This window comes from Burkholderia sp. Bp9099, assembly GCF_003857805.1.
Classification (GTDB): Bacteria; Pseudomonadota; Gammaproteobacteria; order Burkholderiales; family Burkholderiaceae; genus Burkholderia.
Map to the genome: position 1 here is coordinate 1 of NZ_QTPU01000031.1, position 82,404 is coordinate 82,404.

Consider the following 82,404-nt stretch of genomic DNA (forward strand, 5'->3'; position numbering starts at 1 on the left):
GCGAAGATGCTGTCGAAGGGCCTCAAGGTGTCGGCCGGCACCGACGCGACGCGCGTGGCGTCGTACAACCCGTGGGTATCGCTCGCGTGGCTCGTGACGGGCAAGACGATTGGCGGGCTGCGCATGTATCCTCAGCGAAACCTGCTCGACCGCGAAACCGCGCTGCGGATGTGGACCGAGTACGTGACGTGGTTCTCGAACGAGGTGGGCAGGAAAGGGCGCATCGCGGTCGGGCAACTCGCCGACGTGGTGGTCCCGGATCGTGATTTCTTCACCTGCGCGGAGGACGATATCGTCGACACGACTGCGTTGCTGACGGTGGTTGGAGGCCGGATCGTCTGGGGCGCGGGGCCGTTCGCGTCGCACGACGCGCCGATCCCGCCCGCGATGCCGGACTGGTCGCCGGTGCGCGAGTACGGCGGCTACGGCGGCTGGGGTGCGACGCAGCGAGAGGGCGCACCGCTGCAACGGGCGGCGGCCGCGGCGATGTGCGGCTGCGCGAACGCGTGCAACGTGCACCAGCATGCGCATGCAAGCGCGTGGGGCAGCGCATTGCCGACGTCGGACGCGAAGGGCTTCTGGGGTGCGTTCGGCTGTTCGTGCTGGGCGATCTGACATGACGACGCGTACCATCTATGGCAGCCCGGCGTGGATCCGCGCGCTACTGTCGCAGCCGTGGGTCCTGCCGCTCGCGCGTCTCGCGCTGGTGTCCGCCTTTCTGCTCGGCGGCGTCGCGAAGGCGCTCGACTTCGACGGCGCGGTCGCGGAGCAGGCGCATTTCGGCCTGCATCCGGCCGCGTTGTGGGCGGCGCTGGCGATCGTGGTCGAGATCGCCGGCTCGCTGTGCGTGGTGTTTCGCCGCTTCACGTGGCTCGGCGCCGGGAGCCTCGGCATGCTGACGCTCGTCGCGATGGTCGTGGCGAACGATTTCTGGAACCGCTCGGGCGCCGAACATTTCATGGCGCTCAACAGCTTTTTCGAGCATCTTGGGCTGATCGCGGCACTTGTGCTCGCGACCGTGCTCGACGATGCGCGGCAACCGGCCGGCGACGGCCGCGCGTGACCGGGGTTTCCCGGGCCGTTGCACCATTTGATGAAACAACAAGGATATCCGTTATGAGAACCCTTCGTTCCATGTTGCTGGCGCTTGCGCTTGCCACCGGCCTCGTCGCCGCGCCCGGTGGCGTGTTCGCGAAACCGCCGGTGCCGCCCGCAGTCGCGCCGACGGTGGCCGTCGGTCCGCAGTACGACACCACGCACGTGTGCGTCGCGCCGGAAGACTTCGACCGCTTCACCGACAGTTTCGTCGCGACGTTCGGCGGCAAGAAATCGAAGCAGGGCGTGTTCCAGGTCACGCCGACGCCGAGCCAGACGATGTCGCAACTCGTGCTGACGCCGGTCGGCACGATCTCGGTGTTCGGCTTCAAGACGCCGGTCCCGTATCCGTTCTGCGCGGAGCGCACCGGCTATCTCGTCACCGACATGGACGTCGCGGTGAAGTCGGCGCGCGAGCACGGCGCCGACGTGATCGTCGACACGTTCCCCGATCCGATCGGCCGCGATGCGGTCATTACGTGGACGGGCGGCGTGAACATGCAGCTCTACTGGCACACCCAGGCGCCGCACTACGACGCGTTGCAGACCATCCCCGAGAACCGGGTCTACGTGTCGCCGCAAAGCGTACGCAAGTTCGTGCACGATTTCGTCAAGTTCTCGAAAGGCAAGGTGGTGTCCGACAACCTGAAGGCGCCGGGCATCGAGATCGGCCGGCCGAACGACACGTATCGCCGGATTCGCATCGAATCGGGCTTCGGCAAGATGACCGTGCTCGTGACGGACGGCCACCTGCCGTACCCGTACGGGCGCGAGATGACGGGCTACGACGTGCCGGACCTGGCCGCCACGCTGGAGAAGGCCAAGGCGGCGGGTGTGACCGTGCTCGTGCCGCCGTACAGCGCGGACGGCCGCGACGCGGCACTCGTGCAGTTCCCGGGCGGCTACGTCGCCGAAATCCACGCGAGCGCAGCGCGATGAAGCACGAAGACACGATCCTTGCCGCGGTGGCCGGCTTCGTCGACACGCTGAGCTTCGTCGCGCTGTTCGGGCTGTTCACCGCACACGTGACGGGCAACTTCGTGCTGATCGGCGCGGGCATCGCGGGCTTCGGCCAGGGTGTCGTGCTGAAGCTCAGCGTGTTTCCCGCGTTCGTGTGCGGCGTGATCGCGGCGAGCCTGATCGCGCGGTCGATGTCCGGGCGGCCCGCCTGGCAGGGCACGCGCGCGCTGCACGCGGTGCAGGCCGTGCTGCTGCTCGGCTTCTGCGCGGCCGGCGTGTGGGCGACGCCCGTCACGCAGCCCGACAGCCTGCCGGCGCTCGTGGCCGGCATCGTCGGCACGTTCGCGATGGGCGTGCAGAACGCGCATCCGCGCGTGATTTCGCGCGCGGGCGGCGTGCCGAACACGGTGATGACGGGCAACGTGACGCAGGCGATCCTCGACGTCGTCGACCTGCTGTCGGCCGGCACGGCCGACGCCGCACGCGCGGCGGCGCGGGCGCGCTTCGGCAAGATGCTGCCGGCGATCGTCGCGTTCGCGCTCGGCGCGGCGTGCGGTGCGCTCGGGTTCCGCTACGTCGGATTCCTGGCGCTGCTCGCACCGGTCGGCGCGCTCGCGACGCTTGCACTGTGTGCGGCGCAAGCGGCCGCACCCGCCGCGCAGGAGCGCGCATGATCGCGCGGGGGCAGCGCAGACGCGACGCCCGCGGCTTCGAACGGGCCGCGCGCCTGTCGGTCGTCGCGGCGCTGTTGTGCGCGGGCGCCGACGCGGCGGTCGCGGAAACGGCGGCTGAAACGACATCGACATCGACGCAAGGACCGGCGCAGCCTTCGGCTGCGTCGTCGGTTTCGGCCTCGACGCCGGCAGCGACCCAGACGGCCACCGCCGCATCGACGTGCACGACCAAACGCCCGACGGTGCTGTTCAACCGCTGGCAGGAGGACTGGTCGGTGCTCGCGAATCCGTGCGTGCCGCGCGCGCCGCTCGACGGGCTGAAATACATTCCGCTCGGCAACGATCCGGCCTCCTATCTATCGCTCGGCGTGAACCTGCGCGAGCGGCTGGAGACCAACGACGCGCCGCTGTTCGGAATCGGCTCCGCGCAATCGGACACGTACCTGATCCAGCGCGTCGAAGTGCATGCCGATGCGCATCTCGGCCAGCACTGGCAGTTCTTCGCGCAGTTGCAGGACGCGCGCGCGTTCGGCAAGAACACGGTGTCGCCCGTCGACAAGAACCCGCTCGATCTCGAACAGGCGTTCGCGACCTACACGGGCGCGCTCGGCGGCGGCACGTTCAAGTTCCGCGTCGGCCGGCAGGAGATGGCGTTCGACCTGCAGCGCTTCATCGCCACGCGCGACGGCCCGAACGTGCGGCAGGCGTTCGATGCGGTCTGGGCCGATTACGAATACGGGAAATGGCGCTTCATCGGCTACGCGACGCAACCGGTGCAGAACCGCAACGCGTCCGATTTCGACGACGTGTCCAATCGCGGTCTCACCTTCAGCGGCGTGCGCTTCGAGCGGCAGTCGGTCGGGCCGGGCGACCTGTCCGGCTACTGGTCGCGCTACAACCGCCGCAACGCGCGTTTCCTCGATGCGAGCGGCGCCGAGCATCGCGATGTGTGGGACGTTCGCTACACGGGCACGCAGGGCCGTTTCGACTGGGATCTCGAGACGATGCTGCAGACCGGGACGGTCGGCAACGACACGATCGGTGCGTGGGCCGTCGGCTCGATCGCGGGCTACAAGCTCGATGCGCCGTGGTCGCCGCGCGTCGCGTTGCAGATCGATGCGGCCTCGGGCGACCGGCATCCGCACGACGGCCGCGTCGGCACCTTCAATCCGCTGTTTCCGAACGGCTATTACTTCACGCTGGCCGGCTACACGAGCTATGCGAACCTGATCCACGTGAAGCCGTCCGTGACGCTGAAGCCGTCGGCGAACCTGTCGCTGCTGGGCGCGCTGGGTTTCCAGTGGCGCGAGACGACCGGCGACGCCGTCTATCAGCAGCCGAACATTCCGGTGCCCGGCACGGCAGGCAAGGGCGGCCGCTGGACGGGGATGTACGTGCAGCTGCGCGCGGACTGGACGATTGCCGCGAACCTGATCGGCGCCGTCGAGGCCGTGCACTTCCAGGTCGGCGACGCGATCCGGCAGGCGGGCGGACACAACGCGGACTACGTCGGCGTCGAGCTGAAGTACGGCTGGTGACGCGGCCGCGCGGCAACGCGCGCGCATGAAAAACACCCCAAAGGCTGGATTCGCATCCGGCTTTTGGGGTGCAGGTCGCCGCGGGTTGCCCTTCGTTCGTCCGGGCCGGCCGCGCGGCCGGCCCGTTCGCGGTGATGCCGTTACAGGTTCGGCGACAGCGTGAGCGCGTTCGTCAGGTCGCCCATCGGCTGCGCGCCGTTCGCCTTCAGCGCGTCGTCGCGCTGCTGCAGGCCCGGCAGGCGCGGCAGCGAGAAGCGGCGCGTGATGAGACGCAGGATCGAACCCGTGTCGTACTGCGTGTGGTCCACGAAACCCTTCTTCGCGTACGGCGACACGATCAGCGCCGGAATCCGCGTGCCCGGACCCCAGCGATCGGCGGTCGGCGGCGCGGCATGATCCCAGAAGCCGCCGTTCTCGTCGTACGTGACGACGACGACCATGTTCTTCCACTGCGGGCTTGCCTGCAGGTGCGCGATCACGTCGGCGATGTGCTGGTCGCCGGAGGTGACGTCCGTGTAGCCAGGGTGCTCGTTCAGGTTGCCTTGCGGCTTGTAGAACGTGACCTGCGGCAGCGTGCCCGCGTCGATCGCCTTGATGAACTCGGCGCCGTTCGCGCCGCCGTCGAGCAGGTGCTGCGCGCGGTTCGCGGTGCCCGGCGCCTGGTTCGCGAAGTAGTTGAACGGCTGGTGGTGCGGCTGGAAGTTCGGCGTCGACAGGTCGGCGCCGTAGATCACGTTCGACGTGCCGTTCTGGCTTGCCTGCAGCGCCTGGCCCCACGCGCCGCCGTACCATGCCCACGACACGCCCGCGTTGGTCATCAGGTCGCCGATGTTGGTCGCGGTCTGCGGCGGCATCGTCGACGGATTGGCCGGATCGGCGAGCAGCGGATCGCCGCCCGTGGCTGCCTTGTTGCCGCTCGGCTGATACGGCGGCTGCATCGTGTTGACCGCGAAGAAGTCGGGCGTGATCGCGCCGTCGTTGACGAACTTCGGCGGGCCGCTGAGCGCGGACGCGGGCGAGTTCGTCGCAACCTTCAGCGACTTGCCGTCCGCGTTCAACACGGCGATCTTGCCGGCCGCGGGGCTCGTGTTCGCGTTCGCGTAGAACGGCGCGCACGCGCAGATCAGGTACTGGTGGTTCAGGAACGAGCCGCCGAACGCGCCCATGAAGAAGTTGTCGGCGAGCACGTACTGCTGCGCGATCTTCCACAGCGGCAGCTTCGACGGATCCGGCGTGTAGTGGCCCATCGTCAGGCCGCCCGCATCGGTCCATGCGGCGTACATGTCGTTCTTGCCGCCGTTGATCTGCATCTGGTCCTGGTAGAAGCGGTGCACGATGTCGCGCGTCGCGATGCTCATCGACTGGTTGAAGCCCTTCGGATCGTCGATCGCGAACGGCGCGTTCGGCAGGTTCGCCGTCATCGCCTCGGTGACCGCCGGCGTGATGCCGGTCGCGGTCAGGCCGCCCCAGATCTTCGGCAGCGTCGCCATCGTCGAGCCGTCGCGATCCTTCTGCACCGAGTTCGCCGCCGTCGCGTTCTGCAGGCCGTTCGCGCCCGGGAAGTTGCCGTACAGGTTGTCGAAGCTGCGGTTTTCCGCGTAGATCACGACGACGTTCTTGACGGCCGACAGGCCTTGCTGCGTGACATCGTCGCCGCCGCAGGCGGTCAGGCTGAGCGCGGCCGCGAGGGCGATCGGCGTGTAACGAATCCAGGCGTGCTTCTTCATGCGATGTTCTCTCTTTCGTCGTGTGTCGCGTGTGGGAATCGCGGTGGTGTCGGGCCGGCGCGGGAACCTTCGGACACCTGCCGGCTGCGCGCATTATCTGGAACCGATTTGACAGCCGGGTGTAGGGGCGCTTTCAAATGACTGTCGGTCGAACGTCATGCGGCGGTCACGGAACTGACATAAGCTCCGGCCGATTGCCCACCGCTACAAGAAGAACGACGATGCACAGCCTTCTGAAATCCTTCGCGTCCGCGCGATCGCTGATCCCTGCCGCGGCGGCGCTGGCGCTGGTCGGCGGTCTCGCGGCGCTCGCCGGTTGCGATGCGCGCCCCGGTGCCGATGCATCGGCCGCCGCCATCGTGCCGGCGGCACAGGCCGCACCGGCCGCTCCGGCGGTCGCGCCGGCCAGCCAGCCGCAGACGCGCGCGCAGGTGTTCGAGGGCGTGAAGCAGATGACGGCGCTCGGCAAGCAGTTGTTCTTCGATCCGTCGCTGTCGGGGTCCGGCAAGCTCGCGTGCGCGTCGTGCCATAGCGCCGAGCATGCGTTCGGGCCGCCGAACGCGCTGTCGGTGCAACTCGGCGGCGACGACATGCACAGCACGGGCTTTCGTGCGGTGCCGTCGCTGAAGTACCTGCGCGGCATTCCGCCGTTCAGCGAGCACTTCCACGATTCGCCGGACGAAGGCGACGAAAGCATCGATGCGGGCCCGACCGGCGGGCTGACCTGGGATGGCCGCGTCGATACGCGCGATGCGCAGGCGCGCATTCCGCTCACCTCGCCCTTCGAGATGAGCAGTTCGCCGGCGCGGGTTGCGAAGGCGGTTCGCGCCGCGCCGTATGCCGACGCGTTCCGCAAGGCGTTCGGCGATCAGGTTCTCGGCGACGACCAGGCGACGTTCGGTGCGGTGCTGCGCGCGCTCGACGCATTCCAGCAGCAGCCGGCGCTGTTCGATCCGTACACGAGCAAGTACGACGCCTATCTGGCCGGCCACGCGCAGCTGACGCCCGCGGAGCTGCGCGGGCTGCAGCTGTTCAACGACGAGAAGAAGGGCAACTGCGCGAGCTGCCACGTGAGCCAGCGCACGCTCGAAGGCGGCCCGCCGCAGTTCAGCGATTTCGGCCTGATCGCGATCGCGGTGCCGCGCAACCGCGCGCTGCCGGTCAATCGCGATCCGCGCTTTTACGACCTCGGCGCGTGCGGCCCCGAGCGCACCGACCTGAAGGGCCGCGACGAATTCTGCGGCTTGTTCCGCACGCCGTCGCTGCGCAACGTCGCGCTGCGCAAGACGTTCTTCCACAACGGCGTGTACCACTCGCTCGAGGACGTGATGCGCTTCTACGCCGAGCGTGACATCCATCCGGAGAAGTTCTATCCGGTCGTGCACGGCAAGGTGCAGGTCTACGACGACCTGCCGAAGCGCTACTGGCCGAACATCAACCGCGAGCCGCCGTTCGACCGCAAGCGCGGCGACGCGCCCGCGCTGAACGCGGCCGAGATCAAGGACGTGATCGCGTTCCTGAACACGCTGACCGACGGATATCAACCGGCAGCCGCGTCGGCGGCCCGCTAGACGACGTTCCTGGCGGCACGCATGCTATGCTCGCTGGCTGACGGGCGTGGCGCGTGCCGGTTCGCCGGCCGCCGGAGTGCCGGCCGCGCGCCATGCCGTTCGATCGAACATCCAAGGAGAACAACACATGTCGATGCGTGCATCCCTTTCCGTCGTCACGCGCGTGCTGGCCGGCGCCGCGTGCGCAGCCGCGATGCTGCCTGCCTACGCACAGAGCAACCTGGGCTTCCTGAACGACACGCCGCTCGCCTACTTCAGCAAGACCGACCGTGCGTCGCTGGCCAAGGCCGTGGCGCAGGTGCGCGACGAAGGCAAGGACGGCGAGACCACGACCTGGCAGAGCAGCGGCCGCGGCACGCAGATCGATGCGAAGCTCACGCCGTCGACGTCCGAGAACGACGGCAAGACGTGCCGCGAGATCGCCACCGACATTTCCGCGAAGGGCCAGACGCTGACGCTCAAGCCCGTCTATTGCAAGACCGCCACGGGCAAGTGGCAGCTGCAGAAGCGCTGAGCGCGCGTGCAATGAAGCGCAGCGGTGCGTCGCGCACGGTGTCGTGCGGCGTCGTGATTCTCGACGGGGCCGGCCGCGTATTCCTCGCGCACGCGACGGACACCACGCACTGGGACATCCCGAAGGGGCAGGGCGAGCCCGGCGAATCGCCGGTCGACGCGGCGCTGCGGGAGCTGCGCGAGGAAACCGGCATCGAGTTCGCGCCGGCGCGACTGCTCGATCTCGGCCGCTTCGCCTACCGTCACGACAAGGACTTGCACCTGTTCGCGGTGCAGGTCGCGGACGACGAGATCGATCCCGCGCGCTGCACGTGCACGTCGCTGTTCCCGAGCCGTCGCGACGGCTCGCTGATTCCCGAGATGGACGCGTATCGCTGGACCGCGCCCGGCGACGTCGACGCGTATGCAAGCCGCAGCCTCGCGCGGCTGTTTCGCACGACGCTGTCGCTCGCGGATCTGCACCGGCGGTTGGCGAGCGCGTAAGCGCGGCGGCCGGCGCAGCCGCGCTTGCGCGCACGCAATAAAAAACGGCCCGAAGGCCGTTTTTTTCATCCTGCGGCGGGCGGTGCGAGGCCGCCGCGCCGCGCGCGGAGCAGGCCGTCAGGCCGGCTTGCCCCAGCTGTCGCGCAGCCCGACGATCCGGTTGAACACCGGCTTGCCCGGCTTCGAATCGACGCGGTCGGCGACGAAATAGCCGTGACGCTCGAACTGCAGGCGCGTTTCCGGCGCGACGTCGCCGGCGCCCGGCTCGACGTAGGCCTGCGTGACCTTCTTCGAGTCCGGGTTCAGCGCCTCGAGGAAGTTCGCGCCGCCCGCGTCCGGGTGCGGCGCCTTGAACAGCCGGTCGTAGATCCGCACTTCGGCCGCCTGCGCGTGCTTCGCGCTGACCCAGTGGATGTTGCCCTTGACCTTGTAGTTGTTCGCGCCTTCGGTGCCCGACTTGCTGTCCGGGAAGTAGTTGCAGTGCACGGCCGTCACGTTGCCGTCGGCGTCCTTGTCGAAGCCCGTGCATTCGATCACGTAGCCGTAGCGCAGGCGCACCTTGTTGCCCGGGAACAGGCGGAAATAGCCCTTCGGCGGGTTCTCGACGAAGTCCTCGCGCTCGATCCACAGCTCGCGCGAGATCGGGAAGGTGCGCACGCCGCGGTCGGGGTGGTGCGGGTGCACGGGCGCCGTGCACGCTTCTTCCTGGCCTTCCGGATAGTTGTCGATCACGAGCTTCAGCGGATCGAGCACGGCGACCGAGCGCGGTGCCTTGTCGTCGAGGTCGTCGCGCAGCGCGCCTTCGAACACGCTCATGTCGATCCACGAATCGACCTTCGTCACGCCGATCCGCTCGCAGAACAGGTGGATGCTCTCCGGCGTGAAGCCGCGGCGGCGGATGCCGACGATCGTCGGCATGCGCGGGTCGTCCCAGCCTTCGACGTGACCTTCGGTGACGAGCTGCAGCAGCTTGCGCTTGCTGGTGATCGCGTACGTGAGGTTCAGGCGCGAGAATTCGATCTGTTGCGGCAGCGGGCGCGTGAACACGCCGGCTTCCGCGAGTTCGTTCAGCACCCAGTCGTACAGCGGGCGGTGATCCTCGAATTCGAGCGTGCACAGCGAATGCGTGATGCCTTCGAGCGCATCCGAGATGCAGTGCGTGTAGTCGTACATCGGATACACGCACCATGCGTCGCCGGTACGGTAGTGATGCGCGTAGCGGATCCGGTAGATCACCGGGTCGCGCATGTTCATGTTCGGCGACGCCATGTCGATCTTCGCGCGCAGCACGTGCTCGCCTTCCTTGAACTCGCCGGCCTTCATCCGGCGGAACAGGTCGAGGTTTTCCTCGGGCGAGCGGTCGCGGAACGGCGACGGCTTGCCGCCTTCGGTCAGCGAGCCGCGGTTCGCGCGCATTTCCTCGGCGCTCTGGCTGTCGACGTACGCCTTGCCGCGCTGGATCAGCAGCTCGGCGAATTCGTACAGCTTGTCGTAGTAGTCGCTCGCGAAATACTGGTGATCGACCGCGTCCTTGCGCCAGTCGAAGCCGAGCCAGCGCACGGCGTCGACGATCGAGTCGACGTATTCGACGCTTTCCTTTTCCGGGTTCGTGTCGTCGAAGCGCAGGTGGCACACGCCGCCGTAGTCGCGCGCGACGCTGAAGTTCAGGCAGATGCTCTTGGCATGGCCGATGTGCAGATAGCCGTTCGGCTCGGGCGGAAAGCGCGTCTCGACGCGGCCGCTCCATTTGCCGGTGCGGTTGTCGTCGTCGATGATGTTGCGGATGAAATTGGAAGCCGCGGGGGCGTCGTTGCGTTCGGTGCTCATGCGGTTGGCGTCAGGTTGTGTCGGCGCGTCGCGCCGGTTTAATCCCGTAATTCTACCTGACCGGGGTCCGTCCCGCGCGGGTTGCGGCGTCGACAGGGCGGTTCGCGCTGCCGATCGCAATATCTCGATAGTGTGTCGGCTGTAACACGACGTAAATCGGATTGCCCCCCGCATTCGGCTTTTCCTATGATGGCTTCACCGAATCAATGCCGCCATTCGCAGTTTTTGCGGGGCGGGAGGAAGCCAACAATCATGATGAAGAAGACCACTTTTCTCGTTCGTACCGCGGTAATCGTCGCGGCCCTGTCGCAGCTCGGCGCATGCGCGATGACGCACACGCAGCGTAACGCCGGGATCGGCGCGGCAGCGGGCGGCGCGCTCGGCTACCTGATCACGGGCGGCCCGGTCGGCACGGTCGCCGGCGCCGCGGCAGGCGGCCTCGTCGGCGCCGGCGTGCGCTGACCGAAGCCGGCGCGCGTGAGCGCCGGCCGGTCGCGTGCGCAGCGCGACCGATTCATACACCGCACATCCATTCCGCGATTCGACAGGCAGCATCAGGGAGGAGCGGGTGTGCGACACTTCGTCGACGTTACATAAAACGACTTCATGCGTCGACGAACCTTCCATGAGCGATTCTCTCGTTTTCGTGCTGCCGGGCTACGGTAACTCCGGCCCGTTCCACTGGCAAAGCCGCTGGGAGCGCGCCGACGCGCGTTTCGTACGCATCGCGATGCCCGACTGGGACCGTGCGTTCCGCAACGGCTGGTGTCTCGCGCTCGATCGTGCGGTCGAAGCCGCGCCGGGCCCCGTGACGATCGCCGCGCACAGCCTCGGCACGCTGACCACCGCGTGGTGGGCGACCCGTTACGCGCGGCCGGCCGCGCTCGAGAAAGTGCGCGGCGCGCTGCTCGTCGCTCTGCCCGATCCGGCCGGGCCGGCGTTTCCGGCCGATGCGCACGGTTTCGGGCCGGTGCCGCACGAGCGGCTGCCGTTTCCGACCTGCGTGGTTGCGAGCAGCGACGATCCGTACGGCTCGCTCGCGTTCGCGCGCGGCTGCGCGCACGCGTGGGGCAGCGCGTTTCATGACCTCGGCCCGCGCGGCCACATCAACGCGGACAGCGGGCTCGGCGACTGGCCGCAGGGGCGCGGCTGGCTCGACGCGCTGGCGGTCGCAGGTTGACCGTGGCGCGCAGGGTGGGCGGACCGCAGGACCTTCAGATCGTCTGCTTCGCCTTCAACGCCGCGATCCGTTCGTTGTCGTGGCACAGCAACGGCGGAGCCACGCGCGTCGACAGTCCCCCGTAGCGTGTCGCGCCATCCGGGCTCATCGTGGTAGGCGTGCGCGGCAGCGGACTCGCCCTGCCGTTGGACAGCGCTCCGAATTTCTGACGTGTCCCATATCGCTTGAAGTCGGTAGTGGGTAGTCTGGCGGCCCATTCGACCGGACGGAAAGCCTCCATGCCAGTCCAGCCCGCACGATCCGACCGCACCAAAGAAAACAACGGAGCCGCGACGAAACGGATTCAGGTTGATCTGTCACGGCAATGCGTCGAAGCATACGAGGGGCGCGTTTGCGTGTTCCGCTTCGACTGCGTGACAGGCGACCGCGAGCACCCGACCGTTCGGGGCACGTTCAGAATCCTCCGCAAGCACCACCCTTATCGCAGTCGCATGTATAACGTGCAGATGGATCATGCAATGTTCTTCACCGCGGATGGCAAGGCTTTTCATCAATACCACGGACCGATGCCGCTCGGCGTCGTGCGGCTGGCTCGCAATTCACTGAGTGACCGGTTCGGCTCGCGCGGATGTGTGCGGCTGAACGAGGCCGATGCGCGGCAGCTGTACGAATGGACACCGGTCGGAACCATGGTGCAGGTGTCATGACGCCCGCGGCAACAGGCCAGCTCGCTCGCGCGGCCGGCGTGGTGTTCGTCGCCGTGCTCGTCGTATTGGCTTGGCGAAGCATGGTCGGAAGCGCCGGCAGTCGCGTGCCGATCGCGCCGGGTACCGAAATACTCAGTGTGCAGCCGGATGAGGTGATGTCGTTCGTCTACACCGCCGGTACGCTGAACGTGAACGCTCATCGCGTGCAGTCGGCGGCGCCGTTCTCCGTGCGCGTCACGTTCGACGGCCGTGTTTCCCGGCAGTGTGTCGCGCCCCCTGGGCTGGCCGACCGGCTCGCGCCGCTCACCACGCTGATCGTGCGTGGCAGTGTGCCCGTCGCCGAGCTTGCGACGGCGTTCCCGACGCCGCTCGGCACGTTGGAAATGCGCGATCGCATCGCCTCCGAACCGCTTCCGACATTGGTATTCCGGGGGGCGGCCGACACGGACACGGTGGCAGTCACCGGCCTCCCGGGCGCGGGCGGTCGTGCGATCGTCGTCGATCCGGCCGCGCGTGCCGCGCTCGCACTGCTCGCTGGCGGGTGCGATACGCTTGCGCAGCGCTGACCCCCGATATACCCGGCCGACACTGCTTGCGTGGGCGGTCGGCCAGGTATCACACGCGCTCAAATCGCCTGCTTCGCCTTCAACGCGGCGATCCGCACATCGTCGTAGCCGAGCATGTCGCGCAGCACGTCTTCCGTCTGCGCGCCCAGCAGCGGCGGGGCGGTGCGCGCATCGGGCGGCGTCGCGCTCATCCGGATCGGATTGCGCACGAGCTTCACGTCCGCGCCGCACGGGTGCGGCAGCGACACCTGCATTCCGCGCGCGACCACCTGTTCGTTGTCGAACACCTCGTCGAGTTCGTTGATCGGCCCGCACGGCACGCCGGCCGCTTCGAGCACGGCGATCCAGTCGGCCTTGCCGCGCGCCTTCACCATCTCCGCGAGGATCGGCACCAGCGTGTCGCGGTGGCGCACGCGCGACGGATTCGTCGCGAACCGTTCGTCGTCGGCCAGCTCGGGCCGCCCGCCGGCCTCGACGAACTTGCGGAACTGCCCGTCGTTGCCCACCGCGACGATGATCCAGCCGTCGCTCGTCTGGAACGTCTGGTAAGGCACGATGTTCGGGTGCGCGTTGCCCCAGCGCACCGGCGGCTTGCCGCTCGCGAGGAAGTTGGTGTTCATGTTCGCGAGCAGCGCGACCTGCACGTCGAGCAGCGCCATGTCGATGTACTGGCCTTCGCCCGTGCGATCGCGGTGCGCGAGCGCGGCGAGCACCGCGATCGTCGAATAGAGGCCCGTCGCGAGATCGGCGATCGCCACGCCGGCTTTTTGCGGCCCGCCGCCCGGCTCGCTGTCGCGCTCGCCGGTGATGCTCATGAAGCCGCCGATCCCCTGGACGATGAAGTCGTAGCCCGCGCGGTGCGCGTACGGGCCCGTCTGGCCGAACCCGGTGACCGAGCAGTAGACGAGATCGGGCTTCACCGCGCGCAGCGATTCGTAATCGAGCCCGTATTTCTTCAGCTGGCCGACCTTGTAGTTCTCGAGCACGACGTCGCTCTGCGCGGCGAGCTCGCGCACGATCTGCTGGCCTTCCGGCGTCGCGATGTCGACCGTCACCGAGCGCTTGTTGCGGTTCGCCGCGAGGTAGTACGCGGCCTCGGCCGTATCGGCGCCGGTCGCGTCCTTCAGGTACGGCGGCCCCCAGTGGCGCGTGTCGTCGCCGGCGCCGGGGCGCTCGACCTTGATCACGTCCGCGCCGAAATCGGCAAGCGTCTGCGCGCACCACGGGCCCGCGAGCACGCGGGTGAGGTCCAGCACGCGGATATGGCTCAGGGCACCCATCGTCGAATCGTCTCCTTTCATGGCTCGCCCGGCCCGAGGCAAGGCGGATTGGCATGCCGAGCATCTTAAGGCGAATCGGCCGCGCCGGTGGCCCAGGCCGCTCGTCCGGCGCGGCGGGCCGCTGGCGTGGGAGCCGCCGATCTGTATCGTATAATCGCTCGTTTACGATATCTGCCCGCCGTGCGTCCGCGAGGACGGCCGGCGTTTGAAGCCGTCTCAGCCAGACATTCCCCGCACGCCATGAAAGCTGCCGAAATCCGCGAGAAATTCCTCAAATTCTTCGAATCGAAGGGCCACACGATCGTCCGCTCGTCGAGCCTCGTGCCCGGTAACGACCCCACGCTGATGTTCACGAACTCGGGCATGGTCCAGTTCAAGGACGTGTTCCTCGGCACGGATCCGCGTCCGTACACGCGCGCCACGACCGCGCAGCGCAGCGTGCGCGCGGGCGGCAAGCACAACGACCTCGAGAACGTCGGCTACACGGCGCGCCACCACACGTTCTTCGAGATGCTCGGCAACTTCTCGTTCGGCGACTACTTCAAGCACGACGCGATCCGCTTCGCGTGGGAACTGCTGACCACGGTCTACCAGCTGCCGAAGGAAAAGCTGTGGGTCACCGTCTACCAGGAAGACGACGAAGCGTACGACATCTGGGCGAAGGAGGTCGGCGTGCCGACCGAGCGGATCATCCGCATCGGCGACAACAAGGGCGCGCGCTACGCGTCGGACAACTTCTGGACGATGGGCGACACCGGCCCGTGCGGCCCGTGTACCGAAATCTTCTACGACCACGGTCCGGACGTGTGGGGCGGCCCGCCGGGATCGCCTGAAGAAGACGGCGACCGCTACATCGAGATCTGGAACCTCGTGTTCATGCAGTTCAACCGCGACGCGCAGGGCAACATGACGCGCCTGCCGAAGCAGTCGGTCGACACCGGCATGGGCCTCGAGCGTCTCGCCGCGGTGCTGCAGCACGTGCACAGCAACTACGAGATCGACCTGTTCCAGAACCTGATCAAGGCCGCCGCGCGCGTGACCGAGATCAGCGACCTCACGAACAACTCGCTGAAGGTGATCGCCGATCACATCCGCGCGTGCTCGTTCCTGATCGTCGACGGCGTGATCCCCGGCAACGAAGGCCGCGGCTACGTGCTGCGCCGCATCGTGCGCCGCGCGATCCGCCACGGCTACAAGCTTGGCCGCAAGGGCTCGTTCTTCCACAAGCTGGTGGCTGACCTCGTCGCCGAGATGGGCGCGGCCTATCCGGAGCTGAAGGAAGCCGAGCAGCGCGTGACCGATGTGTTGCGCCAGGAAGAAGAGCGTTTCTTCGAGACGATCGAGCACGGGATGTCGATCCTCGAAGCGGCGCTGGCGGATGTCGACGCGAAGGGCGGCAAGGTGCTCGACGGCGAACTCGCGTTCAAGCTGCACGACACGTACGGCTTCCCGCTCGACCTCACGGCCGACGTGTGCCGCGAGCGCGGGATGACGGTCGACGAGCCGGCGTTCGACGACGCGATGGCGCGTCAGCGCGAGCAGGCGCGCGCGGCCGGCAAGTTCAAGGCCACGCAGGGCCTCGAATACTCGGGCGCGAAGACCACGTTCCACGGTTATGAAGAGATCGCGTTCGACGACGCGAAGGTCGTCGCGCTGTACGTCGACGGTTCGGCCGTCAACGAAGTGAAGCACGGCCAGGATGCGGTCGTCGTGCTCGACCACACGCCGTTCTACGCGGAGTCGGGCGGCCAGGTCGGCGACCAGGGCGTGCTCGCGAATGCAGCGACGCGCTTCGCCGTGGCCGACACGCTGAAGGTGCAGGCCGACGTGATCGGCCACCACGGCACGCTCGAACAGGGCACGCTGAAGGTCGGCGACGTGCTGCGCGCGGAAATCGACGCGCATCGTCGCGCACGCACGCAGCGCAACCACTCGGCGACCCACCTGATGCACAAGGCGCTGCGTGAAGTGCTCGGCGCACACGTGCAGCAGAAGGGCTCGCTCGTCGACGCGGAGAAAACCCGCTTCGACTTCGCGCACAACGCGCCGCTGACCGACGACGAAATCCGTCGCGTCGAGCAGATCGTCAACAACGAAATCCTCGCGAACGCGCCGGGCATCGTGCGCGTGATGCCGTACGACGAAGCGGTGAAGGGAGGCGCGATGGCGCTGTTCGGCGAGAAGTACGGCGACGAAGTGCGCGTGCTCGATCTCGGCTTCTCGCGCGAACTGTGCGGCGGCACGCACGTGCACCGCACCGGCGACATCGGCTTCTTCAAGATCGTCGTCGAAGGCGGCGTCGCGGCCGGCATCCGCCGGGTCGAGGCGATCACCGGCGACAACGCGGTGCGCTACGTGCAGGAGCTCGATGCGCGCGTGAACGAAGCGGCCGCCGCGCTGAAGGCGCAGCCGTCGGAACTCACGCAACGCATCGCGCAGGTGCAGGACCAGGTGAAGTCGCTCGAGAAGGAACTGGGCGCGCTGAAGTCGAAGCTCGCGTCGAGCCAGGGCGACGAGCTCGCGCAGCAGGCGATCGAAGTCGGCGGCGTGTTCGTGCTGGCCGCGACGCTCGACGGCGCGGACGCGAAGACGCTGCGCGAGACGGTCGACAAGCTGAAGGACAAGCTGAAGAGCGCGGCGATCGTGCTGGCGGCCGTCGAAGGCGGCAAGGTCAGCCTGATCGCGGGCGTCACGCCGGACGCGAGCAAGAAGGTCAAGGCCGGCGAGCTCGTGAACTTCGTCGCGCAGCAGGTCGGCGGCAAGGGCGGCGGCCGTCCGGACATGGCGCAGGCAGGCGGCACGGAACCGGCGAACCTGCCGGGCGCGCTGGCAGGCGTCAAGGGCTGGGTCGAAGAGCGTCTTTGATCGGCATGGCTGGTGATGCGGTGTGGTCGGGCTGACCGCGTCGCGTCACATCGCTTCGCATCAAAAAAAGCGACCCGATCGGCACCTGTGCCGGTCGGGTCGTTTTGTTTTTGTCGGTATGAAGAATTAGCGCGCTCGCTGGCGCTCGCCTGCGTTCCCGGCTCGGGCAGACGCCGACGCGGCCACCACCGCCCTGGCCGCATCGCCCGTGTCGGAATGAAGATCGAGCGCGCGCACCAGCGGCCGCCGGCGATCCCGACTCAGGCCGACACCGATGCGGCCACCGCCGCCTTGGTCGCATCACCCGGCTCCCGCGCAGCCTCACCCAGCGCATCGCGCAACGCGGCGAGCGCCGCCGATGCGTAACCATGCCGCCACGCGAGCAGTGTGTCGATCCCTTCGAGTTCGGGGATCGTGTGGGCGGCGACGTTACCGGTCTCCGGCTGCAACTCGAGCACCGAGCGCGGCGCGACCGCGATGCCGGCGCCGGCCGCGACGCACGCGACGATCGCATGATACGAACCGAGTTCGAGCACACGCGAGGGCTTCATCCCGTGTGCCGCATACCATTGCTCGACATATTTCCGGTACGTGCAACCGCGCTCGAACGCGATCAGCGTCGGCAGGATCACGTCGCGCGGCGTGCGCACGGGCGGATGGCCGCGCGGCGTCAGCAGCACGAGATCCTCGCGGAAGATCGGCACCGTCTCGAATGTGTCGGGCAGCGTGTCCGGCTCGGGCGGCCGCGCAAACAACGCCGCGTCGATCTCGAAGTCGCGCACCTTGTCGATCAGCCAGCCGGTCGTGCCGGTCACGAGCTCCAGCGACACGTCGGGCCACGCATGGTGATAACGCGCGAGCACGGTCGGCAGCCTGCTCGCGGCCGTGCTTTCCATCGTGCCGAGCCGCAGCCGCCCGCGCGGCGTGTCCTCGCGCACCGCGTCGCGCGCCTCGTCGGCAAGCGCGAGCAGCCGCTCCGCGTACGGCAGCAGCGTGTGCCCGGCCGGCGTCAGCACGAGCCGGCGGCCGTCGCGCACGAACAGCGCCGCGCCGAGTTCCTCCTCGAGCTGCTTGATGCGCGTCGTCACGTTCGATTGCACGCGATTGAGCTTCGCCGCCGCGCGCGTCACACCGTTCTCGCGCACGACAGCCCGGAAAATCGCCAGCGCCGCCAGGTCCATGATTCTCTCCTGGAGATATGTGGATTCTTGATTATTCATTTATCGAGAACGTTCGGTCAAGCTACGATACAAGCGTTCCGATTTCCGTTCCGGCCGGCGCGCGCCGCGCGCGGCCTATGCCGCCATGTCCCGTTCCGATGCCCCGAGCGCCGTCGCCGGCGTACACCTGCCCGATGACGCCGACCGCCGCGCCCGCGCGGCCGCGCTCGCCTGCATGATCGGGCTGGCGGTCGCACTCGGCGTCGGCCGCTTCGCGTTCACGCCGCTGCTGCCGCTGATGCTCGCCGACGGCTCGATCGGCCTGAAGGCCGGCAGTTGGCTCGCGTCGGCGAACTACGCGGGTTATTTCGTCGGCGCGGTCAGTTGCGCGGCCGTGCGGGTCGCGCCCTCGCGGATGGTGCGCTTCGGGCTGGCCGCCACCGTGCTGTTGACTGCCGCGATGGGCGTCGGCCATCTGCTCTCCGTGTGGCTCGTGGTGCGCTTCGTCGCGGGCGTCGTCAGCGCATGGACGTTCGTGTTCGTGTCGCAATGGGGGCTGCGGCGGCTCACCGAACTGCATGCGCCCGAGTGGAGCGGGGTGATCTACGCGGGGCCGGGCGTCGGGATCGTGCTGACCGGGCTGATCGGCAGCGCGCTCGCCGGCCATCGCGCGGCGCCCGGCTGGCTCGGCTTCGCAGTGTTGTCGGCGCTGCTGTCGGTCGCGATCTGGCGCACGTTCGGCAGCGCGCCGGGGCCGGCCGCCTCGACAACCGCCGCGCGGGGCGCCGCGGCGCCGGCCGTGCGCGAGAGACCGGCCGCGGCACCGCACGACGCACGGCGCCATCGCGCCGACGCCGCGTGGCTCGTCGTGCTGTACGGGATGCCGGGCTTCGGCTACATCATCACCGCGACGTTCCTGCCGGTGATCGCGCGTGCCGCGCTGCCGGCCGGCTCGCCGTGGCCCGACCTGTTCTGGCCGATGTTCGGCGCGGCGCTGATCGTCGGCGCGATCGCCGCGTCGCGATTGCCCGGCCACTGGGACAACCGGCTGCTGCTCGCCGCCGGCTGCGCGACGCAGGCGCTCGGGATCGCGGCGGGGATCGTCTGGCCGAACGCGGCCGGCTTCTCGGCCGGCAGCGCGCTGCTCGGCCTGCCGTTTACCGCGATCACGCTGTTCGCGATGCGCGAGGCGCGGCGGCTGCATGGCGAGCGAGCGACCGGGCTGATGGGCTATGCGACCGCGTCGTACGGGGTCGGGCAGATTCTCGGTCCGCTCGTCGCCGCGCCGCTGACCGCGCGCTTCGGGTCGTTCTCGCCGGCGCTGTGGGTCGCGGCTGGCGCGTTGCTCGCCGGTGCCGCCGGCTTCGCGGCAACCGCCGCACGCGGGCGCGCGCAACCCCGCATGCAACCCTGACATCATCGGGGCCGGATCGTCTGCGGCGCGGGCAAACTCGCTAGAATGAGGCCTTTCCCGCGCCGAGCGGGCGCGCGACGCGGCCGGCAGGCCGCCGCCGGGCGCTCGCCAGATCCCCATCGATGACCACCGCCGACTACCGTTTTTGCCCGCGCTGCGCGCGTCCGCTGACCGAGCGCGCCGATCCCGACCACGAAGGCGGCCGCGTCCGCCAGGCCTGCCCGGACGACACGTGCGGCTACGTGCACTGGAACAACCCGCTGCCGGTGGTGGCGGCGATCGTCGAACTCGACGGCAAGATCCTGCTCGCGCGCAACGCGGCCTGGCCGGAAGGGATGTTCGCGCTGATCACCGGCTTCCTCGAGAACGGCGAGACGCCCGAGGACGGCATCGCGCGCGAGGTGTTCGAGGAAACCGCGCTGAAGGCCGAGCAGGTCTCGCTGGTCGGCGTCTATGAATTCATCCGCAAGAACGAACTGATCATCGCGTACCACGTGCGCGCGTCGGGCACCGTCGCGCTGTCGCCGGAACTGCTCGAATACCGGCTCGTCGATCCGCCGCTGCTGCGCCCGTGGCGCGCCGGCACCGGCTACGCGCTCGCCGACTGGATGCGCGCGCGCGGCCTCGATTTCGAATTCGTCGACCGAGCGGGGCAGTGACGGGCCGCGCCGCCGCCATGTCGTCCGTCGCGCCGGGCACGATCGCGGCGCGGCACCTCGCCATTCGCCGGCGGGCCGTTCCGCACGGCCGCCGCGCGACGTGCGCTTCATCTTCCTCGTCCTGACCTGACCGCCATCGCCATGTCCGACAAGCCGCAGCCGCGTCCGCGCGACGCCTACCGCCACTTCCTGCCGATCACGACCCGCTGGATGGACAACGACGTCTACGGGCACGTGAACAACGTCGTCTACTACAGCTACTTCGACACCGTCGTGAACGAATACCTGATCCGCGCGGGCGTGCTCGACGTCGAGCACGGGCAGACGATCGGGCTCGTGGTCGAGACGCAGTGCAACTACTTCGCGCCGCTCGTCTTTCCGCAGTCCGTCGACGCGGGGCTGCGCGTCGCGAAGCTCGGCACGTCGAGCGTGCGTTACGAGATCGGGCTGTTCGCGGCGGGCGAAGCCGCGCCGGCCGCGCAGGGGCATTTCGTGCACGTGTACGTCGATCGCGGCACGCGCCGCCCGGTGCCGCTGCCGGACACGCTGCGCGCGGCGCTCGAACCGCTCGCCGGCTGACGGGCGCGCGGCGGTGCACGCGTTCGCGCTCCAGGCATTCAACGGCCTCAGCTACGGGTTGCTGCTGTTCATGCTGTCGGCCGGCCTCACGCTGATCTTCAGCGTGCAGGGCGTGCTCAACTTCGCGCATGCGAGCTTCTACATGCTCGGCGCGTATGTCGGCTACAGCATCGCAGCCCGCGCGGGGTTCTGGCCCGCGCTCGGGCTCGCGCCGCTCGCGGTCGGGCTGCTCGGCGCCGGCTGCGAGCGCGCCCTGCTGCGCCGCGTGCAGGCGCACGGGCACACGAGCGAACTGCTGCTGACCTTCGGGCTCGCGTACCTGATCGGCGAGGGCGCGAAACTGCTGTGGGGCCTCGCACCGCTGCCGGCCCCGGTGCCGCCGCTGTTCGACGGCGCGCCCGTGACCGTGTTCGGCCTCGCGCTGCCGCGCTACCGGCTCTTCATGATGGCGATGTCCGCGGCGATGCTGGCCGCGCTCGGCGCGCTGCTGCGCGCGTCGCGCCTCGGCCTCGTCGTGCGCGCCGCGCTCACGCACCGCGCGGCCGTCGAGGCGCTCGGCTACGACGTGCCGCGGGTGATGACGGGGCTGTTCGGCGCGGGCACCGCGCTCGCGGCGCTGGCCGGCGTGATCGGCGCGCCGCTCGCGGTGATCGAGCCGGCGCTGGCCGAGACCGTCGGGTCGGTGGTGTTCGCGATCGTCGTGATCGGCGGGCTCGGCTCGCTCGGCGGCGCGTTCGCCGCGTCGCTCGCGGTCGGCTTCGCGCAGACCTTCGCGGCGTCCAGCGACACGTCCCTGCGCGACCTCGCGCAATGGGCGGGCCTCGCGCTGCCCGACGGCGTCGCGGCCGTGTCGATCGCGCAGCTCGCTCCGCTGGTCCCGTACCTGCTGCTTGTCGCGGTGCTGGTCGCCCGGCCGCGCGGGCTGTTCGGCGAGCGTGTCGATGGCTAGCCGCGCGCGGGCCGGCGCGCTGCGCTGGGTGCTGTTCGCCGCGTGCGTGGCTGTGCCCGCGTGGCTGTGGCCGCATGGCGCGGTGCTCGGCTATCTCGCGCAGACGGCCGCGCTCGTCGTGCTCGCGCTGTCGTACAACCTGCAGCTCGGCACGACCGGGCTGCTGTCGTTCGGCCATGCCGCCGTCGCGGGGCTCGGCGCGTTCGCCGCCGCGCACTGGTTCAATCATGTCGGCGCGCCGCTGCCGCTGTTGCCGCTCGTCGGCGGCGCGGCCGGCGCGGGCTTCGGGTTCCTCGCCGGCCTGCTCGCGACACGCCGCGCGGGCACCGTGTTCGCGATGATCACGCTCGGCCTCGGCGAATGCGTCGCGGCGGCCGCGTGGAGCGTGCCTGCGTGGTTCGGCGGCGTCGGCGGCGTGCCGATCGACCGCGCGAGCGGCGCGCCCTGGGGCGGCTGGCATTTCGGTGCGCAAACGCAGGCCTACGCGGTGATCGCCGCATGGTGCATCGTGTCGGCGCTGGCGATGCACGCGCTGACGCGCACGCCGCTCGCCCGGCTCGCGAACGCGGTGCGCGACAACCCCGCGCGCGTCGCCGCGCTCGGCACCGAGCCGCGCCGCGTGCGGCTCGCGATGGTCACCTGCGCGTCGTTCTTCGCGGGCATCGCGGGCACGCTGACGCTGATCGACGTCGAGATCGCGACGCCCGACAGCGTGTCGATGGCGCGTTCGGCGACCGTGCTGATCGCCGCGGTGATCGGCGGCACCGGCACGTTCTTCGGGCCGGCGGCCGGCGCGGTGGTGCTGACCGCGTTGAGCGTCGTCGTCGCGGGCGTGTCGCGCGCATGGGCGCTGTATCTCGGCGTGCTGTTCGTCGCGGTCGTCGTCGCCGCGCCGCGCGGGATCGCGGGCATCGCGCAAGCGTTCGCGCATGCGTTGCGGCGCGGCGCGCCGGCGGCCGAGCGGTGGCGCCTGTTGTGCGGCATCGGCGCGTGCGTGTTCTGGGGCGTCGCGATCGTCTGCGCGGCCGAGCTCGGCTATGCGTGGCGTTTCGCGCAGGACGACGGCACCGGCATCGCGTTCGGCGCGTGGGGCATCGACGCCGATTCGCCGGCGGGCTGGGCCGTCGCGGCCTCGGCGGCCGGCATCGGCACGCTGCTGTGGGGCTGGCGCGCGCGGTTGCTGAACCACCGGCACGGCACGTGGGAGGACGGGCTATGAACGGCAACGCGATCGCGCTCCACGGGATCGTGCAGCGTTTCGGCGCGCAGACCGTGCTCGACGGCATCGAATTGAGCATCGCGGCCGGCGAGCGTCACGCGCTGATCGGGCCGAACGGCGCGGGCAAGTCGACGCTGTTCGGCGTGATCGCCGGCGCGACGCGGCCGACGTGCGGGCGCGTCGTGCTGCACGGTGTCGAGTTGCGCGGGCGCGGGCCGGTCGTCGCGAGCCGGCTCGGCATCGGCCGCAGTTTCCAGCAGACGAGCGCGTTCGCGCGGCTGAGCGTGTTCGACAACCTGCGCTGCGCGGCGCTGCATGCGCCGGCCGAGCGGCGGCGCTGGTGGAACCGGCTGCGCGAATCGGCATCGGTCGATCGCGCGGCCGCGCGCGTGCTGCACGACATCGGCCTCGATGCGCGGCGCGACGCGCCGGCCGGCGCACTCGGCTATGCGGAACAGCGCGCGCTCGATCTGGGCATCGCGCTCGCGAGCGGCGCGCGCACGCTGCTGCTCGACGAGCCGACCGCCGGCATGAACCGCGACCAGGCGGCGCGGATGATCGCGCTGATCCGCGCGACGACGCAGGGCCGCACGGTGCTGATGATCGAGCACGACATGGATGCGGTGTTCGGCTTCGCCGAGCGCATCACGGTGCTCGTGCGCGGCACGGTGGTCGCGACCGGTGCGCCCGACGCGATCCGCGCGGACCCGGCCGTGCGTGCCGCCTATCTCGGCGAGGATGCATGAGCGCGCTGCTCGACATCCGCGGCCTGCGTGCATGGTACGGAAGCCAGCCCGTGCTCGACGGCGTCGATCTCGCGCTCGCGCCGGGCGAGACGCTCGCGCTGCTCGGTCGCAACGGCGCGGGCCGCTCGACGCTCGCGAAGGCCGTGATGGGGCTCGTGCGCACCGCGGGCTCGGTGCGCATCGCCGGCGCCGAATGCGCGGGCGCACGCACGTTCGAGATCGCGCGGCGCGGCGTCGGTTACGTCGCCGAAAGCCGCGACGTGTTTCCGCTGCTGAGCGTGCGCGACAACTTGCGGCTCGGGCTGCGCGGCCTGAGCGGCGCGGCCGAACGTGCCGCGCTCGACCGGCTGCTCGCGCGCTTTGCGCTGCTGGCCGCGCGGGCCGACGTGAAGGCCGGGCGGCTCTCGGGCGGCGAGCAGCAGGTGCTCGCGCTGGTGCGCGCGCTCGCCGGCCGCCCGCGCGTGCTGATCGTCGACGAACCGGCCGAAGGGCTCGCGCCGCTCGCGGTCGACGCAGTCGGCGCCTGCCTTGCCGCGCTGCAGGACGACGGCGTCGCGATCCTGCTGATCGAGCAGCGGCTGCAGCTCGCGCCGCGGCTCGCGCAGCGCGTCGCGGTAATGGGGCGCGGGCAGATCGTCTACGACGGCGCGCTCGACGGGCTCGGCGGCGACGTCGTCAGCGCGTGGCTGAGCGCCGGCTGACCGTCCGTCGACCGTCCATCCGCCGATTGTTCGGCAAACCCCGCCAGTCAATTCGTGTCGAGCCGCTTTATCGCGGCCGCCGGAACCGCGAAGATTGCCAGCAAGGCCGGTGCGCCGCGACAGGCGCGACCGGTACCCATCCATCGAAGTCTTCCGACTGAGGAATGAAATCATGAGCAAGCTGGCAGGCAAGGTCGCGATCGTCACGGGCGCTTCCAAGGGGATCGGCGCCGCAATCGCGAAGGCGCTGGGCGCCGAAGGCGCGTCGGTCGTCGTCAACTACGCGAGCAGCAAGGCCGGCGCCGACGCGGTCGTGAGCGCGATCGTCGAAGCGGGCGGCCGCGCGGTCGCGGTCGGCGGTGACGTGTCGAAGGCAGCGGACGCGCAGCGCATCGTCGATACGGCGATCGAGACGTACGGCCGTCTCGACGTGCTGGTCAACAATTCCGGCGTGTACGAGTTCGCGCCGATCGAGGCGATCACCGAAGAGCACTACCGCCGGCAGTTCGACACGAACGTGTTCGGCGTGCTGCTGACGACGCAGGCCGCCGTCAAGCATCTGGGCGAAGGCGCGAGCATCATCAACATCAGCTCCGTGGTGACGAGCATCACGCCGCCCGCGAGCGCCGTCTACAGCGGCACCAAGGGCGCCGTCGACGCGATCACCGGCGTGCTCGCGCTCGAACTCGGCCCGCGCAAGATTCGCGTGAACGCGATCAACCCGGGCATGATCGTGACCGAAGGCACGCACAGCGCGGGCATCATCGGTTCGGACCTCGACAGGCAGGTGCAAAGCCAGACGCCGCTTGGCCGCCTCGGCGAGCCGGACGACATCGCGTCGGTCGCGGTGTTCCTCGCATCGGACGATGCGCGCTGGCTGACCGGCGAGCGCCTCGTCGCGAGCGGCGGGCTGCACTGATCGCGCGAGCCGGCGCGCGCCCGCTACGCGATCATCGCGAGCGCGTTCGCGCCGACATGCCAGCGCAGGCTCTCGACGACGAGCGCATGATCGCGTTCGTCGTCGAGCCCGGCGATCGCCATCGCGCCGACGATGCCGCCGTCGGCCAGCCGCAGCGGCACGCCGCCGCCGTCGAGCGCATAGTCGGCATCCGACAATCCCTGCGACTGCAACGACCAGCCGGCGCGGCGAAAGCGCGCGCCGACCTCGAGCGAACTGACGCCGAAGCGCAACACCGTGTTCTGCCGGCGGCGGATCGCGTCGCTGTCGCGGGCGCGGCTGCCGTCGAGCGCGCAATAGAACAGCGGTGCGGCTTCGCCGACGATGCCGACCGCGATCGGCAGCCCGCGGCGCGACGCGAGATTGACCGCGATGTCGCCGAGCCGGCGCGCGACGTCGGCATCGAAGTGCGCCAGCATCGGCGTTGAGGCCGTGTCGCCGAAGGGCATGGGCGCGCAGCGCGGGAAGGGGATCGGCATGGCAGCTCCGTGTCGTCGCAAGTTCGGCCCGTGCGCGCGTCCTGCGTCGCGCGCCGGCCGTCGATCGTTCAGCGCGTCAATGCATCAGCGCCCGGGCGCCGCGTCGAGCATCCATTCGTGCGCGGGGTCGTTCTTGAACGCCCACGCGCGGCTCGGTCCGGCCATCACGTTCAGGTAGTACAGGTTGTAGCCGTGCGGCGCGACCACCGGGTGATAGCCGCGCGGCACCATCACGACGTCGTGGTTCTCGACCGCGCATGCCTCGTCGAGGCTGCGGTCGTCCGTGTACACGCGCTGGAACGCGAAACCCTGCGGCGGATCGATCCGGTGGTAATAGGTTTCCTCGAGCGACGTTTCGTCGGGCGCCGCGTCGCGATCGTGCTTGTGCGGCGGATAGCTGCTCGAGTGGCTCGCGGGCGTGATCACTTCGACGACCAGCAGCCGGTCCGCGGCCGGGTTGTCGCCCATCAGGATGTCGCATACGTAGCGCGTGTTGGTGCCTTGCCCGCGCACCGCACGCCGCATCCGTTCGCCGTCGAGGCGCTGCACGCGCTTGTCGCCGCTCGCGTAAGGCGCGGTGCACAGCGCGACTTCCGCGTCGCGCGTCGCCACCAGCGTGACGGTCTTGCCGCCCGGCACGTACAGCGCGTCCGGCGACACTTCCTCGAACACGCTGTCGCGCTTGCCGAGTGCGTCGTAGGTCTCGCCGTCGACTTGCGCGCGCAGCGTGCCCGTGAGCACGACGACGCACAGTTCGCGCGTGCCCGTGTCGAGCGTTTCGGTGTCGCCGGCCTTCAGGCGCAGCGCGCGAAAGCCGACGTGTTTCCAGCCGGCCGACTCGGGCGTCACGTTGCAGATTTCGCGGTCGGCGGATGCCTTGACCAGCAGGGGAGAAATCGTCATGGCGTGAGGTTCCTCGATGAGATGACGGGGCTTACGCGCTCAACCGGTCGACGATCGCGCGCAGCGATTCGTAGCCCTTCTTCGCATACTGATAGCTCGGCGCGACGGCCGGGTCCTGCTCGGCCTCGACCACGAGCCAGCCTTCGTAGCCGGCGTCCTTCAGCGTGCGCAGCGTCGCTTCGTAATCGAGCGCGCCGTCGCCCGGCACCGTGAAGGTGCCGTTGATCACGCCGTTCAGGAAGCTCCAGCCGCCGTTGCGCGCCTGCGTGACGACCTGCGGCCGCACGTCTTTGCAGTGCACGTGCACGACGCGCGCCACGTGCTTCCTCAGCAGCGCGACCGGATCGGCCGCGCCGCCGAAATACGCGTGGCCCGTATCGAACAGCAGGAACACCTTCGCCGGATCGGTCAGCGCCATCAGCCGGTCGACGTCGTCCGGCGATTCGACGTACGCGCCCATGTGGTGATGGTAGGCGAGCTTGATCCCGTAGGTCTCGAGCAGGTGCGCGCCGAATGCGTCGAGGCGCGCCGCATAGCGCCGCCAGGTTTCATCGTCGACGAAACGCGGGCGCTTGGCGACCGGCGTGTCGATGCTGCCCTGGATCGTGCCCGCGCATTCTCCGTACACCACGACCTTCACGTCGTTGAACTGCAGCTTCGTCATGTGCGCGCGGCAGCGCTCGATTTCGGCCTCGACGGCATCGGCGTCGCTCATGCCCGGCGCGACTTCCGCCAGAAAGCCCGAATACCAGCCCGACACGCACACGAGCCCGAACTCGGCGAGCTTCGCCTTCAGCTCGGGGCCCGTCTTCGGAAACTTGTTGCCGAGCTCGAAGCCCGCGTAGCCGATTTCGGCGCCTTCCTTCAGTGCCGTCTCGAGCGGCGTCTCGCCGCCGAGCGACGGCAGGTCGTCGTTCATCCACGACAGGGGATTGATACCGATGCGAACGTTCCAGCTCATGACGTGCTTCCTTGGTTCGAATGTTGTTTTCGCGGAGCGGCGGATTGAATGGGGAAACGGATCAACGCCGCTGCCGGGTTTTCTCGTCGAGATACGTCCGGTGCGCGCGTTCGACACCGGCGCGCGCGGATACCTGCGGCACCGCGACTTCCCACCACGCGCCGCCGTCCGCGGTCGTGCGCTCGTGCGTCGTGTCGATCACGATGACCTGGCTCGTCTTCGCCGCGCGCGCACGCTTCATTTCGCTGCGCAGCTCGCCGACGTCGCGCACGTGCACGGCTTCGGCGCCCATCGAGCGTGCATGCATCGCGAAGTCGATCGTCGAGCGTTCGCCGCCTTCCGGCACGCAGTCGTCGAGCATGTTGTTGAAGCTCGCGCCGCCGCAATTGATCTGCAGCCGCTCGATGCAGCCGTAGCCGCGGTTGTCGAGGATCACGACGATGAGCTTGCGGCCGAGCATCACGGACGTCGCGAGTTCGGCGTTGAGCATCATGTACGAGCCGTCGCCGACGATCACGATCACTTCGCGCTCGGGCCGCGCGAGCTTCGCGCCGAGGCCGCCCGCGACCTCGTAGCCCATGCACGAGTACGCGTAGTCCATGTGGTAGTTGCCCGGCACGCCGCTGCGCCACAGCTTGTGCAGTTCGGCCGGCAGCGTGCCGGCCGCGCACACGACGAGATCGTCGCGCGCGCTGTCGCGTCCCGCGTCGGCCGCCGAGTCGCGCACCGCGCCGATCACTTCCGCGTCGTACGGCAGCGTGTCCTTCGGCACGCGCGTAGTCAGCTCGGTCACGCGCGCGTTCCACGCGGCGGCCTGATCCTGGTTCGCGGCCGTCCAGGCCGCATCCGCGCGCCAGCCCGCGAGCGCGGCCGACAGCTGGCCGAGGCCCGTGCGCGCATCGGCGATCAATTGCCGGCCGCGCTTCTTGCCCGCGTCGAACGGCTGCACGTTCAGGCTCAGCAGCGTCGCATTGCCGAACAGCGCGTGCGAGCCGGTCGTGAAATCCTGCAGGCGCGTGCCGACCGCGAACACCACGTCGGCCTGCGCGGCCGCGCGGTTCGCGGCGGGCGAGCCCGTCACGCCGATCGAGCCGAGGTTCAGCGGGTGGTCCCACGCGAGGCTGCCCTTGCCGGCCTGCGATTCGGCGACCGGCACGCCGTGCGTGTCGGCGAACGTGCGCAGCGCGTCCCACGCCTGGCTGTATAGCACGCCGCCGCCGGCGACGATGAGCGGTTTCTTCGCCGCTTTCAACACGTCGAGCGCATCCGCGAGTTCGAGCGTGTCGGCAGGCGGGCGGCGCATCCGGATCACCGGCGGCGCGAAGAAATCCTCCGGCCAGTCGTAAGCGAAGGTCTGCACGTCCTGCGGCAGCGCGAGGCATACGGGGCCGCATTGCGCGGGGTCGGTCATCACCTGGATCGCGCGCGGCAGTGCGACCAGCAGCTGCTCGGGCGACGTGATCCGGTCGAAGTAGCGCGTCACCGGCCGGAAGCAGTCGTTCGCGCTGACGTCGCCCTGTTCGAAGTCCTCGACCTGCTGCAGCACCGGGTCGGGCAGCCGCGACACGAACACGTCGCCGGGCAGCAGCAACAGCGGCAGCCGGCCGACGTGCGCGAGTGCCGCGGAGGTCAGCATGTTGGTCGCGCCGGGGCCGATGCTCGACGTCGCGGCCATCATCCGCTGGCGGAAGTTCGCTTTCGCGAACGCGACGGCCGCATTCGCCATTCCTTGCTCGTTGTGCGCGCGGAACGTCGGCAGCCGTTCTTTTTCGGCATGCAGCGCTTCGCCGAGCCCGGCCACGTTGCCGTGGCCGAAGATCGCGAACACGCCGCCGCAATACGGCAGGATCTCGGTGCGGCCGTCCGGCTGGACGACTTCGGCGCGCAGGGCGGCCAGGTAGCGCACGAGCGCCTGGCTGACGGTCAGTCTCACGGTGGTGGTCATCGTCTGTCGATCAGGAGGAATCGGGTGGTCATCACGGATATCTGCATCAGGCGGCTGCGGCGGCGCGCGCGGCGGTACGGCGGCCGAGCCACGCGTCGACCAGCTGCGCGAAATTGCCGGCCACTTCGTCGATCAGCGCCTGGTCGTCGATCCGGCCGGCGAGCCAGTGCAGCGACGCGTCGGCCCACAGCGTGCGGCCGACCATGAAGCCCTTGACGATCGGGTTGGTCGCCGAGCGGAAGCTGTCGACCAGATATTGCAACGGCTGGTTCAGCCCGAGGATCACCGCGCCGCGGCAGTGCGGGTCGCGTTCGGCCACCAGCGTCTCGAGCCGCGCCCAGCCGTCGGCGCTCATCGGCGCGAGCTTCCACCACTCCGGCATCACGCCGAGGTTGTAGAAGCGCGCGACCGTGCGCAGCACCGCGTCGTCCTCGGTGCCGGGCGGCGTGACCGCGCGCGGCGGAATGATTTCCAGCAGCAGCTCGTTGCCGCTCGCGCGCGTGGCTTCCCACAGCTCCAGCACGCGCTGCTCCTGCGCGACGCGCAGGTCGACGTCGTCGTCGGGGTGGTAGTGGACGAGGCACTTCACGACCTGTTCGGTCGGCCAGTGCGTGAGCGACGAGCCGACCGAGCGCGTGTCGTCGAAGCACAGCGGCCGCGAGCCGGGCAGCTCGACCGGGCGGCCGACCCACCAGCCGCGGCCGGTGGCCGACGCGAGCGCGTCGCGGCCATATGCGCCGCCGTCGATCAGCACGCCGACGTGGCCTTCGATCCGGCGATCGCGCTCGACCTGTTCGGCCGCGCGCACGAGCAGGCGCTTGAGCGTCTTGATCCGTGCTTCGTCCGCGCCGGCCTGCACCGCGAGCTCGTAGAACTGGCTGCGATGGTCGAACGCCATCACGCACAGGTCGTCCCATGCGCGGCGCGGCACCGTCACGCGATGCAGGTGCGCGAGCGCGCGATCGGCGTCCACCTGCGGATTGCGGCTGCCGCCGAACCAGTGCGCGAGCTCGGCCGGCGTCGGCATCGCGGCCGAGCACGCGTGGCGCGACACGACGATCGCGCCGCACGCGTTCGCGATGCGCGTCGCTTGCGCCCAGCCGTGCCCGCGCAGCAGCCCGGACAGCAGGCCCGACAGGAATGCGTCGCCCGCGCCCAGCACGTTCAGGACTTCGACGCGTTCGCCGTGGAAGGTCGGCGCATCGTCGATGTGCGCGGGGATGTCGCCCTCGATCACGCAGCAGCCGAGCGCGCCGCGCTTGACCACCAGCACCGCGCCGCTCGCGCGGCGCACGGCCTGCAGCGACGCGATCAGGTCGTGAGGCACGCCGCCCGCGATCAGGAATTCCTCCTCGGTGCCGACCAGCAGGTCGAACTCGCCGAGCACCTGCTGCAGTTGCCGCGTGACCTGCGCGTCGGGCACGTAGCGGTTCTCGCCCGCGCCGCGCGCGGTCAGCCCCCACAGCACCGGCCGGTAGTCGATGTCGAGGATCCGCACGACGCCGTGGCGGCGCGCGTAGCCGAGCGCGGTCAGCGACGCCTCGCGGGTGCCCGGCGTCGAAAGATGGGTGCCGGTGATCGCGAGCGCGCGGCAGCCGGCGATGAAATCCTCGCGGATCTCGTCGGCGCGCACGGCCATGTCCGCGCAGTTCTCGCGCACGAACAGCAGCGGGAACGTGTCGCGATCCTTCAGCCCGAGCAGCACGAGCGCGGTCAGGCGTTCCGGATCGGTCTGCAGCTGGCTCGTGTCGCAGCCTTCGCGCTCGAGCGTCTCGCGCACGAAGCGGCCCATCTGCTCGTCGCCGACGCGCGAGATCATCGCGGTCTTCAGCCCGAGCCGGGCGACGCCGAACGCGACGTTGCCCGACGAGCCGCCGAGATACATCTGGAAGCTGCGCGCATCCTCCAGGCGGCTGCCGTACTGTTGCGCGTAAAGGTCCACGGCGACGCGGCCGAGGCAGGCGAGATCGATGGGGCGGTCAGTCGGAAAGTTCAACGGGCTCATATCACGTATCACGCTCGCGGCCGGCGTTCGACCCTGCCGGCGGATTGAGGGACCGATCCTGCGACGGTGGTCCGTCACGTGCGCGGCACGACACGGGAACGCCTGCCGCAAGGAATCGGGCTACGGAACGGAGTCTAGACTTTTTGGAAATCCAGTTCCCTAGGTGAAATCACGTAGAAATAAATTTCCAAATTTTCGAAGAAGTGATCTACAGTTTCATCCGGATGCTTCAGTCCGAATCGGATCCGATCGGACTCGGCCCGGCGGCGCGCAACGCGCCGTTTTTCCGCCCCCGGAGATGAGGAGACAGAGTGATCATGAAGACCAAGCTGATGGCCGCCGCGGCCGCCGCAATCCTGGCCATGCCGCTCGCGCATGCCGAGAAGATCGGCGTGACGATGGCATCGTTCGACGACACGTTCCTGACGATCCTGCGCAACAGCATCGGCGATGCGGCGAAGAAGGACGGCGCGACCGTGCAGATCGAGGACGGCGGCAACGACGTCGGCAAGCAGTTGAGCCAGGTCCAGAACATGATCGCGCAGAAGGTCGACGCGATCATCGTGAATGCGGTCGACACCGACGCGACGCCGAAGATCACCAAGATGGTGACCGCCGCGAAGATTCCGCTCGTCTACGTGAACCGCAAGCCGGTCGATTTCGACAAGCTGCCGGCCGGCGTCGCCGTGGTCGCCTCCGACGAGAAACAGTCGGGCACGCTGCAGGCGCGCCAGGTGTGCAAGCTGCTCGGCGGCAAGGGCGACATCCTGGTGCTGATGGGCGAGCTGTCCAACGAGTCGGCGCGCGCGCGCACCAAGGACATCGAGGACGTGATCGCGACCAAGGACTGTGCCGGCATGAAGATCGTCGACAAGCGCGAAGGCAAGTGGAGCCGCACGCAGGGCCAGGACATCACGATGAACTGGCTGAGCTCCGGGACGAAGTTCGACGCGATCGTGTCGAACAACGACGAAATGGCGATCGGCGCGATCAACGCGCTGAAGGCCGCGCGCAAGCTGACGCCGAAGACGGTCGTCGCGGGCATCGACGCGACGCCGGACGGGCTCGCGGCGATGAAGAGCGGCGAGCTGAAGGTGTCGGTGTACCAGAACGCGGCCGGGCAGGGCGCGCAGGCCGTCGCGGCCGCGCTCAAGCTGGCGAAGAAGCAGCCCGTCGAGCGCTTCGTGAACGTGCCGTTCGAACTCGTCACGCCGGAGAACATGAACCAGTACGCGAAGCACTGACCGGTTTTTCCGCTGAACTGCGCGGGCCCGGCGTGTCCGGGTTCGCGTGTGACTTTCGAGGAACGTCCATGTTTACAGCCAGGATGGCGCGCTCGATGGCGAGCGAAAGCGCGCCGGCCGCCTCGTCCGCCGCACCGGGTTCGTCCGGTGTGCCCGCCGCCGACTGCGTGCTCGAGGTGCGCGGCGTCGGCAAGTCGTTTCCCGGCGTCGTCGCGCTCGACGGCGTGCAGTTCCGCGTGCGGCGCGGCACCGTGCATGCGCTGATGGGCGAGAACGGCGCCGGCAAGTCGACGCTGATGAAGATCATCGCCGGCGTCTACACGCCCGACCAGGGCGAGATCCTGATCAACGGCGAGCCCGTCGTGCTGAACGGCCCGCTCGACGCGCTCGATCGCGGGATCGCGATGATCCACCAGGAACTCAACCTGATGCCGTACATGACGGTCGCGGAGAACATCTGGATCCGCCGCGAACCGAAGAACCGCTTCGGCCTGATCGATCACGCCGAGCTGCGCCGCCGCACCGCCGCGCTGTTCGAGCGGCTGTCGATCGACATCGACCCGGAAGCCGACGTGCGCACGCTGACGGTCGCGAGCCGCCAGATGGTCGAGATCGCGAAGGCCGTGTCGTTCGACTCCGACGTGCTGATCATGGACGAGCCGACTTCCGCGCTGACCGACAAGGAGGTCACGCACCTGTTCCGCATCATTCGCCAGCTGCGCGAGCAGGGCAAGGGCATCGTCTACATCACGCACAAGATGAACGAGCTGTTCGAGATCGCCGACGAGTTCTCGGTGTTCCGCGACGGCAAGTACATCGGCACGCACGCGTCGAGCGACGTCACGCGCGACGACATCATCCGGATGATGGTCGGCCGCGAGATCACGCAGATGTTCCCGAAGGAGGAGGTGCCGATCGGCGACGTCGTGCTGGCCGTGAAGAACCTCGGCGTCGACGGGGTGTTCCGCGACGTCAGCTTCGAGCTGCGCGCGGGCGAGATCCTCGGCGTCGCGGGCCTCGTCGGCTCGGGGCGCTCGAACGTCGCGGAGGCGCTGTTCGGCGTCGTGCCGGCCACCTCCGGCGAGATCCTGATCGACGGCAAGCCGGTGCGCATCGCCACGCCCGCGCAGGCGATGAAGCACGGGATGGCGTTCCTCACCGAGGACCGCAAGGACACCGGCTGCTTCCTGAATCTCGACCTGCTCGCGAACATGGAAGCGGCGGTGCTCAGCAACCGCTACGTGAAGTTCAATTTCGTGCGGCAGGCGCAGTTGAAACGCGACTGCGAGGAAATGAGCCGGATGCTGCGCGTGAAGACGCCCGGGCTGCACGAGGAAATCCAGAACCTGTCGGGCGGCAACCAGCAGAAGGTGCTGATCGGCAGATGGTTGCTCACGCAACCGCGCATCCTGATCCTCGACGAGCCGACCCGCGGGATCGACGTCGGCGCGAAGGCCGAGATCCACCGGCTCGTCAGCGCGCTCGCCGGCAAGGGCGTCGCGGTGCTGATGATCTCGTCGGAGATGCCGGAGGTGCTCGGCATGAGCGATCGCGTGATGGTGATGCACGAAGGCCGGATGACCGGCATCGTCGAACGCAAGGACGCCGACCAGGTCCGCATCATGGACCTGGCCTCGCGCTGAGCCGCAACAAGCATGGAGACAACTGAAATGGGCAACCTGAATCCGGTCGCGGACGCGCAGTCCATGACGATCAAGACGCGGCACGCGAAGTGGCCGCCCGAACTGAGCATCTTCCTGGTGCTGGTGGGCATCAGCCTGTTCTTCGAGGTGATCGGCTGGCTCGTCGTCGGGCAGAGCTTCCTGTTCAACGCGGAGCGGCTCGAGATCATCGTGCTGCAGATGGCCGTGATCGGCATCATCGCGGTCGGCGTGAACCTCGTGATCATCACGAGCGGGATCGACCTGTCGTCGGGGTCGGTCGTCGCGGCGGCGGCGGTCGTGTCGGCCAGCCTCGCGCAGGTGTCCGATTTTCCGCGCGCGGTGTTCCCGCACCTGACCGACCTGCCGATCATCTGGCCGGTGCTGGCCGGCGTGTGCGTCGGGCTGCTGGTCGGCCTGCTGAACGGCTCGCTGATCGCGCTGACGGGCATCCCGCCGTTCATCGCGACGCTCGGCACGATGGTGGCCGCGCGCGGCTTCGCGAAGTGGTTCACCAACGGGATGCCGGTATCGATGCTGACCGACCAGTTCGCGGCGATCGGCGCGGGCGCGAATCCGGTGATCATCTTCGTCGTGGTGGCCGCGATCTTCCACGTCGTGCTGCGCTACACGCGCTTCGGCAAGTACACGTATGCGATCGGCGCGAATCGCCACGCGGCCGTCGTGTCGGGCATCAACGTGACACGCCATCTGGTGTTCGTCTACGCGATTGCGGGCCTGCTGAGCGGGATCGCCGGCACCGTGACGGCCGCGCGCGCGATCTCCGGCCAGTCGGGCATGGGCGTGATGTACGAGCTCGACGCGATCGCGGCCGTCGTGATCGGCGGCACGTCGCTGTCGGGCGGCCTCGGGCGCGTGACGGGCACCGTGATCGGCGTGCTGATCCTCGGCGTGATGACGTCGGGCTTCACGTTCATCCGGATCGACGCGTACTACCAGGAGATGGTCAAGGGCGCGATCATCGTCGCGGCCGTGATCGCCGACCAGTATCGCAACAAGAAGTCGCGCCGCTGACCGGCCGAGATCGAACACACAACCGATCGGGAAGAAAATGAAGATCGCTTTGGATCCCTACATGATTCGCCACCTTCCGCTCGACCGGCTGCCGCACGCGGTGGCCGAGCTCGGCTACGACCAGATCGAGCTGTCGCCGCGCAGCGACTTTCTCGACTGGTGGGTGATGCCGCGCGCGACGCGCGAGCGCATGGCCGCGTTCCGGCAAGCGTTGCGCGCAAGCGGCGTGGGCCTTGCGTCGCTGCAGCCGATGTACCGCTGGGCCAGCCCGTTCGATGACGAGCGGCAGTGGGCGGTGCGCTGCTGGAAGAAGGCGATCGAGGTCGCGATCGAGATGGAATGCCCGCTGATGGTGTCCGAATTCGGGCGCGGCGCGTCGCCGGAGCGCTCGGTCGGCGAACGACCGGGCGCGAACCCGAAGGAGCTGTGCGAAGCCGCGTGGTTCCGTTCGATGGACGAGCTGCTGCCGATCCTCGAGCGCGAACGCATCGTGCTGTCGGTCGAGCCGCATCCGGAAGACTGGATCGAGCAGCTGCAGCCGGCGATCGACATCGTCACGAACATCGGCTCGCCGTCGCTGAAGCTGTCGTACATCGCGCCGCACACGTTCTATTACGGCGACGACATGGCCGCGATGATCGCGACCGCCGCGCCGATCCTCGCGCACGTGCGCGTGGCCGACACGTTCGATCACCGCAAGAGCAGCCAGCTGCGCTACATCGTGAACCCGCCGGGCTCGAACCAGATCCGCGTGCACCAGCATCTCGACATCGGGCAGGGCGAGATCGACTGGGACGTGTTTTTCCGCGCACTCGGCAGCGCCGGCTTCGACGGCGTGATGTCGTCGTGCGTGTTCGCGTGGGAGGACCGCGCGGAAGCGTCGTCGCGCTACATGCGCGACACGATCCAGCGCTACGTCGAACGCCATTTCGAACGGGCGGCCGCGCGCTGACCCGTTTTGGAACCATTGCCGACCGGCGCGGCACGGGCCGCGCCGTCGTTGAACCAGAGACTGGAGATATCCGGATGACCTTGCAAATCGGCGTGATCGGCTGCGGCGCGATCGGCCAGGACCATATCCGCAGGCTCACGCGCACGCTGTCCGGCGCGCGCGTGGTTGCCGTCAACGACATCGATCCGCAGCAGGCGCGCGACGCGGTGACGAAGTACGGGCTCGACGCGGAAATCTACGGCGACGGCCACGAAGTGGTCGCGGCAGCCGACGTAGAGGCCGTGCTCGTCACGTCGTGGGGGCCGACGCACGAGGCGTTCGTGCTCGACGCGATCGCGCACGGCAAGCCGGTGTTCTGCGAGAAGCCTTTGGCCGTCACGGCCGACGGCTGCATGCGGATCGTCGAAGCCGAGGTCGCGCACGGCCGCCGGCTCGTGCAGGTCGGCTTCATGCGTCCGTACGACGAAGGCTATCGCGCGCTCAAGCGCGTGATCGACGGCGGCGAGATCGGCGCGCCGCTGATGCTGCATTGCGCGCACCGCAACCAGTCGGTCGGCGAGCGCTATACGACCGACATGGCGATCACCGACACGCTGATCCACGAGCTCGACGTGCTGCGCTGGCTGCTCAGCGAGGACTATGCGAGCGCGCAGGTCGTCTATCCGAAGAAGACGCGCCATGCGTCCGCGCATCTCGCCGATCCGCAGATCGTGCTGCTCGAAACCGCGAGCGGCGTGCGCATCGACGTCGAGATCTTCGTGAATTGCCAATACGGCTACGACATCCAGTGCGAGGTGGTCGGCGAGAACGGCATCGCGAAGCTGCCCGATCCGCCCGCGGTCGGGCTCAAGCACGCGGCGCGGCAGTCGGTCGAGATCATGACCGACTGGAAGGAGCGCTTCATCGCGTCGTACGACGTCGAGCTGCAGGCGTTCATCGACGGCGTGCGGCAGGGTGCGCTGACCGGGCCGTCCGCGTGGGACGGCTATGCGGCGGCGGTCGCGGCCGACGCGTGCGTGCGCGCGCAGCAGAGCGGGGCGGTCGAGCCGATCGCGATGGCCGAACGCCCGGCGTTCTATCGCGGCTGAACCGGCTGAACACGCCGACACCGGGCCGCGTGTCCACGCGGCCATGCTCGCGGCCGCGCGCCGCTTTCCTGCTGGACTGACCGACATGACGATGAAGATTGGCTGCGCGCCCTGCTGCTGGGGCGTCGACGACGTGAAGAACCCGCACCTGCCGCCGTGGCGGCAGGTGCTCGCCGAGGCCGCGCAGGCCGGCTATTCGGGCATCGAGCTCGGGCCGTACGGCTACATCCCGCTCGAGCTCGACGTGGTGAGCGCCGAGCTCGAGCGGCAGCGTTTGAGCATCACCGCCGGCACGATCTTCGACGACCTGGTGTCGCCGGAGAATCTCCCGAACCTGCTGCGCCAGACGCGCGAGATCTGCGCGCTGATCACGCGCTTGCCGAAGCTGCCGACGCAGCCGGGCCAGCGCCATGCGGCGCCGTATCTGGTCGTGATGGACTGGGGGCACGACGAACGCGACTACGCGGCCGGCCACGCCGATCGCGCGCCGCGCCTGTCCGCCGAACGCTGGGCGCGCATGGTCGACCACATTCGCGAAATCGCGACGATCGCGCGCGACGAATTCGGCGTGCGCGCGGTGATCCATCCGCATGCGGGCGGCTACATCGAGTTCGCGGACGAGATCGACCGGATCGTCGCCGACGTCGCGGCCGATACGGCGGGCCTCTGTCTCGACACCGGCCACCTTTACTACTCGGGGATGGATCCCGAGACATGGCTGCGCCGTCACGCGGCGCGGCTCGACTACGTGCATTTCAAGGATATCGACGCGGCCGTGTACGACGCGGTGATGGGCGAACACATCGCCTTCTTCGCGGCGTGCGCGCGTGGCGTGATGTGCCCGATCGGCACCGGCGTGCTCGACTACCGCGCGATCCGTCGCGCGCTCGACGACATCGGCTATGCGGGATACATCACGATCGAACAGGAGCGCGATCCGCGCAATGCCGGCACGAGCCTGCGCGACGTCGCGGCGAGCCGCGAGTTTCTCGCATCGGCCGGGTTCGCGTAATCGGCCGTCGGCCCGACCCTCTGCACACACTTTGAACACCTGAACACGGACAGGAACACGACAATCATGATCGACGGACAGATTCTGCTCGGACATTCGATTCCCTGGGGCATGGTCGGCGGCGGGCTCGGCAGCCAGATCGGCTACAGCCACCGGTCGGCCGCATTGCGAGACGGCAGCTTCCAGCTCGTTGCCGGCGCATTCGACATCGATGCCGAACGCGGGCGGCAATTCGGCGTGAAGCTCGGTGTCGACGCCGGGCGCTGCTATCCCGACTACCGGACGATGTTCGACGCCGAGGCGAAGCGTGCCGACGGCATCCGCGCGGTGTCGATCGCGACGCCGAACAACACGCACTTCGAAATTTGTCGCGCGGCGCTGAACGCGGGGCTGCACGTCGTCTGCGAAAAGCCGCTGTGCTTCACGACCGAGGAGGCCGAGGCGCTGCAGCGGCTGTCGGTCGAGAAGAACCGCATCGTCGGCGTCGCGTACGGCTATTCCGGACACCAGATGATCGAGCAGGCGCGCGAAATGATCGCGCGCGGCGATCTCGGCGAGATCCGCATCGTGCAGATGCAGTTCGCGCACGGCTTTCACAGCGAGGGCGTCGAAGCCGCGAGCGCCGCCGCGCGCTGGCGCGTCGACCCGAAGTTCGCGGGGCCGAGCTACGTGCTCGGCGACATCGGCACGCATCCGCTGTACATCTCCGAAGTGATGGCGCCGGAACTGCGGATCAAACGGCTGATGTGCTCGCGGCAGAGCTTCGTGAAGAGTCGCGCGCCGCTCGAGGACAACGCGTTCACGATCATGGAATACGACACGGGCGCGATCGGCTACGTGTGGTCGAGCGCGGTGAACGCGGGCTCGATGCACGGGCAGAAGGTGCGCGTGATCGGCTCGAAGGCGAGCGTCGAATGGTGGGACGAACATCCGAACCAGTTGCGCTACGAGATACAGGGGCAGCCCGCGCAGGTGCTCGATCGCGGAATGGGCTATCTGCATCCGCACGCATTGCGCGAGGACCGCATCGGCGCCGGGCATCCGGAAGGGCTGTTCGAAGCGTGGTCGAATCTGTACGCGCGCTTCGCGCTCGCGATGGACGCGGCCGATCGCGGCGACGCGCAGGCGTTGAAGAGCATCCGCTTTCCGGATGTCCATGCGGGCGTCGAAGGCGTGCGGTGGGTCGAGAACTGCGTGCGGTCCGCCGATGCGGGCGGCGTATGGGTCGACTATCGGTGAGCCAGCGGCGGCCGATGCGCGGCGTCGGCCGGCGGCCCAGGGCGGCTGCCGGCGACCCTCGGCGTCACCGTTCGCATCGGCGTCGGTAGACGCCCTAATCTTTACGGCTCGGCGACGGCGTTGGAAAATCGTTTCCATTCCGGCCGTGGAGCGTGTGTAGGTGATGATCGAGCGCGTGGGAGCGAGCGTGCGGCGCGGGCCGTGCCGCAAACGTGATTAAATTCGCCCTTCATGCATGTCCATAGGTGAGTCCCGGGCGCACGCGCAGGCGGCGCGCGGATCGGGGCCGTCAACTTCGCGCTATCCGATGAGTTCATCCGAGAAACCACCCGCCACCGTCGAGGCGTTCCTGCAGCATCTGACGCAGGAGTACGACGGCCTCAGCAATCGCCTGAAGGTGATTGCGCGTCACGTGGAAACGCATCGGGACCAGCTGGGCCTGGAAGGCATCCAGTCGCTCGCGGAGGCGTGCGGCGTGCAGCCGTCGGCCGTCGTCCGGTTCGCGAAGCATTTCGGCTTTTCGGGCTTCTCCGAGATGCAGCGGCTGTTCCGCGAGGGGCTGGCCCAGCAGATCGCGCCGGGCCGCGCGTACAACCTGCGGCTGCGCGACGTGATCGAATCGGGCGAGTCGAGCCTGCAGCCCGAGCAGATCGCCGACGAATTCATCAAGGGCAGCATTGCCGGCATGCAGCAGCTGCGGCAGACGCTCGACCCGCACGCGCTCGCACGGGCCGTCGACCTGCTCGCCGACACGCAGGCGATCTGGATCGCCGGCTCGCGCCGCGCGTTTCCGATCGCCGTGTATCTCGACTATGCGCTGCAGCACACCGACAAGCGCATCGGCCTGTTCAGCGCGCTCGGCAGCATGCATCTCGGCCAGATCCGCTCGGTGCGCGAGGGCGACGTGATGATCGTGATCTCGTTCATGCCGTACGCGGAAGAGACGGTGCAGGTCGCGCAGCAGGCCGTGCAGCGCGGCGCGCGCCTGATCGCGATCACCGACAGCCGGATGAGCCCGCTCGCGCGCGAGGCCGAGGTGACGCTGATGGTGCAGGACAGCGAGACGTTCGGGTTCCGTGCGCTGACCGCGACGATGGGCCTCGCGCAGAGCCTGTTCGTCGCGCTCGCGTACCGGCTCGAGCTGTCGTACCTGCCGACCGCCGACGGCGTACACGGTACGCAGGCCGGCTGACGCCGGCCTTCGATTCGCCGGCCGCCCGCGCATTCCATCGCCGGGCGGCGCGTCGACCCCGCTTACTTCGCGGTCGGCATCGCGAATTCGGCGCCCTTGCCGATGCTCGACGCCCAGCGCTGCATCACCGACTTCTGGCGCGTGTAGAAGCGCACGCCTTCCTCGCCGTACGCGTGCATGTCGCCGAACAGGCTCTTCTTCCAGCCGCCGAAGCCGTGCCAGGCCATCGGCACCGGAATCGGCACGTTGATGCCGACCATGCCGACCTGGATGCGCCGCGCGAATTCGCGCGCGATGCCGCCGTCGCTCGTGAAGCATGCGACGCCGTTGCCGAATTCGTGTGCGTTGATCAGGTCGACCGCTTCCCCGAAGTCCTTCACGCGCACGCAGCCGAGCACCGGCCCGAAGATCTCTTCCTTGTAGATGCGCATGTCGGGGCTCACGTGATCGAACAGCGTGCCGCCGGTGAAGAAGCCTTCCTCGCGGCCCGGCACGCGCAGCCCGCGGCCGTCGACCACCAGTTGCGCGCCTTCGCTGACGCCTTGCTCGATATAACCTTCGATGCGCTTGAGCGCGTCGCCGGTGACGATCGGGCCCATCTCGACTTCCGGCGACATCCCGTCGCCGATCACCAGCTTGCGCGCGCGCTCGGCGACCAACGGCACGATCTTGTCGGCCACGTCGCCGACCAGCACCGCGATGCTGATCGCCATGCAGCGTTCGCCGGCCGAGCCGTACGCGGCGCCGATCAGCGCGTCGACCGCCTGCTCGATGTTCGCGTCCGGCATCACGACGAGATGGTTCTTCGCGCCGCCGAGCGCCTGCACGCGCTTGCCCGACTGCACCGCGCGCTGCTGCACGTAGGCCGCGATCGGCGTCGAGCCGACGAAGCTGACGGCCTGCACGTCCGGGTGGTCGAGGAGCGCATCGACCGCGCCCTTGTCGCCCTGCACGACGTTGAACACGCCGGCGGGCAGGCCTGCCTGCGTGAGCAGGTCCGCGATGAACAGCGCCGCCGACGGGTCGCGTTCGCTCGGCTTCAGCACGAACGTGTTGCCCGTCGCGAGCGCGACCGGGAACATCCAGCACGGCACCATGCACGGGAAGTTGAACGGCGTGATACCCGCGACGACGCCGAGCGGCTGGCGCATCGTCCAGTTGTCGATGCCGGTGCTGACCTGGTCGGTGAAGTCGCCCTTCAGCAGTTGCGGCACGCCGCATGCGAATTCGATGATGTCGATGCCGCGCGCGACTTCGCCCTGCGCATCCGAGAACACCTTGCCGTGCTCGGCCGTGATGATGGCGGCCAGCGTGTCGCGGTGTTCGTTCATCAACTGCAGGAAGCGGTGCAGCACGCGGGCGCGGCGGATCGGCGGCGTGTCGGCCCAGGCCGGGAACGCCGCACGGGCGGACGCGACGGCGCGCTGCACTTCGTCGTCGCCGGCGAGCGCGACGCGGCGCACCGCGCGGCCGAGCGCCGGATTGAAGACGTCCTGGAAGCGGCCGCTGCGGCCGGCGACGGGTGCGCCGTCGATGTAGTGGCCGACGTCGGCGTCGGACGTATAGGCGGGAACCGTGGTCATGCGTGTCTCCTGGGGATGGGAATGGGGATGGACGGAACCTAGTCTAGGCAAAGCGGCGGGCCGGGAGAAGGCCGCGCAGCTTGATTCACTGTTCAGAATTCTGAATAATCGACGGATGAATCAGCAAAATGTCCAGGCGCTCTGGCCGCATATCCACTCGCTGACGGTCCTCGCCGCGGCCGGCAGTTTCACGGCTGCCGCGCAGCGGCTCGGCATCAGCAAGGCCGCGATGAGCCAGCGCATCGCCGATCTCGAGAAGGCGGCCGGCGTGCCGCTCGTGCGGCGCACGACGCGCAGCGTGCGGCTCACCGACGCCGGGCAGACGCTGGTCGACAGCACGCGCGACGCGTTCGAATCGATCGGCCAGCACTTCGCGCGCGTGAAGGAGCTCGCCGGCGAGCCGCGCGGGCTGCTGCGCGTGACGGCGCCGGTCGCGCTCGGGCGCCAGCAGGTCGTGCCGCACCTGCCCGATTTCCTGCGGCAGCACCCGGGCGTGCACATCGAACTCGACCTGTCCGACCGGCTGCATTCGCTGACGCAGGAGGGCTTCGACCTCGCGATCCGCCATACGACGACCGCGCCGCAAACCCACGTCGCGTGGAAGCTGTGCGACACGCGTTCGCTGCTGGTCGCGAGCCGCGACTACCTCGACGCGCGCGGTGCGCCGCGCCACCCGAGCGAACTCGTCGACCACAGCTGCCTGTGCTACCTGCGCGACAACGAACCGGCCGCCTGGAGCTTCGAGCCGGACGGCCGGCGGCGCCAGCGCGTGAGCGTGCCGGTGCGCGGCAGCTTCGCGGCCAACAACAGCGAGGCGATGCGCGAGGCCGCGCTCGGCGGGCTCGGCATCGCGCTGCTGCCGGATTTCAGCGCGCAGCGCGATCTCGACGCCGGCCGGCTCGTCGCGCTGCTGGACGGCTGGCGGCCGTCGGGCGCGTTCGGCGACCACATCTTCGCGCTGCGGCCGTACAGCCCGGTCGTGCCGAGCGCGGTGCGCGCGCTCGTGCGGCACCTGCGCGAGCGGCTCGCGGGCGGGTTCTCGGGCGCCTGACGGGCGCTCGGCGGGCGCTTGGCATGACGAGCGCGTGCCGAGCGCGGGCGCGCCGCGTCGCGCGGCCGGGCCCGGGCCGCGCGGGCAGGGGCGGCCGCGCTGCGGTAAAATCGCCGCTTCCTCCCGCGCCCGTGTGGCGCGTCATTCGAAGGTCGACAGCCGATGCAGATTCACAAGGAAGTGGACGCGCGCGGGCTCAATTGCCCGTTGCCGATCCTGCGCGCCAAGAAAGCGCTCGCCGATATGGAGAGCGGGCAGATCCTCAAGGTGCTCGCGACCGATCCGGGTTCGCAGCGCGATTTCGCCGCGTTCGCGAAGCAGACGGGCAACGAGATCGTCGAAGTGACGACGCAGGACAAGACCTTCGTGTTCCTGATGCGCCGCCGCTGACGGCCCGCATCTCGCGCCCCTTGCGGCGCCCGCTCGCGCACCGCCCGCTGCGGTCCGCCGCGCCAACGGCGCGACACGAGCGCCAGCACAGACCCTCGCCCAGGCGCCTGTTCCATGGGAAAGCGCTTGTCTGACGCCTCTGACAATTCTTAAACCTCGCCGCACGACCGGCTGCGTATACTGACCCGGCCGGTCGTCCGTCTCGGATGGATGCACCGGCCACGGTACGTCATACGAGGCGGGCACGGGGGCCATGCCTGACGCTGCCGTCGTACAAACGGGGAGAGGACATGTCCTTCAGACCAGGGACCATTCGAAGTCCGTCCGCAGCGGAATGCATCGCGCCCGCACGTGCGGCGGGGTTGAGCCGGATCGAGCTCGACCCGCAACGGGATCGCCACGCGCGTGCCGCGCTCGAGGCGTATGCCGATTCGGCGGCGGCCGAGATGCCGTGGCTGGCCGAATCGCTCGACGAACGGCTGCGCGGCGCCGCGCAGGACGACGGCGCGGGCTTCACGTATTGCGGCGCGACGATCGGGCGCGTGTTCGATCTCGCGCAGGCGTGGGCGGCGAGCCAGCCCGACTATGCGGCGCCGGCGTGGGAGCGCGTGCGCAGCCAGCTGGAGCGGATGCTGGGGCAGCCCACGCTGGGGCAGCCCATGCTGGGGCAGCCGGAGGCGCCGCCAGTTGCGCGACGGGAAGGATTATTCGAATAAAGGACCGTAGTCCGCGCAATTTCTTGGCGAATTTCATACTACTATGATGAAATCGCCGGTTCGTCCGTGCCCTGTTTTTGAGATGGGTTGCCGGGGCGCCGTATCGCGCAGGTTGCGCGCTCGGCAAACGACGGCTCGCCGGCCGGTGTCGGACGCCGCGCGCATGCTGTGCGGCGGGATGAGTGCGGGGAGCTGAACTGGACGAATCGATTTCGATTTGCGGGGTGCTATGAGAATTGCTGTACTGGATGATGATCCGGCCCAGACGGATTTCGTCAGTCAAACGCTGACGGCCGCCGGCCACACGTGCTATGCGTTCAAGGAAGGCAAGGCCCTGAAGAAGCGTCTGCAGCGCGAGACGTTCGATCTGCTCGTGCTCGACTGGAACGTGCCAGACATGTCCGGCGAGGAAGTGCTCAAGTGGGTGCGTGCGAACCAGACCGAGCACAGCCTGCCGATCATCTTCATGACGAGCCGCGACGACGAGGCGGGGATCACGCAGATCCTCAACGCCGGCGCGGACGATTACGTGGTCAAGCCCGTGTCGGGTCCGATCCTGCGCGCGCGCATCGGCTCGCTGCTGCGCCGCGCGTATCCGGTCAACGCGGAGGCGACCGTTCGCGAGTTCGACCAGTTCCGCTTCGACGTGAACCTGAAGCAGGCCTATGTCGGCGACAAGGCCGTGAGCCTCACGCAGAAGGAATTCGAGCTCGCGCTGCTGCTGTTCCAGCACCTCGACCGGCCGCTGTCGCGCGCGCACATTCTCGATCTCGTGTGGAAGCAGGCGACCGACATCCCGTCGCGCACGATGGACACGCACATCTCGATGCTGCGCACGAAGCTCGGCCTGCGGCCGGAAAACGGCTATCGCCTCGCGCCGATCTACGGCTACGGCTACCGGCTCGAGCGGGTCGGCCAGGGAGAGCCGGAGTGACCCGGCGCATCACGCAGCGCACGGCGAGCCTGCGCACGGCGGCACTGCATGCGGCGTACGCGGTCGCGTTTGCGTTCGCGGCGCAGCAGGCCGTCGCGCAGCCGAGCGCTGCCGCGGGCAAGATGGTCGTCTACCGCACGCATGCCGGCGACACGCTGTACGACGTCGCCGCGCGCTACCTGCAGGGCCCGGACGACTGGCAGTTGCTGCAACGGATCAACGGCGTGCCTGCGCCGAAACACCTGCAGCCCGACATCGCGCTGAAGCTGCCGGTCGCACGGCTGCGCAAGGAAAAGCTGACCGCGCGCGTCGTCGCGGTGCAGGGCACGGCCGAGCGCGCGTCCGGCGGCGCGTACGCGCCGCTCGTGAACGATGCGACGCTGACCGAGGGCGACCGCGTGCGCACGGGCGCGAACGGTTTCCTGACGCTCGAACTGGCCGACGGCACGCACATGAGCCTGCCGCCCGACAGCCAGCTCGACCTGAAGACCTTGCGCCGCACCGTGCTGACCGGCACGCTCGATCGCGAGTTCGAGCTCACGCGCGGTTCGGTCGACAGCGAGGTCACGCATCTGAAGAAGGGCGACGACCGCTTCCAGATCCGCTCGCCGTCGGTCGTGGCCGGTGTACGCGGCACGCGGTTCCGCGTGAACTACGACGCCGCCGGCAACGCGGCGACGCGTGTCGAGGTGCTCGACGGCACCGTCGGCGTCGCGGGCAAGCAGCAGCCGGCCGACCCGACGCTCGTGCATGCGAACTTCGGCAGCGTCACGACGTCGTCCGGCGCGGTCGGCGCACCCGTGCAGCTGCTGCCGGCGCCCACGCTCACGCATCCGGACAAGGTGCAGGACGAGCCCGACCTCACGTTCGACGTCGCGCCGCTCGAGCATGCGCATGCCTATCACCTGCAACTCGCGCGCGACGCGGGCATGCTCGAACTGTTCAGCGAAACGCGCACGGTCTCGTCGCGCGCGGTGTTCCGCGAGGTGCCGAACGGCACGTACTTCGTCCGGATTTCCGCGATCGACGACAACGGCCTCGAAGGCATGCCGCACATTTACGCGTTCGAGCGGCGCCTGATGGGGCTCGATGCGAGCGCGTCGCCCGGCCCGGATGGCTACGAGTTCCGCTGGGCGCCGAACGACGCGGCCAAGGACGCGCGTTATCGGTTCGTGCTGTCGCGCTCGAAGGACCTGCGCGCGCCGGTCGTCGACCAGATGGGCCTGCACGCGCGCCGGATCACGGTCGCCCACCTGCCGCCCGGCGACTACTACTGGGCGGTGACGGTCGAGGAGTTCGAGGGCGGCAAGTTCTATCAGAAGACGAGTCCGGTCAGCGCGTTCACGTTGTCGCGCTGACCGGCGGCGCATGAAAACCGACTCCGTTTCCCCGCGGCGGCGCCTCGGCCGCCGCTTCCTGATCGAGTGGATCGCGATCGGCTGCCTCGGGATCGCGGTGATTCTCGCGTGCGCGCTCGGCCGGTTGTCGTCGAGCGTCGACGGGCTGATCTACGACCGGCTGCTGATGCTGCGCAGCCTGCCGCTGTCGCCCGACGTCGTCGTCGTCGACATCGACAACCAGAGCGTGTCCGCACTCGGCCGCTGGCCGTGGCCGCGCAGCGTGCACGCGCGGCTGCTCGACACGCTGGCGCGTGCGCAGCCGGCCGCGGTCGTCTACGACGTGCTGTTTACCGAGCAGTCGCCGGAGGATCGCGCGTTCGCCGACGCCATGGCCCGTGTGCCGACCTTCCTGCCCGTCTTGCTGAGCCCCGAACAGGCGGACGGCACGCGCACCGTCGATCCGCCGGTGGCGGAGTTGTCGGCGCGCACGATGGGGCTCGGCCACATCAATCTCGAAGTCGATCCCGACGGCATCGTGCGTAGCGTCGCGCTGTTCGAAAGCGACGGCCGCGTGCGCTGGCCGCAGCTGATGGTGCCCGTCTACCGTGCGATCCAGGCCGGCCGGCTGCATCCGGTCGGCGGCACGCCCGGCGCGCAAGCGCACGACCTGTCGCGCGACGCGACCGGCGACGGCCGCTACCTGATTCCGTTCAGCCGCAACACGCCCGCGTATCCGACGCTGTCGTTCGACGACGTGCTCGAAGGGCGCGTGAAACCCGACGCGCTGCGCGGCAAGATCGTCGTCGTCGGCGTGACGGCGTCGGGCCTCTACGACCGCTTCGCGACGCCGGTGTCGGGCGACTTCGGTCCGCTCGCCGGCGTGTACATCCATGCGAACGTGCTCGACATGCTGACGACCGGCAGCGCGATCCTGCCTGCGTCGCGTGCCGGACTCTTCGCCGCATCGCTGCTGCCGCTCGCCGTGCTGCTGGGCGGCTTCCTGATGCTGTCGCCATGGCGTGCGCTGCTGCTGACGCTGAGCCTGGCCGCGCTGGCCGTCGTCGCGAGCCTGGCGCTGCTGTTCGAGGCGCGCATGTGGCTGTCGCCCGCGCCGGCCATCTTCGGGCTGGTCGCCGTCTACCCGATCTGGAACTGGCGGCGCCTGGAAATGACGATGTCGTACCTGCGCCGCGAGCTGCAGCGGCTCGCCGACGAGCCGCACCTGCTGCCCGAGGCGCCGCGCACGCGCAGCGTCGGCGGCGACGTGCTCGAACGGCAGATGGCGCTGATGGCGCAGGCCGCGCAGCGCGTGCAGGACATGAAGCGTTTCGTGTGGGACAGCCTCGACAGCATGCCGGAGCCGATCTTCGTCACCGACCTGGCCGGCACCGTGCTGATCGCGAACCATGCGGCGAAGCGCTACGGTTCGCGGCTCGCGCTGCCGGTGCCGGAAGGGCGGCCGCTGCGCGCCGCGCTCGGCGAGCTGACCTTCATGAAGACCGTCGACGGCAACGCCGAACACGACGTCACGATCCGCGCACACTGGCCGGCCGCGCTCGATCCGACGCTCGGGGCTGAAGACGAAGCGATGGCGCGCGGCATCGAGGTGCGCGATCGCGACGGGCTCGACCATCTGTTACGCTACGCCCCGTGTACGAACGCGCAGGGCCGCGTGACGGGCTGGATCGCCGGTCTCGTCGACGTGACCGAGCTGCACGCGGCCGAGCGGCAGCGCGAGGAGGCGCTGCACCTGCTGTCGCACGACATGCGCTCGCCGCAGTCGTCGATCCTCGCGCTCGTCGAGATCGAGCGCGATCGCGTCGAAACCGACGCGATGCGCGGGCTGCTCGCGCGGATCGAGCGCTATGCGCACCGTGCGCTGTCGCTCGCCGACGAGTTCGTGCAGCTGGCGCGCGCGGAGTCGCAGGCTTACCAGCTCGAACCGACGAGCCTGGTCGACGTGCTGATCGACGCGAGCGACGAAGTCTGGCCGCAGGCGCAGGCAAAGCGCATCCGCATCGAGACCGACGTCGGGACCGACATGTGCTGGACGCGCGCCGACCGCTCACTGATCACGCGCGCGTTCGTCAACCTGCTGAACAACGCAGTCAAATACAGTCCGTCCGACACGGTGATCGCGTGTACGCTGACGGTCGAGCATGCATCGAAGCGGATCTTCTGTACGATTCGCGATCAGGGGTACGGCATCGCGCCGGAAGATCTGCAGCATCTGTTCGAGCGTTTCAAGCGGTTCCATGCCGGCGAGCGGCCCGAAATCTCGGGTTCCGGGCTCGGCATGGCATTCGTGAAGACGGTCGTCACGCGCCACGGCGGCAGCGTGACGGTCGACAGCGAAGTGGGTGTCGGCACCGCGGTGACGGTGTCGCTGCCCGCGATCGACGAGCCGTCCGCCTGACAGGGCCGGGCACGACGGCAGGCATTTGGGGGAAGTCATGAGAAAGGAATGGGCAGCGGCCGCGCTGGCGGCGTCGCTGTTGACGGGTTGCGCCGGCGTCACGACCGGCGTGAGCGCGCTCGGGCAGCCGAATGCGTTCGCATCCGGTGCGCACGGCTACGATTTCGTTCGCACGGCCGCTCAGGTCGACGATGCCGAATACCGGCAGATCGAGACGCTCGTGCGCGACGAGCTCGCGCATCGCGGCTTCGACGCGCAGCCTGGCCAGGCCGCGCGCTACCGGCTGTCGATCGCGTATGCGACGCAGCCGGCGTCGGTCGCGGCGACGGCCGACCGGTGCGGCGCGGCAAGCAGCGCGTGCGTGACCGTCGACGGACCGGCGCCGTTCGCACTGCCGTTCGCGGGCAAGGTGTACCGCCACGTGCTGACGCTGCGTTTCGTCGATGCGACGACGGGCGCCGACGTCTATCGCGTGTCGGCGTCGCTGCGCGATCGCGATGCGCTCACGCAGCAGGCCGCGCCGACGCTCGTGAAGAGCGCGCTCGCGAAGCTGCCGTTCGAGCAGGGCGACGGCTGGCTCGTGAAGACGAAAAAAGACGACGCGGGCGCAATGCCGGGCGTCGTCTCGGTGAAGCCGGCCGCTACGCGCTGACGCGCCGGCCGTGAGGCGAGGGCGGCCCGCCGGGGAGGCGAGGCCGGCCCGTGCCGCGTTCAGGCAGCCGGTTGCCCGTTGCCGCGCGCACGCAGGTATGCGTCGAACTCGGTGCCGACTTCCGGGTGGCGCAGCGCGAACTCGACCGTCGCCTTCAGGTAGCCGAGCTTGCTGCCGCAGTCATAGCGCGTGCCCTGGTACTTGTAGGCCAGCACCTGTTCGTCGGCGAGCAGCGCCTGGATCGCGTCGGTGAGCTGCAACTCGCCGCCCGCGCCCGGCTTCAGCGCACGCAGGTGTTCGAAGATCCGCGGCTTCAGGATGTAGCGGCCGACCACGCCGAGGTTCGACGGTGCGACTTCCGGCTCCGGTTTCTCGACGATCGCCGACATCTTGACGATCGACTCTTCCCACTCCTTGCCGTCGACGATGCCGTACGACTTCGTCTCCGACGGCGGGATCTCTTCCACGCCGATCACCGAGCTGTGATAGTGATCGAACACGTCGACCATCTGCTTCATCACGGGCGGGTTGCCGTCGAGCAGGTCGTCGGCGAGGATCACCGCGAACGGGTTGTCGGCGACGAGCTTCTCCGCGCACAGCACCGCATGGCCGAGGCCGAGCGCTTCCGGCTGGCGCACGTAGAAGCAGTCGACATGGCTCGGCTTGATGCTGCGCACGAGCTCGAGCAGCTTTTCCTTGCCGCGCGCCTCGAGTTCGGCCTCGACCTCGTACGACTTGTCGAAGTGATCCTCGATCGCGCGCTTGCTGCGCCCGGTCACGAAGATCATCTCGGTGATGCCCGCGGCGATCGCTTCCTCGACTGCGTACTGGATCAGCGGCTTGTCGACGACGGGCAGCATTTCCTTCGGGCTCGCCTTCGTTGCCGGGAGGAACCGCGTGCCGAGACCGGCAACGGGGAATACCGCCTTGGTGACTTTCAACATGATCGAACCTTTATTTCTGTAATCGACTTGTCAGACAGCCTATGTTCACGTTCCGATTATAGTGAACGCAAACGACCTTACCGTTTGTTACGCAGGCAACCGATCGAGCTGAGCGCGCAGTTTTTCCAGCGTGCTCTGGAATTCGGCGACGCGCTTCTGCTCCTGCTCGACCACGGCCGGCGGGGCTTTCGCGACGAACGCCTCGTTGCCGAGCTTCGCATTGCACTTCGCGATCTCGCCCGTCAGGCGCGCGATTTCCTTCGACAGGCGCTCGCGTTCGGCCGCGACGTCGATTTCCACCTTCAGCACCAGCTTGTTCGGGCCCACGATCGCGATCGGCGCGCCGTGCGCTTCCTTGTCGAGGGTCGCTTCGTCGGCCAGGATCTGCACTTCCGACAGGCGCGCGAGCGCCTGCACGTACGGGGCGAACGAGCGCAGGCGCTCGACATCGCCGGCCGCGAGCAGCGGCACCTTGGTCGCCGGCGACAGGTTCATCTCGCCGCGCAGGTTGCGGCACGCGTCGACGATCGCCTTCAGGTCGGCCGCCCATTGTTCGGACGCCTCGTCGATCTTCTGCAGGTTCGCGACCGGATACGCCTGCGTCATCAGCGACGCTTCGCCCTCGGCCTTGCCTTGCGGATAACGGCCGGCGAGCGGCGCGACCTTCTGCCAGAGCGCTTCGGTGATGAACGGGATGATCGGGTGCGCGAGGCGCAGCACCGTTTCCAGCACGCGCAGCAGCGTGCGGCGCGTCGCGCGCTGCTGTTCCGGCGTGCCGTTCTGGATCTGCACCTTCGCGAGTTCGAGGTACCAGTCGCAGTACTCGTCCCACACGAACTTGTAGATGCTGGTCGCGATGTTGTCGAAGCGGTAATCGGCGAAGCCCTTCGCGATGTCGGCCTCGGTGCGCTGCAGGAGCGACACGATCCAGCGGTCGGCCGCCGAGAAGTCGAGGTAGCCGCCGGGGCCGCAGTCGCCCGCGCCGCACACTTCCGGCTTGTCGGTGCCGCAGTCGTGGCCTTCGCAGTTCATCAGCACGAAGCGCGTCGCGTTCCACAGCTTGTTGCAGAAGTTGCGATAGCCTTCGCAGCGCGCGAGGTCGAAGTTCACGTTGCGGCCGAGCGTCGCCATCGACGCCATCGTGAAGCGCAGCGCGTCGGTGCCGAACGCGGCGATGCCGTCCGGGAATTCCTTGCGCGTCTTCTTCTCGATTGTCGCGGCCTGCTTCGGGTTCATCAGGCCGGTCGTGCGCTTCGCGACCAGCGTTTCGAGGTCGATGCCGTCGACGATGTCGATCGGGTCGAGCGTGTTGCCCTTGCTCTTCGACATCTTCTGGCCTTCCGCGTCGCGCACGAGGCCGTGCACGTAGACGGTGTGGAACGGCACCTTGCCGGTGAAGTGCGTCGTCATCATCACCATCCGGGCGACCCAGAAGAAGATGATGTCGAAGCCGGTGACGAGCACCGACGACGGCAGGAAGTGCTGGAGTTCAGGCGTTTCGTTCGGCCAGCCGAGCGACGAGAACGGCACGAGCGCCGACGAGAACCACGTGTCGAGCACGTCCTCGTCGCGCTTCAGCGCGCCGGTGTAGCCCTTCGCGGCGGCCTGCGCGCGCGCCTCTTGCTCGTCGCGCGCGACGAACACCTCGCCGTTCTCGCCGTACCAGGCGGGAATCTGGTGGCCCCACCAGAGCTGGCGCGAGATGCACCAGTCCTGGATGTTCTCGAGCCACTGGTAGTAGGTGGTCGTCCAGTTTTCCGGCACGAACTTGATCTGGCCGCTGCGCACGACGTCGAGCGACGTTTCGGTGATCGACTTGCCCGGGTTGAACGTGCCTTCCGGCGCCGGCTTCGTCATCGCGACGAACCACTGGTCGGTCAGCATCGGCTCGATCACGACGCCCGTGCGGTCGCCGCGCGGCACCATCAGCTTGTGCGGCTTCACGGAGTCGAGGAAGCCCTCCGCATCGAGGTCGGCGACGATCGCACGGCGCGCGTCGAAGCGGTCGAGGCCGCGATACTGCTCGGGGCCGTTGTCATTGATCTTCGCGTCGAGCGTCAGGATCTCGATCGGCGCGAGGTTGTGGCGCAGGCCGACCTGGTAGTCGTTGAAGTCGTGCGCGGGCGTGACCTTCACGACGCCCGTGCCGAACTCGCGGTCGACGTAGTCGTCGGCGATCACCGGGATCTCGCGGCCCGTCAGCGGCAGCGTGACGAGCTTGCCGATCAGGTGCGCGTAGCGCTCGTCTTCCGGGTGGACCATCAGCGCGACGTCGCCGAGCATCGTTTCCGGACGCGTGGTCGCGACGGTCAGCGAGCCCGAACCGTCGACGAGCGGGTAGCGGATGTGCCACAGGTGGCCGTTTTCCTCCTCGCTCGCGACTTCGAGATCCGACACCGCGGTGAGCAGCACCGGATCCCAGTTCACGAGGCGCTTGCCGCGGTAGATCAGGCCCTGTTCGTAGAGCGTGACGAACACGTCGCGCACGGCGGCCGACATCTTGTCGTCCATCGTGAAATATTCGCGCGACCAGTCGGTCGACGCGCCGAGGCGGCGCACCTGGCCCGTGATCGTCGAGCCGGACTGCTGCTTCCACTCCCACACGCGCTCGACGAACTTCTCGCGGCCGAGGTCATGGCGCGATACGCCCTGCGCGTCGAGCTGGCGCTCGACGACGATCTGGGTCGCGATCCCCGCGTGGTCGGTGCCGGGCACCCACAGCGTGTTCTCGCCGAGCATCCGGTGGTAGCGGGCGAGGCCGTCCATGATCGTCTGGTTGAACGCGTGGCCCATGTGCAGCGTGCCGGTGACGTTCGGCGGCGGCAGCTGGATCGCGAAATCGGGACGCGCCGGGTCGAATGCCGGGGCGGCATAGCCGCGTTTTTCCCACTCCGGCCCCCATTGGGACTCGATGGTGTGGGGCTCGAAACTCTTCGCAAGCGTGCTGTCGCTCATGGTTGGAAATCTGCCGAAAAATGCGTGAATTGGATGCCGAATCTGACAATTATAAATGGATGCACATCGGCCAGCCATCGCTTGCCCGCGCGGGCGGGTCGCAAGGGGCGTGCAGCACGGGCGACGGCCCGCGGCACAACGGATCGGAAACGGCACCGCGCGGCCGACTTATAATGGCGGGTCCGCATTTTTCTCGCACGTCCGCTGCCGCTCCATGCCCGATCTGCTCGCCAATCTGAACCCTGAACAATACGCCGCCGTCACGCTGCCGAACGAACCGGCGCTGATCCTCGCGGGGGCGGGCAGCGGCAAGACCCGCGTGCTGATCACGCGTATCGCGTGGCTGATCCAGCAGGGCTACGCATCGCCGGCCACCGTGCTCGCCGTCACCTTCACGAACAAGGCCGCGCGCGAGATGATGGCGCGGCTGTCGGCGATGATGCCGATCGACACGCGCGGGATGTGGATCGGCACGTTCCACGGGCTGTGCAACCGGATGCTGCGCACGCACTGGCGCGACGCCGGCCTGCCGCAGACCTTCCAGATCCTCGACACGGCCGACCAGCTGTCGGCGATCAAGCGGCTGATGAAGGCGGCGAACGTCGACGACGAGAAATACCCGCCGAAGAACGTCCAGTACTTCATCAACAACGCGAAGGAGCAGGGGCTGCGGCCCGACAAGGTCGACGCGTCCGACAACTTCAACCGCAAGTTCGTCGAGCTGTACCAGGCGTACGACCAGCAGTGCCAGCGCGAGGGCGTCGTCGATTTCCCCGAGCTGCTGCTGCGCTGCTACGAGCTGCTCGCGTACAACGCGCCGCTGCGCGCGCACTACCAGGCGCGTTTCAGGCACATCCTCGTCGACGAGTTCCAGGACACCAACAAGCTGCAGTACGCGTGGCTCAAGATGCTCGCGGGCGGCGAGAACGCGATCTTCGCGGTCGGCGACGACGACCAGTCGATCTACGCGTTCCGCGGCGCGAACGTCGGCAACATGCGCGACTTCGAAGACGAATTCCGCGTGCGCAACCTGATCAAGCTCGAGCAGAACTACCGGTCGCACGGCAACATCCTCGATGCGGCGAACCAGCTGATCTCGAACAACGCGCATCGCCTCGGCAAGAACCTGCGCACCGACGCCGGCCATGGCGAGCCCGTGCGCGTGTACGAGGCGAGCACCGATGCGCAGGAAGCCGGCTGGATCGTCGAGGAGATCCGCTCGCTGATCAACACCGGGATGTCGCGCAGCGAGGTGGCCGTCCTGTATCGCAGCAACGCGCAGTCGCGCGCGATCGAGCACACGCTGATGACGTCGGGCATTCCGTATCGCGTGTACGGCGGCCTGCGCTTCTTCGAGCGCCAGGAAGTGAAGCACGCGCTCGCGTACCTGCGGCTGATCGACAATCCGAACGACGACACCGCGTTCGTGCGCGTCGTGAATTTCCCGACGCGCGGGATCGGCGCGCGCTCGATCGAGCAGCTCGCGGACGCCGCGCGCCTGTACGACTGCTCGATGGCCGCCGCGATTCCGTACGTGACCGGCAAGGCCGGCACGAGCCTCGGCGCGTTCGCAACGCTGATCGCGAAGATGCGCGCCGAGACGCAGCAGATGAGCCTGCCTGAGACGGTCGAATACGTCGTGCGCGCGAGCGGCCTCGCCGATTTCTACCAGGGCGAGCGCGAAGGCCAGGACCGCCTCGAGAACCTGCAGGAACTGGTGAACGCGGCCACCGCGTTCGTCAGCGAGGAAGGCTACGGGCTCGACGCACCGGCCCGCTCGATTCCGCTGCGCGCGGGTGCGATCGCGGCGCCGGAGCTCGGCGTGGACGCAGGCGATCCGTCGGTCGACGTGCTCGACCCGGCGCCGCTCGGCGACCCCGCGCAGAATCCCGACACGATGACGCCGCTCGCGGGTTTCCTGTCGCACGCATCGCTGGAGGCCGGCGACAACCAGGCACAGGCCGGTCAGGACGCGGTGCAGCTGATGACGGTGCACGCGGCGAAGGGCCTCGAATTCTCGGCCGTGTTCATCACCGGCCTCGAGGAAGGGCTGTTCCCGCACGAGAACAGCGTGCTCGAATCGGACGGCCTCGAGGAAGAGCGCCGGCTGATGTACGTCGCGATCACGCGCGCGAAGGAGCGGCTCTACCTGTCGTTCGCGCAGAGCCGGATGCTGCACGGCCAGACGCGCTACAACGTGCGCTCGCGCTTCTTCGACGAACTGCCGGAGCACGTGCTGAAGTGGCTCACGCCGAAGGTCGAGGCCGGCTCGCGCTGGGGCGGCCGCTCGGACAACGCCGGCTGGGGGCGCGACTGGTTCGCGCGGCCGGGCGGCGGCAGCCGCGAGCAGGTGGTCGACGCGGCGGTCACCGCGCCGCTGCCGGCCTTCGCGAACAAGCAGCGCGCGGCCGACACCGGGTTCCGCGTCGGCCAGCAGGTCTTCCATACCAAGTTCGGCGAGGGCACGGTCACCGCGCTCGAAGGCAACGGCGCCGATGCGAAGGCGCAGGTGAAGTTCAAGCGGCACGGCGAGAAGTGGCTCGCGCTGGCGGTCGCGAAACTGCAGGCGGTGGAATGATGAGCATCGACATGGTTGAAACGGTATCGACGCGTCCGCTCGGCATTCTGGCCGCGCTGCCCGAGGAGCTCGGCGACCTGATCGCCGCGATGCGCGCCGACGGCGTGATGAAGACGATCACGCTCGGCCGCCGCGATTACCACGTCGGCACCGTGCACGGCGCGGCCTGCGTCGTCACGCTCGCGCGGGTCGGCAAGGTCGCGGCCTCCGCCACCGTCAGTGCGCTGATCCATGTGTTCGGCGTGTCCGGCGTCGTGTTCACCGGTGTCGCCGGTGGCGTGTCGCGCACGGTGCGTATCGGCGACGTCGTCGTCGCCGATACGCTGCTGCAGCACGATCTCGATGCGTCGCCGCTGTTTCCGCGCTACGAGGTGCCGCTGCTCGGCATCACGCGGTTCACGACCGACGCGGCGCTGACGGCCCGCCTGAAGGCCGCGTGCACGCTGTTCGTCGCCGAGGAGGGCGCGCAGTTCGCCGCGCGTTTCGGGCTCGCCGGCGGGACGCTGCATGGCGGGCTGATCATCAGCGGCGACCGCTTCGTGTCGAGCGAGCGGGAAGTCGTCGCGCTGCGCGACGCGCTGCCGGACGCGCTCGCGGTCGAGATGGAAGGCGCGGCGATCGCGCAGGTATGCGCCGAACACGACGTGCCGTTCGCCATCGTGCGCACGATCTCCGATACGGCCGACGATCACGCGACGCAGTCGTTCTCGCACTTCCTGTCGGCGATCGCGAGCAGCTATTCGTCCGGCATCCTCAAGCGGTTCCTGACGTTGCATGCGACGGAGAATGGTGCAGCCATCGTGTAGCCAAGTATGTCGGGCACGGGCACTGCGATGACGACGAGGCCGTGATGGCTTGAGCTTTCGCGGCTGCCGGGGTGTCGTAGCAGCGGGGACGACAGCGTGCTGCACGCAGTCGTATCAAAAAATAACGAAAATGAGAGGCCCCGAATGCCTGTCGACCCAATTCAATGCGCTTCGCAGGTTCCTGAAGTCGCAGAGCGGCGGCACGATTCCGGGCACCGGGATGAAGTACTACGGTCGAGTGATCGTCCAATGAAAGTGCTTGTCCGCCTGCTTGCAGCGATCGTCTTGACGATCCCGGTCTATCTCGGCCTGGCGAATTCCCCGCTGGATGAATGGTTTCAAAGCGGGGCGGGGTGGCGAGCGTTCGAGCCGCTGTTCCGCGTGTTCGAAACGCTCGGTGTTCACGGCCAGGGCGACATCCTGATCAGCACCATGCTCGGCGTCAGCTTCGTGATCGCGATCGCGCTCGTCTGGCTGGGTGCGCGAATGTTCGGTCGCGGCACACGAGAACCCCGGCACTGATAACCGCTCGACGAAACGTTTCGCAAAGTTGTTGAGCCAACGGCCGCGGCACCCAAGCCGCGGCCGTTTCGTCACGCCTTCTTGCGCCGGCTGCTTTCGAGGTTCGGCAGGAACACCGTCAGCACGCCGATCAGCGGCAGGAACGAGCACACCTTGTAGACGAACGTGATGCTCGTCGCGTCGGCGAGCTGGCCGAGCACGGCGGCGCCCACGCCGCCCAGGCCGAACGCGAAGCCGAAGAACAGACCCGCGACCATCCCGACCTTGCCGGGCATCAGCTCCGTCGCATAGACGAGGATCGCGGCGAACGCCGACGCCAGCACGACGCCGATGATCACGCTCAGCACGCTCGTCCAGAACAGGTTCGCGTACGGCAGCAGCAGCGTGAACGGCGCGACGCCGAGGATCGACACCCAGATCACGTACTTGCGGCCGATCCGGTCGCCGACCGGCCCGCCGATCAGCGTGCCGGCCGCGACCGCCGCGAGGAACACGAACAGGTGGATCTGCGCGGCCTGCACCGACAGGTGGAACTTGTCGATCAGGTAGAACGTGAAATAGCTGTTGATGCTCGCGAGATAGAAGTACTTCGAGAACACCAGCAGCACCAGCACGCCGATCGCGGCGAGCACGCGGCCCGGCGACAGCGTCGGATGGCCGGCCGGCGCCGCCTTCTTCTTCATCGACGGATGCTTCTTGTACCAGTGGCCGATCTGCGTGAGCACGACCATCGCGACGAGCGCGGCCGCCGAGAACCACGCGATGCTGTGCTGGCCGTGCGGGATGATCACGAGCGCGGCGAGCAGCGGCCCGAGTGCCGAACCGGCGTTGCCGCCGACCTGGAACAGCGACTGCGCGAGCCCGTGCTGGCCGCCCGACGCCATCCGCGCGACGCGCGACGATTCCGGATGGAACACCGACGAGCCGCAGCCGACCAGCGCCGCCGCCGCCAGCAGCGTCGCGAAGTTCGGCGCGGCCGACATCAGCAGCAGCCCCGCGAGCGTGAAGCCCATCCCGACCGGCAGCGAATACGGCTTCGGCCGCTTGTCCGTATACAGGCCGACGAGCGGCTGCAGCAGCGACGCGGTGATCTGGTAGGTCAGCGTGATCAGGCCGATCTGCGCGAACGACAGCGCGAACTGGCTCTTGAGCATCGGATAGATCGCGAGGATCAACGACTGGATCATGTCGTTGAGCATGTGCGAGAAGCTGATCGCGCCGAGCACCGGGTAGACGGTACGCGGGGCGCGTGGAGCAGACGGCTGGGCGGCGGCGGTGCCGGCGCCCGTATCGAGGCTGGTTTCCATGTGAGCTGAGCGAGTTGAGGTGACGGGACGCGCTCTGATGGGGATCGGCGCGTTCGAATCGTTGTTGCGTCAAAGAAGTCTAATGTGGCGTATCGAGAATGTCCGGCCAAGTTTTGTCGCGATTCGGACATTGCTACGACGATTCGACCCATTGCCCCCTTTTTTGGCCGGGTATAACGCTGCGGCGTGTCCGCCTTTCGTCGCGCCGCGCGGGACCGGATCGGTGTTTGTCCGGACTCAAGGCGTGCCGATCGAGGCCGTAGAAGACGCAACGACAACACAGGCGCGCCGCGCCCGGCACCGGCCACGAGCCGGACGGGTGCAGGACGCGCGGCATGACGGGCCATTGCGGGAATGCCGGCCGCCGGAACCGACCTTTCCGGCGGCACGATCAATACGGGGAAATATCGATGAAAGCAGCTTCATTGCATCCGCGGCCGGTTGCGGCCACAGCCGCGGCCGACGCAGCCGCCAGGCCCGCCTCGCGGCACGCGCGCGCAGCCCGGCGCGAACGCCGGACGTGGACCGTCAAGGCGACGCTGCGCGCCGCGTTCGCGATCCTGCTGGCCGGCACGCTCGCGATCGGCGTGTTCTCGCTGTGGCAGATCAGCCGGCTGAACGCGTCGATTGCGTCGGTCTACGAGCAGGGGCACGTCGCGAGCCGGGCGGCGGAGGAAGTGCGCGCCGAGGTGCTGCGCGCGAGCCGCGCGCAGAAGATGCTGCTGACCGCCACCACTGCGAAGGAACGCGACGACCTGGGCGCCGAAGTCGGCGCGGGGCTCGCGTCGATCGGCCAGGCGCTCGCGACGCTGCAGCATTACGCGGATCCGGCCGATGCGGACGATTCCGCGCGACTGCGCGCATTCTCGCTGGCGGTCGGCACGTGGAGCGGCCATCTGCGCGATTTCGTCGCGCTCGTGCAGGCGCAGCCGCTCGACCTGTCGCAGATGAACTGGCAGGTCGGCACGCAGGACGTGTCGCTGCTGGTCGAGACCGGCAAGCTCGAGAAGCTCGTCGCGATGCTCGTGAAGACGCGCGGCGCGAAGTCGAAGGCGACGCTCGATGCATCCGCAACGATCTTCTCGTCGTCGTTCGCGATGATCGCGGCGATGACGGCCGCGCTGATCGTGCTGGCGATCGCGATCGCCGAGCGGGTCGTGCGCCGCCTCGCGTCGCAGCTCGGCGGCGAGCCCGCGGAGGCGAAGGCGATCGCCGCCGACATCGCGCGCGGCGACCTGACGCGGCCGATTCCGCTCGGCCGGCACGACCGCGACAGCATGGTGCGCGCGCTGTCCGACATGCAGTCCGGGCTTGCGGCGACCGTCGGCGAGATCGCCGTCAGCGCCGAGGCGATCGCTGCCGCATCCGGCGAGATCTCGACCGGCAACCTCGACCTGTCGCGGCGCACCGAGCAGCAGGCCGTCGCGCTCGAGCGCACCGCGGCCAGCATGGAAGAGCTCACGTCGACCGTGCGGCAGAACGCCGAGAACGCGCGTCAGGCGAGCGCGCTCGCGGCCAATGCGTCGGCCGTCGCGGAGGCGGGCGGCGAAGTCGTCGGTCGCGTGGTCGCGACGATGAGCGAGATCGACGACAGCGCGAAGAACATTCGCGACATCATCGGCACGATCGAGGGGATCGCGTTCCAGACCAACATTCTCGCGTTGAACGCGGCGGTCGAGGCGGCGCGCGCGGGTGAGCAGGGGCGCGGTTTTTCGGTGGTCGCGGGCGAGGTGCGGCTGCTCGCGCAGCGCGCGGCGACCGCGGCGAAGGAGATCCGTACGCTGATCGGCGCGTCGGTCGAGCGCGTCGCGAACGGCGCGGCGCTCGCGCACGATGCGGGCCGCACGATGGACGACGTGGTGCGGGCGGTCAAGCGCGTGACCGACATCATCGGCGAGATCTCGGCGGCGTCGGACGAGCAGAGCGCCGGGATCGACGAGATCGGCCGCGCGGTCACGCAGATGGATGCCGGCACGCAGCAGAACGCCGCGCTCGTCGAGCAGGCGGCCGCCGCGGCGAATGCGCTCGACGAACAGGCGCAGGCGCTCAAGTCGCTGGTCGGACGCTTTCGCATCGCGGCGTAGGCGTCCGGCCGTCGGCGCTTACGACTTCTTCCGCTGGTCCGGATCGATGATGACCGTGCAGGTCGTGCCCGCCGACAGCACCACGTCGGCCGGCACCTCGTCGATGCGGATGCGCACCGGCACGCGCTGCGCGAGGCGCACCCAGTTGAAGGTCGGGTTCACGTCCGCGACGAGGTCGCGGCTTTGCGGGTTGTCGCGATCGTAGATGCCGCGCGAAATGCTCTCGACGTGGCCCTTCATCACGCCGCCGCTCATCAGCCGCATCTCGGCCGGCGCGCCGACCTTCACGCGCGGCAGCTTGGTTTCCTCGAAGTAGCCGTAGACCCAGAACGAATGGCTGTCGACGATCGCGAGCTTCGCCTGGCCGGCCACCGCGTAGTTGCCCTTGAACGTCTGCAGGTTCGTGATGTAGCCGTCGACCGGTGCGACCACGCGCGTGCGTTCGAGGTTGAGCTTCGCGGCGTCGAGCGCGGCGATCGCCTGCTGGTACTGCGCATCGGCGCTCGACGCGCTGTGCGCCGCGTTCTCGCGGTTTTCCTTCGACACGACGAGCGCGTCGAGGTCGGCACGACGGGCCGCGTCGTCGCGGCGCATCTGCAGTTCCGCGCGGCGGGCGGCGACGGCCGCCTGCGCCTGCTCGACCGCGATCTGGTAGTGCGACGGGTCGATCTGCATGATCAGGTCGCCCTTTTTCACGAGCTGGTTGTCATGCACGGGCAGCTCGACGATCGCGCCCGACACGTCCGGTGCGACGTTGACGATTTCGGCACGGACGCGCCCGTCGCGCGTCCAGGGATCGTCCATGTAGTGCACCCACAGCGAGCGCCCGATCAGGATCGCGACGAGAAGGATAATGGCGGTCGCGACGAAGCCGAAGAGTTTTCTGAGAATCATGATGGTTCGGAATCAACGGTAAACGGCAAGACTCAGTCCGCCGCAAATGCAGACGAGAAGGCACGCGCGGAACAGCGACGGGTGCCAGACGAGACGGTAGAGGCCCGTGTAGGCGAGCAGGCGGTCGACGGCCCAGGTCGCAAGCGCGCCCAGGACGAACATCAGGACCACCGTGGGCATGTAGGCATCGAGAATGGCGATTTCACGCGGCATCATGACGAGGCTCCTTGTTGGGGACGCACGGGGCGGTTGCGGTTGAGCGGCTCGAGCGGCGATTCCGGATCGAGCAGCGCCGTGCGTACGAAATGCAGATGGCTCAGGATGCGCTGCAGCCGGTGGCGCTCCTCGCGCGACGGCGTGAACGCATCGAGCGTTTGCCGGGTCGCGTCGATCGCGGCGTTGACCGCGGCGAGCGCCGCGTCGAAGCGCGCCGCGTCCGGCTTGCGGAACAGCGCGGACAGCGCGGCGCGCAGCGTCTCGATCGCGCGGCGCCACGGTGTCGTCGGCGCATAGCGCGGGTCGGACGGCAGCGTCGCCAGCTCCGCGCGCAGGTCGAGCGCGGCATTGCCCGTTTCCAGCACCGCGAACATCCAGCGCAGCGCGTCGCGCTGCACGTCGGGCTGGTCGGCCGACAGCGTGTGCGCCTGGTACATCAGGTCGCGCGCGCCGCTCTCGAAGCGCGTGCGCAAGCCGGCGAGCCGTGCGTGGCACGCCGCGACCACCTGGTGGCGCAGGTCGGCGAACAGCCGCTTCTTGTGCCACGGCGCGGTCGGCGGGAACAGCACCGCGAACGCGATCGCCGAGACGAGCATCGACAGCACTAGCGCGAGCGCGTCGTTCATGAAGCTCGTCGGGTCGTAGTGCGTAATGTTGTCGGGGCCGGCGAGGAAGCTGAAGAAGATCAGATAGCCCATCCCGTAGCCGGCGAGCTTCGGCTTCAGCGTCATGAAGATGCCGATCGCGAGCAGCGGCGCGAGGGCCACGCACAGCAGCGGGAAGCCGTCGATGTGCGGGTAGATGCCGAACGTCAGCAGGAAGCCCGTGCAGACGGCCAGCGCGGTGCCCATGCCCATCTGTGCGGACATCGCGGTCGGGCGCGGCGTCGACGACGCGAGCGCGCAGGTGGCCGCCGCCGTCAGCGTCAGCGTCACGCCGCTCGGCCACGCGGTCGCGATCCAGAACGCGCCGAGCACGAGGATCACGGTCGCGGTGCGAATCGCGGCGATCACCATCGCCGTCAGGTTGGTGCGCGGCTCGTAGCGCTCGATCCAGCGCTCGCGCTCGTGCGTCGCGGTCGACAGCGACGCGTAGGTCGCCGCGTATTCGTGCAGGTCCGTGATGAAGCGGTACAGCAGCTCGGTGGCCGTGTCGAAGTCGAGCAGCGGGAAATCCGGCTGCGTCTCGAGCGCGGCGCGCGTCGCGCGGATGCGGCGCGGCAGCGCGTCGCGCCACGCGAGCAACTGTTCGGCGGCGAGCGCGGCGTCGGCCGACGAGCGCACCGGCTCGCCGTTGCGCGTCAGAAGCGGCGCGATTTCGCGGAAGTACGGCTCGATCGCATCGATCGCGGCCTGCGCGCCGGCCGCGCGCAGTCGGTTCATCAACTGGTGCAGCGCGTGGAAGCGGCTCGATACGCTCATGAACTCGCTGTTCAGGCGCGCGAGACGGCCGCTGCGCATCCGCGTGTCCGGATCCTCGAACACGGCCATGCTGCGCGCCGCTTCGAAGCCGACCACGTCCGCGACGAAGCGCGTATGGATGGTTTCGATGTGCGCGCGGTCGAGCTGGCCCGACAGTGCCGCCGCGACGTAGTCGACGAAGCTGCTGAAGCGCTTGCGCACCGTCGTGCGCATCTGCTCGCCGGTGTACTGCGGAAACACCAGCGCGCTGACGACGCCTGCCGACACGATCCCGACCATGATCTCGGCGACCCGCGTCATCGCGCTCATGAACGCGCCGTCGGGGTGTTGCGATGCCGGCAGCCCGATCAGCGCGGTCGTGTAACCGGCGAGCAGGAAGCCGTAGCTGCGGAAATTGCGGTTGCGCGCGGCGCCGGCCGTGCACAGCGCGACCCACAGCGCGACGGCCAAGAGGAACAGCTGCGGCTGCTGCGGGAACAGCCCGACGAACGTGAGCGTCGCGATCAGCCCGAAGATCGTGCCGGCGACCCGGTAGAAGCTCTTCGCGAGCACCGCGCCGCTTTGCGGCTGCATCACGATGAACACCGTGGTCATCGCCGTCTTCGGGGCCGGCAGGTCGAGCCGCATCGACACGCCGGTCGCGATGAACGCGGCGAGCAGCGCCTTGAACAGGTAGAGCCACGCGGCGCCGTCGCTGCGGGCCCAGTCGCCGAAGGCGGCGTACCAGGCCGCGAGCGCGCCGCCGGCGTGCGTGGAAGCGGGGGAGGAGGCTGACATGACGGTCGCTCCGCGTTACCGTGCGGCCGGCGTGGCGGCTGCACCCGCCGAACCGGCCGTCGCGACCTGCGCGGGGCGGGCGACGGCCGCGGCGGGCTTCGCGCCCGATGCGGCTGCCGGCGCGGCGGCACCCGCGGCGGACGCGTCGCGCGGCGGATGGCCGCCCCGCACGTCCGCATCCGTCTGCGTCTCCGTCTCGACGCCGCCGCCGAGCGCGGCCATCAACTGCGCGTGTGCGGCGAGGCGTTCCGCGTCGATGCGGGCCGCCGTTTCCTGTGCGCGCAGCAGCTGCTGTTGCGCGACCAGCACGTTCACGTAATCGGTCAGCCCGCGGCGGAAGCCTTCGCGCGACAGCTGGTAACTGCGGTCGTTGGCGGCCACCGAGCGCGCGGCGTCCTTCTTCTGCGTGTCGAGCGAGCGGATCCGCACGACCTGGTCGGCGATGTCCTTGAGCGCGCCGACGACCGTCTGGTTGTAGCGTTCGACCGCCTGGTCGTAGCCGGCGTCGGCCGCGCCGAGTTGCGCGCGCAGCCGGCCGCCTTCGAAGATCGGCAGCGACAGCGCTGGGCCGGCCGTCCAGCCGCCATTCATCGCGCGCAGGAAGTCGGTGAACGGCGCGGTCACGCCGAAGCCGCCGACCGTCGCGAGCAGATCGATATTCGGGTAGAACGCGGCTTTCGCGACATCGATGCCGCGAGCCTGCGCGTCGACCGTCCAGCGGGCCGCGACGACGTCCGGGCGGCGCCCGAGCAGGTCGGCCGGCAGCGCGGACGGCAGGCCGGCCGGCGCATCGAGCGACAGGCTCGGCCGCTTGATCGCGTCGCCGGCGCCCGGGCCCTTGCCCGCGAGCGCGGCGAGCTGGTGGCGCGCGAGCTGGATCGCTTCTTCGTAGCTGTCGATCTGGCGCTCGTAGTCGGGCAGCGTCGATTCGGCCTGGCTGACTTCGAGCTGCGTGCCGAGGCCGGCCTGCAGGCGCTTGCGCGCGAGATCGGCCAGCGAGCGCTGGCGTTCGAACGTTTCGTGCGCAAGGTCGAGCAGCGCGTAGTTCATCGACATGCCGACATACGCGCGCACGACGTTGACCTCGAGCTCGAGCTTCGCCGCCCGTGCGTCGGCCGCGGTCGCATGCGCGGTGTCGAGCGCGCGCTCGGTCGCGTTCTTGTCCTTGCCCCACAGGTCGAGGTGGTACGACAGGCCGAGCGTGCCGGTGTTGTTCCAGGTGTCGGTATCGGCGAGCGGCCCCGGGCCGTAGTAGACGTTGTCCGGCCAGTGCTGGCGCATCAGCGACAGATTGCCGTTGATCTGCGGCAGTTCCGCCGAGCGCGCCACGCGCGCCATCGCCTGCGCTTCGCGCACGCGCGCCTCGGCGGCCGCCAGGCTCGGGTTGCCGGCCTGCGCGGCGGCAATCCACGCATCGAGCTGCGGATCGCGGTACGCGCGCCACCAGTCGGACGCGGGCCAGCCTGCATCGTGGTCCGCCGCGCGGATCGCGGCGCCGGCGTCGAGCGTGTTCGCTTCGATGCGGGCGGACTGCGGCTTGTTGTCGCCCATGCTCGCGCATCCGGCCATTATTAATGAGACTGCAAGAACCGCCAGTGCCAGCGTCCCTTTTGTTGCCGGAGACCGCACGATTTTCTCCCTTTCGGATATAGATGAGTCGGATGCGATTATATTTTTCAGTGATTCCTGAATAAATGGACAACGGTGCAAGTCATTTTTACGAATCCTGAGATAATATTTGTTGGCCCCTGTGCAACAATCCCTCCGGATTCATACGGGTAATGGGATGGATACGTTACAAAACATGCGGGTCTTCGTCCGCGTGGTCGACGCGGGCAGCTTTACCGCGGCCGCCCAGCAGATGAATTCGACCACCGCCTATGCATCGCGCGCCGTGTCGGATCTCGAGGCGCACCTGCGCACGCGCCTCCTGAACCGGACGACACGCCGGATCGCGCTGACCGAAGCGGGCGAGCGCTACCTGCAGCGCTGCGAGCAGATCCTCGCGTACGTCGACCAGGCCGAAGCCGAAGCGGGCGACGCGCACGCGCGGCCGTCGGGCAAGCTGAAGGTGCATTGCTTCACGAGCCTCGGGCAGCACTACCTCGTGCCGGCCATCGCGCGCTATCGGCAGCGCTATCCGGACGTGCACGTCGAGCTGACGCTCGCGCAGCGGATGCCCGACCTGCTCGACGAGGGGTACGACGTCGCGATCGTGGTCGGCCGCGACCTGCCGGATTCGGGGCTCGTGTCGCAGCGGCTCGGCGAGAGCTACAGCGTCGTGTGCGCGTCGCCGGGCTATATCGACGCTCACGGCGTGCCGCAGACCCCGGCCGATCTCGAGCAGCACGTCTGTCTCGGGATGGTCGCGCCGGGCTTTCACTTCGACGAATGGTCGCTGTCGGGGCCGCGCGGCGACGAGGTGGTTCCGGTCACGGCGCCGCCGTTCCGCGTGAACGTCGCCGAGGCGCTCGCGGTGGCCGTGCGGGAAGGGATGGGAATCGGCGGGTTGCCGCTCTATTCGGCGATCGGCGGGCTGCGCAGCGGACACATCGTGCGCGTGATGCCCGAATACCGGTCGCACGTGATGAACATCTACGCGTTGTATCCGTCGCGCCAGTACCTCGACGCGAAAATCCGCACCTGGGTCGATTTCCTGCGCGACGAGCTGCCGGCCACGCTGGAAGCCGACGAGGCCGCGCTCGCGCAGTTCACGGCTGCGACATGAGCGCGCGGTCGAGTGCAATCTGACGAGATTTGTCCTTCACGCAACATTTTTTTACCAACGGACCGCGGACAGTTTGATACTGTTTCAATCATCGAGATTTGGAACTGCCCACACCCGGAGTCGCAATGGATACGCAACTGATGATCGGCCTTGGAGTTTTGCTTGGTGCGGCTGCTGCCGCCGCGGCGACGCGCGATCTGCTGCGCGCGATGAAGGCGCGGGTGAAGCCGGTGCCGGTGCGGGTGCGCCCGTCGTCGAACGGCTCGCGCCGCGCCGATCGCTGATCGGGCGGCCTTTCAGCTCGGGTAGGGCCGCATCACGCGGCCCGATGGCGTGGCGCTCAGCCGAGCTCGACCACCTTGTCCCACGCAAACGCGGGATTCTCCAGTTCGCCGGTGCGCCGGCGGATATAGCCGCGCGGGTTGCACACCACGCGCGTGCCGCTGTCGGTCACGTAATCGAATGAAGTATGCGTGTGGCCGTGGATCCACAGGTCCACGGGCGGCCGCACGAGTTCCGCCATGTCCGTGACGAATCCCGCCGACGCCAGGTCTTCCGCATAACGCTCCGCCAGCGAGCGCAGGTGCGGCGCATGATGCGTGACGACGATCGTGCGGCCCGCGAACGGTGTCGCGAGCCGTGCTTCCAGCCACGCGCGGCCTTGCCGGTGCAGCGCGATCGCGTCGGCCGGCGTGAAATCCCGCTCCGGGGCTGCCGCCGCATGCACGGACGCATCGTGCGGCCACGTCACCTGGATCAATCCCTTGAAATCGAGCATCACGCGCATGGCCGCGTCGATCGCGCGCGCGACGCTCGCCTGGTCGGCGCCGAACAGCGAGAAATCGGCCCACAGCGTCGTGCCGAGCACGCGAAAGCGCTGCGCCGGATCGACGTACACGCCGTTGTTCAGGTAATGCACGTGGTCGATCGTGTGCGCGGCGTCGCGCATCGCGGTTTCGAGCGCGCCGAATTCCCCGTCGTAGTACTCGTGATTACCCGGCACGTAGATCACCGGCACGTCGGGATCGAACGTCTCCGCGGCCCAGCGCAGGCCTTCCGCGTGATTGTGGATATCGCCGGCTAGCACGACGAGATCCGCGTCGGCATGCGCGATCGTGTCGGGCTGGTTGCATTCGAGATGCAGGTCGGACAGGACGCGGACTCTCATGGGCATCGTTCCGGGACGGGGGCTTCAGTGCAGGACCTTGCCGGGATTCATCAGCCCGCGCGGGTCGAGCGCGGTCTTCAGCGTGCGCATGAGCGCCGTTTCGACCGGCGACTTGTAGCGCTGCGCGTCGTCGATCTTCAGCTGGCCGATCCCGTGCTCCGCGCTGATCGTGCCGTGGTGACGGTGCACGTTGTCGTAGACGATGCGGTTGATCGGCTTCTGGAATGCCGCGAGGAACGCCTTCGGGTCGCCGCCTTCGGGCGTCTGCACGTTGTAGTGCAGGTTGCCGTCGCCGAGATGGCCGAACGTGACCATCCGCGCGCCCGGCGCGGCCTGCTGGATCGCTGCGTCGGTTTCGTCGATGAAGCGCGCGATCGACGAGATCGGCACCGCGATGTCGTGCTTGATGTTGAGACCCTCGTCGGCCTGCGCGAGCGGGATGTGTTCGCGCAGGTCCCAGAACGCGCGCGATTGCGCGAGATTTTCCGCGACGACGGCGTCGACCACGAGCCCGGCCTCGAACGCCTCTTCCATCAGTTTTTCGAACAGCGTGCGCGCATGCGTTTCGCTTTCGTTGTCCGACAGTTCGAGCAGCACCGTCTGCGCATGCGTGCGGTCGAACGGATAGCGCAGTTGCGGATAGTGCTTGCCGACCAGCTGCATGCAGAAGTCGGACATCAGCTCGAAGCCGGTCAGCAGCGGGCCGGCCGCGCGTTGCGCGAGCGCGAGGAAGTCGAGCGCCGCGTGCGGCGACTCGAGCGCGGCCAGCGCCGTGACCTGCGCGGCCGGCAGCGGATGCAGCTTCAGCACGGCGGCCGTGATGATCCCGAGCGTGCCTTCGGCGCCGATGAACAGGTCGCGCAAGTCGTAGCCGGTGTTGTCCTTGCGCAGCCCGCGCAGGCCGTCCCAGATCTCGCCCTGCGGCGTCACGACCTCGAGCCCGAGGCACAGCTCGCGTGCGTTGCCGTAGCGCAGCACCGCGGTGCCGCCCGCGTTGGTCGACAGGTTGCCGCCGATCGTGCAGCTGCCTTCGGCGGCGAGGCTCAGCGCGAACAGCCGGCCGCCTTCGCGGGCGCGCGCCTGCACGTCGGCGAGGATCACGCCGGCGTCGACCGTGATCGTGTTGTTGTGCGGATCGAGGGCCCGCACGCGGTTCAGGCGCGCGAGGCTCAGCACGGCCTGGCTGCCGCTCGCGTCGGGCGTCGCGCCGCCGGCGAGCCCCGTGTTGCCGCCCTGCGGCACGAGCGCGACGCCGTGCGCGTTGGCGAGCCGGACGAGCGCCGCGACTTCCGCCGTATCGGCCGGTTTCAGCACCGCGCACGCGCTGCCCTTGTAGCGGCGGCGCCAGTCGGTCAGGAACGGTTCGGTGTCGTGCGGCTCGGTCAGCACGTAGGTGGCGCCGATCGCGTCTCGGCAGGCGGATACGAAGGCTTCGGAAGAATTCATACGTTCGGTCGCGTAAGGGTCAGGACGCGGCGCGCTGCTGCTTCGCCGCGCGCTTGAACGGCGCGACGTAGGCCAGCGCGGCCACGAAGAAGCCGACGGCGAGCGCGGTCTCGCACCAGCCGAGCGTCGCGGACAATCCGCGGTCGGACATGCCGCGCACGATGCCTTCGGCGAAATAGACGAGGATGAGCATGCTCGCCCACTGCATCGTATAGATGTTACGCCGCCAGACGCCGGGCAGCGCGAGCGCGAGCGGCACGGCCTTGAGCATCAGCGCCGAGCCGCCCGGGCGCAGCGGCGCGAGCCACAGTTCCCACGCGAGCGACAGCGCGATCAGCGCGACGAGGCACGCGGCCGCGGCCAGCGCGTAGCGCGGCCGGGCGGCGACGGGGGGACGGGCGGGGCGGGCAGGCGCGTTCATGCGGCCTCGGCGGCCCGGGCGTCGGCGAGGGCCGCTGCCGCACGCGCGAGCCGCACGCCAAGCGCGGCCGCGAGCGCCTTTTCGTCCGCCGACAGCCCCGCGGGCCCGCTGCGATCGTGCTGCGACACGTGCGACGCGCCGTACGGCGTGCCGCCGGTGCGCGTCGTGCTGAGCGCGGATTCCGTGTACGGGATGCCGACGATCATCATCCCGTGATGCAGCAGCGGCAGCATCATCGACAGCAGCGTCGACTCCTGGCCGCCGTGCAGGCTGCCGGTCGACGTGAACACGCAGGCCGGCTTGCCGGTCAGCGCGCCCGACAGCCATTGCGGCGTCGTGCCGTCGAGGAAATACTTGAGCGAGGCGGCCATGTTGCCGAAGCGGGTCGGCGAGCCGAGCGCGAGGCCCGCGCACTCCTCGAGATCGCGCAACTCCGCATACGGCGGGCCGTCGTCGGGGATATCGGAGGCGGTGGCTTCGCAGACCGTCGAGACGGGCGGCACGGTACGGATGCGGGCCTGCATGCCGGGCACGCTGTCGATGCCGTTCGCGATTGCGAGTGCGAGATCACGCGTGGCGCCGTGGCGGCTGTAATAGAGGACGAGGATGTCTTTCATGGGCGACGGGGCCGCATGCGGCCGCGCGGATGCCCGGTGCAGTCGGCCCCTGCTGGATCGAGCGGCTATTATAGGGGCTGAAGTCGTCGCGCAGCGCGGCGGCGGCGCGCCGTCGGGCGCGCGGCGTCAGCAGAGAAGGAGAAGCCGTTTGCCGAAGTTGAGCGTCGATCTCGACACCCTCAAGCGCCTCGCGCAGTTCGCGGCCCGGCGCAGCGCCGAGGATCGCATCCCGCAAGTGGCGGGCAGCCTCACGTTCACGACGATGCTGGCACTCGTGCCGCTCGTGACGGTCGCGTTTGCGCTGTTTACCGCGTTCCCGATGTTCGCGTCGTTCCAGATCTCGCTGCAGGGGTTCCTCGCGGATCACCTGATGCCCGCGCAGTTCAACGTCCAGATCTTCAAGTACCTGAACCAGTTCGCGTCGAAGGCCAAGGGGCTGACGACGGCCGGCCTGATCGTGCTCGTCGTCACGTCCGTGATGACGATGATGACGATCGAGTCCGCGTTCAACCTGATCTGGCGGGTGCGCAAGCCGCGGCCGTTCGCGCAGCGCGTGCTCGCGTACTGGGCGCTGATCACGCTCGGGCCCTTGCTGTTCGGCGTGAGCCTGTCGATCTCGTCGTACCTGTTTACGCAATCGCTGGCGTTCACCGGCGCCGCGCCGTCGACGTCGATCGTCGAATGGCTGCTCGCGTTCGTGTCGCTGCCGCTGACCGTGCTCGCGTTCACGCTGCTGTACGTGTATCTGCCGAACTGCACGGTCGCATGGCGCGACGCGGTGATCGGCGGGCTGTTCGCGGCCATCGCGTTCGAGCTCGCGAAGCGCGGCTTCGGCTATTACGTGCGGCGCATTCCGACCTATACGGCCGTCTACGGCGCGTTCGCGGCGCTGCCGGTGTTCCTGTTGTGGGTGTATCTGAGCTGGTTCATCGCGCTGCTCGGCGCGATGGTGGCGTCCGCGCTGCCGGCGATCCGCGTCGGCCAGTTCCATCGCATCCACTATGCGGGCAGCGACCTGCTCGACGCGCTCGAATTGCTCGCGCGGCTGGCCGAGGCGCGCGCGGTCGGCAAGGCGGGCTATACGGCGATGCGGCTTGCGGCCATGTTGCGCTGCGACATGGAAACCGCGCAGCGGCTGCTGTCGACGATGGAGGAGCGGGAGTGGATCGCGCGGCTGGACAGCGGCGATCGCGCGCCGTGCTACATCCTGCTGGCGAATCCGGAGCAGCTGACGCTGGCGCAGCTGTTCGACGTCCTTGTGATCGACCGCACCGAACTGACGTACCAGCTGCAGCGACGCAGCAGCCACGTCGAAGGCGCGGCATTGCTCGAGGTGCTGTCGAACGACCGGTTCGAAGTATCGCTTGCGTCGCTGATCGCCGCGCACCGGCTTGCGGGTGCGCCGGCCGCGACCGTGCCCGGGCCGGTGCCCGGCGGGGCGCCCGACCCGCACGCGCGGCCGCCGAAAACGGCGTGACGCGGTGCCGGGCGGGCCTTACAGCGGAATCTTGCCGGTGCAGATGTCCTTGAACATCACCCAGTCGCCCATCAGGCTGTAGATCGGGTGCCGGAACGTGGCGGGGCGGTTCTTCTCGAAGAAGAAGTGTCCGACCCACGCGAATCCGTAGCCGCACACGACCGCCGCCGGCAGCCACGGCCAGTGGCCCGTCGCGATCGCCATCGCGACGCAGCCGATCACGCCGAGCGAGCCGATGAAGTGCAGCCGGCGCGACGTCAGGTTCTGGTGTTCGTTCAGGTAGTACGGGTAGAAATCGGCGAAGCTGGCGAATTGCTCCGTATGCGTATGTGCCATGGCCGTCTCCTCGGGCCGCCGTCCATGGAGTCATTTTGCGGCGGCCGGCCCGGGTCCGCAAGCGGCGGCCGCCGCGCCGCGCGGGGCTGAGCTTTCCTTTTGACAGGCTTTCCGATAGGATCGAAAAAGGTTTTGCATTCAAGCATGAGGGGACTACGATGCGCGTCAGCGATATTCTGAAAGTGAAGGGCAACACGCTGTTTACGGTGACGCCCGATAAGCCGCTGCGCGAAGCGGTCGATACGATGGCCGAACACGATATCGGTTCGCTCGTCGTGATGGAGTACGGTGATCTCGTCGGGATGCTGACGTTCCGCGAGATCATCCTGCGCCTGCACGTGAACGGCGGCGCGATCGGCGACGTGCAGGTGCGCAAGGTGATGGACGAGCCGCTTACGTGCACGCCGGAAACCGACGTCAACGAAGTGCGCCGGATGATGCTCGAGCGCCACGCGCGCTACATGCCGGTGCTCGACAAGAAGGTGCTGATGGGCGTCATTTCGTTCTACGACGTCGCGAAGACGGTCGTCGAGGCGCAGAGCTTCGAGAACCGGATGCTGAAGGCGTACATCCGCGACTGGCCGGAATCGGAAGCCGAAGCGCAGAAGCCGTGAATCGCGTCGCGCCCGGTGCCATGACGCGCGGGCGCTGCCATTCGGCGTACGGCGGCGCAGGTTCAGCCTGCGCCGCCGTTTTTTCGACAACAACCCAAGGTCCGCGCAGCTTCGCCCAGACGATTCGCGCGTATTCCGCATGAGCGATCACACGCAAGTCTCTTCCGCGTCGCGCGGCGATCGGCGCGCCCACGCGTCGCAGTTCGACCTGTTGCGCCAGCGCCGTTTCGCGCCGTTCTTCACGACCCAGTTCCTGGGCGCGCTGAACGACAACGTGTTCAAGATCGGCTTCACGTCGCTCGTCACCTATCACACCGCGCGCTTTTCCGGCGTCGACGCGAAGACGGCCGCGTTCCTGATCTCCGCGATCTTCATCCTGCCGTTCGTGCTGTTCTCGGCCACCTCCGGCCAGATCGCCGACAAATACGACAAGGCGACGCTCACGCGCTTCGTGAAGTCCTTCGAGATCGTGCTGATGCTGGTCGGCGCGGCCGGTTTCGTCACGCACAGCGCGACGCTGCTGTATCTGTGCACGTTCATGATGGGCATGCACTCGACGCTGTTCGGCCCCGTCAAGTATTCGTACCTGCCGCAGCATCTCGGCGACCACGAACTGGTCGGCGGCAACGGCCTCGTCGAGATGGGCACGTTCATCGCGATCCTGATCGGGACGATCATCGGCGGCGCGGCCGCGGGCATCGAAGGCAGCGGCGAGCGCGTGCTCGCGGTGAGCGTCGTCGTCATCGCGCTCGCGGGGCGGCTCGTCGCGCAGCGCGTGCCGTCGACGCCCGCGCCGCAGCCCGATCTCGTGATCAACTGGAATCCGTTCAGCGAAACGTGGCGCAACCTCGGGCTCGCGCGGCAGAACCGCACCGTGTTCCTGAGCCTGCTCGGCATCTCGTGGCTGTGGTTCGTCGGCGCGACGTTCCTCACGTCGTTCTTCAATTTCGCGAAGGACGTGCTGTCCGCGAGCCCCGACGTCGTCACGGTCCTGCTCGCGACGTTCTCGGTCGGGATCGGCCTCGGCTCGCTGCTCTGCGAGCGGCTGTCGCAGCGGCGCGTCGAGATCGGCCTCGTGCCGCTCGGCTCGATCGGCATCAGCGTGTTCGCGATCGAGCTGTATTTCGCGAGCCGCTCGCTGCCATCGCCCGGGCATCTGCTGTCGGTCGGGGAATTCCTGGGCGGCGCGCGTCACTGGCGCATCCTGGCCGACCTGTTCCTGCTCGCGATGTTCGGCGGCTTCTACAGCGTGCCGCTGTATGCGCTGATCCAGAGCCGCAGCGCGCCGACCCACCGTGCGCGGATCATCGCCGCGAACAACATCCTGAACGCGCTGTTCATGATCCTGTCGGCCCTGATGGCGATGGGGCTGACCAAGGCCGGGGTCGACATCCCCGGCCTGTTCCTCGTCACCGCGCTGCTGAACGTCGTGGTCGCGACGTACATCTACCTGCTCGTCCCCGAGTTCCTGCTGCGTTTCGTCGCGTGGGTGCTGGTGCACACGTTCTACCGGATTCGTCTCGTCCATGCGGAGCGGATCCCGGAAGAGGGCGCGGCCGTGCTCGTATGCAACCACGTGAGCTACGTCGATGCGCTCGTGCTGGCGGCTGCGAGCCCGCGGCCGATCCGGTTCGTGATGGATCACCGGATCTTCAAGGCGCGCTTCGCGAGCTGGGTGTTCCGGCATGCGAAGGCGATTCCGATCGCGCCGCGCCACGAGGATCCCGACATGCTCGCGCGCGCGTACGACGCATGCGAGGCCGCGCTGAAGGACGGCGAACTCGTGTGCATCTTCCCCGAGGGCAAGCTGACCAAGACGGGCGACATCAACACCTTCCACCACGGCATCACCGAGATCCTGGGCCGCACGCCGGCGCCCGTGATCCCGATGGCGCTGCGCGGGCTGTGGGGCAGCTATTTCTCCCGTCATGCCGATGCGCGCATGCCGCGGCCCATCAAGCGCGGCGTGATGAGCCGGCTGACGCTCGCGGTCGGCGAGCCGATCGCGGCCTCGGTCGCGACGCCCGAGGCGTTGCAGGCGGCGGTGACCGAGCTGCGCGGCGCGCGGAAGTAGGCAGGGCGGGCCCCGGCGGCTTCGTATCGGGCAGCGGGCGGCTGCAAACCGGCCGGTTCGACCGGAACGGCGCAGGTCGACGATTCTCGCGCCGGGCCGTCTGCGTGGCCGGCCAGTATGGTCTGAACGGTTCACGCGGCCCGCGGGTCCGGGACGGCTGGCATAATAGCGGTTTACCTCTTTTCTCGACCGGCAAACGATCGGCCTGCCAGCGGCCCCGGCAGCGCATCGGTTTGTCCATTTCTCTTTGGGCGGTTCCATCATGTCCGGCAATACCCTCGGCACGCTTTTCACTGTCACGACCTTCGGCGAATCGCACGGTCCCGCGATCGGCTGCGTGATCGACGGCTGCCCGCCGGGAATGGGGCTGACCGAAGCCGACATCCAGGTCGAGCTCGATCGCCGCAAGCCCGGCACGTCGCGGCACGTGACGCAGCGCCAGGAAGCCGACGAGGTCGAGATCCTTTCCGGCGTGTTCGAAGGCGTGACGACCGGCACGCCGATCGCGCTGCTGATCCGCAACACCGACCAGCGCAGCAAGGATTACGGCAACATCGTCGAGACGTTCCGCCCCGGCCACGCCGACTACACCTACTGGCAGAAATACGGCATCCGCGACTACCGTGGCGGTGGCCGCTCGTCCGCGCGCCTGACCGCGCCGCTCGTCGGCGCGGGCGCGGTCGCGAAGAAGTGGCTGCGCGAGCGCTTCGGCGTCGAAGTGCGCGGCTACATGAGCGGTCTCGGCGAGATCGACGTCCCGTTCGTCGACTGGTCGCACGTCCGCGAGAACCCGTTCTTCTCGCCGAACGCGGCGATCGTTCCGGAGCTGGAAGCCTACATGGACGCGCTGCGCAAGGACGGCGATTCGATCGGTGCGCGCATCGACGTCGTCGCGTCGGGCGTGCCGGTCGGCTGGGGTGAACCGGTATTCGACCGGCTCGACGCGGACATCGCGAAGGCGATGATGAGCATCAACGCGGTGAAGGGCGTCGAGATCGGCGCGGGCTTCGACAGCGTCGCGCAGCGCGGCTCGGTGCACGGCGACGAACTGACGCCGGCCGGTTTCGTCGGCAACCATGCAGGCGGCGTGCTCGGCGGGATTTCGACGGGGCAGGACATCACCGTGTCGATCGCGATCAAGCCGACCTCGAGCATCCGCACGCCGCGCCGTTCGATCACGAAGTCCGGTGAAGAAGCGACCGTCGAAACCTTCGGCCGCCACGACCCGTGCGTCGGCATTCGCGCGACGCCGATCGCCGAGTCGATGCTCGCGCTGGTGCTGATCGACCACGCGCTGCGCCATCGCGCACAGTGCGGCGACGTCGAGACGCCGACGCCGAAGATCGCGGGCAGCGCGACCTGATGCAGCGGAGCCGGCACTCGCCGGTTCGACCGATTTGGCCGATTCGATGCGAAACGGGGCGCCTGCGGCGCCCCGTTTTCATTGGGCCGCCGCATCCGGCGGCGCGGCCGATTCGCGTACCCGCAGCTCCGGCAGTACCGCGCAACCGGGCCCGGCTGCGCCGTTTTCGAGTGCGTCGAGCAACGCGCGGGCGGCCTTGCGGCCGATCGCATCGGTGTCGACCCACATCGTCGTCAGCGCCGGCCGGATTTCGCGAGCCAGCGCGACATCGTCGAACCCGGTGATCGACAGCTGCGAAGGCACGTCGAGGCCCAGTGCCTGGGCCTCGAGCAGGGCGCCGAGCGCGAGTGCGTCGTTGCCGCAGATCACGGCCGTCGGGCGCGTCGCGCCGCTGTCGGCAATCGCGCGCAGGCTCGCCCGCCCGAACGCGATCGTGGCCGCGCCCTCGTGCTGGTGGATCGGCCTGACCGCGAGCCCGCGCGCGGCGAGCGTCTCGTGAATGCCGCGCAGGCGGGCCTGCACGCGGTCGTTGTCGGCCGAAGGCTGCATGATGATCGCGAAATCGCGATGCCCGAGCTCGAGCAGGTGCGTGGTCAGTCGCGCGAATGCCGCGCGGTTGTCGAAGCCGATGCAGCAGTGCGGGCTGTCGTCGCGGTAAGCATAGGTGACGACATACGGCACCCGATGCAGGTCGAGCAGTTCGAATACTTCCGGCGGATAGGCTTCGCCGACCAGCGACACCGCTTCGACGCCGCGCGACAGCATCGCGCGCACCTGCGCGAGCGCTTGCGCCGGATCGTAATTCGAGCAGCCCAGGAACAGGGTGATGCCATGCTCGGCCATGACCGCCTGCATGCCCGCTACCTGCGATGCGAACACCTGGTCGTCGAGCGTCGGAATGATCGCCCCGGTGATGTGGGTGCGCGTGGAGGCGAGTGCGCGGCCGGCTGCGTTGGGAATCCAGTTCAGCGCACGTGCCGCGTCGCGCACGCGCTGCTGCACGTCGGCCGAGACCTTGCCGGGATCGTTGTAGACGCGCGAAACGGTCGCGGTCGACACGCCGGCGAGTTTCGCGACGTCGCCGAGCACCGACCGGCCGCTGCCGCGGCGCGCGCGAGCCGCGCCACCGCCGGATGAAGGCGTACTCATCGGTTATCCCCGGGCGCGGCTGCCCTGCAGGCTCCGCGCGTGGTCAAAAACGCCATCGTTTACCCTCGATTCATCGTGGTCCCGCTTGCAATCCCGGTCTCGCCTGTGAGAATGTAAGCGCTATCTTGATGCTACTCCGTATTATGTCAGACACAGATTTCAACCGCATCGTGAAGTTTTCGTCGACGAAGGCCGATCAGGCCATTTTGTACGTCGAAAATGTAAGCGATTACATTCGATGATGATCCACACCAGACCACCCTGGATCGCTGTCGTCGGCAGCGTCAACGTCGACCTCGTCACGCATGCGCCGCGGCTGCCCGTGCCGGGCGAAACGCTGCTCGGCACCACGTTCCAGACCGTTCACGGCGGCAAGGGGGCGAACCAGGCGGTGGCCGCCGCGCGCCTCGGTGCGTCGGTCGCGATGATCGGCTGCGTCGGCAACGATGCGTTCGGCGCACGTCTGCACGACGCGCTGGCGGCGGAGCGCATCGACGTGACGCATCTGCACCGGATCGACGGCGAGGCAACCGGGGTCGCGACGATCACGGTCGATGCGCACGGCGCGAACAGCATCGTCGTCGTGCCCGGTGCAAACGCGCGCCTCGATGCCGAATTGATCGACCGGGCGCGCGACGCGATCGCCGGCGCGGCGCTGATGGTGTGCCAGCTCGAGGTGCCGATCGAGACCGTCGCGCGCGCCATCGGCAATGCGATCGCGCATCGCACGCCGGTGCTGCTCAATCCGGCGCCGGCCCGGCCGCTGTTCGACGCATTGCTGGCCCGCATCGACTATCTCGTCGTCAACGAAACGGAAGCGGAGTCGCTGACCGGCATTGCCGTCGGCGACGACGCGTCGGCGGTGCGGGCCGCCGACGCGCTGCGCGCGAAGGGTGTCGGCAACGTGCTGGTCACGCTGGGCGCGCGCGGCGTCTGCTGGCGCGGAAGTGCAGGGAGCGGCCGCCATCGGGCGATGGCGGTGGTCGCCGTCGATACGACGGCGGCCGGCGATACCTTCGTCGGCGGCTTCGCGGCCGCCCGGGCGAGCGGCGCGTCGATGGACGACGCGATCGCGTTCGGACAGCGTGCGGCCGCGATCAGCGTCACGCGCCACGGCGCGCAGACGTCGATTCCGACACGCGAGGAAGTGGAGCGTGGGGCCGCATAGATTCCGCGAAGACGGAACAGACCGAGGCCCGGAAACCATTCAGGACATGGAGACAAACGCAATGAACGAGAATCATGCTGTTCCGACTGCGCCGCCACGTATCCGGCGCGGACAACGTATTGCGCTCGCGCTGCTGATGGCGAGCGGGATCGTCAACTATCTCGACCGCGGCACGCTGGCCGTCGCGAGTTCGGCAATCCGGGGCGATCTCGGGCTGTCGCTCTCGCAGATGGGCTTGCTGCTGTCGGCGTTCTCGTGGAGCTACGCGCTGTGCCAGTTCCCGGTCGGCGGACTCGTCGATCGCATCGGGCCGCGCCGGCTGCTCGGCATCGGGCTGATCGTCTGGTCGCTCGCGCAGGCATCGGGCGGCATCGTGTCCACCTTCGGCTGGTTCATCGTCGCGCGCATCGTGCTGGGCATCGGCGAGGCGCCGCAGTTCCCGTCGGCGGCGCGGGTGGTGAGCAACTGGTTTCCGTTGCGCGCGCGCGGTACGCCGACCGGGATCTTCAACGCGGCGTCGCCGCTCGGCACCGCACTCGCGCCATTGCTGCTCGCGGTGCTCGTCGCATCGTTCAACTGGCGCTGGGCATTCGTCGTGACGGGTGCGCTCGGCCTCGTCGTCGCCGTCGTCTGGTTTGCGTTGTACCGCGATCCGGCGCGCGCGCAATTGACCGCGGCGGAACGCGCGTATCTCGATACCGATGCGCAGACGGCCGTCGCGATGCCGAAACTGACCTTCGCCGACTGGCGCAGCCTGTTTTCGCACGGCACGACCTGGGGCATGCTGCTCGGATTCTTCGGTTCCGTGTATCTGAACTGGGTCTACCTGACCTGGCTGCCGGGGTACCTGACGATGGAGCGTCACATGAGCCTCGTGCGCACCGGGTTTGCGGCATCCGTGCCGTTCCTGTGCGGGTTCGTCGGTTCGCTCGTTGCCGGCTGGCTCTCGGATCTGGTGACGCGCCGCAGCCGCTCGCCGGTCGTGAGCCGGCGCAACGCGGTGGTCGTCGCGATGCTCGGGATGGTCGCGTTCACGATTCCGGCCGCGCTCGTGCAGAGCAACACGGTCGCGCTCGCATGCATCTCGGTCGTGATCTTTCTCGCCAATGCGGCGTCGGCATGCTCGTGGGCGCTCGCGACGGCGGCCGCCCCGCCGAGCCGTGTCGCATCGCTCGGCGCGATCCAGAATTTCGGCGGTTTCATCGGCGGTGCGCTCGCGCCGATCCTGACGGGGGTCATCGCGCAGAGGTGGTCGTTCGTGCCCGCGCTGCTGACGGCGGCGGCAATCGCATTCGCCGGCGCGATGGCTTACCTGCTGCTGGTGCGCAAACCGATTCCCGAGCAGTCCGCGAGCGCCGCGCCCGGACCGCTGCCGGCCTGAGTCCGTCGGCTACACCCCCGTATTCACTGAAGGAAGGAGAAACAGATGCAACCACATCGGCAATCGAGCGCAACCATCGAGGGGATCGTACCGGTGATGCTGACGCCGTTCGACGACGCCGGCGCGATCGACTACGCGGGCCTCGAGCGACTCGTCGAATGGTATCTGGCGCACGGCTCGGATGCGCTGTTCGCGGTCGCGCAATCGAGCGAGATGCAATTCCTGAGTCTTGCCGAGCGTGCGGAACTCGCGCGTTTCGTGGTCGAGCGGGTGGCCGGGCGCGTGCCCGTCGTCGCGTCCGGGCACATCAGCGACGATCTGGATGCGCAGGTCGCCGAGCTGCGTGCCGCGGCGGAATCGGGGGCGCAGGGCGTCGTGCTCGTGACCAACCGCCTCGATCCGCAGCGCAAGGGCAGCGCGGCGCTTCTCGACCATCTTCACAAGCTGCTCGCCCGGTTGCCGTCGGATCTGCCGCTCGGTTTGTACGAATGTCCGGCGCCTTATCGGCGACTGCTGTCCGATGACGAACTGCGTGCGTGCATCGACACCGGCCGCTTCGTGATGTTGAAGGACGTGAGCTGCGATCTGGAGACGGTGAAGCGACGCGTCGCACTCGCCGCGGGGTCGCCGCTGAAGATCCTCAATGCGAACGCCGCGATCGCATGGGATGCGATGAAGGCGGGTTCGGCCGGTTTCAACGGCGTGTTCACCAACTTCCATCCCGACCTGTACCGATGGTTGCGCACGCAGGGCGGCTCGGATCCGGCGCTGGCCGACGAGTTGTCGACGTTCCTGGTGCTCTCGGCGGTGTCGGAAGCGCTGGGCTACCCGGCGCTTGCGAAGATCTATCACCAACGGATCGGCACGTTCGGATCGATTCGTTGCCGTGCGATCGACTACGACGTGCGCGAGCGCTTCTGGGCGCTCGACGCGGTGCTCGACAAGATCGTGTCCGGTACCGAGCATTTCCGTCGGCGGATCGCGGCGCGTTAGCGCAGCCGATACGGGCGCGGTGCATGAGTCGCGCGCCCGATGGAGAGCCGGGCGGCGTCGAATGTCGAACGTCGAACCGACGAAAAAAAACGCCGCGCGAGGCGGCGTTCTTCGGCAGTTACATGTTCGGATAATTCGGCCCGCCGCCGCCTTCCGGCGTGACCCACACGATGTTCTGCGTCGGGTCCTTGATGTCGCAGGTCTTGCAGTGCACGCAGTTCTGCGCGTTGATCACGAGGCGGTCGCTGCCGTCGTCGTTCTTCACGAACTCGTACACGGCCGCCGGGCAGAAGCGCGCCTCCGGTCCCGCGTAGGTGCGCAGGTTCACGTTCACCGGCACGCTCGCGTCCTTCAGCGTCAGGTGCGCCGGCTGGTTCTCCTCGTGGTTCGTGTTCGAGATGAACACCGACGACAGCCGGTCGAACGTCAGCTTGCCGTCCGGCTTCGGGTACTCGATCGGCGTGCACTGCGATGCCGGCTTCAGCATCTCGTGGTCCGCATGCTTGTGGTGCAGCGTCCACGGCACGTTGCCGCCCATCAACTTCTGCTCGAGCCCGACCATCAGCGTGCCGAGGTAGAGACCCTTCGCCATCCACTGCTTGAAGTTGCGCGCGCGGTACAGCTCCGTGTACAGCCACGATTGCCTGAAGGCGTCCGGATACGCGTTGAGCTCATCGCTCTGGCGACCGGCCTGCAACGCGTCGAACGCGGCGTCCGCCGCCAGCATGCCGGTCTTGATCGCCGCGTGGCTGCCCTTGATCCGCGATGCGTTCAGGAAGCCCGCGTCGTCGCCGAT

Annotated in this window: 73 protein-coding genes; 49 read left to right on the plus strand and 24 right to left on the minus strand. The window is 68.5% G+C overall.

The features are described 5' to 3' along the window. The 5 genes from DIE17_RS29655 to DIE17_RS29675 form a co-directional block, all read left to right on the plus strand. Positions 1-615 (plus strand): amidohydrolase family protein (locus DIE17_RS29655; RefSeq protein ID WP_148095669.1); only part of this gene is annotated, 615 nt, incomplete at its 5' end. A gap of 1 nt (position 616) precedes the next feature. After that, the gene (locus DIE17_RS29660) at positions 617-1,063 is read left to right on the plus strand and encodes a DoxX family protein (RefSeq protein WP_124488932.1); all 447 of its coding nucleotides are present in this window, start codon (positions 617-619) and stop codon (positions 1,061-1,063) included. A 53-nt stretch (positions 1,064-1,116) separates the two neighbouring features. Further along, entirely contained in the window at positions 1,117-2,034 is a 918-nt protein-coding gene (locus tag DIE17_RS29665) for a VOC family protein (protein ID WP_124523008.1), read from the plus strand. Next, positions 2,031-2,729, plus strand: coding sequence for a YoaK family protein (locus tag DIE17_RS29670; protein WP_044846118.1), 699 nt, complete (start codon positions 2,031-2,033; stop codon positions 2,727-2,729). Before DIE17_RS29665 ends, DIE17_RS29670 begins: the two co-directional genes overlap by 4 nt. Further along, entirely contained in the window at positions 2,726-4,267 is a 1,542-nt protein-coding gene (locus tag DIE17_RS29675; protein ID WP_124488934.1) for an alginate export family protein, read from the plus strand. Before DIE17_RS29670 ends, DIE17_RS29675 begins: the two co-directional genes overlap by 4 nt. Positions 4,268-4,407: 140 nt before the next feature. On the opposite strand, the gene DIE17_RS29680 is transcribed toward DIE17_RS29675, so the two are convergent. After that, the gene (locus tag DIE17_RS29680; protein ID WP_185500317.1) at positions 4,408-5,994 is read right to left on the minus strand and encodes an acid phosphatase; all 1,587 of its coding nucleotides are present in this window, start codon (positions 5,992-5,994) and stop codon (positions 4,408-4,410) included. A gap of 221 nt (positions 5,995-6,215) precedes the next feature. Here DIE17_RS29680 and DIE17_RS29685 point away from each other — a divergent pair, with 221 nt between their 5' ends. The 3 genes from DIE17_RS29685 to DIE17_RS29695 all read left to right on the plus strand — a co-directional run bounded on the left by DIE17_RS29685 (position 6,216) and on the right by DIE17_RS29695 (position 8,561). Continuing rightward, positions 6,216-7,565, plus strand: a complete 1,350-nt coding sequence (locus tag DIE17_RS29685) for a cytochrome-c peroxidase (protein WP_124523011.1) — start codon at positions 6,216-6,218, stop codon at positions 7,563-7,565. 127 nt (positions 7,566-7,692) lie between these two features. After that, a complete protein-coding gene (locus DIE17_RS29690) occupies positions 7,693-8,079 on the plus strand; it encodes a hypothetical protein (RefSeq protein ID WP_044846115.1) in 387 nt (128 codons plus the stop codon). Between the two features lie 11 nt (positions 8,080-8,090). Then, complete coding sequence (locus DIE17_RS29695) at positions 8,091-8,561, plus strand: NUDIX hydrolase (RefSeq protein WP_044846139.1); 471 nt, start codon at positions 8,091-8,093, stop codon at positions 8,559-8,561. Between the two features lie 117 nt (positions 8,562-8,678). On the opposite strand, the gene DIE17_RS29700 is transcribed toward DIE17_RS29695, so the two are convergent. Further along, entirely contained in the window at positions 8,679-10,388 is a 1,710-nt protein-coding gene (locus tag DIE17_RS29700) for a glutamine--tRNA ligase/YqeY domain fusion protein (protein ID WP_044846114.1), read from the minus strand. 252 nt (positions 10,389-10,640) lie between these two features. On the opposite strand from DIE17_RS29700, the gene DIE17_RS29705 reads away from it, so the two are divergent. From DIE17_RS29705 to DIE17_RS29720, 4 genes are all read left to right on the plus strand, one after another. After that, a complete protein-coding gene (locus tag DIE17_RS29705; RefSeq protein WP_006497729.1) occupies positions 10,641-10,850 on the plus strand; it encodes an ornithine acetyltransferase in 210 nt (69 codons plus the stop codon). A gap of 163 nt (positions 10,851-11,013) precedes the next feature. Next, positions 11,014-11,568 (plus strand): RBBP9/YdeN family alpha/beta hydrolase, encoded by a 555-nt coding sequence (locus DIE17_RS29710; RefSeq protein ID WP_124523012.1) that lies wholly within the window; start codon positions 11,014-11,016, stop codon positions 11,566-11,568. Between the two features lie 278 nt (positions 11,569-11,846). Beyond that, positions 11,847-12,275, plus strand: a complete 429-nt coding sequence (locus tag DIE17_RS29715; RefSeq protein WP_124523013.1) for a L,D-transpeptidase — start codon at positions 11,847-11,849, stop codon at positions 12,273-12,275. After that, positions 12,272-12,841, plus strand: a complete 570-nt coding sequence (locus DIE17_RS29720; RefSeq protein ID WP_260426223.1) for a hypothetical protein — start codon at positions 12,272-12,274, stop codon at positions 12,839-12,841. The genes DIE17_RS29715 and DIE17_RS29720 overlap by 4 nt, the downstream gene beginning before the upstream one ends. Before the next feature lie 59 nt (positions 12,842-12,900). Here DIE17_RS29720 and DIE17_RS29725 read toward each other — a convergent pair whose 3' ends face one another. Further along, a complete protein-coding gene (locus tag DIE17_RS29725) occupies positions 12,901-14,121 on the minus strand; it encodes a CaiB/BaiF CoA-transferase family protein (protein WP_124523014.1) in 1,221 nt (406 codons plus the stop codon). Between the two features lie 240 nt (positions 14,122-14,361). On the opposite strand from DIE17_RS29725, the gene alaS reads away from it, so the two are divergent. Beyond that, a complete protein-coding gene (alaS, locus tag DIE17_RS29730) occupies positions 14,362-16,986 on the plus strand; it encodes an alanine--tRNA ligase (RefSeq protein ID WP_044846110.1) in 2,625 nt (874 codons plus the stop codon). Positions 16,987-17,246: 260 nt separating this feature from the next. On the opposite strand, the gene DIE17_RS29735 is transcribed toward alaS, so the two are convergent. Further along, positions 17,247-18,167 (minus strand): LysR family transcriptional regulator, encoded by a 921-nt coding sequence (locus tag DIE17_RS29735; RefSeq protein ID WP_124523015.1) that lies wholly within the window; start codon positions 18,165-18,167, stop codon positions 17,247-17,249. A gap of 124 nt (positions 18,168-18,291) precedes the next feature. On the opposite strand from DIE17_RS29735, the gene DIE17_RS29740 reads away from it, so the two are divergent. From DIE17_RS29740 to DIE17_RS29775, 8 genes are all read left to right on the plus strand, one after another. Then, on the plus strand, positions 18,292-19,560 hold the full coding sequence (locus DIE17_RS29740) for a YbfB/YjiJ family MFS transporter (protein WP_124523016.1): 1,269 nt from the start codon (positions 18,292-18,294) through the stop codon (positions 19,558-19,560). 122 nt (positions 19,561-19,682) lie between these two features. After that, entirely contained in the window at positions 19,683-20,219 is a 537-nt protein-coding gene (locus DIE17_RS29745) for an NUDIX domain-containing protein (protein ID WP_124488942.1), read from the plus strand. A 141-nt stretch (positions 20,220-20,360) separates the two neighbouring features. Next, positions 20,361-20,798: an acyl-CoA thioesterase gene (locus DIE17_RS29750; RefSeq protein ID WP_124488943.1), complete on the plus strand. Its 438-nt coding sequence runs from the start codon at positions 20,361-20,363 to the stop codon at positions 20,796-20,798. 13 nt (positions 20,799-20,811) lie between these two features. Further along, positions 20,812-21,747: a branched-chain amino acid ABC transporter permease gene (locus DIE17_RS29755; protein ID WP_124488944.1), complete on the plus strand. Its 936-nt coding sequence runs from the start codon at positions 20,812-20,814 to the stop codon at positions 21,745-21,747. Beyond that, complete coding sequence (locus DIE17_RS29760) at positions 21,740-22,966, plus strand: branched-chain amino acid ABC transporter permease (protein ID WP_124523017.1); 1,227 nt, start codon at positions 21,740-21,742, stop codon at positions 22,964-22,966. The genes DIE17_RS29755 and DIE17_RS29760 overlap by 8 nt, the downstream gene beginning before the upstream one ends. Beyond that, complete coding sequence (locus DIE17_RS29765; RefSeq protein WP_124523018.1) at positions 22,963-23,712, plus strand: ABC transporter ATP-binding protein; 750 nt, start codon at positions 22,963-22,965, stop codon at positions 23,710-23,712. The genes DIE17_RS29760 and DIE17_RS29765 overlap by 4 nt, the downstream gene beginning before the upstream one ends. Next, positions 23,709-24,413: an ABC transporter ATP-binding protein gene (locus tag DIE17_RS29770; RefSeq protein ID WP_124523019.1), complete on the plus strand. Its 705-nt coding sequence runs from the start codon at positions 23,709-23,711 to the stop codon at positions 24,411-24,413. The genes DIE17_RS29765 and DIE17_RS29770 overlap by 4 nt, the downstream gene beginning before the upstream one ends. Positions 24,414-24,585: 172 nt before the next feature. Then, positions 24,586-25,332 carry a glucose 1-dehydrogenase gene (locus tag DIE17_RS29775; protein WP_124488947.1) on the plus strand — a complete coding sequence of 249 codons (747 nt, stop codon included), beginning with the start codon at positions 24,586-24,588 and terminating at the stop codon, positions 25,330-25,332. A gap of 23 nt (positions 25,333-25,355) precedes the next feature. On the opposite strand, the gene DIE17_RS29780 is transcribed toward DIE17_RS29775, so the two are convergent. The 5 genes from DIE17_RS29780 to iolC all read right to left on the minus strand — a co-directional run bounded on the left by DIE17_RS29780 (position 25,356) and on the right by iolC (position 31,664). Then, positions 25,356-25,850: a heme-degrading domain-containing protein gene (locus DIE17_RS29780; RefSeq protein WP_124488948.1), complete on the minus strand. Its 495-nt coding sequence runs from the start codon at positions 25,848-25,850 to the stop codon at positions 25,356-25,358. Between the two features lie 84 nt (positions 25,851-25,934). After that, the gene (gene iolB, locus DIE17_RS29785) at positions 25,935-26,753 is read right to left on the minus strand and encodes a 5-deoxy-glucuronate isomerase (RefSeq protein ID WP_044846099.1); all 819 of its coding nucleotides are present in this window, start codon (positions 26,751-26,753) and stop codon (positions 25,935-25,937) included. 31 nt (positions 26,754-26,784) lie between these two features. Further along, on the minus strand, positions 26,785-27,714 hold the full coding sequence (gene iolE, locus DIE17_RS29790; RefSeq protein ID WP_124523020.1) for a myo-inosose-2 dehydratase: 930 nt from the start codon (positions 27,712-27,714) through the stop codon (positions 26,785-26,787). Between the two features lie 61 nt (positions 27,715-27,775). Further along, a complete protein-coding gene (iolD, locus tag DIE17_RS29795; protein WP_124488951.1) occupies positions 27,776-29,659 on the minus strand; it encodes a 3D-(3,5/4)-trihydroxycyclohexane-1,2-dione acylhydrolase (decyclizing) in 1,884 nt (627 codons plus the stop codon). A gap of 46 nt (positions 29,660-29,705) precedes the next feature. Next, complete coding sequence (gene iolC / locus DIE17_RS29800; protein ID WP_124523021.1) at positions 29,706-31,664, minus strand: bifunctional 5-dehydro-2-deoxygluconokinase/5-dehydro-2-deoxyphosphogluconate aldolase; 1,959 nt, start codon at positions 31,662-31,664, stop codon at positions 29,706-29,708. A 317-nt stretch (positions 31,665-31,981) separates the two neighbouring features. Between iolC and DIE17_RS29805 the strand changes: the two genes are divergently transcribed. From DIE17_RS29805 to DIE17_RS29840, 8 genes are all read left to right on the plus strand, one after another. Beyond that, on the plus strand, positions 31,982-32,908 hold the full coding sequence (locus DIE17_RS29805) for a sugar ABC transporter substrate-binding protein (protein ID WP_044846095.1): 927 nt from the start codon (positions 31,982-31,984) through the stop codon (positions 32,906-32,908). Between the two features lie 68 nt (positions 32,909-32,976). Further along, positions 32,977-34,551: a sugar ABC transporter ATP-binding protein gene (locus DIE17_RS29810; protein ID WP_044846094.1), complete on the plus strand. Its 1,575-nt coding sequence runs from the start codon at positions 32,977-32,979 to the stop codon at positions 34,549-34,551. A 27-nt stretch (positions 34,552-34,578) separates the two neighbouring features. Beyond that, the gene (locus tag DIE17_RS29815; protein WP_014722872.1) at positions 34,579-35,604 is read left to right on the plus strand and encodes an ABC transporter permease; all 1,026 of its coding nucleotides are present in this window, start codon (positions 34,579-34,581) and stop codon (positions 35,602-35,604) included. Between the two features lie 37 nt (positions 35,605-35,641). Then, a complete protein-coding gene (locus tag DIE17_RS29820; protein WP_124523023.1) occupies positions 35,642-36,556 on the plus strand; it encodes a sugar phosphate isomerase/epimerase family protein in 915 nt (304 codons plus the stop codon). A 74-nt stretch (positions 36,557-36,630) separates the two neighbouring features. After that, positions 36,631-37,644, plus strand: a complete 1,014-nt coding sequence (locus tag DIE17_RS29825) for a Gfo/Idh/MocA family protein (RefSeq protein ID WP_124921451.1) — start codon at positions 36,631-36,633, stop codon at positions 37,642-37,644. An 85-nt stretch (positions 37,645-37,729) separates the two neighbouring features. Then, complete coding sequence (locus DIE17_RS29830) at positions 37,730-38,656, plus strand: TIM barrel protein (RefSeq protein ID WP_124488954.1); 927 nt, start codon at positions 37,730-37,732, stop codon at positions 38,654-38,656. Positions 38,657-38,722: 66 nt separating this feature from the next. Continuing rightward, positions 38,723-39,895, plus strand: a complete 1,173-nt coding sequence (locus tag DIE17_RS29835; protein ID WP_124488955.1) for a Gfo/Idh/MocA family protein — start codon at positions 38,723-38,725, stop codon at positions 39,893-39,895. Between the two features lie 307 nt (positions 39,896-40,202). Next, the gene (locus DIE17_RS29840; protein WP_124488956.1) at positions 40,203-41,087 is read left to right on the plus strand and encodes a MurR/RpiR family transcriptional regulator; all 885 of its coding nucleotides are present in this window, start codon (positions 40,203-40,205) and stop codon (positions 41,085-41,087) included. A 62-nt stretch (positions 41,088-41,149) separates the two neighbouring features. Here the strand turns inward: DIE17_RS29840 and DIE17_RS29845 are convergent, their stop codons facing one another. Further along, positions 41,150-42,670 (minus strand): CoA-acylating methylmalonate-semialdehyde dehydrogenase, encoded by a 1,521-nt coding sequence (locus tag DIE17_RS29845; RefSeq protein ID WP_124523030.1) that lies wholly within the window; start codon positions 42,668-42,670, stop codon positions 41,150-41,152. A gap of 115 nt (positions 42,671-42,785) precedes the next feature. Here DIE17_RS29845 and DIE17_RS29850 point away from each other — a divergent pair, with 115 nt between their 5' ends. From DIE17_RS29850 to DIE17_RS29880, 7 genes are all read left to right on the plus strand, one after another. Next, positions 42,786-43,721, plus strand: coding sequence for a LysR family transcriptional regulator (locus DIE17_RS29850; protein ID WP_124523032.1), 936 nt, complete (start codon positions 42,786-42,788; stop codon positions 43,719-43,721). Positions 43,722-43,883: 162 nt separating this feature from the next. Next, a complete protein-coding gene (locus DIE17_RS29855) occupies positions 43,884-44,111 on the plus strand; it encodes a sulfurtransferase TusA family protein (RefSeq protein ID WP_006753156.1) in 228 nt (75 codons plus the stop codon). 290 nt (positions 44,112-44,401) lie between these two features. After that, positions 44,402-44,827, plus strand: coding sequence for a peptidase (locus DIE17_RS29860; RefSeq protein ID WP_124523034.1), 426 nt, complete (start codon positions 44,402-44,404; stop codon positions 44,825-44,827). Positions 44,828-45,056: 229 nt separating this feature from the next. Further along, on the plus strand, positions 45,057-45,761 hold the full coding sequence (locus DIE17_RS29865; RefSeq protein ID WP_006402120.1) for a response regulator transcription factor: 705 nt from the start codon (positions 45,057-45,059) through the stop codon (positions 45,759-45,761). Next, positions 45,758-47,119 (plus strand): FecR domain-containing protein, encoded by a 1,362-nt coding sequence (locus tag DIE17_RS29870; RefSeq protein WP_124523036.1) that lies wholly within the window; start codon positions 45,758-45,760, stop codon positions 47,117-47,119. Before DIE17_RS29865 ends, DIE17_RS29870 begins: the two co-directional genes overlap by 4 nt. A gap of 10 nt (positions 47,120-47,129) precedes the next feature. Next, positions 47,130-49,517, plus strand: coding sequence for a CHASE2 domain-containing protein (locus tag DIE17_RS29875; RefSeq protein WP_124523038.1), 2,388 nt, complete (start codon positions 47,130-47,132; stop codon positions 49,515-49,517). Positions 49,518-49,554: 37 nt separating this feature from the next. Continuing rightward, complete coding sequence (locus tag DIE17_RS29880) at positions 49,555-50,169, plus strand: DUF4136 domain-containing protein (protein ID WP_124523040.1); 615 nt, start codon at positions 49,555-49,557, stop codon at positions 50,167-50,169. 59 nt (positions 50,170-50,228) lie between these two features. Here DIE17_RS29880 and galU read toward each other — a convergent pair whose 3' ends face one another. Together galU and DIE17_RS29890 are read right to left on the minus strand one after the other, a co-directional pair. Further along, entirely contained in the window at positions 50,229-51,113 is an 885-nt protein-coding gene (galU, locus tag DIE17_RS29885) for a UTP--glucose-1-phosphate uridylyltransferase GalU (protein WP_124523042.1), read from the minus strand. An 87-nt stretch (positions 51,114-51,200) separates the two neighbouring features. Next, the gene (locus tag DIE17_RS29890; RefSeq protein WP_124523044.1) at positions 51,201-54,068 is read right to left on the minus strand and encodes a valine--tRNA ligase; all 2,868 of its coding nucleotides are present in this window, start codon (positions 54,066-54,068) and stop codon (positions 51,201-51,203) included. Positions 54,069-54,282: 214 nt separating this feature from the next. Here DIE17_RS29890 and DIE17_RS29895 point away from each other — a divergent pair, with 214 nt between their 5' ends. The 3 genes from DIE17_RS29895 to DIE17_RS29905 all read left to right on the plus strand — a co-directional run bounded on the left by DIE17_RS29895 (position 54,283) and on the right by DIE17_RS29905 (position 57,974). After that, positions 54,283-56,646, plus strand: a complete 2,364-nt coding sequence (locus DIE17_RS29895; protein WP_124523046.1) for a UvrD-helicase domain-containing protein — start codon at positions 54,283-54,285, stop codon at positions 56,644-56,646. After that, a complete protein-coding gene (locus tag DIE17_RS29900) occupies positions 56,643-57,452 on the plus strand; it encodes a 5'-methylthioadenosine/adenosylhomocysteine nucleosidase (protein WP_124523048.1) in 810 nt (269 codons plus the stop codon). The genes DIE17_RS29895 and DIE17_RS29900 overlap by 4 nt, the downstream gene beginning before the upstream one ends. A gap of 249 nt (positions 57,453-57,701) precedes the next feature. Next, positions 57,702-57,974 carry a hypothetical protein gene (locus DIE17_RS29905; protein ID WP_124523050.1) on the plus strand — a complete coding sequence of 91 codons (273 nt, stop codon included), beginning with the start codon at positions 57,702-57,704 and terminating at the stop codon, positions 57,972-57,974. A gap of 71 nt (positions 57,975-58,045) precedes the next feature. Here the strand turns inward: DIE17_RS29905 and DIE17_RS29910 are convergent, their stop codons facing one another. Then, a complete protein-coding gene (locus DIE17_RS29910; protein ID WP_124488965.1) occupies positions 58,046-59,281 on the minus strand; it encodes an MFS transporter in 1,236 nt (411 codons plus the stop codon). A 410-nt stretch (positions 59,282-59,691) separates the two neighbouring features. Here DIE17_RS29910 and DIE17_RS29915 point away from each other — a divergent pair, with 410 nt between their 5' ends. Next, positions 59,692-61,365, plus strand: coding sequence for a methyl-accepting chemotaxis protein (locus DIE17_RS29915; RefSeq protein ID WP_124488966.1), 1,674 nt, complete (start codon positions 59,692-59,694; stop codon positions 61,363-61,365). A gap of 18 nt (positions 61,366-61,383) precedes the next feature. On the opposite strand, the gene DIE17_RS29920 is transcribed toward DIE17_RS29915, so the two are convergent. The 4 genes from DIE17_RS29920 to DIE17_RS29935 are packed head-to-tail and all read right to left on the minus strand — an operon-like array spanning position 61,384 to position 66,302. Then, positions 61,384-62,259 (minus strand): HlyD family secretion protein, encoded by an 876-nt coding sequence (locus DIE17_RS29920; protein WP_044846076.1) that lies wholly within the window; start codon positions 62,257-62,259, stop codon positions 61,384-61,386. 12 nt (positions 62,260-62,271) lie between these two features. Beyond that, positions 62,272-62,475, minus strand: a complete 204-nt coding sequence (locus DIE17_RS29925) for a DUF1656 domain-containing protein (RefSeq protein ID WP_011351756.1) — start codon at positions 62,473-62,475, stop codon at positions 62,272-62,274. Next, complete coding sequence (locus tag DIE17_RS29930) at positions 62,472-64,673, minus strand: FUSC family protein (RefSeq protein WP_124523052.1); 2,202 nt, start codon at positions 64,671-64,673, stop codon at positions 62,472-62,474. Before DIE17_RS29930 ends, DIE17_RS29925 begins: the two co-directional genes overlap by 4 nt. A gap of 15 nt (positions 64,674-64,688) precedes the next feature. Then, positions 64,689-66,302: an efflux transporter outer membrane subunit gene (locus DIE17_RS29935; protein ID WP_124488968.1), complete on the minus strand. Its 1,614-nt coding sequence runs from the start codon at positions 66,300-66,302 to the stop codon at positions 64,689-64,691. Positions 66,303-66,459: 157 nt separating this feature from the next. On the opposite strand from DIE17_RS29935, the gene DIE17_RS29945 reads away from it, so the two are divergent. Both DIE17_RS29945 and DIE17_RS37580 read left to right on the plus strand, forming a co-directional pair. Next, positions 66,460-67,401, plus strand: a complete 942-nt coding sequence (locus tag DIE17_RS29945) for a LysR family transcriptional regulator (RefSeq protein WP_044846073.1) — start codon at positions 66,460-66,462, stop codon at positions 67,399-67,401. Positions 67,402-67,526: 125 nt separating this feature from the next. Continuing rightward, positions 67,527-67,685, plus strand: coding sequence for a hypothetical protein (locus DIE17_RS37580; protein WP_185500318.1), 159 nt, complete (start codon positions 67,527-67,529; stop codon positions 67,683-67,685). Between the two features lie 56 nt (positions 67,686-67,741). On the opposite strand, the gene DIE17_RS29950 is transcribed toward DIE17_RS37580, so the two are convergent. Genes DIE17_RS29950 through wrbA form a run of 4 tightly spaced genes read right to left on the minus strand, consistent with a single transcriptional unit; the run spans position 67,742 to position 71,053 of the window. Further along, positions 67,742-68,569: a metallophosphoesterase gene (locus DIE17_RS29950; protein WP_124488969.1), complete on the minus strand. Its 828-nt coding sequence runs from the start codon at positions 68,567-68,569 to the stop codon at positions 67,742-67,744. 24 nt (positions 68,570-68,593) lie between these two features. Then, positions 68,594-70,015 carry an FAD-binding oxidoreductase gene (locus DIE17_RS29955; protein ID WP_124488970.1) on the minus strand — a complete coding sequence of 474 codons (1,422 nt, stop codon included), beginning with the start codon at positions 70,013-70,015 and terminating at the stop codon, positions 68,594-68,596. Between the two features lie 19 nt (positions 70,016-70,034). Further along, on the minus strand, positions 70,035-70,436 hold the full coding sequence (locus tag DIE17_RS29960) for a DUF2069 domain-containing protein (RefSeq protein WP_044846070.1): 402 nt from the start codon (positions 70,434-70,436) through the stop codon (positions 70,035-70,037). Further along, on the minus strand, positions 70,433-71,053 hold the full coding sequence (gene wrbA / locus DIE17_RS29965; protein ID WP_044846069.1) for an NAD(P)H:quinone oxidoreductase: 621 nt from the start codon (positions 71,051-71,053) through the stop codon (positions 70,433-70,435). The genes DIE17_RS29960 and wrbA overlap by 4 nt, the downstream gene beginning before the upstream one ends. Before the next feature lie 148 nt (positions 71,054-71,201). Here wrbA and DIE17_RS29970 point away from each other — a divergent pair, with 148 nt between their 5' ends. Beyond that, positions 71,202-72,530, plus strand: coding sequence for a YihY family inner membrane protein (locus tag DIE17_RS29970; protein WP_124523056.1), 1,329 nt, complete (start codon positions 71,202-71,204; stop codon positions 72,528-72,530). Between the two features lie 18 nt (positions 72,531-72,548). On the opposite strand, the gene DIE17_RS29975 is transcribed toward DIE17_RS29970, so the two are convergent. Then, positions 72,549-72,866 (minus strand): Mpo1-like protein, encoded by a 318-nt coding sequence (locus tag DIE17_RS29975; RefSeq protein WP_044846067.1) that lies wholly within the window; start codon positions 72,864-72,866, stop codon positions 72,549-72,551. Between the two features lie 158 nt (positions 72,867-73,024). Here DIE17_RS29975 and DIE17_RS29980 point away from each other — a divergent pair, with 158 nt between their 5' ends. From DIE17_RS29980 to aroC, 3 genes are all read left to right on the plus strand, one after another. Beyond that, the gene (locus tag DIE17_RS29980; protein ID WP_044846066.1) at positions 73,025-73,480 is read left to right on the plus strand and encodes a CBS domain-containing protein; all 456 of its coding nucleotides are present in this window, start codon (positions 73,025-73,027) and stop codon (positions 73,478-73,480) included. A gap of 139 nt (positions 73,481-73,619) precedes the next feature. After that, on the plus strand, positions 73,620-75,554 hold the full coding sequence (locus tag DIE17_RS29985) for an MFS transporter (RefSeq protein WP_124523058.1): 1,935 nt from the start codon (positions 73,620-73,622) through the stop codon (positions 75,552-75,554). A 262-nt stretch (positions 75,555-75,816) separates the two neighbouring features. Beyond that, on the plus strand, positions 75,817-76,917 hold the full coding sequence (gene aroC, locus DIE17_RS29990) for a chorismate synthase (RefSeq protein ID WP_124523060.1): 1,101 nt from the start codon (positions 75,817-75,819) through the stop codon (positions 76,915-76,917). Between the two features lie 78 nt (positions 76,918-76,995). Here aroC and DIE17_RS29995 read toward each other — a convergent pair whose 3' ends face one another. Continuing rightward, on the minus strand, positions 76,996-78,066 hold the full coding sequence (locus DIE17_RS29995; RefSeq protein ID WP_124523062.1) for a LacI family DNA-binding transcriptional regulator: 1,071 nt from the start codon (positions 78,064-78,066) through the stop codon (positions 76,996-76,998). 241 nt (positions 78,067-78,307) lie between these two features. Between DIE17_RS29995 and rbsK the strand changes: the two genes are divergently transcribed. The 3 genes from rbsK to DIE17_RS30010 all read left to right on the plus strand — a co-directional run bounded on the left by rbsK (position 78,308) and on the right by DIE17_RS30010 (position 81,608). Beyond that, positions 78,308-79,234, plus strand: coding sequence for a ribokinase (gene rbsK / locus DIE17_RS30000; protein WP_409333440.1), 927 nt, complete (start codon positions 78,308-78,310; stop codon positions 79,232-79,234). A 61-nt stretch (positions 79,235-79,295) separates the two neighbouring features. Further along, the gene (locus tag DIE17_RS30005; RefSeq protein ID WP_124488978.1) at positions 79,296-80,615 is read left to right on the plus strand and encodes an MFS transporter; all 1,320 of its coding nucleotides are present in this window, start codon (positions 79,296-79,298) and stop codon (positions 80,613-80,615) included. A gap of 45 nt (positions 80,616-80,660) precedes the next feature. Next, complete coding sequence (locus DIE17_RS30010; protein WP_044846060.1) at positions 80,661-81,608, plus strand: dihydrodipicolinate synthase family protein; 948 nt, start codon at positions 80,661-80,663, stop codon at positions 81,606-81,608. A 118-nt stretch (positions 81,609-81,726) separates the two neighbouring features. On the opposite strand, the gene DIE17_RS30015 is transcribed toward DIE17_RS30010, so the two are convergent. Beyond that, positions 81,727-82,404 (minus strand): 4Fe-4S dicluster domain-containing protein (locus DIE17_RS30015; RefSeq protein ID WP_185735398.1); only part of this gene is annotated, 678 nt, incomplete at its 5' end.

What these genes read in the sequence shown, in the direction of transcription:
- DIE17_RS29665 (WP_124523008.1), top strand. Translation starts at nt 1,117, where the DNA reads ATGAGAACCCTTCGTTCCATGTTGCTGGCGCTTGCGCTTGCCACCGGC.
- DIE17_RS29715 (WP_124523013.1), top strand. Translation starts at nt 11,847, where the DNA reads ATGCCAGTCCAGCCCGCACGATCCGACCGCACCAAAGAAAACAACGGA.
- DIE17_RS29995 (WP_124523062.1), bottom strand. Translation starts at nt 78,066, where the DNA reads ATGAGTACGCCTTCATCCGGCGGTGGCGCGGCTCGCGCGCGCCGCGGC.
- DIE17_RS29680 (WP_185500317.1), bottom strand. Translation starts at nt 5,994, where the DNA reads ATGAAGAAGCACGCCTGGATTCGTTACACGCCGATCGCCCTCGCGGCC.
- DIE17_RS29750 (WP_124488943.1), top strand. Translation starts at nt 20,361, where the DNA reads ATGTCCGACAAGCCGCAGCCGCGTCCGCGCGACGCCTACCGCCACTTC.
- DIE17_RS29980 (WP_044846066.1), top strand. Translation starts at nt 73,025, where the DNA reads ATGCGCGTCAGCGATATTCTGAAAGTGAAGGGCAACACGCTGTTTACG.
- DIE17_RS29815 (WP_014722872.1), top strand. Translation starts at nt 34,579, where the DNA reads ATGGGCAACCTGAATCCGGTCGCGGACGCGCAGTCCATGACGATCAAG.
- DIE17_RS29985 (WP_124523058.1), top strand. Translation starts at nt 73,620, where the DNA reads ATGAGCGATCACACGCAAGTCTCTTCCGCGTCGCGCGGCGATCGGCGC.
- DIE17_RS29690 (WP_044846115.1), top strand. Translation starts at nt 7,693, where the DNA reads ATGTCGATGCGTGCATCCCTTTCCGTCGTCACGCGCGTGCTGGCCGGC.
- DIE17_RS29825 (WP_124921451.1), top strand. Translation starts at nt 36,631, where the DNA reads ATGACCTTGCAAATCGGCGTGATCGGCTGCGGCGCGATCGGCCAGGAC.
- DIE17_RS29775 (WP_124488947.1), top strand. Translation starts at nt 24,586, where the DNA reads ATGAGCAAGCTGGCAGGCAAGGTCGCGATCGTCACGGGCGCTTCCAAG.
- DIE17_RS29890 (WP_124523044.1), bottom strand. Translation starts at nt 54,068, where the DNA reads ATGAGCGACAGCACGCTTGCGAAGAGTTTCGAGCCCCACACCATCGAG.
- DIE17_RS29860 (WP_124523034.1), top strand. Translation starts at nt 44,402, where the DNA reads ATGTCCTTCAGACCAGGGACCATTCGAAGTCCGTCCGCAGCGGAATGC.
- DIE17_RS29820 (WP_124523023.1), top strand. Translation starts at nt 35,642, where the DNA reads ATGAAGATCGCTTTGGATCCCTACATGATTCGCCACCTTCCGCTCGAC.
- DIE17_RS29895 (WP_124523046.1), top strand. Translation starts at nt 54,283, where the DNA reads ATGCCCGATCTGCTCGCCAATCTGAACCCTGAACAATACGCCGCCGTC.
- alaS (WP_044846110.1), top strand. Translation starts at nt 14,362, where the DNA reads ATGAAAGCTGCCGAAATCCGCGAGAAATTCCTCAAATTCTTCGAATCG.
- DIE17_RS29770 (WP_124523019.1), top strand. Translation starts at nt 23,709, where the DNA reads ATGAGCGCGCTGCTCGACATCCGCGGCCTGCGTGCATGGTACGGAAGC.
- DIE17_RS29840 (WP_124488956.1), top strand. Translation starts at nt 40,203, where the DNA reads ATGAGTTCATCCGAGAAACCACCCGCCACCGTCGAGGCGTTCCTGCAG.
- DIE17_RS29700 (WP_044846114.1), bottom strand. Translation starts at nt 10,388, where the DNA reads ATGAGCACCGAACGCAACGACGCCCCCGCGGCTTCCAATTTCATCCGC.
- DIE17_RS29660 (WP_124488932.1), top strand. Translation starts at nt 617, where the DNA reads ATGACGACGCGTACCATCTATGGCAGCCCGGCGTGGATCCGCGCGCTA.
- DIE17_RS29835 (WP_124488955.1), top strand. Translation starts at nt 38,723, where the DNA reads ATGATCGACGGACAGATTCTGCTCGGACATTCGATTCCCTGGGGCATG.
- DIE17_RS29760 (WP_124523017.1), top strand. Translation starts at nt 21,740, where the DNA reads ATGGCTAGCCGCGCGCGGGCCGGCGCGCTGCGCTGGGTGCTGTTCGCC.
- rbsK (WP_409333440.1), top strand. Translation starts at nt 78,308, where the DNA reads ATGATCCACACCAGACCACCCTGGATCGCTGTCGTCGGCAGCGTCAAC.
- DIE17_RS29855 (WP_006753156.1), top strand. Translation starts at nt 43,884, where the DNA reads ATGCAGATTCACAAGGAAGTGGACGCGCGCGGGCTCAATTGCCCGTTG.
- aroC (WP_124523060.1), top strand. Translation starts at nt 75,817, where the DNA reads ATGTCCGGCAATACCCTCGGCACGCTTTTCACTGTCACGACCTTCGGC.
- DIE17_RS29720 (WP_260426223.1), top strand. Translation starts at nt 12,272, where the DNA reads ATGACGCCCGCGGCAACAGGCCAGCTCGCTCGCGCGGCCGGCGTGGTG.
- DIE17_RS29865 (WP_006402120.1), top strand. Translation starts at nt 45,057, where the DNA reads ATGAGAATTGCTGTACTGGATGATGATCCGGCCCAGACGGATTTCGTC.
- DIE17_RS30005 (WP_124488978.1), top strand. Translation starts at nt 79,296, where the DNA reads ATGAACGAGAATCATGCTGTTCCGACTGCGCCGCCACGTATCCGGCGC.
- iolD (WP_124488951.1), bottom strand. Translation starts at nt 29,659, where the DNA reads ATGACCACCACCGTGAGACTGACCGTCAGCCAGGCGCTCGTGCGCTAC.
- DIE17_RS29745 (WP_124488942.1), top strand. Translation starts at nt 19,683, where the DNA reads ATGACCACCGCCGACTACCGTTTTTGCCCGCGCTGCGCGCGTCCGCTG.
- DIE17_RS29950 (WP_124488969.1), bottom strand. Translation starts at nt 68,569, where the DNA reads ATGAGAGTCCGCGTCCTGTCCGACCTGCATCTCGAATGCAACCAGCCC.
- galU (WP_124523042.1), bottom strand. Translation starts at nt 51,113, where the DNA reads ATGTTGAAAGTCACCAAGGCGGTATTCCCCGTTGCCGGTCTCGGCACG.
- DIE17_RS29670 (WP_044846118.1), top strand. Translation starts at nt 2,031, where the DNA reads ATGAAGCACGAAGACACGATCCTTGCCGCGGTGGCCGGCTTCGTCGAC.
- DIE17_RS29780 (WP_124488948.1), bottom strand. Translation starts at nt 25,850, where the DNA reads ATGCCGATCCCCTTCCCGCGCTGCGCGCCCATGCCCTTCGGCGACACG.
- DIE17_RS29675 (WP_124488934.1), top strand. Translation starts at nt 2,726, where the DNA reads ATGATCGCGCGGGGGCAGCGCAGACGCGACGCCCGCGGCTTCGAACGG.
- DIE17_RS29850 (WP_124523032.1), top strand. Translation starts at nt 42,786, where the DNA reads ATGAATCAGCAAAATGTCCAGGCGCTCTGGCCGCATATCCACTCGCTG.
- DIE17_RS29875 (WP_124523038.1), top strand. Translation starts at nt 47,130, where the DNA reads ATGAAAACCGACTCCGTTTCCCCGCGGCGGCGCCTCGGCCGCCGCTTC.
- DIE17_RS29705 (WP_006497729.1), top strand. Translation starts at nt 10,641, where the DNA reads ATGATGAAGAAGACCACTTTTCTCGTTCGTACCGCGGTAATCGTCGCG.
- DIE17_RS29945 (WP_044846073.1), top strand. Translation starts at nt 66,460, where the DNA reads ATGGATACGTTACAAAACATGCGGGTCTTCGTCCGCGTGGTCGACGCG.
- DIE17_RS29900 (WP_124523048.1), top strand. Translation starts at nt 56,643, where the DNA reads ATGATGAGCATCGACATGGTTGAAACGGTATCGACGCGTCCGCTCGGC.
- DIE17_RS29710 (WP_124523012.1), top strand. Translation starts at nt 11,014, where the DNA reads ATGAGCGATTCTCTCGTTTTCGTGCTGCCGGGCTACGGTAACTCCGGC.
- DIE17_RS30010 (WP_044846060.1), top strand. Translation starts at nt 80,661, where the DNA reads ATGCAACCACATCGGCAATCGAGCGCAACCATCGAGGGGATCGTACCG.
- DIE17_RS29740 (WP_124523016.1), top strand. Translation starts at nt 18,292, where the DNA reads ATGTCCCGTTCCGATGCCCCGAGCGCCGTCGCCGGCGTACACCTGCCC.
- iolE (WP_124523020.1), bottom strand. Translation starts at nt 27,714, where the DNA reads ATGAGCTGGAACGTTCGCATCGGTATCAATCCCCTGTCGTGGATGAAC.
- DIE17_RS29930 (WP_124523052.1), bottom strand. Translation starts at nt 64,673, where the DNA reads ATGTCAGCCTCCTCCCCCGCTTCCACGCACGCCGGCGGCGCGCTCGCG.
- wrbA (WP_044846069.1), bottom strand. Translation starts at nt 71,053, where the DNA reads ATGAAAGACATCCTCGTCCTCTATTACAGCCGCCACGGCGCCACGCGT.
- DIE17_RS29925 (WP_011351756.1), bottom strand. Translation starts at nt 62,475, where the DNA reads ATGATGCCGCGTGAAATCGCCATTCTCGATGCCTACATGCCCACGGTG.
- DIE17_RS29920 (WP_044846076.1), bottom strand. Translation starts at nt 62,259, where the DNA reads ATGATTCTCAGAAAACTCTTCGGCTTCGTCGCGACCGCCATTATCCTT.
- DIE17_RS29915 (WP_124488966.1), top strand. Translation starts at nt 59,692, where the DNA reads ATGAAAGCAGCTTCATTGCATCCGCGGCCGGTTGCGGCCACAGCCGCG.
- DIE17_RS29845 (WP_124523030.1), bottom strand. Translation starts at nt 42,670, where the DNA reads ATGACCACGGTTCCCGCCTATACGTCCGACGCCGACGTCGGCCACTAC.
- DIE17_RS37580 (WP_185500318.1), top strand. Translation starts at nt 67,527, where the DNA reads ATGGATACGCAACTGATGATCGGCCTTGGAGTTTTGCTTGGTGCGGCT.
- iolB (WP_044846099.1), bottom strand. Translation starts at nt 26,753, where the DNA reads ATGACGATTTCTCCCCTGCTGGTCAAGGCATCCGCCGACCGCGAAATC.
- DIE17_RS29805 (WP_044846095.1), top strand. Translation starts at nt 31,982, where the DNA reads ATGAAGACCAAGCTGATGGCCGCCGCGGCCGCCGCAATCCTGGCCATG.
- DIE17_RS29685 (WP_124523011.1), top strand. Translation starts at nt 6,216, where the DNA reads ATGCACAGCCTTCTGAAATCCTTCGCGTCCGCGCGATCGCTGATCCCT.
- DIE17_RS29735 (WP_124523015.1), bottom strand. Translation starts at nt 18,167, where the DNA reads ATGGACCTGGCGGCGCTGGCGATTTTCCGGGCTGTCGTGCGCGAGAAC.
- DIE17_RS29955 (WP_124488970.1), bottom strand. Translation starts at nt 70,015, where the DNA reads ATGAATTCTTCCGAAGCCTTCGTATCCGCCTGCCGAGACGCGATCGGC.
- DIE17_RS29960 (WP_044846070.1), bottom strand. Translation starts at nt 70,436, where the DNA reads ATGAACGCGCCTGCCCGCCCCGCCCGTCCCCCCGTCGCCGCCCGGCCG.
- DIE17_RS29975 (WP_044846067.1), bottom strand. Translation starts at nt 72,866, where the DNA reads ATGGCACATACGCATACGGAGCAATTCGCCAGCTTCGCCGATTTCTAC.
- DIE17_RS29765 (WP_124523018.1), top strand. Translation starts at nt 22,963, where the DNA reads ATGAACGGCAACGCGATCGCGCTCCACGGGATCGTGCAGCGTTTCGGC.
- iolC (WP_124523021.1), bottom strand. Translation starts at nt 31,664, where the DNA reads ATGAGCCCGTTGAACTTTCCGACTGACCGCCCCATCGATCTCGCCTGC.
- DIE17_RS29810 (WP_044846094.1), top strand. Translation starts at nt 32,977, where the DNA reads ATGTTTACAGCCAGGATGGCGCGCTCGATGGCGAGCGAAAGCGCGCCG.
- DIE17_RS29725 (WP_124523014.1), bottom strand. Translation starts at nt 14,121, where the DNA reads ATGGGTGCCCTGAGCCATATCCGCGTGCTGGACCTCACCCGCGTGCTC.
- DIE17_RS29880 (WP_124523040.1), top strand. Translation starts at nt 49,555, where the DNA reads ATGAGAAAGGAATGGGCAGCGGCCGCGCTGGCGGCGTCGCTGTTGACG.
- DIE17_RS29695 (WP_044846139.1), top strand. Translation starts at nt 8,091, where the DNA reads ATGAAGCGCAGCGGTGCGTCGCGCACGGTGTCGTGCGGCGTCGTGATT.
- DIE17_RS29905 (WP_124523050.1), top strand. Translation starts at nt 57,702, where the DNA reads ATGAAAGTGCTTGTCCGCCTGCTTGCAGCGATCGTCTTGACGATCCCG.
- DIE17_RS29910 (WP_124488965.1), bottom strand. Translation starts at nt 59,281, where the DNA reads ATGGAAACCAGCCTCGATACGGGCGCCGGCACCGCCGCCGCCCAGCCG.
- DIE17_RS29830 (WP_124488954.1), top strand. Translation starts at nt 37,730, where the DNA reads ATGACGATGAAGATTGGCTGCGCGCCCTGCTGCTGGGGCGTCGACGAC.